At 71.1% G+C, this 80,765-nt stretch carries 62 protein-coding genes and 5 pseudogenes; 38 read left to right on the forward strand and 29 right to left on the reverse strand.

What is annotated here, in order from left to right; all coding sequences use genetic code 11:
• A partial coding sequence (locus ABZ564_RS20610; RefSeq protein WP_360858412.1) for a hypothetical protein occupies positions 1–242 on the reverse strand: 242 nt, incomplete at its 3' end.
• A 386-nt stretch (positions 243–628) separates the two neighbouring features.
• Here ABZ564_RS20610 and ABZ564_RS20615 point away from each other — a divergent pair.
• From ABZ564_RS20615 to ABZ564_RS20630, 4 genes are all read left to right on the forward strand, one after another.
• A complete protein-coding gene (locus ABZ564_RS20615; protein ID WP_018520588.1) occupies positions 629–1,282 on the forward strand; it encodes a response regulator transcription factor in 654 nt (217 codons plus the stop codon).
• A complete protein-coding gene (locus tag ABZ564_RS20620) occupies positions 1,282–2,520 on the forward strand; it encodes an ATP-binding protein (RefSeq protein ID WP_360858250.1) in 1,239 nt (412 codons plus the stop codon). The genes ABZ564_RS20615 and ABZ564_RS20620 overlap by 1 nt, the downstream gene beginning before the upstream one ends.
• A 405-nt stretch (positions 2,521–2,925) precedes the next feature.
• On the forward strand, positions 2,926–3,222 hold the full coding sequence (locus tag ABZ564_RS20625) for a DUF4193 domain-containing protein (RefSeq protein ID WP_003965732.1): 297 nt from the start codon (positions 2,926–2,928) through the stop codon (positions 3,220–3,222).
• A 13-nt stretch (positions 3,223–3,235) separates the two neighbouring features.
• Positions 3,236–4,204, forward strand: coding sequence for a hypothetical protein (locus ABZ564_RS20630; protein ID WP_360858253.1), 969 nt, complete (start codon positions 3,236–3,238; stop codon positions 4,202–4,204).
• 11 nt (positions 4,205–4,215) lie between these two features.
• Here ABZ564_RS20630 and ABZ564_RS20635 read toward each other — a convergent pair whose 3' ends face one another.
• The gene (locus ABZ564_RS20635) at positions 4,216–4,674 is read right to left on the reverse strand and encodes a DUF3093 domain-containing protein (protein ID WP_360858256.1); all 459 of its coding nucleotides are present in this window, start codon (positions 4,672–4,674) and stop codon (positions 4,216–4,218) included.
• A gap of 58 nt (positions 4,675–4,732) precedes the next feature.
• On the opposite strand from ABZ564_RS20635, the gene ABZ564_RS20640 reads away from it, so the two are divergent.
• The 9 genes and pseudogenes from ABZ564_RS20640 (at position 4,733) to ABZ564_RS20680 (ending at position 12,398) form a co-directional block, all read left to right on the forward strand.
• Positions 4,733–5,317, forward strand: coding sequence for a PaaI family thioesterase (locus tag ABZ564_RS20640; RefSeq protein ID WP_360858259.1), 585 nt, complete (start codon positions 4,733–4,735; stop codon positions 5,315–5,317).
• Entirely contained in the window at positions 5,317–5,850 is a 534-nt protein-coding gene (dut, locus tag ABZ564_RS20645) for a dUTP diphosphatase (RefSeq protein WP_360858262.1), read from the forward strand. Before ABZ564_RS20640 ends, dut begins: the two co-directional genes overlap by 1 nt.
• Position 5,851: 1 nt before the next feature.
• Positions 5,852–6,616: a DUF3710 domain-containing protein gene (locus tag ABZ564_RS20650; RefSeq protein ID WP_360858265.1), complete on the forward strand. Its 765-nt coding sequence runs from the start codon at positions 5,852–5,854 to the stop codon at positions 6,614–6,616.
• A gap of 141 nt (positions 6,617–6,757) precedes the next feature.
• Positions 6,758–6,865 (forward strand): annotated as a pseudogene (locus ABZ564_RS20655) (potassium-transporting ATPase subunit C); the annotation flags it as partial.
• A gap of 102 nt (positions 6,866–6,967) precedes the next feature.
• On the forward strand, positions 6,968–7,702 hold the full coding sequence (locus ABZ564_RS20660) for an ABC transporter ATP-binding protein (protein ID WP_360858267.1): 735 nt from the start codon (positions 6,968–6,970) through the stop codon (positions 7,700–7,702).
• A 142-nt stretch (positions 7,703–7,844) separates the two neighbouring features.
• Complete coding sequence (locus tag ABZ564_RS20665; RefSeq protein ID WP_360858269.1) at positions 7,845–10,388, forward strand: ATP-binding protein; 2,544 nt, start codon at positions 7,845–7,847, stop codon at positions 10,386–10,388.
• 53 nt (positions 10,389–10,441) lie between these two features.
• The gene (locus ABZ564_RS20670) at positions 10,442–11,134 is read left to right on the forward strand and encodes a response regulator (RefSeq protein WP_360858401.1); all 693 of its coding nucleotides are present in this window, start codon (positions 10,442–10,444) and stop codon (positions 11,132–11,134) included.
• A gap of 88 nt (positions 11,135–11,222) precedes the next feature.
• On the forward strand, positions 11,223–11,639 hold the full coding sequence (locus ABZ564_RS20675; RefSeq protein WP_360858272.1) for an OB-fold nucleic acid binding domain-containing protein: 417 nt from the start codon (positions 11,223–11,225) through the stop codon (positions 11,637–11,639).
• Between the two features lie 3 nt (positions 11,640–11,642).
• On the forward strand, positions 11,643–12,398 hold the full coding sequence (locus ABZ564_RS20680; protein WP_360858275.1) for a DUF3159 domain-containing protein: 756 nt from the start codon (positions 11,643–11,645) through the stop codon (positions 12,396–12,398).
• 66 nt (positions 12,399–12,464) lie between these two features.
• Here ABZ564_RS20680 and ABZ564_RS20685 read toward each other — a convergent pair whose 3' ends face one another.
• On the reverse strand, positions 12,465–13,142 hold the full coding sequence (locus tag ABZ564_RS20685) for a TrkA family potassium uptake protein (protein WP_360858278.1): 678 nt from the start codon (positions 13,140–13,142) through the stop codon (positions 12,465–12,467).
• Positions 13,142–13,810 carry a TrkA family potassium uptake protein gene (locus ABZ564_RS20690; RefSeq protein WP_026242838.1) on the reverse strand — a complete coding sequence of 223 codons (669 nt, stop codon included), beginning with the start codon at positions 13,808–13,810 and terminating at the stop codon, positions 13,142–13,144. The genes ABZ564_RS20685 and ABZ564_RS20690 overlap by 1 nt, the downstream gene beginning before the upstream one ends.
• Positions 13,811–14,154: 344 nt before the next feature.
• On the opposite strand from ABZ564_RS20690, the gene ABZ564_RS20695 reads away from it, so the two are divergent.
• From ABZ564_RS20695 to ABZ564_RS20705, 3 genes are all read left to right on the forward strand, one after another.
• Positions 14,155–16,203 carry an APC family permease gene (locus ABZ564_RS20695; RefSeq protein WP_360858281.1) on the forward strand — a complete coding sequence of 683 codons (2,049 nt, stop codon included), beginning with the start codon at positions 14,155–14,157 and terminating at the stop codon, positions 16,201–16,203.
• A gap of 106 nt (positions 16,204–16,309) precedes the next feature.
• On the forward strand, positions 16,310–17,665 hold the full coding sequence (locus ABZ564_RS20700; protein WP_360858284.1) for a class I SAM-dependent RNA methyltransferase: 1,356 nt from the start codon (positions 16,310–16,312) through the stop codon (positions 17,663–17,665).
• 605 nt (positions 17,666–18,270) lie between these two features.
• Entirely contained in the window at positions 18,271–18,855 is a 585-nt protein-coding gene (locus tag ABZ564_RS20705) for a 3'-5' exonuclease (RefSeq protein ID WP_360858287.1), read from the forward strand.
• A 500-nt stretch (positions 18,856–19,355) separates the two neighbouring features.
• On the opposite strand, the gene ABZ564_RS20710 is transcribed toward ABZ564_RS20705, so the two are convergent.
• Positions 19,356–21,410, reverse strand: coding sequence for an RHS repeat-associated core domain-containing protein (locus tag ABZ564_RS20710; RefSeq protein ID WP_360858290.1), 2,055 nt, complete (start codon positions 21,408–21,410; stop codon positions 19,356–19,358).
• Between the two features lie 178 nt (positions 21,411–21,588).
• Here ABZ564_RS20710 and ABZ564_RS20715 point away from each other — a divergent pair.
• Positions 21,589–22,826, forward strand: a protein-coding gene (locus ABZ564_RS20715) for an IS3 family transposase (protein WP_360858293.1) whose coding sequence is annotated in 2 segments (ribosomal slippage) — positions 21,589–21,913 and positions 21,913–22,826 — 1,239 coding nt in all. Because the reading frame shifts where the segments join, the coding sequence is not laid out codon by codon here.
• A 272-nt stretch (positions 22,827–23,098) separates the two neighbouring features.
• On the opposite strand, the pseudogene ABZ564_RS20720 reads toward ABZ564_RS20715, so the two are convergent.
• A pseudogene (locus ABZ564_RS20720) lies at positions 23,099–23,479 on the reverse strand (ATP-binding protein); the annotation flags it as partial.
• Between the two features lie 379 nt (positions 23,480–23,858).
• Here ABZ564_RS20720 and ABZ564_RS20725 point away from each other — a divergent pair.
• From ABZ564_RS20725 to ABZ564_RS20735, 3 genes and pseudogenes are all read left to right on the forward strand, one after another.
• Positions 23,859–24,263, forward strand: a complete 405-nt coding sequence (locus tag ABZ564_RS20725; protein ID WP_360858296.1) for an SseB family protein — start codon at positions 23,859–23,861, stop codon at positions 24,261–24,263.
• Positions 24,260–24,916 carry a hypothetical protein gene (locus ABZ564_RS20730; RefSeq protein ID WP_360858299.1) on the forward strand — a complete coding sequence of 219 codons (657 nt, stop codon included), beginning with the start codon at positions 24,260–24,262 and terminating at the stop codon, positions 24,914–24,916. Before ABZ564_RS20725 ends, ABZ564_RS20730 begins: the two co-directional genes overlap by 4 nt.
• Positions 24,917–24,918: 2 nt before the next feature.
• Positions 24,919–29,260 (forward strand): annotated as a pseudogene (locus ABZ564_RS20735) (putative T7SS-secreted protein); the annotation flags it as partial.
• Positions 29,261–30,889: 1,629 nt separating this feature from the next.
• On the opposite strand, the gene ABZ564_RS20740 reads toward ABZ564_RS20735, so the two are convergent.
• On the reverse strand, positions 30,890–31,462 hold the full coding sequence (locus ABZ564_RS20740) for a hypothetical protein (RefSeq protein WP_360858302.1): 573 nt from the start codon (positions 31,460–31,462) through the stop codon (positions 30,890–30,892).
• A gap of 1,062 nt (positions 31,463–32,524) precedes the next feature.
• Between ABZ564_RS20740 and ABZ564_RS20745 the strand changes: the two genes are divergently transcribed.
• Complete coding sequence (locus tag ABZ564_RS20745) at positions 32,525–33,406, forward strand: endonuclease NucS domain-containing protein (protein ID WP_360858305.1); 882 nt, start codon at positions 32,525–32,527, stop codon at positions 33,404–33,406.
• Positions 33,407–33,678: 272 nt separating this feature from the next.
• On the opposite strand, the gene ABZ564_RS20750 is transcribed toward ABZ564_RS20745, so the two are convergent.
• Positions 33,679–33,999: a hypothetical protein gene (locus ABZ564_RS20750; RefSeq protein ID WP_360858308.1), complete on the reverse strand. Its 321-nt coding sequence runs from the start codon at positions 33,997–33,999 to the stop codon at positions 33,679–33,681.
• A gap of 202 nt (positions 34,000–34,201) precedes the next feature.
• On the opposite strand from ABZ564_RS20750, the pseudogene ABZ564_RS20755 reads away from it, so the two are divergent.
• The 4 genes and pseudogenes from ABZ564_RS20755 (at position 34,202) to ABZ564_RS20770 (ending at position 36,985) form a co-directional block, all read left to right on the forward strand.
• A pseudogene (locus ABZ564_RS20755) lies at positions 34,202–34,950 on the forward strand (transposase family protein).
• A gap of 290 nt (positions 34,951–35,240) precedes the next feature.
• Positions 35,241–35,624 (forward strand): glycine cleavage system protein GcvH, encoded by a 384-nt coding sequence (gcvH, locus tag ABZ564_RS20760; protein WP_360858310.1) that lies wholly within the window; start codon positions 35,241–35,243, stop codon positions 35,622–35,624.
• A 282-nt stretch (positions 35,625–35,906) separates the two neighbouring features.
• On the forward strand, positions 35,907–36,392 hold the full coding sequence (locus tag ABZ564_RS20765; RefSeq protein ID WP_360858312.1) for a winged helix-turn-helix domain-containing protein: 486 nt from the start codon (positions 35,907–35,909) through the stop codon (positions 36,390–36,392).
• Between the two features lie 20 nt (positions 36,393–36,412).
• On the forward strand, positions 36,413–36,985 hold the full coding sequence (locus ABZ564_RS20770; RefSeq protein WP_360858403.1) for an IS630 family transposase: 573 nt from the start codon (positions 36,413–36,415) through the stop codon (positions 36,983–36,985).
• Positions 36,986–37,172: 187 nt separating this feature from the next.
• On the opposite strand, the gene ABZ564_RS20775 is transcribed toward ABZ564_RS20770, so the two are convergent.
• Together ABZ564_RS20775 and ABZ564_RS20780 are read right to left on the reverse strand one after the other, a co-directional pair.
• The gene (locus ABZ564_RS20775) at positions 37,173–37,589 is read right to left on the reverse strand and encodes a PIN domain-containing protein (protein WP_360858315.1); all 417 of its coding nucleotides are present in this window, start codon (positions 37,587–37,589) and stop codon (positions 37,173–37,175) included.
• Positions 37,586–37,849 (reverse strand): CopG family transcriptional regulator, encoded by a 264-nt coding sequence (locus ABZ564_RS20780; RefSeq protein ID WP_360858317.1) that lies wholly within the window; start codon positions 37,847–37,849, stop codon positions 37,586–37,588. The genes ABZ564_RS20775 and ABZ564_RS20780 overlap by 4 nt, the downstream gene beginning before the upstream one ends.
• A 203-nt stretch (positions 37,850–38,052) precedes the next feature.
• Here ABZ564_RS20780 and ABZ564_RS20785 point away from each other — a divergent pair.
• Positions 38,053–38,325 (forward strand): annotated as a pseudogene (locus ABZ564_RS20785) (transposase); the annotation flags it as partial.
• 41 nt (positions 38,326–38,366) lie between these two features.
• Here the strand turns inward: ABZ564_RS20785 and ABZ564_RS20790 are convergent.
• Entirely contained in the window at positions 38,367–41,183 is a 2,817-nt protein-coding gene (locus ABZ564_RS20790) for an FAD-binding and (Fe-S)-binding domain-containing protein (RefSeq protein WP_360858320.1), read from the reverse strand.
• 701 nt (positions 41,184–41,884) lie between these two features.
• On the opposite strand from ABZ564_RS20790, the gene ABZ564_RS20795 reads away from it, so the two are divergent.
• The 3 genes from ABZ564_RS20795 (at position 41,885) to ABZ564_RS20805 (ending at position 49,962) form a co-directional block, all read left to right on the forward strand.
• Complete coding sequence (locus ABZ564_RS20795; RefSeq protein WP_360858323.1) at positions 41,885–45,724, forward strand: S8 family serine peptidase; 3,840 nt, start codon at positions 41,885–41,887, stop codon at positions 45,722–45,724.
• Between the two features lie 237 nt (positions 45,725–45,961).
• On the forward strand, positions 45,962–49,138 hold the full coding sequence (locus ABZ564_RS20800; RefSeq protein ID WP_360858326.1) for a S8 family serine peptidase: 3,177 nt from the start codon (positions 45,962–45,964) through the stop codon (positions 49,136–49,138).
• A gap of 182 nt (positions 49,139–49,320) precedes the next feature.
• On the forward strand, positions 49,321–49,962 hold the full coding sequence (locus ABZ564_RS20805; protein WP_360858329.1) for a class I SAM-dependent methyltransferase: 642 nt from the start codon (positions 49,321–49,323) through the stop codon (positions 49,960–49,962).
• 28 nt (positions 49,963–49,990) lie between these two features.
• Here the strand turns inward: ABZ564_RS20805 and ABZ564_RS20810 are convergent, their stop codons facing one another.
• Positions 49,991–50,269 carry a metal-sensitive transcriptional regulator gene (locus ABZ564_RS20810; protein ID WP_360858332.1) on the reverse strand — a complete coding sequence of 93 codons (279 nt, stop codon included), beginning with the start codon at positions 50,267–50,269 and terminating at the stop codon, positions 49,991–49,993.
• 184 nt (positions 50,270–50,453) lie between these two features.
• Here ABZ564_RS20810 and ABZ564_RS20815 point away from each other — a divergent pair, with 184 nt between their 5' ends.
• Genes ABZ564_RS20815 through ABZ564_RS20825 form a run of 3 tightly spaced genes read left to right on the forward strand, consistent with a single transcriptional unit; the run spans position 50,454 to position 54,472 of the window.
• Complete coding sequence (locus ABZ564_RS20815; RefSeq protein ID WP_360858334.1) at positions 50,454–52,355, forward strand: alkyl sulfatase dimerization domain-containing protein; 1,902 nt, start codon at positions 50,454–50,456, stop codon at positions 52,353–52,355.
• A gap of 39 nt (positions 52,356–52,394) precedes the next feature.
• Positions 52,395–52,850, forward strand: coding sequence for an SRPBCC family protein (locus ABZ564_RS20820; protein WP_360858337.1), 456 nt, complete (start codon positions 52,395–52,397; stop codon positions 52,848–52,850).
• A 32-nt stretch (positions 52,851–52,882) separates the two neighbouring features.
• Positions 52,883–54,472: an NAD(P)/FAD-dependent oxidoreductase gene (locus ABZ564_RS20825; protein ID WP_360858340.1), complete on the forward strand. Its 1,590-nt coding sequence runs from the start codon at positions 52,883–52,885 to the stop codon at positions 54,470–54,472.
• An 89-nt stretch (positions 54,473–54,561) separates the two neighbouring features.
• Here the strand turns inward: ABZ564_RS20825 and ABZ564_RS20830 are convergent, their stop codons facing one another.
• The gene (locus ABZ564_RS20830; protein ID WP_360858342.1) at positions 54,562–55,440 is read right to left on the reverse strand and encodes an SDR family oxidoreductase; all 879 of its coding nucleotides are present in this window, start codon (positions 55,438–55,440) and stop codon (positions 54,562–54,564) included.
• Positions 55,441–55,688: 248 nt separating this feature from the next.
• On the opposite strand from ABZ564_RS20830, the gene ABZ564_RS20835 reads away from it, so the two are divergent.
• The gene (locus ABZ564_RS20835) at positions 55,689–56,375 is read left to right on the forward strand and encodes a HemK2/MTQ2 family protein methyltransferase (protein ID WP_360858344.1); all 687 of its coding nucleotides are present in this window, start codon (positions 55,689–55,691) and stop codon (positions 56,373–56,375) included.
• A complete protein-coding gene (locus ABZ564_RS20840; RefSeq protein WP_360858347.1) occupies positions 56,359–56,625 on the forward strand; it encodes a CDGSH iron-sulfur domain-containing protein in 267 nt (88 codons plus the stop codon). The genes ABZ564_RS20835 and ABZ564_RS20840 overlap by 17 nt, the downstream gene beginning before the upstream one ends.
• On the opposite strand, the gene ABZ564_RS20845 is transcribed toward ABZ564_RS20840, so the two are convergent.
• The 6 genes from ABZ564_RS20845 to ABZ564_RS20870 are packed head-to-tail and all read right to left on the reverse strand — an operon-like array spanning position 56,573 to position 61,764.
• Complete coding sequence (locus tag ABZ564_RS20845) at positions 56,573–57,805, reverse strand: cytochrome P450 (protein ID WP_360858350.1); 1,233 nt, start codon at positions 57,803–57,805, stop codon at positions 56,573–56,575. The two genes, ABZ564_RS20840 and ABZ564_RS20845, sit on opposite strands and share 53 nt — an antisense overlap.
• A gap of 10 nt (positions 57,806–57,815) precedes the next feature.
• Positions 57,816–59,027, reverse strand: coding sequence for a cytochrome P450 (locus ABZ564_RS20850; protein ID WP_360858353.1), 1,212 nt, complete (start codon positions 59,025–59,027; stop codon positions 57,816–57,818).
• Positions 59,024–59,650 carry an ATP/GTP-binding protein gene (locus tag ABZ564_RS20855; RefSeq protein WP_360858356.1) on the reverse strand — a complete coding sequence of 209 codons (627 nt, stop codon included), beginning with the start codon at positions 59,648–59,650 and terminating at the stop codon, positions 59,024–59,026. Before ABZ564_RS20855 ends, ABZ564_RS20850 begins: the two co-directional genes overlap by 4 nt.
• The gene (locus tag ABZ564_RS20860; protein WP_360858406.1) at positions 59,628–59,954 is read right to left on the reverse strand and encodes a DUF742 domain-containing protein; all 327 of its coding nucleotides are present in this window, start codon (positions 59,952–59,954) and stop codon (positions 59,628–59,630) included. The genes ABZ564_RS20855 and ABZ564_RS20860 overlap by 23 nt, the downstream gene beginning before the upstream one ends.
• Before the next feature lie 23 nt (positions 59,955–59,977).
• Complete coding sequence (locus ABZ564_RS20865; protein ID WP_360858359.1) at positions 59,978–60,406, reverse strand: roadblock/LC7 domain-containing protein; 429 nt, start codon at positions 60,404–60,406, stop codon at positions 59,978–59,980.
• Positions 60,407–60,408: 2 nt separating this feature from the next.
• Positions 60,409–61,764, reverse strand: a complete 1,356-nt coding sequence (locus tag ABZ564_RS20870; RefSeq protein WP_360858362.1) for an ATP-binding protein — start codon at positions 61,762–61,764, stop codon at positions 60,409–60,411.
• A 500-nt stretch (positions 61,765–62,264) separates the two neighbouring features.
• Here ABZ564_RS20870 and ABZ564_RS20875 point away from each other — a divergent pair, with 500 nt between their 5' ends.
• Complete coding sequence (locus tag ABZ564_RS20875) at positions 62,265–63,482, forward strand: FAD-dependent monooxygenase (protein ID WP_360858365.1); 1,218 nt, start codon at positions 62,265–62,267, stop codon at positions 63,480–63,482.
• Between the two features lie 47 nt (positions 63,483–63,529).
• Here ABZ564_RS20875 and ABZ564_RS20880 read toward each other — a convergent pair whose 3' ends face one another.
• The 10 genes from ABZ564_RS20880 to ABZ564_RS20925 all read right to left on the reverse strand — a co-directional run bounded on the left by ABZ564_RS20880 (position 63,530) and on the right by ABZ564_RS20925 (position 76,777).
• On the reverse strand, positions 63,530–64,258 hold the full coding sequence (locus ABZ564_RS20880) for an ABC transporter ATP-binding protein (protein ID WP_360858367.1): 729 nt from the start codon (positions 64,256–64,258) through the stop codon (positions 63,530–63,532).
• A 10-nt stretch (positions 64,259–64,268) separates the two neighbouring features.
• Positions 64,269–65,093 carry an ATP-binding cassette domain-containing protein gene (locus tag ABZ564_RS20885; RefSeq protein WP_360858370.1) on the reverse strand — a complete coding sequence of 275 codons (825 nt, stop codon included), beginning with the start codon at positions 65,091–65,093 and terminating at the stop codon, positions 64,269–64,271.
• On the reverse strand, positions 65,090–67,093 hold the full coding sequence (locus ABZ564_RS20890; RefSeq protein WP_360858373.1) for an ABC transporter permease: 2,004 nt from the start codon (positions 67,091–67,093) through the stop codon (positions 65,090–65,092). The genes ABZ564_RS20885 and ABZ564_RS20890 overlap by 4 nt, the downstream gene beginning before the upstream one ends.
• Position 67,094: 1 nt before the next feature.
• Entirely contained in the window at positions 67,095–68,303 is a 1,209-nt protein-coding gene (locus ABZ564_RS20895; protein WP_360858375.1) for an ABC transporter substrate-binding protein, read from the reverse strand.
• A gap of 96 nt (positions 68,304–68,399) precedes the next feature.
• A complete protein-coding gene (locus ABZ564_RS20900) occupies positions 68,400–68,804 on the reverse strand; it encodes a roadblock/LC7 domain-containing protein (RefSeq protein ID WP_360858378.1) in 405 nt (134 codons plus the stop codon).
• Positions 68,801–71,203, reverse strand: a complete 2,403-nt coding sequence (locus ABZ564_RS20905; protein ID WP_360858380.1) for a nitrate- and nitrite sensing domain-containing protein — start codon at positions 71,201–71,203, stop codon at positions 68,801–68,803. Before ABZ564_RS20905 ends, ABZ564_RS20900 begins: the two co-directional genes overlap by 4 nt.
• Before the next feature lie 613 nt (positions 71,204–71,816).
• Positions 71,817–74,192, reverse strand: coding sequence for an excinuclease ABC subunit UvrA (locus ABZ564_RS20910; RefSeq protein ID WP_360858383.1), 2,376 nt, complete (start codon positions 74,190–74,192; stop codon positions 71,817–71,819).
• A gap of 81 nt (positions 74,193–74,273) precedes the next feature.
• A complete protein-coding gene (locus tag ABZ564_RS20915; protein ID WP_360858386.1) occupies positions 74,274–74,723 on the reverse strand; it encodes a helix-turn-helix transcriptional regulator in 450 nt (149 codons plus the stop codon).
• 66 nt (positions 74,724–74,789) lie between these two features.
• Positions 74,790–75,830 (reverse strand): hypothetical protein, encoded by a 1,041-nt coding sequence (locus ABZ564_RS20920; RefSeq protein ID WP_360858389.1) that lies wholly within the window; start codon positions 75,828–75,830, stop codon positions 74,790–74,792.
• A gap of 131 nt (positions 75,831–75,961) precedes the next feature.
• Positions 75,962–76,777: an SAM-dependent methyltransferase gene (locus ABZ564_RS20925; protein ID WP_360858392.1), complete on the reverse strand. Its 816-nt coding sequence runs from the start codon at positions 76,775–76,777 to the stop codon at positions 75,962–75,964.
• Between the two features lie 191 nt (positions 76,778–76,968).
• On the opposite strand from ABZ564_RS20925, the gene ABZ564_RS20930 reads away from it, so the two are divergent.
• The 3 genes from ABZ564_RS20930 to ABZ564_RS20940 all read left to right on the forward strand — a co-directional run bounded on the left by ABZ564_RS20930 (position 76,969) and on the right by ABZ564_RS20940 (position 80,595).
• Entirely contained in the window at positions 76,969–78,360 is a 1,392-nt protein-coding gene (locus ABZ564_RS20930; protein ID WP_360858395.1) for a lipase family protein, read from the forward strand.
• A gap of 183 nt (positions 78,361–78,543) precedes the next feature.
• Positions 78,544–79,185 carry a CatB-related O-acetyltransferase gene (locus ABZ564_RS20935; RefSeq protein ID WP_360858409.1) on the forward strand — a complete coding sequence of 214 codons (642 nt, stop codon included), beginning with the start codon at positions 78,544–78,546 and terminating at the stop codon, positions 79,183–79,185.
• A gap of 234 nt (positions 79,186–79,419) precedes the next feature.
• Positions 79,420–80,595 carry a macrolide family glycosyltransferase gene (locus tag ABZ564_RS20940; protein ID WP_360858398.1) on the forward strand — a complete coding sequence of 392 codons (1,176 nt, stop codon included), beginning with the start codon at positions 79,420–79,422 and terminating at the stop codon, positions 80,593–80,595.
• Positions 80,596–80,765: the final 170 nt, after the last annotated feature.

The following is an 80,765-nucleotide window of genomic DNA, read 5'->3' on the forward strand; positions in this document are numbered from 1 at the left end:
TGCGTGGTGGTCTCGTCGCCCGCGGTGATCAGGACGAAGCAGGTGGAGAGCAGCTCGGAGTCGGTGAGCCGGTCGTCCTGTGCCTGGGTGGCGACGCCGTGCTCGGCGGCGAGGCGATGAAGGTCGTCGAGCTCGCTCTGCTCGACGTCCGCGAGGAAGTCGTCGCCCGTTTCGCGGGCCTTCGTGAGATCGTCCTCGGTGGTCTTGATGCGTTGCAGCAGACCTGCGGTGAAAGCGTCCATGAAGCGCCCCCTCATCGTGGGTCGGTGGCACGGGGGTGTGCCCGGGTTTCCCTCCGCCGAAGCGGTAGGGCGGGTGATCACGCACTCTCCGGGGGAACGGAGGGGCCTGTGACAACGCCACATGGGAAGACGTGATCGCGGGTGTGAATGCGTCCTCCCCCGCCCGAACCTCAGAGAAACCTCAACTGGCCCAAAAATCCCGTCGCTTCCTCGAAGCCGCAGGTCGGACCGTACCGTCTTACCGCCGGTTTATACGCGATACGGGCAGGATGGAGCCGCACGGGGTGTGCCGGGGCATGCCCGCGGCGCGGGCGGCCGGGCCGTTCCGGACGCCCCGCGGCCCCGTGGCGAAGATCACTTGCGAAGGTTCTAAGGAAGGAAGCGCCGTGCGCGTACTCGTCGTGGAGGACGAGCAGCTGCTCGCCGATGCGGTGGCCACCGGATTGCGCCGCGAGGCCATGGCCGTCGATGTCGTGTACGACGGAGCCGCGGCCGTGGAGCGCATCGAGGTCAACGACTACGACGTCGTGGTGCTCGACCGCGACCTCCCCCTGGTCCACGGCGACGACGTGTGCCGCCGGATCGTCGAGCTGGGCATGCCGACCCGGGTCCTGATGCTCACCGCCTCCGGGGACGTCAGCGACCGGGTGGAGGGTCTGGAGCTCGGTGCGGACGACTATCTGCCCAAGCCCTTCGCGTTCAGCGAGCTGACCGCCCGGGTACGGGCCCTCGGCCGGCGTACGACCGTCGCCCTGCCGCCCGTCCTGGAGCGGGCCGGGATCAAGCTCGACCCCAACCGCCGCGAGGTGTTCCGGGGCGACCAGGAGGTCCAGCTCGCGCCCAAGGAGTTCGCCGTCCTGGAGGTTTTGATGCGCAGCGAGGGCGCCGTCGTCTCGGCCGAGCAGCTGCTGGAGAAGGCCTGGGACGAGAACACCGACCCGTTCACCAACGTGGTCCGGGTGACCGTCATGACCCTGCGTCGCAAACTCGGCGAGCCCCCGGTGATCGTCACCGTGCCCGGCTCCGGCTACCGGATCTGATGCCGGTGCCCCCCGTCCCGCCGCCCGCATCGGCGCCTCCCAAACCCACCTGGGACCCCAAGCAGCAGGAGCCTCCGTACCCCTGGCTGCGCCCGACGATCCGGATACGGCTCACGCTGCTGTACGGCGGCATGTTCCTGATCGCGGGCATCCTGCTGCTCTCGATCATCTACATGCTGGCCGCCCAGGCCCTGCACGTGGGCAGCGAGCTGCCGTTCAAGATCGTCAGCGGCAAGGTGACCAGTGAGGTCTGCAACCTGCCCGAGAACGCGCCCGCGGACGACTTCAACGCCGCGGTGAACGCCTGTGTCAACCATCAGCGCCAGGAGGCGCTCGACACGCTCCTCAACCGGTCGCTGCTGGCCCTGGTGGGCCTCAGTGTCATCGCCTTCGCCTTCGGCTACGCCATGGCCGGGCGGGTGCTCTCGCCGCTGGGCCGGATCACCCGCATCGCCCGCACCGTCGCCGGGACGGACCTGGCCCGTCGCATCGAGCTGGACGGGCCCGACGACGAGCTGAAGGAGCTGGCGGACACCTTCGACGACATGCTGGACCGGCTGGAGCGGGCCTTCACCGCGCAGCAGCGGTTCGTCGGCAACGCGTCGCACGAGCTGCGTACGCCGCTCGCCATCAACCGCACGCTGCTGGAGGTCCACCTCTCCGACCCGGAGGCGCCGCCCGAGCTCCAGCAGCTGGGCAAGACGCTGCTGGCCACCAACGAACGCAGTGAGCAGCTCGTGGAGGGCCTGCTGCTGCTGGCCCGCAGCGACAACCAGATCGTCGAGCGCAAGCCCGTCGATCTGGCCGAGGTGGCCTCCCGGGCGCTGGACCAGGCCCGCGGCGAGGCCGAGGCGAAGGGCGTGGAGATGCGCGCCGCGCTCGCCCCGGCCGTCGTCCAGGGCAACGGCGTGCTGCTGGAGCGCATCGCGCTCAACCTCGTACAGAACGCCGTCCGCTACAACGTGCCGGAGGACGGCTGGGTGGAGGTGAGCACGGAGCTGCTGCCGGGCCAGGCGATGCTCCTCGTCTCGAACACCGGCCCGGTCGTGCCCGCCTACGAGATCGACAACCTCTTCGAGCCGTTCAGGCGGCTGCGTACGGAGCGGACGGGCAGCGACAAGGGTGTCGGGCTCGGTCTGTCGATCGCACGGTCCGTCGCCCGAGCCCATGGCGGCCGTATCATCGCCGAGCCCCGCGAAGGCGGTGGTCTTGTGATGCGCGTCTCATTGCCCGTCTGATAAGCGGGACGAAGGATTCGTGCGCCGATTATTTTTTGTTCGCTTTGAGCGGAATTTTCGGGACCTGATCCCGAAGGGACCGTGTGTGATCGATCACAGGAGCGAATATCTCCCTGTCCACGCTCCGTGACCAGGGAACTCCCCGGAAAACCGGCGAAACGCCGGGTTTCCGGGGGTGGACATCACGGGAAGTACACGGGGTGGCGCCTGCGGAGGGTGCCACCGGGACCGTGTACGGTCCCCATCGCCACCCAAGCCGATCACTCTCGAGCGGTCCTTTTGGGTGTCGATTGAGTAACAGACCTTGATGTGAGGCAAAATCTCCGCCTCAGGTCGGGCACAAGTCCGGCCTCTCACGCGTTACGAGCGCTGAGACACCGCAGACACCCAGAGGGGGAGAGCGACATGGCAACGGATTACGACACCCCACGCAAGACCGACGACGACGTCGATCAGGACAGCCTTGAAGAGCTGAAGGCGCGCCGGAGCGACAAGACGGCGTCCGCCGTCGACGTCGACGAGTTCGACGCGGCAGAGGGACTGGAGCTGCCCGGCGCAGACCTGTCCAACGAGGAGCTGGCCGTACGGGTCCTGCCCAAGCAGGCCGATGAGTTCACCTGCATGAGCTGCTTCCTCGTGCACCACCGCAGCCAGCTGGCCCGCGAGAAGAACGGCCAGCCGATCTGCCGCGACTGCGACTGAGGTCCGGTCGGCCGTGGCAGGGAACACACCGTTCCGCAAGCGGCGCCCCTGGGGCAGGAAGTCGTCCGAGGCGCACCAGGGCGGTACAGGACCGGCAGAAGGCGCCCAGGCGCCTGCCGAGCGGTCCGCCCTGTCGCCTTCGCCCGATGGACAGGACGACGAGCGGGGCCTGCAGGCCTCGCTCGAAGCAGCCGGAGTGGCTGTTGAGGCAGCCCGCGCGGCTGCCTCTGCCGACGCGGCCGACAGGGCCGGAGAAGTCGGCAGGACGGAGCCCGTGACCGGGGCAGGCCGTCTGGATTCAGTGAAACGGGGCGTACGCAAGGGCGGGGAGAGCGCCAAGGCGGCGATCGGTCATATCGCCGACCTGATCATTTATGTCGCTCCCCGCGTCCCTGTGCGCGACCTCGCCACCCTGCGCAAGCACTTTCCCGGTCTCGGGCCGGAGGAGATCGCCGACCGGCTCGTCGCGGGGGCCGCCCGTGCGACCGCGACCGTCGGCGCCGGAATCGGCGCGGCGGCCATGATGCCCGTGCCGCCCGCGATGTTCGCCGAGCTGGCCGCCGAGGTCACCGGCGTCGCCGCGATCGAGATGAAGCTCGTCGCCGAGCTGCACGAGGTCTACGGACGCCGTCCCCCGGGCGGCATCGGCCGGCGCTCCACCGCCTACCTCACCGCCTGGACCGAGGAACGCGGCATCGAGGTCACCCGCCCGGCCGCGGTCGACGCGGCGCTGAGCGGCCGGATGAAGCGCGAGCTGCGCCAACAGATCATGAAGCGCACCGTGCGCAACCTGCCGAACCTGATCCCGTTCATGATCGGTGCCGCGGTCGGCGCGACCATGAACCGGCGCGACACCAGGAAGCTCGCCGAACGGGTCAGGAAGGACCTGCGCGAGAAGCAGGTCCCCTGGGACCGCCTCACCGAGCTGCCTCCGCTGGAACAGCCGGAACCGCCCCACGACCCCCCGGACCGGAAGAGCTAGTGCCGCGGCCCTCAGGCCCGGACCGCCGCCTTCAGGGCGGCCACCAGTGCCTGCGGGTCGCGCGTCGACAGATAGACGTAAGGGGTCGGGTCCGCGGGGTCGGTGACCTCCACCCGCACCGCCGTCGGGATATAGCTGCGCAGCAGCATGAAGGCCCGCGTGTCCGCCTTGTACGTGCGCCAGGCGCGCGCCTCCTCCGCGTCCAGCACCTCGGCCTCACCGAGCGCCGAGAGCGGAATCCGCGCGTCCCCGGCGACCAGCGCCCCCGCCACCACCCGGATGCGGGCGGAGCCGTACGCGCTCACCGCGACGGCCGACAGGGCCGTGCCGCCGGCCAGGCCGCCGAGCAGCGGCAGGGTGCCCAGCGGCAGCAGCATCAGGGCGCACGCGATGCCGAGCAGGACGGCGATCAGCCACCACGAACGGGGGGCGGTGAGGCGTTCGTCGAAGGGCGGGGTGGAAGGCTGCATGGCTCCAAGCTTGGCACGGCGCGACCGGCGGGAACCCGCGCGGGTAAGGTCTGCGCCTGTGAGTGGAACATCTGCGGCCCTGACGCCCCCGGCCGAGGCGGTGAAACCGGTCCGGCACCCCGATGCCCCGGCACCCGGCGAGCTGCTCGGCGCGCACTACGAACACTGCTTCGGCTGTGGCTCCGGACAGCCTCACGGGCTGCACCTCCAGGCGCGGGCCGAGGAGGGTGTCCGGGTGACCGCCGAGTTCACCGTGAAGGCCGCCCACCAGGGCGCCCCGGGCCTGGCGCACGGCGGGGTGCTGGCCACCGCGCTGGACGAGACGCTCGGCTCGCTGAACTGGCTGCTGCGGGTGATCGCGGTGACCGGACGGCTGGAGACCGACTTCGTGCGGCCCGTCCCCGTCGACACCGTGCTGTTCCTCGACGCCGAGATCACCGCCGTGCACGGGCGGAAGCTCTACTCCCGGGCGACCGGCCGGATCGGCGGCCCGGACGGGCCCGTGGCGGTCCGTGCCGAGGCCCTGTTCATCGAGGTCAAGGTCGACCACTTCATCGAGAACGGCCGGCCGGCCGAGATCCGGGCCGCGATGGCCGACCCCGACCAGGTCAAGCGAGTCCGCGCCTTCGAGGTGAACCCCTGATGCGCCACCCCGTCGACGTCCTGATCCGCCGGGTCGACCCGGACGTTCCCATCCCGGCCTACGGCCACCCCGGCGACGCCGGTGCCGACCTCGTGACGACCGAGGCCGCCGAGCTGGCACCGGGGGAGCGGGCCGTACTGCCCACCGGCGTTTCGATCGCCCTGCCCGACGGGTACGCCGCGTTCGTGCACCCGCGGTCCGGTCTCGCCGCCCGCTGCGGAGTCGCCCTGGTGAATGCCCCCGGGACGGTCGATGCCGGGTACCGTGGAGAGATCAAGGTGATCGTCATCAATCTCGACCCGCGCGAGTCCGTGCGGTTCGAGCGGTTCGACCGGATTGCCCAACTGGTCGTGCAGCAGGTCGAGAAGGTGCGCTTCCACGAGGTGTCGGAGCTTCCCGGCTCGGCGCGGGCCGAGGGGGGCTTCGGGTCCACCGGCGGTCATGCCGCCGTTGATGTTGATGGCGTCCGGGGCGGGGTTCCCCAGGGCGGGAAGAGCTACGCTTCGGTCGAATCCGACCGGGAAGGACAGTGACGTGTTCGGACGTCGCAAGAACAGTGATGCCGCCGATGACACGGCGGACGAGGCGCGCGAGGCCGAGCAGGTCGTCGACGAGCAGGGTGACGCCGAGAGCGGTGCCCGCCGGACGAACCTTCCGCCGGCGCCGCGCCCGGACGGCCCGTGGGACGTCAGCGAGGTGTCCCAGCCCGGCGACGGCCGGGTCGACCTGGGCGGCATCTTCGTGCCCGGCGTCGAGGGCATGGAGCTGCGCGTGGAGGTCGCCGGCGACGCGATCGTCGCGGCCACCGTCGTGATGCGCGACAGCGCGATCCAGCTCCAGGCCTTCGCCGCCCCCAAGAAGGAGGGCATCTGGGGCGAGGTCCGCGAGGAGATCGCCGCGGGCATCACCCAGCAGGGCGGCGTCATCGACGAGGTCGAGGGCCCGCTGGGCTGGGAGCTGCGCGCGCAGGTCCCCGTACAGCTCCCCGACGGGACGAACGGCGTGCAGCTGGTGCGCTTCGTCGGTGTCGACGGCCCGCGCTGGTTCCTGCGTGGTGTCATCTCCGGCCAGGGCGCCGTGCAGCCGGAGGCCGCCGGGCTCCTGGAGACGGTCTTCCGGGACACCGTGGTCGTCCGCGGCGAGGGCCCGATGGCCCCGCGCGACCCGATCGTCCTCAAGCTCCCCAACGACGCCCAGATGGTTCCCGAGGGCGTGCAGCAGGAGGAGCAGGAGGGCTCGAGGTTCTCCGGCGGCATGGCCGGCCTCCAGCGCGGTCCCGAGATCACCGAGGTGCGCTGACCCGCACCCGCGGACACCGGCCGGTGGGCCGTACCCCCTTCCCGGGGTGCGGCCCACCGGCTTTCGCGTGCACCGGCGCGTACGGGGCGCGTATCGGGGGCGTACAGGCGCCGCCAAGGCCGTACCCCTTCCGTGAGGGAGGTCGAGCGGCACACCGAAGGGCGCGTCCCCGGCTTCATCGGGGAACCGCCCGTCGACGTCCTCCGGCTCGACATCGCACTGCGGCAGCTGGTGACCGAAGGACGCTGAAAGGCCGGGGCAGTGCCCGGGGCCGCACCCGGGCATTGCCCGGTCCCGTGCCACCCGCACATACTGGCGCCCGACAGGACCGAGGACCCCCGGGGGAGCGCCATGACCGAGAACACCGCCGCCACCAGCACCGGCGGGGGCACCGGTACGGCCGTCGTCGACGGCCCCATGGTCCGCGTCGAGGACCTGCACCGCTCCTACGGCTCCGGCGCGGGGGCCGTGCACGCCCTGCGCGGCGTCTCCTTCGAGGTGCCGCGCGGTGAACTCGTCGCCCTCAAGGGGCGCTCCGGCTCGGGCAAGACGACCCTGCTCAACCTCGTCGGCGGCCTCGACAGCCCCGATAGCGGCCGGATCACCGTCGACGGCACCGACCTCTCCACGCTCGGCGAGAACGGGCTCCTGGAACTGCGCCGGGACCGCGTCGGCTTCATCTTCCAGTCGTTCGGCCTGATCCCGATCCTGACGGCGGCGGAGAACGTCGGCGTACCCCTGCGGCTGCGCAAGGCCGACCCGCGCGAGCGCGAGGAGCGGGTATCCCTCCTGCTCTCCCTCGTCGGCCTGGCCGACCACGCCGCCCAGCGCCCCGGCGAACTCTCCGGCGGCCAGCAGCAGCGCGTCGCCATCGCCCGCGCGCTCGCCAACCGGCCCGCCCTGCTGATCGCCGACGAGCCGACCGGACAGCTCGACGCCGAGACCGGACTCGCGGTGATGGACCTGCTGCGCGCCGTCGTGCACAGCGAGGGCGTCACCGCGCTCGTCGCCACCCATGACGCCCAGCTGCTCGGCCTCGCCGACCGGGTCCTCGAACTCAGCGACGGGCACATCACCGAGCACTGACCGGCGGGCGGCACGGCGTATCAGAGTTGCGTCAATTCCCCCCGCCGCCCCACCCCCCACCCGATATGCCGGAAATTAACCAGGTACTTTCGAACCATGGCCCCCACGGCGGCGGCCACCGGTTTCGGAAGACAATGGGGCCATGGCGCGCGGCAAACTTCGGATCTACCTCGGTGCGGCACCCGGCGTCGGCAAGACGTACGCGATGCTCGCCGAGGCACACCGGCGCGTCGAACGCGGTACCGACTGCGTCATCGGCTTCGTCGAGCACCACGACCGCCCGCGCACCGAGACCATGCTGCACGGCCTCGAAGTCGTCCCGCGCCATGAGGTCGAGCACCGCGAGGCCGTGTTCACCGAGATGGACGTCGACGCCGTCCTGGAGCGCGCCCCGGCCGTCGCCCTGGTCGACGAGCTGGCCCACACCAACGTGCCCGGCTCCCGCAACGCCAAGCGCTGGCAGGACGTCGAGGAACTCCTCCAGGCCGGCATCGACGTCGTCTCCACCGTCAACATCCAGCACCTGGAGTCCCTCGGCGACGTCGTGGAGTCCATAACCGGCGTACGGCAGCGCGAGACCGTGCCCGACGAGGTCGTCCGCCGCGCCGACCAGCTCGAACTGGTCGACATGTCGCCCCAGGCCCTGCGCCGCCGCATGGCCCACGGCAACGTCTACAAACCGGACCGGATCGACGCCTCCCTCTCCAACTACTTCCGCCCCGGCAACCTCACCGCCCTGCGCGAGCTGGCCCTCCTCTGGGTCGCCGACCGGGTCGACGAATACCTCCAGCAGTACCGGGGCGAGCACAACATCCGCACCACCTGGCAGGCCCGCGAACGCATCGTCGTCGGCCTCACCGGAGGCCCCGAGGGCCGCACGCTCATCCGCCGCGCCGCCCGGATGGCGGCCAAGGGATCCGGCAGCGAGATCCTCGCCGTCTACATCGCCCGCAGCGACGGACTGACCTCGGCCTCGCCCAAGGAGCTGGCCCTCCAGCGCACCCTCGTCGAGGACCTGGGCGGCACCTTCCACCACGTCATCGGCGACGACATACCCTCCGCGCTCCTGGAGTTCGCCCGGGGCGTCAACGCCACGCAGATCGTCCTCGGCTCCAGCCGCCGCAAGACCTGGCAGTACATCTACGGACCCGGCGTCGGCGCCACCGTCGCCCGCGAGTCCGGACCCGACCTCGACGTCCACATCGTCACCCACGACGAGGTCGCCAAGGGCCGGGGCCTGCCCATCGCCCGCGGCGCCCGCCTCAGCCGGGCCCGCATCATCTGGGGCTGGGTCGTCGGCGTCGGCGGACCGGTGCTCCTCTCGCTGCTCCTCAAGGGCCTGGAGAACGGCCCCGGACTCGCCAACGACGTCCTGCTCTTCCTCTTCCTGACCGTCGGCGCGGCCCTGCTCGGCGGGCTGCGGCCCGCCCTCGCGTCGGCCGCCGCGGGTTCCCTGCTCCTGAACTACTGGTTCACCCCGCCCACCCACACCCTCACCGTCCAGGACCCCGAGAACTTCGTCGCCATCGTGATCTTCTTCGCGGTGGCGGTCGCGGTGGCCTCCGTGGTGGACCTCGCCGCCCGCCGCACCCATCAGGCCGCCCGGCTGCGCGCGGAGTCCGAGATCCTGTCGTTCCTGGCCGGCAGCGTGCTGCGCGGCGAGACCACGCTCGCCGCACTCCTGGAGCGGGTCCGCGAGACCTTCGCCATGGGCTCCGTCGCCCTGCTGGAGCGGCGCAGCGACGTCGACCCCTGGACGTGCGCCGGCAGCGTGGGCCCCGCCCCGGTCGCCCGGCCCGAGGACGCCGACGTGGACATGCCCGTCGGCGACCACATGGCCCTGGCCCTGTCCGGCCGGGTGCTGCCCGCCGAGGACCGCCGGGTGCTCGGCGCGTTCGCCGCCCAGGCCGCCGTCGTCCTGGACCGCCAGCGCCTGGTCGACGAGGCCGAGGAGGCCCGCAGACTCGCCGAGGGCAACCGCATCAGGACCGCGCTCCTGGCCGCCGTCAGCCACGACCTGCGCACCCCGCTCGCCGCGATCAAGGCCGCCGTCAGCTCCCTGCGCTCCGACGACGTCGCCTGGTCCGACGACGACGAGGCGGAACTCCTCGAAGGCATCGAGGCCGGAGCCGACCGCCTCGACCACCTCGTCGGCAACCTCCTGGACATGTCCCGCCTCCAGACCGGCACCGTCACCCCCCTCATCCGCGAGATCGACCTCGACGAGGTGGTGCCCATGGCCCTGGGCGGCGTCCCCGAGGACAGCGTCGACCTGGACATCCCCGAAACACTGCCCATGGTCGCCGTCGACCCCGGGCTCCTGGAGCGGGCCGTCGCCAACATCGTCGAGAACGCCGTCAAGTACAGCCCCGACGGCGACCGCGTCACCGTGGCGGCCAGCGCCCTCGGCACCCGCGTCGAACTCCGCGTCGCCGACCGCGGCCGAGGCGTTCCCGACGAGGGCAAGGAGCGCATCTTCGAGCCCTTCCAGCGCTACGGCGACGCCCCGCGCGGCGCGGGGGTCGGCCTCGGGCTCGCGGTGGCCCGCGGCTTCGCCGAGTCCATGGGCGGCACGCTCGACGCCGAGGACACCCCCGGCGGCGGCCTCACCATGGTCCTCACCCTCGAAGCGGCCCCGGGCCACGCCCCGGCCGCCCCCGGCCTGCCCGCGCGGGTCACCTCATGAACCGCGGAGACCTCCGCGCACCGACGTACGCCCAGCAGAAAGGCAGGACCGCGATGACCCGGGTGCTTGTGGTCGACGACGAGCCGCAGATCGTACGCGCCCTCGTGATCAACCTGAAGGCGCGCAAGTACGAGGTGGACGCGGCACCGGACGGAGCCACCGCCCTCCAGCTCGCCGCCGCCCGCCACCCCGACGTCGTCGTCCTGGACCTCGGACTGCCCGATATGGACGGCGTCGACGTGATCAGGGGCCTGCGCGGCTGGACCCGGGTCCCGATCCTGGTCCTCTCGGCCCGCCACACCTCCGACGAGAAGGTCGAGGCGCTGGACGCGGGGGCCGACGACTACGTGACCAAGCCGTTCGGCATGGACGAGCTGCTGGCCAGGCTGCGGGCCGCGGTGCGCCGGGCCGAGCCGGTCGGCCAGGACGGCGTCGACCAGGTCGTCGTCGTGGAGACCGAGGGCTTCACCGTGGACCTCGCCGCGAAGAAGGTCCAGCGCGAGGGCCGCGACGTACGGCTCACGCCCACCGAGTGGCACCTGCTGGAGGTGCTGGTCCGCAACGGCGGCCGGCTCGTCAGCCAGCGCCAGCTGCTCCAGGAGGTCTGGGGGCCCTCGTACGGCACCGAGACCAACTACTTGCGCGTCTACATGGCCCAGCTGCGGCGCAAGCTGGAGGCGGACCCCTCCCACCCCCGCCACTTCGTCACCGAACCCGGCATGGGCTACCGCTTCGAGCGCGCCTGAAACCGGCGCGCCCGGCGCGTTCGCGTCCTCCGTTCGAGTGAGACGGCGGCCACCCGCCATGACCTCGCAGGACCGGTACCCTTCGGGTATGAGTGCTGTTCCTCGATCCGAGAAGCCCCACAGGGGCGAGCGGCCGTCCGGGCGCTTCCGGCGGATGCTCGACCGGCTTTCCAGCTCCCAGGAGGACCTGGAGTGCGAGGAGCTGGCGGAGGACTCGCAGGCTTCGGGCTGCACCCGGATCTCCGAATGCACCGACCGCCAGATCGTGAAGGTCACTGGTACCTTGCGGACGGTCACCCTGCGGCCGCGCGCCGGAGTGCCCGCCCTGGAGGCGGAGCTCTTCGACGGCACCGCGCCGCTCGACGTGGTCTGGCTCGGCCGCCGCTCCATCGTGGGCATAGAACCGGGCCGCAAGCTCATCGCCTCCGGCCGGATCGCCATGAGCCACGGCCGACGGGTGCTGTTCAACCCCAAATACGAACTCCGACCGCTCGGCAAGGAGTAGCCGGTGACGTCTCTCGACAAGCCGACGTCCGACACGGACCGCACGACCGACCAGCAGGAGGCCGACAGCAGGGCGGTCACCGAGGCCGCGCTCTTCGAAGCCTTCGGCGGTGTGAGGGGCATGGTGGAGACGGTCCTGCCCGGGCTGCTCTTCGTCACGATCTTCACCATCGACAAGAACCTCACCTACTCCGCCGTCGCGGCCCTGGCGGTGTCGCTGGCGCTCGTGGCCGTCCGGCTGATCCGCAAGGACACCGTCAAGCACGCCTTCAGCGGCGTCTTCGGTGTGGCCTTCGGCGTGGTCTTCGCCAAGATGACGGGCAACGCCAAGGACTTCTACCTCCCGGGCATGCTCTACACCCTCGGCCTCGCCCTGGCCTACCTGGTCACCGCCGTCGCCGGCCTGCCGCTGATCGGCCTCATCCTGGGCCCGGTGTTCAAGGAGAACCTCTCCTGGCGCACCCGTAACCCCGGCCGCAAGAAGGCGTACACCAAGGCCAGCTACGCCTGGGGGCTGATCCTGCTCGCCAAGTGCGCGATCCTCTTCCCGCTGTACTGGTGGGCCGACACCACCCAGCTGGGCTGGGTGCTGGTCGCCCTGAAGATCCCGCCCTTCCTGCTGGCGGTCTACCTCACCTGGGTCTTCCTCGCCAAGGCGCCACCGCCCATCGACGTCTTCGCCGAGATGGAGGCCGAGGAAGAGGCCGAGAAGGCCCGCAAGGCGGCCGCCGCCGAGGCGGCCAGGGGCCAGGAACTCTGAACGGCGCTACGAGAAGGGGCCTGTCACCGCCACCGGCGGCAACAGGCCCCTCTCGTATTTCCCGGCTCACTTCTCCGGATCGCCCCGGCGCACCGACAGCAGGTCCTCCAGCTGCTCCTCGCGCGCCTGCGCGGCCACGAACAGCAGCTCGTCCCCGGCCTCCAGGCTCTCCTCCGGGCTCGGCGTCAGGACGCGCTGCCCCCGGATGATCGTCACCAGCGAGGTGTCCTCCGGCCAGGCGACCTCCCCGACCTGGGTCCCCGCCAGCGCCGACTCCGGCGGCAGCGTCAGCTCCACCAGGTTCGCGTCGCCGTGGCTGAAGCGCAGCAGCCGGACCAGATCGCCGACACTCACCGCCTCCTCGACCAGCGCCGACATCAGACGCGGCGTGGAGACCGCCACATCGACGCCCCACGACTCGTTGAACAGCCACTCGTTCTTCGGGTTGTTCACCCGGGCGACGACCCGCGGCACGCCGTACTCGGTCTTGGCCAGCAGCGAGACGACCAGGTTCACCTTGTCGTCACCGGTCGCCGCGATCACGACGTTGCAGCGCTGCAGCGCCGCCTCGTCCAGCGACGTGATCTCACAGGCGTCCGCCAGCAGCCACTCGGCCATCGGCACCCGCTCCACCGAAATGGCGGTCGGCGCCTTGTCGACGAGCAGCACCTCGTGCCCGTTCTCCAGCAGCTCGCCCGCGATGGAACGCCCCACCGCACCGGCCCCGGCAATCGCGACACGCATCAGTGACCGCCCTCCTCGGGGCCCTCGGCGAAGGCCGCCTCGACCTTCGCGATCTCGTCCGTACGCATCATCACGTGGACGAGGTCGCCCTCCTGCAGCACCGTCTGCGACGACGGCAGTATGGCCTCGCCCAGCCGGGTGAGGAACGCGACGCGCACGCCCGTCTCCTCCTGGAGCGTGCTGATCTTGTGCCCGATCCAGGACGGAGTGGTGTGCACCTCCGCCAGCTGCACCCCGCCGCTCGGGTCGCGCCACAGCGGCTCCGCGCCCGAGGGCAGCAGCCGGCGCAGCATCTGGTCCGCGGTCCAGCGCACGGTCGCGACCGTCGGGATGCCCAGCCGCTGGTACACCTCGGCGCGCCGAGGGTCGTAGATCCGGGCCGCGACGTTCTCGATGCCGAACATCTCGCGCGCGACCCGGGCCGCGATGATGTTGGAGTTGTCGCCGCTGCTCACCGCGGCGAACGCGCCGGCCTCCTCGATCCCCGCCTCACGCAGCGTGTCCTGGTCGAAACCGACCCCGGTGACGCGACGGCCGCCGAACCCGGAGCCGAGGCGCCGGAACGCCGTGGGGTCCTGGTCGATGACGGCGACCGTGTGCCCCTGCTGCTCCAGGGTCTGCGCGAGAGCGGCTCCCACTCGCCCGCAGCCCATGATGACGATGTGCACCTTGCGCCTACCTCGCAGTCCTGATCGTCCGGCTGACCTGCGAAAACACCCTGCTCACACTCTTTCCTCGGCTGGCCGGGCAAACAACGGGGCAACGGTGTGTCCCGTCGCCCGGACACGAGCTTATGCGGCGCCGGTCGCGTCGCCTCATCCGAGTGTGCGCATCGCGGGACGGCCGGGGCAAAGACGACGTGGCCCGCACCACACCGCGGCCCTGCTCCGGCGGACGTGGCGCAAGGATTGCGTTAAGGATTCCGTGGCGTTTCCCGCCGAGTGCAGGAGATTGGCGGGCCACGCCGGTGAGGCGGGGACGGGCCCCATACGGAACCCTTACGATCCTCTGCGTGTCCAAACTGACCGACGTGCCCAAACGGATCCTGATCGGACGGGCCCTGCGCAGCGACAAGCTGGGGGAGACGCTCCTCCCCAAGCGCATCGCACTTCCCGTCTTCGCATCCGACCCGCTGTCCTCGGTGGCGTACGCACCCGGAGAAGTCCTCCTCGTGCTGTCCATCGCGGGCGTGTCGGCGTACCACTTCAGCCCCTGGATCGCGGTCGCGGTCGTGGTCCTGATGTTCACGGTCGTCGCCTCCTACCGGCAGAACGTGCACGCCTACCCGAGCGGCGGCGGCGACTACGAGGTCGCCACCACCAACCTCGGACCGAAGGCCGGCCTGACCGTGGCCAGCGCGCTGCTGGTCGACTACGTGCTGACCGTCGCCGTGTCGATCGCCTCCGGCGTGGAGAACCTGGGCTCCGCGATCCCCTTCGTCGTCGAGCACAAGACGGGGTGCGCGGTCGCGGCCATCGTGCTGCTGACCCTGATGAACCTGCGCGGCGTCAAGGAGTCCGGCAAGCTCTTCGCCATCCCCACGTACCTCTTCGTGGCCGGCGTCTTCATCATGATCATCTGGGGCGCCTTCCGCGGGATCGTCCTCGACGAGACCATGCACGCCCCGACCTCCGCGTACACCATCAAGCCCGAGCACCAGGGCCTGGCCGGCTTCGCGCTCGTCTTCCTGCTGCTGCGCGCGTTCTCCTCCGGCTGCGCCGCGCTCACCGGCGTCGAGGCGATCAGCAACGGCGTACCCGCCTTCCGCAAGCCGAAGAGCAAGAACGCCGCGACCACGCTGGCGATGATGGGCCTGCTGGCCGTCACCATGTTCTGCGGCATCATCGGGCTGGCCATGGCCACCGACGTGAAGATGGCCGAGAACCCGGCGAAGGACCTGATCAGCAACGGCACGCCGGTCGGCTCCGGCTTCGTCCAGGACCCGGTCATCTCGCAGGTCGCGGCCGCGGTCTTCGGCGACGGCACCTTCTTCTTCGTGATCCTCGCCGCCGCCACCGCCCTCGTCCTCTTCCTGGCCGCGAACACCGCGTACAACGGCTTCCCGCTGCTCGGCTCGATCCTGGCCCAGGACCGTTACCTGCCCCGCCAGCTGCACACCCGCGGCGACCGGCTCGCCTTCTCCAACGGCATCGTGCTGCTGGCCGGCGCCGCGATCCTGCTGGTCGTGATCTACGGCGCCGACTCGACCCGGCTCATCCAGCTGTACATCGTCGGCGTGTTCGTCTCCTTCACGCTCAGCCAGACCGGCATGGTCCGGCACTGGAACCGCCATCTGGCGGTCGAGAAGGACCAGGCCAAGCGCCGCCGCATGATCCGCTCCCGGGCGATCAACACCTTCGGCGCCTTCTTCACCGGCCTGGTGCTCGTCGTCGTCCTCGCCACGAAGTTCACCCACGGCGCCTGGGTCGCGCTGCTCGGCATGGTCATCTTCTACGGCACGATGACCGCGATCCGCAGGCACTACGACCGGGTCGCCGAGGAGATCGCCGCCGACGAGACCGCCCCGGACGAGTCCATCCGCCCCTCCCGGGTCCACTCGATCGTCCTGGTCTCCAAGCTGCACCGCCCCACCCTGCGCGCGCTCGCCTACGCCAAGCTGATCCGCACGGACCACCTGGAGGCGCTCTCCATCAGCGTGGACCCGGCCGAGACGAAGGCCCTCAGGGACGACTGGGAGCGGCGCGGCATCAACGTCCCGCTGAAGATCCTCGACTCCCCGTACCGCGAGGTGACCCGCCCGGTCATCGAGTACGTCAAGGGCCTGCGCAGGGAGAGCCCGCGCGACGTCGTGAGCGTCTACATCCCCGAGTACGTCGTCGGCCACTGGTACGAGCACCTGCTGCACAACCAGAGCGCCCTCAGGCTCAAGGGCCGGCTGCTCTTCACCCCCGGTGTGATGGTCACCTCGGTGCCGTACCAGCTGGAGTCCTCCGAGGCCGCCAAGAAGCGCGCCCGCAAGCGCGCCGACTGGACCGCCCCCGGCTCCGTGCGCCGCGGCCCGGTGGAACGCAAGCCGAAGGAACCGGCGCCCAAGGGCTGAGGCGGCGCATCCGACGGTGGTCGGCGGCCGGACGACACCCACGTAGACTCGTAGGTTGTTGTCCGGCCGCCGGCCGTCCCCCTTCCCTCCCTGGAGTCATCCCCTCATGCAGAACGAATCGACGTCGCCGCAGACCGGGGAGACACAGCCGGAATCACTGGTCGGGCAGGAGTACGAGGTCGAGATCGGCCCGGTCGCGCACGGCGGCCACTGCATCGCCCGCACGGACGAGGGCCGGGTGCTCTTCGTACGCCACACCCTGACCGGCGAGAAGGTCGTCGCCCGGATCACCGACGGCGACAGCGACTCGCGCTTCCTGCGCGCGGACGCGGTACGGATCATCGAGGCGTCCAAGGACCGGGTCCCGGCGCCCTGCCCGTTCGCCGGCCCCGGCAAGTGCGGCGGCTGCGACTGGCAGCACGCCAAGCCGGGCGCCCAGCGCCGCCTCAAGGGCGAGGTCATCGCCGAACAGCTCCAGCGCCTCGCGGGACTCACCCCGGAGGAGGTGGGCTGGGACGGCACGGTCATGCCGGCCGAGGGCGACAAGCTCCCGGCGGGCGAGGTGCCCGCCTGGCGCACCCGCGTCCAGTACGCCATCGACGAGGACGGCCGCGTCGGCCTGCGCAAGCACCGCTCGCACGACATCGAGATCATCGACCAGTGCATGATCGCCGCGCCCGGCGTCTCCGAGCTGGGCGTCGAGAAGCAGGACTGGCCCCAGATGGCCACGGTGGAGGCCATCGCCGCCACCGGCTCCCACGACCGCCAGGTCATCCTCACCCCGCGCGAGGGCGGCCGCCTTCCGCTGGTCGAGCTCGACAAGCCGGTCTCCGTGCTCCGCGTCGACGAACGCGACGGCGGCGTCCACCGCGTCCACGGCCGCGGCTTCGTCCGCGAGCGCGCCGACGACCGCACGTACCGCGTCGGCTCCGGCGGCTTCTGGCAGGTCCACCCCCAGGCCGCGAACACCCTGGTCCGCGCGGTCATGCAGGGCCTGCTGCCCCGCAAGAACGACACCGCCCTCGACCTCTACTGCGGCGTCGGCCTCTTCGCCGGCGCCATCGGCCAGCGCATCGGCGAGAAGGGCGCGGTCCTCGGCATCGAGTCCGGCAAGCGCGCGGTCGAGGACGCCCGGCACAACCTGAAGGACCTGGAGCGGGTCCGCATCGAACACGGCAAGGTCGACCAGGTCCTGCCCCGCACCGGCATCACCGAATGCGACCTCATCGTCCTGGACCCGCCCCGCGCGGGCGCCGGCAAGGCCACGGTGAAGCAGCTGGTGGGGCTGGGGGCGCGCCGTATCGCGTACGTGGCCTGCGACCCGGCGGCGCTGGCGCGGGACCTGGGGTACTTCGCGGAGGGCGGTTACAAGGTGCGGACGCTGCGGGCGTTCGATCTGTTTCCGATGACGCACCATGTGGAGTGCGTGGCGATTTTGGAGCCTGCGGCAAAGGGTGCCTGACCTGCGGTTTCGTGGTCCGGGTGAGTTGTTCGACCTGTTTCCCTCCCTGCGGCGGGTCGAGGGTACGGATCCCCCCTCGTGCCCTCCTGACCTGCGAATTCTTCAGGGAGGTGCTCGCGTTGGCGACACCTTCAGGGTCTCGCTGGAGGTTCCTGACGCTCGGAGCGGAAGTCTCAACCTTCCGCAGCTCTCCCGCTGCCGCCATGTAGGCCCACCGGTGCAGGTGAGCTCTCCGGTACGGGATTCAAGTTGCGGCTTTCATCACGGGTGGGCCGAGGGCTGTGCTGTCACGCCGCCCTCGCCCGAACGCCCGAACAGGTGCAATGCACCGCCGAGCTGCTGAAGGGCCGTCAGGGGCGAACCCCCGATCAGTGGAACGACAGGATCCGGGACGGACGAACTCTTGCCCTGCACGGCTACGGCAACGCCACTCGGTCAGGATCCTGCATTCGTCGTCGGCGGACCCGCCACGCATAGGGGGTAGTCGTTCGGCCGAGCCCACCTCGACCTGCTCCGCAAATGAGTGCCGCCTACAGTTCGAGGCTGTGGTGACCTTTCGCTGCTGGGCATGGGCCCGACCGCTGCGTCTCCCCATGCTTCTCGTCATGGACAGCACCTGGACCGAGAGTGTCGTCAACGTCGTGGACGTCGAAGCGACGTGTTGGGCCGGTTCCCCGCCGCCTGGGGAGGCCAGCGAGATCATCGAAATCGGGCTCACTGTCGTCGACCTGAACATCGGCGAGCGCCTTGGTCGGCACCGGATCCTGGTGAGGCCCGCCTGGTCCACCGTCAGCGAGTTCTGCACGGAGCTGACGGGACTCACTCAGGACAAAGTCGATCAGGGAGTCTCCTTCGCCGAGGCGTGCCGACTACTGACGGCGGAGCACCGCGCAGGCACCAGGCCCTGGGCCAGTTGGGGCGACTACGACCGTCACCAGTTCGGAAGGCAATGCCAGGCCACAGGGACGCCTTACCCTTTCGGCCGTTACCACGTCAATGCAAAAACTGTCTTCACCAAAGCCGAGGGCCTGCGCAAGGCCCCTGGCATGGCACGCGCCCTGCAGATCGTCGGGCGGCGTCTCGAAGGCCGTCACCACCAGGCTGAGGACGACGCCTGGAACATCGCTGCTCTCGTACTCCACCTCCACGAGAGGGGAGACTGGCCGACCGCGGGAGGGCACCGCGCCTGACGTGCCGCCAGGGCGTGGGGCAGGGCGTGGGGCAGGGCATCCTGCTAGGTGCATGTTGCATGTACGACAACGGTGCCGGTTGCAAGGAGTGGCTGGTTGCGCCGATCGGCTCCGTCAGGTCTGTGGCCTTCAACCGGAGCCATGGATGGAACCGTCTCACGGCTTCTCAATCAACGCATGACATCCTCAAGCGCTGAAGGTGACCTGAGTTTTCTAGTGCTGATACCACACGTATGGTCGGCTCAGTGACATATACGAGCGTGGAGCATGTCGGAAAGTCCGGTTCGGCGAGGTAACCCTCGTCATCTTCCCAGTTTTCTTCGATTGTGATTTTTCCGGGAGCCTGCATTCGTGCTAGATAGTATCTGCCTCCCTTGTAATCGCTTTGGCGGGCGTCGAATGGGATTTGCAAGGAGGTCGACAGGACATCGCTTACCTCTTGCAAGCTCATTTTGTCGGAGCCGTAGAGGTAGTAGCGATGCCCCATGGTTTTCCTCCCGTTAGTTCCGCGGTGCGATGATACTCGGTGCGCGTCCGGTTGCGCTCTCAACGGAATCGTAGACCATGAAGTGAACTGGTCGCCCGGCCGCCTCTGAGAGTTCTTGAGCGAGTCGAGTGAGGCGCATCTTTCGCAGATTTTCGTCCGTCAGCTCGCCGGTTCGGGTGCCCTTAGATCGAAGGCCCACGCCGGCTTTCTTAGCTTGTCCGAAGACGTCTGCTCCTGCGAGTGCGATGTCGAAGTCACTCTCCGGTCGGAAAGGCTCCCCCGTCCTGAAGCTTCGTCCAGTGACGGAGCTTCCGTGAAATATGGCTGTGGAGTCATTGTAGCCAGCTGCGCGCAGGCCGGAGTAGATTTTTTGCGTGAATTGGCCGTATGTCCCAGCGCTGAAGCCGCGAGGAATATACGGGTTTGCTCCACCCAGTGCTGGATCGTCGGAGTGTGCTGCCCCTGGTCCGAATCGGCCTGGAGCCTTGGGCTCGACGGCTGCCCTGCGCCACCCGGTCAGTCCGCCGAGTCCGGTGACGGCGAGCTGTTGGGTGAGTTCGTCGGCTGCTTCGGCGTAGAGGTCGGCGAGTGCGTCGCAGCCTTGTTGGCGGAGCATGTATTCGGCGCGGTAGAGGCGGTAGGCGGGGCGGACGGGGAGGTACTTGTCGAGGAAGGCGCCGGCGCCGCCGTTCTGGCCGGTGACGGCGTTGTAGGCGTCTCCGAGGAACTGGAAGGGTGCCTTCAGCCCTTGGAGGAAGCCCGAGCCGAAGTCGCCGAGGATCGCTCCTGGGCTGTTGGGGTCTTCGGGGGTCCGGCCGCTGGGGTCGGTGAGCAGGGTGGGCTGGTTGTCGGCGTAGGCGTACGGGGACACGTGGGGGGTTGAGGTGCTTCGGGTTGCCGGGTCGGTGCTGGTGAAGCGGCCGGTGGCCGGGGTGTATTGGCGGGCGTGGAGGTCGATGTTGCCGGTGGTTGTTTCGTAGCGGGCGCCGGTGTAGGTGGGGGTGCTTGAGGGCGCGCCTGCGGTGACGGTGCCCAGGACGCGGGTGCCGTAGGGGTCGTAGGCCCAGCGCTGGTGGAGGGTGCCTGTGCTGCTGGTGACGTCGAGCGGGGAGCCCTGGGTGTCGTGGTGGTAGTAGAAGACCGCACCTGCACCGGTTTTGGTGGCTGCGGGCTGGCCGAGGGGGTCGTAGCGGTAGGACTGCTTGACGGTCCAGGCGCTGTCGTACTCGGTGGCGAGGATCGGCAGGGGTGCGTTGGGGTCCCACTGGGTGCGGCTGGTGACCGCGCCGTCCTTGAGCGTGGCGACCTGGTTGCCGCTGGCGTCGTGGTCGTAGGTGTGGTCGGTGCCCGCGACGGTGGCGGCGGAGATCTGCCCGGCCAGGTCGTAGGTGAAGGTGTTGGCGCCGGCTTTTGTCTGGTTGCCGTCCGCGTCGTATTCGTATGCGGTGGTGGTTGCCCCGGTGGTGGTGGAGGTGAGCTGGTCGGCGTCGTCGTAGGTGTAGCTGGTGGACGTGGCGCCGAGGGTGGAGGTCAGGCGGTTGCCGACCTTGTCGTAGGTGTAGGACGTGGTGCGGGTCGCGGCGCAGCCGGTGATCCAGGGTTGCGGGTAGCAGCCGTAGGTGAGGCGGCCCGCGGTGTCGTAGGTCTGGTCGTAGCCGCCGGTGCCGATTCCGGCGCGGGTGACGTCGACGCGGGTGGGCAGGCCGGCCGCCGAGAGGGTCAGGGCGGTCTTGGTGACCGTCGTGCCTGCCTTGGAGGAGGTGACGGCGGTGACGCGGCCTGCCCGGTCGTAGGTGCGCTCCTCGGTCTCCGTGTTGGGCAGCGCCGTCTTGGTGAGGTTGCCCGCCGGGTCCGAGGTGTAGGTGGTGGTGGCGCCGTCGGCCGTCATGGTGGCGGTGCGGCCGTCGTTGTCGTAGGTGTAGCCGATGGTGTTGCCGTCGGAGTACTTGCGGGTGAGCATCTGCCCGGCGGCGTCGTAGGTGTAGGCGAAGCCGCGGGTCTTGGTGAGGTAGCCGACCGCGTTGTAGACGAAGTCCTCGGAAATCGTCGCGTTGGCGCGGGCGGTCATCTGTCCGGCGTCGTCGTAGCCGAGGGTGACGTCCGGCGTGGAGTCCGAGTAGTCGATCTTGGTGGCCAGGCCGCGGGCGTCGTACGTTCGGGTGGTGGAGCCGCGGGGTGAAGCTTCCCCTGGATCGTGGACACCTCTGAGTCCGGCCCCGGCAGGGGCCGGGTAGGAGGCATCTTTTATGGTGATGAAGGTCTACTCGCCCGAGTTCAAGGCGGACGCCGTCGCGCTGTACCTGTCGGACCCGAGCCACACCTTCGAGGGCATCGGTAAGGATCTGGGGATCAGCCGCGAGACGCTGCGTAACTGGGTGCGGGCCGAACAGGCCCGCCGCGGCGGGGGCAGCACGACGAGTACGAGCACGGAGAAGAGCACGGTGGATTCCCCGCCGACGGCCGAGGAGCTTGCGGCCGAGAACGAGGCCCTGCGCCGGGAGCTGGCGACAGCGCGCAAAGAGGTGCAGAAACTGGCCACCGAGCGTGACATCCTGCGCAAGGCGACGAAGTTTTTCGCACAAGAGATGACCTGGTGACCAACCGCTTCCAGTTCATCGAGGACCACCACCGCGCCTGGGGCGTGAAGCGGTTGTGTGCCGTGCTGGAGGTGGCCCGTTCCAGCTTCTACAAGTGGCGGGCCGGCCGCGAGGCCCGCGCCTCACGTGAGCGGGCCGATGCCGCTCTCGCCGAGCGGTTCAGGGCCGTGCACGCCGAGTGGGACGGCACCTACGGCCGCCCCCGGATCACCGCCGAGCTGCGTGAGGAGGGCGAGCGTGTGAACCACAAGCGTGTCGGGCGGGTGATGCGGAAGTTCGGTATTGCCGGGCTGCGGCTGCGCAAGCGCCAGGTCACCACCGTGCCCGAACCGTCCGCCACCCCGGTACCGGACCTGCTGGGGCGCGACTTCACCTCGAGCGCCCCGAACACGAAGTACGTCGGCGACATCACCTACCTGCCGGTGGGCGACGGCGAGTTTCTGTATCTGGCGACCGTGATCGACTGCTTCTCGCGGCGGCTGGTGGGCTGGTCGGCCGCCGACCACATGCGCACCTCGCTGGTCACCGACGCACTCCAGGCTGCCGCCCGGGTCCGCGGCAGCCTGGCCGGAGCCGTCTTCCACAGCGATCACGGAGCCCAGTACAGCTCCCGCCAATTCGCGCAGCTGTGCGCCCAGTTGGGTGTCAGACAGTCCATGGGGGCGGTCGGCACGAGCGCGGACAACGCACTCGCCGAGTCGTTCAACGCCGCCCTCAAACGCGAGACGCTCCGTGGCGCCCGCCGCTACGACGGGGCCCGGGCCTGCCGCCTGGCCGTCTTCCGCTGGCCCACCCGCTACAACACCCGCCGACGGCACTCTGCAAATGGACAGCGGGCGCCGATCGCCTACGAACAGCAGTCAGCTACCCTGACGCTTGCCGCATAACGACACGAACAGGTGTCCACTCCTCGGGGGCAAGGCCCACTCTCGGGCCGCTGCGTCTTCTGCCAGCGTTGGTTGCCAGCCATGCGTAGGCGCGTGCCGGGTGATGGCAGGACCATTGACGATGACTTCCAGGCAACCTGTCGCGCCGCACGGGCAGGGTTCACTCGCAAGGGACAGCTCGATCTCCCCGCTGGCGAATAACGGGCCTCCCCGCTGGTGGACATCAAAGATCCCCGGATGGACAGCATTTCTCCACAGGGAGTGGGTTCAGTTCAGGGGAACGACACCGCACCGGTGGTGGCCTCGTTGAGGCGGTGGCTGTCCCCTTGGGTGACGACAACGGGGGCGTGGTGCAGGAGCCGGTCGACCGTCGCCGGCGAGGGTCTTGGGCATGATCTCGTCGCAGCCGGCCGGGTGGAGGTTGCTGCTGACGGCCGGACTGCGCCGTTCGTAGGCGGCATCGACCAAGCGGTAGAAGCCTTTGCGGCATCCGGCAAGATCGGCAGGAGGCCGATATCATCCACGATGATCAAGTCGGTGCGGGTAATGCGAGTGACGGCTTTGGCCACGGAGTCGATGACGCGGTCACGCCAGGCCAGGGCTCCGAGGTCCTCGATAGTGAACCAGGTGACGGTTGGCAGTCAGGCACTTACCATCTCGTGGACCGTGTTGAGGAGTTGCCGGCGGATTCCTGCACCGAGGTGCTGTGTGCACTCCCGCCGGAGCGGCGACCGCTGACCCTGGCGACTCGGGTTTCCCGCTTGGTTTCGCTGGGCTGCTCTTCGACCGCATGCAGCCCGGTCCGAAGCAGGACGGTACGGAGATCTGGCCGGCTCCGGTGAAGCAATGGACCAGTCTGGTTGACAGCGGGGACGTGGTCGCCCTTGTCTGTGAACTCGCACCAGTTCGGGACGGTTCTGCGGCACGGGCGCAGTTGCAGCCGGTTGAGCCGACGGTGACCTCGAACTGCTTTGCTAACACAAATGGCTTGTCCTGCAGTGTGCCCCCTGAGACGAGCGTGGGGGAGGGGTCTTGGATCAGTCCGGAACTGTGCTTGCCGATCGAATTGCCGACCGGAGGAGCGGAGTTGGTGATCCGCGGACGCTGCTGGGCGAGATGCGGCGTTCGGTTCTTCTGGTGCCGACCGTGGGCGAACAGCTCTGGTCGGCGCGTTTGGGCGGGGTGCGCTGGATCTACGCGTTCACCGACGAGACAGCTCTGGCCCGGTTTGCTCTGCTTCGCGCACCGGGTGATCAGGCCATGGACTATGCGGCGCTGCTGGGTGCGCGCATCGTCGACGAGATCGTGCCGTCTCTGGGGGAGCCCGGCGGTCTCGCGGTCGATGTCGCCACCGAGGACGGGGCGATGTTCTTCCCGCCGGTCGTCGGCATCGTTCCGGAGGCGGTCGCAGTCGACGCGGGGGAGGAGCGGTCATGAGCGGTGACGGGGCGGACCTGCATCTCGACAAGGAGTCGGTCACCAAGTTCACGAAGGGTGTGGGTGCGACGATCGACCAGCTCGGCGATCTCGGTGGTGCCACGGGTTCGGTGATGGGCAAGGGTTTCTCGGAGATGGCGATGACCGGGATGGAGGCCGGGCACCACGGTCTCGCGGCCGACTTCGAGGACTTCTGTGAGCGCTGGGAGTGGGGTGTGCGCGCCCTGGTGAGGGACGCCAGTGGGCTTGCGAACCGGCTGGGCCTGGCGGCGGGCACCCAGTGGGAGAACGACCAGTACCTTGCGGGCACGCTCAAGGTGGGTGCCAACTCCCTGTTCGGCGGGAACCCCCACGCCAGTGAGGAGGAGATCGCCAAGCAGAACTGGGGCGACATCTTCACGCCGGACTATCTGAACCCGGACTACAGCCCCGAATCGTTCGAGAAGGCCGGCCAGGACATGGGGCAGACCTGGAAGGACACGGGTCGCACCGTCCTCACCGAGGGCTATGGCGGCAGGCAGTCCGACTTGTTCAACAGCGCGCTCGGCATCTCCGACGACCAGTTCGACCAGGCACTGGACGAGACGCTCGGCCCGTCACCGGAAGAACGCGCCCAACAGGCGCAGCAGCAGGGCGAGTCGGGAGACAACTGACCGTGGGTATAGGCGACTTCCTGAGCGACATCACGCCCGACTCGGTCGAGGACGTGATCGAGGACGGTGTCGAGTGGGCCGGTGACCGGGTCGAGGACGCCGGGAACTGGACCGCCGACCGGCTGGATGACGTCGGCTGGGAGTCCGGTGCGGACTGGGTGCGCGAGCAGTCCCGTTCGGTCGCCAACCGGCTGGGCGCCGAGGTCGACGAGATGGACCTCGGCCAGACCGAGGACAAGACCAAGCTGATCTACGGCAGCCCCAGCAAGATCAACGCCACCGTCACCAAACTCCGCGCCTTCCAGTCGGCCTTCGACAGCACCGGCGACGGTCTCAAGGGCCTGGACTCAGGTCAGCTCAAGGGGGAGACGGCCGACGCCCTGCGCACCGCGGTGAGCACCCAGCCGCCCAAGTGGTACGCCGCCGCCGATGCCAGTACGAAGGCGCTGGACGCCCTCGACGCGTTCGCGGACACCGTGACCTGGGCGCAGGGGCAGGCGCAGACGGCGATCGACAAGTGGAAGGAGGGCGTGAAGGCATCCGAGGACGCCGCGGACGCCCACCGCAAGAAGGTGGACGCCTACAACAGCGCCGTCGACCGCTACAACGCCCAGCCCGCCGACAAGCGCGACCCGTCCTCCCTGCCGCCGAGGCCCGCTTCCACGTTCACCGACCCCGGCAAGAAGCTGATGCAGGACGCGCAGGACCTCCTCGCCGAGGCCCGCAAGCAGCGCAACACGGCGGCGGAGACCGCCCGCACGGCGGTGCGGGCCGCCCGCGACATGGCGCCGAAGAAGCCGTCGTACGCGGAGCAGGCGCGGGACGGGTTCGAGGAGTCCCAGGTCATGGGCATGCACCTGGACGGCGGGATCATCAAGGCGTCGGCGGGCATCGTCAACTTCGTGCGTGGCATCAACCCGATGGACCCGTACAACCTGACGCACCCGGCCGAGTACGTCACGTCCCTCAACAGTCTGGCTGCCGGTCTGGTGGTCGCCGCCAACGACCCGGTCGGCACCGGCACCACGATGGTCAAGGACTTCATGAAGGACCCGGCCGAGGGATTCGGCCGGCTGATCCCCGACATCGCGCTGACCATCGCCACCGGTGGTGGCGGCGCCGCGGTGAAGAGCGTACGCGTCGCCGACGAGGCCGCCGAGGCGGCGCGGCTGCGCAAGCTCGTCGACGATGCTCCGGAAGGGGCCAACAGCCAGCCCGACGCCAAGCGAATATCCGAGGACACCGACCCGGTGGACCTCGCCACGGGCAGGATGTACCTGCCCCAGACCGACGTCACGGTCCCCGGCATCCTGCCGCTGGTCTTCACCCGCCGTACCGAATCCGGTCTGACGGTCGGGCGTTTCCTGGGACCCTCCTGGACATCCACCGTCGACGAACGCCTGCAGATCGACGCCATCGGCATCATCCACGTCACCGCCGACGGGCTCCTGATCCGTTACCCGCACCCGGCCCCAGGCGCGCCCACCGCACCGGAATCGGGCAGGGCCCGCACCTTGGTGGCACGTGACGCTTACGGCGACTACACGGTCACGGACCCCGACAGCGGCCTGGTCCTCGACTTCAACGCCCCGTCCGGCGCCGAGCCGGGAGGTGACGGGACGGCCTGGCTCTCGGACATCACCGACCGCAACGGCCACAGGATCAGCGTCGACCGTGACGAGGACGGCCTGCCGCTGGCTCTGGTCCACTCCGCGGGCCACCGCGTGAATCTGGCCACCGAGGACGGTCGGATCACCGCTCTGTCCCTGGCCGGTGCGGGCGAGGACGGCACGGACCTGCCCCTGATGAGCTACGGGTACGACGACGGCGACCTCACCACCGTCAGCAAGCCGTCGGGCGCCACGACCACGTTCGTCTACGACGACCGCCGCCGCGTCACCGCCTGGATCGACTCGAACGACAGCCGCTACGACTACGCCTACGACGACCACGACCGCGTCATAGCCGAAGGCGGCCAGGCCGGCCACGTCCAGATCACCCTGACCTACACCGAACCCGACCCCGTGACGGGCCACCGCACCACCACACTCACCACCGCAGAAGGCCACACCACACGCCATCTGTTCGGCCCCGGCTGCCGTCGGCTGGCCGTCACCGACCCGCTCGGCCACACCACCCGATTCACCTACGACCCGCGCGGCAACCTCCTGGCCCGCACCGACGCGTTGGGTGTGCGCACCGCCTTCGGCTACGACGAGGACGGCCGCCTCGTCTCCACCACCTCCCCCGACGGCGGTGAACTGCGGCACCGTACGCGGCCCGTTCGGTCTGCCGGTGGAGGTCGTCGGACCGGACGGCAACCGGGTGCTGTCCGAGTTCGACGAACGCGGCAACCGCACGGCGGTCACGGACCAGGCAGGCTCCACCACCCGCTACACCTACGACCGGGCCGGCCGGCTCACCTCGGTCACCGACGCCCTCGGCGCCACGACACACGTGGTGTGCGACGCGGCGGGCCTGCCCGTGGAGGTGACCGGCCCGACCGGCGCCGTCACGCGCACGGAGCGGGACGCCCTCGGCAGACCGGTCCGCGTCACCGATCCGGTGGGCGGCGTCACCCGCCTGGAGTGGCACGCCGACGGCCAGCTCGCCCGCCGCACCGGACCGGACGGCGCCACGGAGTCATGGACGTTCGACGGCGAAGGCAACCGCCTGACCCACACCGACGCGTCCGGTGGCGTCACCCGCTCCGAGTACACTCACTTCGACCTGCCCCTCGCCCGCACCGGACCCGACGGCGTCCGCCACGAGTTCGAGCATGACGCCGAACTGCGCCTCACCCGCGTCACCAACCCGCAGGGACTGACCTGGACCTACGAGTACGACGCGGCCGGCCGCCTCGTCTCCGAGACCGACTTCGACGGCCGCACCCTCACCTACGAAACGGACGCGACGGGCCGGCTCACCGCCCGCACCGATGCCCTCGGCGGGACCATCGCGTACGAGCGCGACCAACTCGGCCAGGTGATCAGCAAGGACATCGACGGCCATGTGACGACGTACGCATACGACCGGGCGGGACGCCTGCTCGAAGCCGTGGGCCCGGAGAACGAGATCCGCTACCAGTACGACCGCCGAGGCAGGACCAAGACCGAACTGGTGGACGGCCGTCCTGTCTCCTACTCCTACGACGTCCTGGGCCGCCGTACAAAGCGCATCACGCCCACCGGCCACGTCACCTCCTACACATACGGCCCCGACGGCAGTCCTCAGCGCCTCACCAGCGGCGATCACCGGATCGACTTCACGCACGACGGCGCCGGGCGCGAACTCGTCCGCGCCTTCGACGACACGCTCAGCATGACGTCGGCGTGGGACGAGGCCGGACGGCTCGCCGTCCAGCACATCACCGCCGGGACCCGGGCCGTCAACAGCCGCGCCTACTCCTACCGCCCCGACGGCAACCTGACCTGCGTCGCCGACCGGCTCTCGGGCACCCGCACCTTCGACCTCGACCCGGCGGGCCGCGTCACAGCCGTCCATGCCAAGGACTGGACGGAGCGCTACACCTATGACGACGCCGGCAACCAGACCTCGGCATCCTGGCCGTCCGGCCACCCCGGCAGCGAAGCCACCGGACCGCGCGCCTACACCGGCACCACCATCACCCGCGCCGGCAACATCCGCTTCGAGCACGACGCCCTCGGCCGGATCACCCTGCGACAGAAGACGCGCCTCTCCCGCAAGCCCGACACCTGGCGCTACACGTGGGACGCGGAGAACCGCCTCACCTCCGTCATCACCCCCGACGGCACACGGTGGCGCTACCGCTACGACGCGCTCGGCCGCCGCACCGCGAAACAGCGCCTTCTCGCCACCGATGGAAGCGTGGCCGAGGAGGTCCGGTTCACCTGGGACGGCCTGACCCTGTGTGAACAGACCACCCACCACCCGGACACCCCGAACACGGTCACCCTCACCTGGGACCACCGCGGCCACGCACCCCTGGCCCAGACGGAGCGCATCCTCACGGCCGACGACGGCCAGGAAGAGATCGACCGCCGCTTCTTCGCCATCGCCACGGACCTCATCGGCACCCCCGCCGAGCTGATCGACGAGTCCGGCGACATCGCGTGGCGCTCCCGCTCCACGCTCTGGGGCACCACGGCCTGGTCCCGGAACAGTGGCACGTACACCCCGCTGCGCTTCCCCGGCCAGTACTACGACCCCGAAACCGGCCTCCACTACAACGTTTTCCGGCACTACGACCCGGAGACCGGCCGCTACGCCTCGCCGGACCCACTCGGCCTCGCTCCGGCACCCAACCCCGTCGCGTATGTTCCTAATCCGTGCACATGGATGGACCCTTTCGGTCTGGCGCCGGGCGGTTGTCCTGAAGAGGAGCACTTGTTCCGAGGGACGTCGAAGGGATTTGATGCCGGCGAGAATGCTCAAAGCTCGGGTTTCACACCCACATCAACGGACCCCGGCGTGGCGACGGCGTTCGCCAGGCACTCGGAACAATTCGGCGAATCCGTAGTGCAAATTATTCCCCGGAGCGCGCTTGAAGGAATTGAAACCATGCCAGGAGTCATACGTGCCGAGGCAGAAGTCGCCGTGCAACTTCCCGCTTCGGAAATTGCCGGAAGAGCTACCATCCAGCTCCCGTCGAGCGTCGCTCATGGCATCCTCAAGGACATGGGAATCGATGTGCCCCGAATAAATTCGTACGGAGGTATCAGTGATGCCTTGGAATGGGATATTCCAAAACTCTCACCCGAGCAGGTACGACAATTCCTGACGGAGGCTTATAAGCATGGATGAAAATGCTGCTGGTGAACTTCAGATCTACTCGGTGGAGGAGAGGAGTGCTGGGACCGCAACGTGTGCTGCTCGCTGCGTAGGCGGCGTAGTGCAAACCGGCCGACCGTTCAGACTTCGCTTGGCTGATGGCGCAACAGGATCCCCGGTAATTCTCGGCCTCGACTGGATCAGATGTTATGGAAAGGTTACGGACCTCCTGTATCCGCCCTATAGTGCCTTGGTTCAACTGTCGGGGGAGGGTGTGAGTCTTCTGGCGAGAGGCGTGATCCTTTCGTCTGTCATGAACGATGAGTCATGAACAAATTCTGGTGAGCAAGGTGGACTCATGGGCGGGCCGGCAGCGACACTTCGCGAGTGGGGCGCGCTGAACTTTCCGTACTTTCCGGTAGGAGAGCCGGTCAGCGCCGACGAACCGATCCCCGGCTACGCCGAGCAGGAGGACCGGCTGATTGCGGACCACCCTCGAACGCGACGAATCGTGCTCCGCCTACTACCTGACTGGCCGTTGCACCGCTACTACCGCCGGGACAGTGACCGAAGGGGACTTCGCCGGGGCCGTCGTCGGAGAGCCTTACGGCACCTCGCACCCAGCCTGCGGGACCCGTTTCACCGGTAATGCGCTGGAGTTCATCACGCCCGAAACGTCAAGAGGTATTCAGTCCTTGCTTGGCCAGGGCAAGTGCGGACCTCACGGGCCGGCGTCGCCTTTGCATACATGGATGATTTGCAGTTTCGTCGCACATGGCCATAGTCATTGAAGCAGCCGCGAAGGCGGCACTGCCCTGATCTCGTAGAGGGTGGGATTCCCGTCAAACGAAGTTTTGCGGCTACCGCGCATATCCGCAGGACGGCAAGTTGCACAAGGCCAGTAACTACCATGCGCACGAACATGGCTTTACCGAGGAAATGGTCATGAAGTCCTCAAGAATCCGGACGCGGTGTATTACTCGGCAGCCAGCAGTGGAAAGCGGATTTTCCGTCAGGGAGAGGGCATTGTGGTTGCTCGCGCCGACCGTGCCAGGGCGGGCAACGTCATCACGGCATACGGTTCATCCGGCATCAAGGGTCCTTCGGGGGCCAAGGCGCTGGCCGGATTGCCCACCGACCCGGGTGCGCCGATTACGCACATTGACGTGGTGGAGGGGAGGATTCCAGCCAAGAACGACTATATGGCCCCCGCAGAGAAGGTCATGAGGAGGCGTCCACCATGAGAATCACCGTCGGTGACCGGACCGTGTTGGTGACGGACAAGCCGCTGCGCCTCACCCCGCGTTTCGCCTTCCGGGCTTCCTCGTACGCGTAGCGGAGTACTCGAACGTGGACGAACGCGGCGCGTTCCTTTTGGACACCTTCGGCAGTGGGCCGTGGCTGTGGGACACACCCGACGAACTCCGGTTCGATCGAGAAGACCGGGAGTTGGTCGGCGCCGAGTTCCAGGTCGCCGGTGAGGCCGTCGACCTCGAGGACTCCGCCCATCTGTCCGCGACCCCCGCGGTCCAGCCGGGAGGTCTTCGTGCCGCAGAGGTCCGGGACTTCCGCTTGGAGGTGACCACCGAGCTCTGCCGTGCCCCAGAGGATGCCGTACTGACCTGTCTTCGTGACCTCGATGTCTTGGACGAGCCGCTGGAGGCTCGCGTCGGTATCGGCCCGGACGTGGCACTTCTTGTCCAGGGCAGTGCCATCGTCGGTTGGAGCCTGACCGACCCGGTCCGGTACGTGACCACCGGTTCGCCGCCCCCGACCCGGCTCCTCCCGCCCCATCGACCCGGGTCCTGTTCACCACGTGCATGGACCTCGTCACCACGCCGTGGCTGGACGCGGTGCGGCGCCGTGATCCGGCCGCCGTGTCCGACTTGCGGCAGCTTGCCGCAGGCTGCGCGACCAGCGTGAGGACCGGCACCGGGCGGACGCGCTCCTCGCTTTGACCGGCGGACTGGTCGAGGACTACGGGAGTCGGTGACGGTCGGCCGATTCGTCAGCGCCCCGTGTCGCCGTATCGGCAGGTTCACCCCGGTGCGGGTTCGGCTCCTTGCGGAAGGTCCGCAGGAGCGTTGGGGGCTCGAGGCCGGAAGCGAAATGGTGACCGCCTGAGGCGCTGCGGTGATGACCGGTCCGGTCGCTGTGTGCGATCACCGCTGGCGGCACAGAGGGCTTTACGATGCGCCAGCCGGGGCTCGGGTCGATGTGGCCCAGCTGTGGCGGGCTCTGTCCGCAGGCGGCGGACTGCCGGGTGGTGCAGGCTGAAATCCGTGCGCACCTGCCGTGACGCTCAAATGACGCTCCGAGCCCCTGGCAGCCCGCGTACAGAGCCGAGGAGACCCGTCTGACCTGCAGCTTCTCCCGCATCGACTAGCGGTGACGTGTTTTCGATGACGCATCATGTGGAGTGTGTCGCGATTCTGGAGCCTGCTGAAAAGGGCCGCTGACCTGCTGTTTTATCGAGTGTGCATTGTGTGCGTTACGGGCGATATCTTGACGCATGTTCGACGCATATTTGACGCACGTTTGACGCACGCCCTGACAGGTCATCAGGTGACTGCCTCTACTTCTGATGGTGCGACAGATGCGGCCGGTAGGTGCTCACTCCTGATAACTCTCGGTAGCGGACCTGGCGCCGCGTATTGGATCTGGAGGGCAGGGGCGGGCTTGGTCGCCGCTGGTCAGCGTTGGCCCGTCGCGACGTGGTGGAGTGCCGCCCGGCGCGTCGGGTGAGCAGGGAGAGGATTTATCCACACGCTTTCTTCACGGCCCCGTGGCCTCGTGTGGAAACAAATCTGCTCCCGCCCGACGTTGTCGATCTCCTAGCCGAGGGGGAAGTCGGGCGTGAAGCTGTTCCACACAACGAAAGGCGGCGTGACTGAGGTCACGCCGCGTCTTGCCGACGTTGAGGCGAATGTGCAGAGCCTTATCGAGGCGCACATGGAGACGATGCTGGGGGTGCGGTTCCTGGCGAGCGAGTACGTGATCGGATGCGCCGATGGCGGATGTATCGACTCGCTGGGACTCGATGAGAACGGCGCACCTGTGATCGTCGAGTACAAGCGCGGAACAGACGCGAGCGTGATCAACCAGGGCCTCTACTACATGGCCTGGCTGGTGAACCATAAGGACGTCTTCCGGAACCTGGTTCGCGACCGGATCGGGGTAACGGCCGCGTCCCAGATCCCGTGGAGCGCACCTCGACTGATCTGTGTGGCCGGCGACTTCACCCGCTACGACGCGCACGCGGTCCGCGAGTACCGACGGTCAATTGATCTCATGCGCTACCAGTACTTCGGCCGCGATCACTTCAGCCTTGAGACCGTGGCTTCCGTCACGGGGCGGTCGGCTCAGGGGAAACGGGAACGTCGCCGCGTAGCCGGGGAGCCGCTCCTTCGGAAGCAGGGCGGAGCAATGGCCGAGCTGGCACAAGCGGTCGACGAGGTCCTCGTCGGACTGGGCGGAAACGTCACTCGGGTGCAGCGTAAGCAGTACTGCGCCTATCAGCGGCTCCGGAACTTCGCGTGCCTCATCCCACCGCAGCAGGCCAAAGTGGTGGTTTACCTGAAGGTGGCTTCAGCAGCGGTGGACCTAGTGCCTGGATTCACGCGGGACGCGACGGGGCTTGGTCACCATGGCACGGGCGATCTGGAGGTTCAGCTACGCACCGAGGGTGACCTGGAGCGTGCCCAGGAACTTTTCCGACTCAGTTACGCCGCTGCGTGAAGGGACGATGCTCCGTACTGCCGGGCGAGTTTCGCGGTTGGAGTTGTGGCTCGTCGTGTGCTGCCTCTCGTCGGCTGGTCAGGAAGTGGCGGTGGGTATACAAGTATTCGGCGGTTCCCCGGTTTCGGTAACCGGGGGACCGCCGGTATATTGCCGCCGCTACTGAACCTCAACGCTGAAACGCTCCGTGTCCATAGAGAGCGCGGGACATGCGAAAGGGGCACCGGAAGATCGAAGTCAGAGAGCCCAGTGCCCCCAGGCCCAGGGCGACCCTACGCGTTGCAGGCGGCCTTCTTGCCGCCAAACAGGGTTCCGCCGATGTACTGGACATCCGCGTTCGGGACAGCGCACCGCAGATCGACATCGGCCACAGGGGTGCCATGGCTGCTCAGGATGCCACCGGTGCCGCCGGCGACATCCACGACACCGTTGTTGGTGGGGAACTCTGATGTCTGGCCCAAGACCTCGGCCGTGGGGACAATATCGTCGTTGGGTAGGCCGAGAGGCCCGCCGTCGGCGGCGGCGGTTCCGGCTGTGCCGGCGAGGGTGGCGGCTGCTACTACGGCAGCGGCGAGCATGGCACGACGACGCACGAAGGTACTCCTTGGCTGGGTGACTTACCGAGGAGGGGAACGATGCCGTGCCCGAAAGGAAACGGTCGTGCAGCCATTAAACTCAGCGAGCTTCTTCGAGTTGGTCACCGATCGGGTGATGGGCCGTGAAGCGCAACGAGCGAGGCCCCAGGGCGGTTGATCGAGATGTCTGACGTCTCAATCACGTTGCTCGGGGGCCTCGTTGGTTACACATCCTGCCGCACTCGCCCTGCCGCACGCACTCGTGGAGTGGGTCACCATGCTGATCGCCACCCGTGAGGGTGACCGGCGCTGCAAGCTCCGTCCGTCCCAGCGCGCGATGGTGACACTGGTGTACCTGCGCGAACACGCCACTCTCGCGAAGATCGCCGCCGGGTTCGGGATCAGCGAGTCCACCGCCCATGCCTACACCAGCGCGGTCGTCGACCTCCTCGCCGAACGCGTACCGGGCTTGCTGAAGACACTGCGCGAGCATGATGCCGAGTTCGTCCTGCTCGACGGGACCCTCGCCCAGTGCGACCGGGTCGGCGACGGCCGGGCCGACTGCTCCCACCAGCACCGGCGCCACGGCGTGAACGTGCAGGTCCTCACCGACCCGTACGGACAATTGCTGTGGCTCTCGCCCGCCCTGCCGGGCCGCACCCACGCCCTGACCGCCGCCCGAACCCACCGGATCATCCGGATCTGTGAGCGCCAGGCGTTCCGGTCGTGGCCGATCTCGCCTGCCAGGGCACCGGCCCATGGCTGACCACCGGCATCAAACGCAAACCCCTGCGGGAACTCACCGCCACCGACAAGACCCGCAACCGAGCCCCGGCCACAGCACGGGCACCCATTGAACGCGGCGTCGCCCGCCTAAAGTCCTGGCGGATCTTCCGCAGATCCCGCTGCAACCCCAACCGCATGACGTCAATCGCCAAGGCCATCCTCACCCTGGAGCGGCAACGCTGAAGAAACTCACTGGGCGTGTCCGTGTCATTTTCAAACCAGGCGGACTTCCATGCGCAGAAGGGGCGGAGGCGGACGCCAGTCCTCCCGGCTCCACCTGGGAGGAATCCATCCAATCGGGTGAAGAGAATCAAAGTGGTGGGAGTGAAAGTCGCATTCTCGAACAATCCTGGGTAAATGCCCCGTGAGAGGTGGTTCGAGACCGATTTATCAAGGTTTGATGCGGATCGTGTCCGTTGGTGTCTGGGCTCGTTCTACCAGCGTCGGCATAGGCGCGATACGAAGGAGTTCCAATGGTTCCGGATGAGTTCAAGTACACCGAGGATCACGAGTGGGTGCTGCGGACTGGTGACAGCACGGTGCGGGTCGGGCTCACCGATCACGCCCAGAGTCAACTCGGGAGCGTCACCTCCGTCGTGCTTCCCGAGCCCGGGGATGCCGTCGGTGCGGGCCAGGCCCTGGGCAAAGTGGAGTCCGCCGAGTCGGTCTCGGACTTCCATGCCCCACTGGCCGGGAAGGTGGTCGCGATTAACGAAAGTCTGGCCGAGGGGCCGGGAGCGGTGAACGACGACTGCTACGGAGAGGGCTGGCTCGTGGAAATCGACATGTCCGACGCCGACAAGGTGGACGACCTCCTCGACGCCTCGGTGTACGGAAAACTCCTCGACCAGAGCTGAGCCGGCCGCGGCGGCCCTGCCCCGCTGCACCCGAACGCGTTCGGGTGCAGCGGGGCAGGGCCGAGGGGAAGGGCCAGGCATCCACGAGGAGCTGGCCCCTTCCGCCCGCCCGCTTGAGTCACCAAGAAGTACTCCGGATAGGGGCGACGTCACTTGACGGAGTGAACCTCTTCCGGAAGCTTTCCAGGGACGGATCTGCTGGTGAGACAGGGAACTACTGAGATTGAACTCGTGAAGTCGTAGGGGCTGGCGGGGGGTGCTTGCCTGCGGTATCACGGGAGGATGAGGTATCCGCAGGGTGGCGGGTTGACCGCTGAACGGCAGTGCAGGCGCGAGGAGTTACGGCTCCAGGCAGCTGAGCGGTTCGCTCGTGGCGAGGGCAGTACGGCGAGCGCCAGGGATCTGCGGGTCAGTGTCCGATCGGTGCAGCGGTGGCGTCACACGTGGTCCGAGGGCGGCCCACGGTCCTTGCGGTCGCAGGGGCCCGCGTCGCTGCCGCGACTGAGTGGGAAGCAGTTCGCCGAGCTGGAGTCGGAGCTGGCCAAAGGACCGGCCGCGCACGGCTGGGAGGACCAGCGCTGGACTCTGAACCGTGTGAAGACGGTGATCGGACGGCGCTTCCACCTCACGTACACGATTCAGGGTGTCCGCAAGCTGATGGTGCGTAACGGCTGGTCCTGCCAGGTCCCGGCCCGTCGTGCCATGGAGCGGGACGACGAGGCGGTGGCCGGGTGGGTCAAGGAGGTGTGGCCCCGCGCGGAAGGCTAGCGGCGGCCCGTGGAGCATGGCTGGTCTTCGAGGACGAAGCCGGCTTCTCCATGACGCCGTCGCACGCAAGGACCTGGTCGCAGCGCGGGCGGACTCCGGTGGTGCGGGGCCGCGGCCGCTCGCGCAGACGGATATCGATCGCCGCGCTGACCTGCTACAAGCCCGGCCACCGCTCCCGGCTGATCTACCGGCCGCGACGAGACGAAGGCAACCGTGACGGGCGCAAAAGCTTCTCCTGGCGCGACTACCGCGACCTGCTGATCGCAGCCCACCAGCAACTCGGCGGCCCGATCGTCCTCATCTGGGACAACCTCAACGTCCACAAGGCCGCAGGTCTACGGGAGTTCGCCGAATCCCGTGACTGGCTGACCATCCTCTACTTGCCGTCCTACGCCCCCGACCTCAACCCCGTCGAGGGCATCTGGTCCCTGCTACGTCGCGGCTGGCTCTCCAACGTCGCCTTCTCCACGCCAGAACATCTCATCCGCACGGTCCGGAGCGGTCTACGGCACATCCAGTACCGCAGCAACCTCATCGACGGCTGCCGTTCGGCGGTCAGCCCGCCACCTTGTGGATACCGCATACCCCGGTGATACCTCACGGGCGACGAGCCGTCAGCCCCTACGACACCACGAGTTCAACCTCAGTAGAAGAGGGCTTCTCGAACTGGACTTCGGCCCATGAGCGTGGCCCGCCATGGTTCACAGGGTGGCGCGGCCTCCACGGCCGCCCGCCTTCTGGAACCGGATCCGGAACGGGGGTCGGCAGGAGCGGACCCTCTCAGATCTTGATCACGGTGAGTCGTGAACCGCAGAGCGCGGTGAGGTCCTCCGGATCCGAGGTGAGGACCGTGACCGGGCCTGGCGAGGCGAGCGCGGTCGCACCGAGCATCGCGTCGATCGCGTACTTGTGTCCGTGCAGTCCGGCGTCGGTGAGGAGGGTGGCGGCGTGGCGGGCGATCGTGTCCGTGACGGGCTCGATCACCAGGCGGGAGAGCGTCCATTCCAGCGCCGGGCGGCTGATCCGGGGGTGGATGACCTCGACGAGTGTGGCCGCAGAAGTGATCACCCGGAGGTCGTCGGCGCGGGCGAGGGCCAGCCAGGCGGTGACGGTGCGGTCGCGCAGGACGGCCTTGGCCAGTCCTTCGCTGTCCAGGACGAGGGTGCCGCCCGGGGTGGCGGCGGGGGAGCGAGTCACGCGGCATCCGCTCCGTGTCGTGCCTGCTCGCGCTGGGCCTGGTGGAGCTGGTCGCGAAGAGCCTGGATCTCCTCGTCGGTGACGGGTCCGTGTTCGGCTTCGGCGACGGTGATGAGTTCGTTGAGGTTGTCGCGTTCGATCTGGCGGGCGACGGCCGCGGCGACGTAGGCGGAGAGGCCGGAGGGGCCACTGCGGGTGCGGGCGGCCTCGGCGATGTCCCGGGGCATGGTGATCGAATACTTGCCGGTGGGCTCGTTCATGCCACCTATCCTACTTCTGATCCTCCCGAGGGGGAGTGGATTGATCGGTGCAGGGTGGCGGTGCACTGCTGGGTCGGGGGTGTTGTTGACCGCCGGGGTGGAGCTTCCCCTTGATCATGGACACCTGGAGACTGGGATCTGAGTGGTTCCAGAGGAAGTAGGGCCAGGTGGGAAGCAAGTAAACGAAGTGGTACTCCGATGAGTACAAGCGCGACGCGATCGAGCTCGTGCGCTCGTCGGGGCGGACGGTCACCGATGTCGCCCGTGAGCTGGGGATCAGTTCGGAGAGCCTGCGGGGGTGGGTCAAGAAGGCCCGTGCCGCCGAGTCCGCACCGACAGCGGCTGCCGGCCGGGTCGGGACCAGCCCGGACCAGCATCACGCGGGCGGAAGGAAGCCGTCGACCTGGGCTTCGGCCCCGGGCCCGGCGAACTGGCCACGCGGGCACGGGCAACGGGGCGCGGGGCTCGCCCAGTGACGCGGCCGGCTCGGCGGCGCCGTCAGCGGCCGGCGCGGGCGTCAGCGGCGCAGGGCCTCCGCGATCACCTGCACCAGATGCCGGCCGTCCAGGCCCGCCAGGTCCTGGACCTGGGTGCGGCAGGAGAAGCCGTCCGCGAGGACGCGGCGGTCCGGCTCGGCGGCCGCCCTGGCGAGGATGCCCTCCCGGGCGATCTTCTCGGACACCTCGTAGTGGCCCTTCTCCATGCCGAAGTTGCCGGCCAGACCGCAGCAGCCCGCCGAGATGTCGACATCGCAGCCCATGGACCGCAGGAGCGAGAGGTCCGCCTCGTAGCCCATCACCGCGTAGTGGTGGCAGTGCGGCTGGACCAGGAGGCGTTCCGCAGCCCGCGGGGGTGTCCAGTCGATCGAGGTGAGGAATTCGGCCACCGTCTTCACCGCGCCGGCGAGTTCGGCGGCCCGGGGATCGTCGGGCAGGAGCTCCACCAGGTCCGAGCGGAGCGTCGCCGTGCAGCTCGGCTCGATGCCGATCACCGTCCGGCCGGCCCGGACATGGGGGAGCAGCAGGTTCACGGTGGAGCGGAGCTTCGCCCTGGCGGCGGTCAACTGGCCCGTGGAGATCAGGGTGAGGCCGCAGCAGGCGCCCGGTGCGGCGATCTCCACGTCGCAGCCGGCCGCCGTCAGGACCTCCACCGCGTCGCGCGGGATGTCCGGCGCGAGGGCGTCCGAGAAGGAGTCGACCCAGAGCAGCACCTTGGGACCGTCCGCCCCCGAAGCGGCCTTCCGTGCCCCGCTCCACCGGAACGGCCTCGGCGGCAACGGCGGCAGCGAGCGCCGGGAGTCCGCGCCCATCAGGGTCATCATCGTCCGCCGGAGCACCGGCACCCGCCCCGCCAGGTTGACCAGCGGCGCCAACGGCGCGATGAGGCGCAGCCACTGGGGGAGCCGGCCGAGGGTGTAGTGGCTCAGCGGGCGGCGGCGCCCCTTGTACGTCTGGTGCAGGGCCTCCGACTTGAACGTGGCCATGTCGATGCCGGTGGGGCAGTCGGTGGCGCACGCCTTGCAGCTCAGGCACAGGTCCAGGGCCTCGTGGACCTCCGGGGAGCTCCAGCCGTCCGTGACGAAGCCGCCGTTCAGCATCTCCTGAAGGGCCCGCGCCCGGCCCCGCGTCGAGTCCTTCTCGTCGCGCGTGGCCGTGTACGAGGGGCACATGAAGCCGCCCTGGCCGCGCAGGTCCGCCCGGCACTTGCCCACCCCGACGCACCGGTGCACGGCGTCGGTGATGTCCCCGCCGTCGTGCGCGAAGGCGAAGCCGTCGGTGGCGCGCAGCCGTCGGGCGCCGGGGCGCCGGAGGTCGGCGTCCAGCGGTGCGGGGCGGACGACGACGCCGGGGTTCATGACGTCCTCGGGGTCCAGGAGCGCCTTGAACGCCTCCATCGCGCGCAGCGCCTCGGGGCTGTACATGGCGGGGAGCAGTTCGGAGCGGGCCCGTCCGTCGCCGTGCTCGCCGGAGAGGGAACCGCCGTGCTCGGCGGCCAGGGCGGCGGCGCGTTCGAGGAAGTCGCGCATGGGGGCGCCCCCGCCGTCCAGCGGGAAGTCGATACGGGCGTGGACGCACCCGTCGCCGAAGTGCCCGTAGGCCAGGCCGGAGAGGCCCTTCTCGGACATGAGGGCCTGGAGTCCGCGCAGGTAGTCCCCGAGCCTTTCCGGGGGGACGGCGGAGTCCTCCCAGCCCGGCCACGCCTGCTTGCCGTCGGCGGTGCGTCCGGCCAGGCCGGCGCCGTCGGCGCGGATCTGCCAGAGCCTGGTCGCCTCGGGGCCCGCGGGCAGGACGACGCTGTCGGCGGCGTGGGAGGCGGCGACGAGTTCCCGCGCTGCCTCGACCGCCTCCGCCGAGGTCGCGCCGCCGACTTCGGCGATCAGCCAGCCACCGCCCTCGGGCAGGGTGGGGACGGCGGTCTCGCCGTGCGCCCGGCGCACCACGTCGACGAGTTGCGCGTCCAGGCCTTCCAGCGCGAGCGGGCGGAAGGGCAGCAGGTTCGGCACGTCGTCCGCGGCGGTGGGCATGTCGGCGTAGCCGAGGACGGCCAGGGCCGGGGCGGGCGCCTGCGGAACGAGCCGGACGGTCGCTTCGAGGAGGACGCCGCAACTGCCCTCCGTACCGGTCAGCGCGGCCGCGAGGTTGCGTCCGTTCTCCGGGAGCAGGTGCTCCAGGGAGTAGCCGGAGATCTGCCGCCCGAAGCGTCCGAACTCGGTACGCAGCACCGCCAGGTTCTCCGCGACGAACGCGTCGAGGCCCGGCACCGCCGCCGGCGCCTTTGGGCCCGAGCCCGCCGTGATCACCTCGCCGCCGCCCGTCAGCCAGGTCATCGACACGACGTTGTCGGCCGTGCGCCCGTAGGAGAGGCCGTGGGGGCCGCACGCGTTGTTGCCGATCATCCCGCCGATCGTGCAGCGGGTGGCGGTGGAGGGGTCGGGGCCGAAGCGCAGACCGTGGGGCAGGGCCTCCTGCTGGAGCGTGCTCAGGACCGCGCCCGGTTCGACCACGGCCGTCGATGTGCCGGGGTCGACCGACAGGACGCGGTTCATGGAGCGGGAGAAGTCGATCACGAGGCCCGGGCCGACGGCGTTCCCGGCGCACGACGTGCCGCCGCCCCTGACGGTGACGGGGACCCCGTGCTCACGGGCGATCCCGACCGCCGTGATCACGTCGCCCTTCGACCGGGGCATGAGTACGGCGCCGGGGACGATCCGGTAGTTCGACGCGTCGGTCGAGTAGACCGCCCTGGTCGTGGCCGAAGCGTCGACGAGATCGCCCAGCTCCCCGCGCAGGGCGTCGAGGAACGCCCCGGTGAGGGGCTTCGGTGCGTCTGCCATGGTCGCGTCCATAGGTGCTGCTCCTGGAGAGCCGTCGGGTCCGGTGGTGCGGGGGCCGGGCTCCCGTACGCCGGGGTGTCGGGCCGGGAGGTGCCGGTGGGCGTGAAGCGGTGTGTGCCGGGGGCCTGCGCTCAGGAAGCAGGCCCCCCACAGCCTCTCAGCGGCGTACGCCCGGGGCGGTCACCGCAGCACGGGTTTCCGGGGGATGTCACCCGCGGCCGCCCTCGCTGTGGAACGCGGTGTCCTTCCGAATCACGGCGAATCCTTGCGCCGGTCCGACCGGGCCGGTCAGGCTTCCGCGTGTTCCGGGGAGCGCTGTCGTCGCGCGTCCGCCGGCGAGGGGTCCTGCGTAACTGCCGAGACCGTGCTGCCGGTCTCCGGCGGCCACTCTCCCGACGCGATGCGGCAGGCGCAACAAGGCAATGCAATTCCTGCAACGCCGTTGAGGGGGTGTGGACCGCGGCACTCCGTGGACGGAGGAGCCACCCGGCCCATGCGCCGTACGGGCCGTGACCCCGGCGAGCAGGCGACATGTCGCATCCTCGCCACCGGTAACTCCTACCCCTCACCAGGGCGTTGACCGCAGGATGACCGGCACCGGGCCGCGCGGCCGCCTGAGCGGTCGCCCGGCCCGTGCCCGCGCTCCCGCTCGTCCCCGCCCGGCAGCCGATGCTGTGGCCGCACCCAGCCAGGAGGCCGCCATGCCCACCGGTCCCGTTCCCCGCGCCGGAGGGCGTGCGCACGGACCCGCCGCGCGCGGCGCCGGTTCGCCCCGCGCGGCCGTCCCCGCCCCGCACCGCGCCGGTTCGCGCAGGACGGCCGTCCTCGCCGCCGCGCTCGTCCTGGCCCTGGGCGGCCCCCTGCTTCCGGGGCGGGCGGCCGTCGCCGCCGGGACCGCACCGGTCGGGGTCACCACGCAGAGCACCCCCGCCCGCGCCGGGCACAGCGACACACTCACCCTCGTCACCGGCGACACGGTCACCGTCACCACCGACGCCGACGGGCGCGTCTCGGTCGACGCCGAGGCCGCGACGGGCACGGCCACCACCTTCCGCACCGAGGAAGGGCCGTCCGGGGACACCTACGTCATCCCCGACAGCGCCGGCGAGGGCCTGGCCTCCGGCCGGCTCGACCGGGAGCTGTTCAACGTCACCCGGCTCGCCGCCGACCGGCAGGGCGGCGCCGCGAGCGACACCCTGCCGCTGATCGTCGACTACCCGGGCACCCCCGCCCGCAGCACGCTCGCCGCGCGCACCGCGGAGGTCCCCGGCGTCACCCACCGCACCCCGCTCGCCTCGCTCGGCGCCACCGCCGTGGACGTCGACAAGGACGCGCTGCGGGCGTTCTACCGGGCCGTCCTCGACGGACCGGAGGCCGTGCTCAGGCCGGACCGCGAGGTACGGGCGACCCTCGACGTGAGCGTGCCGCAGATCGGCGCCCCCGAGGTGTGGAAGAGCGGTTACGACGGCAGCGGCGTCAAGGTCGCGGTGCTCGACACCGGGATCGACTTCGGGCACCCCGACCTCGACGGCCGGGTCCTGGACTCGAAGAGCTTCATCCCCGGCCAGGCCGTGCAGGACGGCCGTGGTCACGGCACGCACGTGGCGAGCACGGTGGCGGGGAGCGGCGCCGCGTCCGACGGGAAGTACAAGGGCGTCGCGCCCGGCGCCGGGCTCCTCGTCGGGAAGGTCCTCGACAACTCGGGCAACGGTGACGAGTCCACGGTCATCGCCGGGATGGAATGGGCCGTCGCGCAGGGCGCCGACATCGTCAGCATGAGCCTCGGCGCGCCCACCGAGGTGGGCAGCGACATGCTCAGCGAGGCCGTCGACGCGCTCAGCGAGTCCTCCGGGGCGCTGTTCGTGATCTCGTCCGGCAACACCGGGCCCGGGCGGTCCACCGTCGCGAGTCCCGGCACCGCCCGGACCGCGCTGACCGTGGGCGCGGTGGACGGCCAGGACCGCCTCGCCGGCTTCTCGGGGCGTGGGCCGACCGTCAGCGGTGCGCTCAAGCCGGAGATCACCGCCCCGGGCGTCGGGATCGTCGCCGCGAAGGCCGCGGGCACCCACATCGGCAAGGACGTCGGCGAGTACTACACCTCCCTGGACGGCACCTCCATGGCCGCCCCGCACGTGGCCGGTGCGGCGGCCCTGCTCGCCCAGCAGCACCCGGGGTGGGAGGCGGCCCGGCTCAAGGACGCGCTGGTCTCGGCCGCGAAGACCGGCCCCGACGACGACGTCTACGAGCAGGGCGCCGGCCGGGTCGCGGTCGACCGGGCCTCCGCGCAGTCGGTGACCGCGACCGGGACCGCCGACTTCGGCGATCTGCGCGACCGGCAGCAGACCGCGAGCCGGGACGTCGTCTACACCAACGACGGTGACCGCGAGGTGGTGCTGGACCTCGCTCTCGACCTCGGGCGCGGAGCCACGGTCCCCGAGGGCGGCGCCGCCCTCTCCACCGACACGGTCACCGTCCCCGCCCACGACAGCGCGAGCGTCACCCTCACCGTCGATCCCACCCGTACCGGCACCGGCCGCTACGACGGCTATCTGACCGCCACCGGTGACGGCACGACCCTGACCACCGCCGTCGGCTGGACCGAGCAGCCCACGAAGCACACCGTCGACTTCACCTTCACCGGCCGCGACGGCAGGGCCGGCGGCCAGACCAACCTGCAGATCCTCAGCCTGGAGACCGGCGAGGCCCAGCTCCAGAGCCTCACCTTCATGGGGGAGAACACGTGGCAGACGCGGTTGCCCGAGGGGCGCTACGCCCTGCAGGCACTCGTCACCACCTATGACGGGAACCAGTACCCGCTGGCCGTGGACGCCTTCGCGGAACCGGAGATCACCGTCGACCAGGACCGCACCGTCCACATCGACGCACGTCAGGCCCATGAGCTGACCGCCCGGGTGGACGGCGAGCGCAACCCGCTGGAGCGCGCCGCCCTCGGCGTCACCGCCCGCCGCACCCTGGCCGACGGCGCCACCGCCGCGATCGGCATCGCCAACGGCGTCAGTGACCGCACCACCCGCTACGGGGCCATCGCCTCGCACACCACCGCCGCGCAGGGCACCTTCGACCTCACCGCCGAACACCGGCTGCGCGACCCGCTCGTCCGGGGAACGTGGAAGGCCGCGGGCGGCACCACCCACCGCATCGACCTCCTCACCCCGGACCTCGGCCAACGGCTGACCGGTGACCACGAGCTGGCCGCCGTCGACGTGGGAAGCGGCACCGAGGCCGACTACGCGGGCCGCGACCTCACCGGCAAGCTCGCCGTCGTCCGCACCAACGGCTGGCTCGTGCCCGTCCTCGCCGTCGCCGCCGAGCACCACGCCACCGCCGTCCTGGCGATCCGGCCGGACGACGGCACCACCCTCGTCCAGGACAACGGCAACAGCGTCCTTCCCGGACTCGCCGTCAGCCGTGAGCAGGGCGCCGGTCTCCTCGCCGCCCTCGCGAAGGGGCCGGTGACGGTCACCCTGAACGGCCGCCCCGACAGCCGGTTCACCTACACGGCACCGTTCCACGCCGCCGGCGCCATACCGGAGCGCACCGCCCTCACCACCCGGACGGACCGGTTCGCCCGGCTCGTCAGCACCTTCCACGCCGACGGCACCGCCCGTCTCGCCGACGACGTACTGACGTCCTGGCACCCGTGGGAGAAGTCCACGTTCCGTACCGGCGCCCGGCACCTCGCCCCCGGCACCCGAACCGACCACGTGTACGCCGCCGACAGCCAGTACATGCAGACGGTCCGCGCGTCCGGCCTGTCCGACACCTACTGGGAGGAGTACCCGGCGAGCCACCGCGCGCGCGAGACCGTGCGGCGCGACTGGGGCCGCGCGCCCGTGCACCCCACCCTGCCGCTGCGCATCGTCTGTCCGCTGTGCCGTGCCGACAACGGGGCGAGCTTCCTGCTCGCTCCTTACGGCGACGGCGACCCCTCCCACTTCGGCATGGGCGGCTCGACCAGCAGGTTCACGTACCGCCGCGACGGACAGCCGGTGCCCGCCGCGCAGCTGTTCGTCCCCGAGGAGGCCGAGTACAGCATCGACCAGAGCGTCGTCCGCCGTACGAACGCCCTGGAAACCCTCGGGGTCCGTACCGACACCACGTACACGTTCCGTTCGAAGGCCCCGCAGGCCGGCGCCACCACACCCGGCTGCGCCGCCGTCTACGGCGCCGGCCACCCGTGTGCCGTCCTGCCGGTGATCCTCCTCGGCTACGACCTCGGGGTGGACGGCGCGAACACCGCACGGGCGGGCCGGGCCCTGCCGGTGCGCATCAGCACCCTGCGTCCCGACGGCTACCAAGGACCGCGCGTCACCGGGATGCGCGTCGAGGCGTCCTACGACGACGGCGCGACCTGGAGCGATTTTGTGCAGCCGCGGGTACGCCCCGACGGATCGGCCACCGCCGTCCTGCACCACCCGCGCACGGGCGCGGAGCACGTCACGCTCCGGGTCACCGCCTGGGACGACGCGGGCAGCCGCACACAGCAGACAGTGGTGCGCGCGTACGCGCTGCGGCGCTGATCCGCCGCGTCCGCGAGGAGCTCGGAGCGCCACCCGGAGCCGTCGGGGAGACGGCGAACCGCACGGGCACACCTACCAGGAAGGGTTCGAACCTCTATGACACCGAGACCAGGCAGACCGGAAACGGGAGCGCCGCGACGCCGCACACCGGGGCGGAGTCTGCCGCGCGCCTGGGCGTTCCTGCTCGCCGCCGGCCTCGCCGCCACGGGAATGCCCGCGGCCGCTCAGGCCGCACCCGTGAGCGACACCGCGGTCCCGTCCGTCGAGCGCGCCCTGACCAAGGACCTCGCGGACGGCGGGAGTTCCACCTTCTGGGTCTACCTCCGCGACGAGGCCGACCTCAAGGACGCCGCGAAGATCAAGGACCGGGCGCGCCAGGGGCGCGAGGTGCAGCGCCGCCTCCAGGCGACGGCCCGCACCAGCCAGTCCGCGCTCATCGACGTGCTGCGGGAGGCCGACGCCTCGTACACGCCCTTCTGGATCGCCAACACCGTCGAGGTGAAGGGCGACGCGGAGCTGCTGAAGCGGATCACCGCCCTGCCGGAGGTGGAACGCGTCACCGGCGACCGCACCTACGCCCTGCCGAAGCTCGACGAAGCACAGGTCGAGCCGACCGTCGAGGACGTCGAGTGGGGCGTCGACCGCATCGGCGCCCCCGCGGTCTGGAAGGACTACGAGGCCACCGGTGAGGGCATCGTCGTCGGCAGCATCGACTCCGGGGTCCAGTACAACCACCCGGCGCTGGTGAAGCAGTACCGGGGGAACAACGGCGACGGCACGTTCACCCACGCCTACAACTGGTACGACCCGACCGTCAGTTGCGGGATCGTCGTCTCCACGCCCTGCGACACCGTCGGGCACGGCACCCACACCGTCGGCACCATGGTCGGCGACGGCGGCACCGGCAACCACGTCGGTGTGGCGCCCGGCGCCCGGTGGATCGCCGCCAAGGGCTGCGCGGGGAGTACCTGCAGCCAGTGGAGCCTGCTGGCGGCCGGCCAGTTCATGCTGGCGCCCACCGACGCCAACGGCAGGAACCCGCGGCCCGACCTGCGCCCGCACGTGGTGAACAACTCGTGGGGCAACGCCAACGTCGGCGCCGACCCGTGGTTCGAGCAGACCGTGCAGGCGTGGGTGGCGGCCGGGATCTTCCCGGTCTTCTCCAACGGCAACGAGGGCCCGGACTGCGGGACCGACGGCAACCCGGGGAATCTCAAGGAGAGCTACGGGGTCGGCGCCTTCGACGCCGACGGCACCATCGCGTCCTTCTCCAGCCGCGGCCCCTCGGAGTTCGACGACGACCTGATCAAGCCGAACGTGTCGGCGCCGGGTGTCGCGATCCGCTCCTCGTACCCCGGCGGCAAGTACGCCGTCGCCAGCGGAACCTCCATGGCCGCGCCCCACGTGGCGGGCTCCATCGCCCTGTTGTGGTCGGCCGCCCCGGCGGTCGCGCGGAACATCGACGCGACCCGGCGGCTCCTCGACGAGACCGCCGTCGACGTCCCGGACGTCTCCTGCGGGGGCACCGCGGAGAACAACAACGTGTACGGACAGGGCCGGCTGGACATCCACGCGGCCGTCGAGAAGGCGCCGCGCGGCGTCACCGGCACCCTGAGCGGCACGGTCACCGACGCGACCACGGGAGAGCCCGTCGAGGGCGTCACCGTGCAACTCACCTCCGCCGGTGCCCCGGTGGGTCTCCCGGCGACGACCGACACCGAAGGGCGCTACACCACACTCGCCACCGTCGGCGCCTACACCGTGACGACGTCCTCACCGGCCTACACCGCCACGCGGACGGACGTGACGGTCAGCGAGGCCGCCACAGCCACCGCCGACATCCGCCTGCCGGCCCTGCCCGGCAAGGTCCTGTCCGTCAGCCCGGACGACGTCGACTTCGGCACCGTTCCCATCGGCACCACCGGCGGCCCGGTCGCCGTCACCCTCACCAGCCTCGGCAGCAAGCCGGTCACGGTCGTCCACGTCACCGACCACGACGGCGCGTTCGTCGCCGACCCGGGCACCTGCGGCAAGGCGCCCTTCCGGCTGAAGCGCAAGGAGCACTGCACGCTCGACCTCGGCTTCCGCCCCACCGAGAAGACCGAACAGGCCGGGAAGATCACCCTCCTCGACGACGCGAGGGGCCACGTGCACACCGTGCGCGTCCACGGCGGCGGCGCCCCGATTCCCGCCCGCACCGGCACGGTGGGCACCTCGGCCCTGCAACGCGACCTGCACGCGGCGGCCATCGATCCCGAAGGCCGCTACGCCTACTTCGGCACCGACAACCCCGTGGACCCGTTGCCCGGCTACATCACCAAGGTCGACCTGAAGACCTTCAAGAAGGTCGGCACCCTGTCGGTGGGGATCGGGCAGAAGGTCATGCAGGACGCGGTCATCGACCCGGCGGGGAAGTACGCCTACTTCGCCGTCGCCGCCTACCCGAGCCGCCTCGTCCGCATCGACCTGGACACCTTCACGCTCGACAAGATCATGGTTCTGGGCGCGGACGACGGCAACGTCCGCTCGGCCCTCATGGACCCGGCGGGCACGTACGCCTACTTCGGGACCGGCACCAACCCCGGGCGCCTCGTGAAGGTCGACCTGGCCACGTTCACCCGCGTCGGCTCCGTCACCCTGGGCGCCGGGAACAACTTCCTGGACGACGGAGTCATCGACTCCAAGGGCGAGTTCGCCTACTTCGGTACGGTGACCAGCCCCCAGGGACGCGTGGTCAAGATCGACCTGGCGTCCATGCGGGAAGTCGGCACGCTCATTCTCGAGCCGGGTGAGGGGCCACTGCGCGCCGCGGTCATCGCGCCCGACGACCACTACGCGTACTTCGGCACCGGCGAGGGCAGCGGCGGCCGGATCATCCGGGTCGACCTGACGACCTTCACCCGCGACAAGGTCATGACCCCGTCGGGCGGCGGGGCGTTCTTCTCGGCGGTGATGGACCCGGGCGGGCGGTTCGCGGCCTTCGGCACGATGTCCACCCCCGGCCGGGTCGTCACCATCGACCTGGAACGCTTCGAGCCCTCCGGTTACGTGTCGCTCGGCGAGAAGGACGGCCCGCTGATCTCCGGCGTGATCGACCCGCAGGGCGCCTACGCGTACTTCGGTACGAAGGACGCGCCGGGCCGGGTCGTCAAGGTCAGGGTCGGCGCCCGCTTCGAGCTGACCGCCACGGCGGGCCCGGGAAGGCTTCTGCGTACCGCCGCCCTCACCTGGGACGGCGCGAAGACGGCGAAGGTCGAGGTCGTCCGCGACGGCAAGGTGGTCGCGACCGTGCCGAACACGGGGCGCTTCACCGACCTGATCACCGGCCGCCACCTGCCGTCGTACACGTACAAGCTGTGCGACACGGGTACGGATCGCTGCTCCGCCGAGGCGAAGGTCGCCTTCGGCGGCTGACCGGCCGCACAGGACGACGGGCCCCCGCCGGGTACGCGGTACCGGCGGGGGCCCGGCACGTCCGCGGGGCGGCCCGCGACGGACCCGCCCCCCGGCCCGTAGGGGCTGCCGTCCGGGTCGCCGGGAGGTCCCGCCCTCGGGGCCCTCCCGGCGACCCCGGCGCGGGCGCTACTCTCGCCAGCATGGTCGAACACGACGCCCTCTCCGTCACCCGCGCCGCCTACGACGAGGCCGCGGACCAGTACGCGCGGCTGTTCGGCGACTCGCTGCGCGACAGCCCGCTGGACCGCGCGATGCTGGGCGCGTTCGCGGAGGCCGTCGGCGCGGGCGGGAGGGTGGCCGATCTCGGGTGCGGGCCGGGTCACGTCACCGGCCATCTCGCGGGGGCGGGGCTCGATGCGTTCGGGGTCGACGCCTCTCTCGCGATGGTCGAACTGGCACGCCGGGCCTGGCCGGGGCTGCGGTTCGACGTCGGGTCGATGGCCGCGCTCGACATCGCCGACGGCGCCCTGGGCGGTGTGCTGTCGCGGTGGTCCGTCATCCACACGCCGCCCGCCGAACTCCCGCGCATCCTCGCCGAGTTCAGCCGGGTGCTGGCGCCCGGCGGCCATCTCCTGATCGGTTTCTCCGCGACCGACGGCCCGTCGCACCCCACGCAGTCCTTCGACCACGCCGTCGCGACGGCCTACCGCTGGTCGCCCGACCACCTCGCCGGGCTGCTGCGCGCCGAGGGGCTGACCGAGACGGCCCGGCTGGTCCGCGAGCCCCGGCCGGACGACCGGCGGCAGTTCCAGGAGGTGCACCTGCTCGCCCGCAAGGCGTAGAGCGGGGCCGGCCGTACCGGCCCGTCGGTCAGGCCAGGGACAGGAACAACTTCTCCAGGCGGGCCCGCATCCGGTTCCGGTCCACCGCCGGCTGCTCGCCGTCGGCCACGCACTGCTGCAGGCCCGTCGCGATGATGGCGAAACCGGCCCGGTCCAGGGCCCGGGAGACCGCGGCCAGCTGCGTGATCACGTCCTCGCAGTCCCGGCCCTCCTCGATCATCCTGACGACCCCGGCGATCTGGCCCTGGGCCCGCTTCAGCCGGTTGAGCACCGACTTCAGCTCGTCGGCCGCCATGTCCAGCTCCACGGTTCCTCCCTCGTCATACCCCTCGGGGTATATCCTAGCGCGTTCGGCGGGTCGTCCCGCGTGCATCGCGGCCTCCCCGTACGGCGTACACCCGCTTGTGGGGGCCCGCGCACCGGGCGAGGGTGGCGGTGCCCGGGTCCGCGAGGGGCCGGGTGCCCAGGCCGCCGCCACGAGGGAGACCGACATGCCGCAGGACACCGCCGCCAAGCCCGCCGAGCAGACCGTCGCCCAGGCCAACCAGGCGGTCCGGCGCGACTACCCCTTCGACGACACGCAGGACCTGGAGGACGCGCGGCGCGGCTTCATGGGGACGGCGCAGGACCCCGTGATCCGTGATGCGACGGGAAGCGCCGTCTGGGACCTGGAGGCATACGGGTTCCTCGACCAGGAGTGCCCGGACACGGCCAACCCGAGCCTGTGGCGGCAGAGCAGGCTGTGCTCCGAGCACGGTCTGTTCGAGGTGACCGAAGGCCTCTACCAGGTACGCGGCTTCGACCTCTCCAACATGACGATCGTCGAGGGCGAGCGTGGTGTCCTCGTCATCGATCCCCTGCTGTCCGCCCCGACGGCCGCCGCCGCCCTCGCGCTGTACCGCAGCCACCGGGGGGAGCGGCCCGTCACGGGGGTGCTCTACACCCACAGCCACGCCGACCACTTCGGCGGGGTGCGCGGCGTGCTGACCGACGAGGACGTGGCGGGCGGTGTGCCCGTCCTCGCCCCGCACGGCTTCCTGGAGCATGCCGTCAGCGAGAACGTCTACGCGGGCGCGGCGATGAACCGGCGTGCCGCGTACATGTACGGAGCCGCGCTGCCGAAGGGAGCGCAGGGCCAGATCGGTGCGGGGCTGGGGCAGACGCTGTCGACGGGCGCGGTCGGACTTATCCCCCCGACCGTGGACATCACCCGCACCGGCCAGACCGAGACCGTCGACGGCATCCGGATGGTCTTCCAGCTCACTCCCGGAACCGAGGCGCCGGCGGAGCTGAACATCCACTTCCCCGACCTCTCCGCCCTGTGCATGGCGGAGAACGCCACGCACAACCTGCACAATCTGCTGACCCTGCGCGGCGCCGAGGTCCGCGACCCGCACGTCTGGGCCCGCTACCTCACCGAGGCGGTCAACCTCTTCGGCGAGTCGTCGGACCTCGCCTTCGCCTCCCACCACTGGCCCGTCTGGGGCCGTGAGCGCGTGATCGCCTTCCTCACGGAGCAGCGCGATCTGTACGCGTACCTCCACGACCAGGTGCTGCGCCTGCTCAACCAGGGCCTCACAGCCCCGGAGATCGCCGAGGAGATCGTGATGCCGCCGGCCCTGGAGAGGGCCTGGCACACCCATGGCTACTACGGCTCCATCAGCCACAACTCCAAGGCGATCTACCAGCGTTACCTCGGGTGGTTCGACGGTAACCCGGCGCACCTGTGGCAGCACCCCCCGGCCCGGGCGGCCGAGCGGTACGTGGAGTTCATGGGCGGCGCCGGTGAAGTGCTGCGCCGAGCCCGGGAGTCCTTCGCCGACGGCGACTACCGCTGGGTGGCGGAGGTCGTCAACCACGTGCTGTTCGCGGACCCCGGCAACGCGCAGGCGCGCGCCCTCCAGGCCGACGCGCTGGAGCAGCTCGGCTACGGCAGCGAGAACGGGACCTGGCGCAACTTCTACCTGATGGGTGCCCTGGAACTGCGCCACGGCTCGGTCGGTACCCCCACCGTGACCTCGTCGCCCGACGTCCTGGCGGCCCTGACCCTGGACCAGCTGGTCGACTCACTCGCCATCCGGGTCAACGGGCCCCGCGCCTGGGACGCCGACATCACCGTCCGCTGGAACATCAACGGCGCGGAACCCCTCACGATGCGGCTGCGCAACGGGGTCCTCACCCATGTCACGGGCACCGGACCGGCCGCGGGCGAGCCGGACGTCACCATCGCGCTCTCGGAGGCCGACCTGCGGGACGTCCTGGCCGGCGCGGTACCGCCCGACGACCTGGCGTCCCGGCCCGGCGTCGAGGTCACCGGGGAGGCCGGCCGGCTGGCCGAACTGCTCGGCTACCTCGACGACCCGGACCCGGACTTCGCCATCGTCACCCCCTGAGCGCCCGGCCCGGGCCACCCGACTACCTACGGAGGACCCATGGCGGTACGACACCGTTTGATCGAAGCCACGGTGGCGGATGTCTGGAGGGTGCTCGCGGACCCGTCGCTCTACAGCGACTGGGTGGTGGGAACCTCCGACTCCCGCCCCCGCCGGGGCACCTGGCCCGAGGTCGGCGCCAGCCTCACGTACACCCTGGCACTCGGGCGGTGGTCCGTGCAGGGGAGGACGATCGTCCGGCGGTGCGAGGCCCCGCACGTGCTGGAGCTGGAGGCCGACAGCGGGTGGGCCGGCACCGCCCGGATCGCCCTGGAGGTACGGCAGTGGGGCGAGAACGCCCTGGTGAAGCTGGACGAACACCCCCTGCGCGGACCTGCGGGGAAGCTCCACAACGCAGCCGTCGACGCCGTGATCCAGCTGCGCCACCGCAGCGTGCTGGCCCGGCTGGCCGCCACCGTCGAGGCGTCCCCGAAGGGCACGCGCGAAGCGGTCTGACCGCGTGCCCGTCACCCCACCTGGAGGCATCGATGCCGGACGCCGTGGTCATCGGAGCGGGGCCCAACGGCCTCGTCGCGGCGAACATCCTCGCCGCCGCGGGGTGGAGCGTGGAGGTGCTGGAGGCGCAGCCGGAGCCCGGCGGGGCCGTCCGCAGCGACCGCGGGGTGCATCCCGATTACGTCACCGACCTCTTCAGCGCGTTCTACCCGCTGGCGGCGGCCTCGCCGGTCCTCGGCGGCCTCGGCCTCGAGGCGGAGGGGCTGCGCTGGTCGCGCGCCCCCCGAGTCCTGGCGCACCCGCTGCCGGACGGGCGGTGCGCGGTGCTGGAGGACAGGGCGACGGACACGGCGGCGGGTCTCGACGCCTTCGCCGAGGGCGACGGGGCGGCGTGGCTGGAGCTGTGCGCCACCTGGGACCGGGTGCGGCGGGACGTACTGGACGCGCTGTTCACCCCCTTCCCGCCGGTGCGCTCCGCCGTCCGCCTCGCCGCCCGGCTCCGGGCCGACGGCGGCCTCCGGCTGGCGCGGACCCTGCTCCTGCCCGTCCGCCGCCTGGGCGAGGAGCGGTTCGCCGGCGAGGCGGCCGGGCTCCTGCTCGCGGGCAGCGCCCTCCATGCCGACCTCGGCCCGGAGGCGGCGGGGAGCGGCGGCTTCGGCTGGCTGATGTCCATGCTCGCGCAGACCTACGGGTTCCCGGTGCCGGTCGGCGGCGCGGGCGCGCTCACGGCGGCCCTGGTGCGCCGGCTGGAGCGGCACGGCGGCGCCCTCCGCTGCGGTGAGCGCGTCACCGAGGTCGTCGTACGCGGCGGACGCGCCGTCGGCGTACGCACCGCCGAGGGCGAGGCCGTGCCCGCCGCCCGCGCCGTGCTCGCCGACGTGTCCGCGCCGGCGCTCTACGGCGGACTGGTCGACGCGCGGCACCTGCCCGGCCGGCTCCTGGACGACCTGCGCGGCTTCCAGTGGGACTTCGCGACGTTCAAGGTGGACTGGGCGCTGAACGGCCCGGTGCCCTGGACCGCCGTCCCGGCCACCACGGCGGGCACCGTGCACCTGGCGGAGGGCGTCGACGGCCTCACCCGGTTCGCGGCGCAGATCGCCATGGGGCAGGTGCCCGACCGCCCGTTCCTCCTCTTCGGCCAGATGAGCACGGCCGACGCCACCCGCTCACCGGCCGGCACCGAGTCCGCCTGGGCGTACACCCACGTCCCCCACCGCATCAAGGGCGACGCGGGGGAGGACGGCCTGACCGGGCGGTGGGACCGGGGCGAGCAGGAAGCCATGGCCGACCGCATGGAGAACGAGGTGGAGCGCTGGGCCCCCGGCTTCCGCTCCCGCATCACCGCCCGCCGCCTCCTGGCGCCCCCGACCCTCGAATCCATGGACGCCAATCTGGCGGGCGGCGCGATCAACGGCGGTACGGCGTCGGCGCACCAGCAGTTGGTGTTCCGCCCGACCCCGGGCACCGGAAGGCCCGAGACCCCGGTCAGGGGCCTGTACCTCGCCTCGGCCTCCGCGCACCCGGGCGGCGGGGTGCACGGCGCCCCGGGCGCCAACGCGGCCCGCGCCGCGCTGCGCCGCGGGGCGCTCGGGCGGGTGGTGCGCCGGGGGCCGCGGCGCTGACGTACGGGGGTGCGGGCGCCGGCGTACGGGTGCCCGTACGGGCCCAGGAACCGGCCCCGGCGTAACGGCCACGGGCACGGACGCGCGGGTCAGTCCGGCCGCACCGGACCCGCCGGCTCCGCCGCCCGGCCCCCCGCGCCCAGCAGGCCCGTGGCCGTGAACTGGGAGCGGGTCAGCTCCTTACGGGTCGCGAGGGCGACGACGCCCGGCAGCCCGGCGCGTACCGCCTGCACACCGCGCAGCCACCCGGGGACGTACACGGACGGCGACCGGCGCTCGATCGCGGCGACCACGCGCCGGGCCACGTGGGGCGCCGGGTAGGTCGTGCGGGCGGGCGGCGGCATGTGGGCGCGCAGCTCGCGCAGGACGGGGTGCTGGTCGGCGTCGCGGATCATGTCGGTGTCGATCCAGTTGAGATACGCGATGCCCACGCCGACGCCGCGCGGAGCCATCTCCGCGCGCAGGGAGTGGCACAGCGCCTCCACGCCCGACTTCGAGGCGCAGTACGCGCTCATCATCGGCGCGGCCCCGATGGAGGCCAGCGAGGCTATCTGGAGGTAGTGCCCGCGGGTGTCCAGCAGCTGCGGCAGGAACACCCGGGCGGTGACCGCGCTGCCGATGAGGTTGACCTCGATCACGCGCCGCCAGCTCGCCGGGTCGGATTCCGCGAACGGCCCGCCCTCGGCCACGCCCGCGTTGGCGACGACGACCGAGGCGGGGCCCAGACGGCGACGGACCTCGTCGGCGACGCGGGCCATCGCCGCATCGTCGGTGACGTCCACGTACCAGTGCCCGGAGGGGGCGGGGAGCGTGCCCGCCACCCGGGCGAGCTCGTCCTTCTCCAGTCCGAGCAGGGCCACGCGTGCGCCCCGGGCGGCCAGCTCCCGGGCCACGGCCTTGCCGAGGCCGCGCGCCCCGCCCGTCACCACGGCCGTACGGCCGCGCAGCAGGTACTTCCGGTCGGTCACGGGACTCCTTCGCGGTGGCGGAGGGCCGAGGTGCCCTGTTTTGGCCATGGTGACCCGCGAATGCCGGATGCGCGCGGCGGGAGCGGCCGGGGGGCCGGGGGCCGGCCCGGCATGCGGCGGCGGGCGCGGGGCAGGAGGCCGGAGACCGCCGTTCGAGTCGCGACGGGCGGCGGGCCCGTTCACCCTGGACGGGTGAGCCCGCCCCGGTGAGGAACGAGGACCCGCCTTCCCCCTCATGGAGGATCCGGATGACCACTGCCGCCGCACCGCCCGCCGGCCTGGGCAGACTGTGGCTCCTGCCAGGGGTCTACGCGCCGCAGGCCGACACCCGCCTGCTGGCGCGGGCGCTGCAGGCCGAAGGTCTCACCGCGGACATGGACGTCCTCGACGTCTGCACGGGCAGCGGCGCACTCGCGCTGCTGGCCGCGCGCAGCGGAGCCCGGGTCTGCGCGATCGACATCTCGCGCCGGGCCGTGCTGACCGCCCGCATGAACGCCGCCCGCGCCGGCCACCGCGTCCGGGTCCTGCGCGGCGACCTCACCGGCCCCGTCGCCGCCCAGCGCTTCGACCTGATCGTGAGCAACCCGCCGTACGTCCCCGCCCCCCGCACCCGCTCCGCCCGCGGCCACGGCCCCGAGCTCGCCTGGGACGCCGGCATGGGCGGCCGTCAGGCCCTGGACCGCATCTGCGCCCGCGCCCACGACGCCCTGCGCCCCAACGGCGTGCTGCTCCTGGTCCACTCCGGGCTGTGCGGTACGGAGGAGACCCTGGACAGGCTCACCGCGAGCGGCCTGCGCTGCGCGGTGACGAGCCGGTCCTTCGTACCCTTCGGCCCGGTCATGACCGAGCGCCTGCCCTGGCTCCGCGCGCAGGGCCTGGTCGGCCCGTACGACGACACAGAGGAACTGGTGGTCATCCGTGCCGAACGAACCTGACCGCCCCCGCCGGCTGACCGTCGAGCGCAACGGCCCGGTCCTCATCGAGGGCCCGGTCGAGATCGTCCGGGAGGACGGCACGATCGCCGTCTCCGACCGCTTCGTCGTCGCCGTCTGCACCTGCCGCCGCAGCCGCATGTACCCCTGGTGCGACACCAGCCACCGCCGCCGCACGAAACCGCCGGGGGCGGACCCGGTCAGCCGGCCGTCGGGTGGAGGTGGACCGGGAGGGCCTGGTGGCCGTTGCTGATCAGGGACGGGAGGGGGAGGAGGTCGGTGGCGGGAACGGCGAGGCGGGTTTCGGGGAAGCGGGTGAAGAGCTGCCGGAGGGCGGTGGCGATCTCCAGGCGGGCGAGCGGGGCGCCGAGGCAGAAGTGGACGCCGTGGCCGAAGGCCAGGTGGTCCTTGGCGGGCCGGGTGGCGTCGAAGTCGTCGGCGGTCTCGCCGTGCCAGTCGGGGTGGCGGTTGGCGGGGGCGTAGGAGGCGAGGATCGCCTCACCCTTCGCGATCGTCGCACCGTCGGGCAGGGGGATGTCCGAGAGGGCGTAGCGCATCGGGATGTGCTTGACCGCGGGCTCGTGGCGCAGGGTCTCCTCGACGACGTCGTTCCAGTCGGCGCGGCCGGCCCGGAGGTGGGCGAGCTGCTCCGGGCGGGTCAGCAGGGCGGTGATGGCCTGGTCGATCACGTTGACCGTGGTGTCGTACCCGGCGGAGATCATGAGGAGCAGCGTGTCGCGCAGCTCCTCGTCGCTGAGGCCGCCGCCGTCGCCCTCCTCGTCGCGGGTGGCGAGCAGGAGCGAGGTCATGTCGTCGCCCGGCAGGGCCCGCTTGGAGGCGATGAGCCAGTCGAGCGCCCCGTACAGGGAGGCCGTGTTCGCGGTGGCCTGCTTGACAGTGAGGGTGGTGTCGAAAACGCCGTCGACGACGGAGCGGAAACCGTCGAGCTGGCCGTCGGGGACGCCCATGAGCCGGCCGATCACCGCGATGGGGAGGGGGTGGGCGAGCTCCTGGCGGAGGTCGACCGGCTCCCCGGCGGGCCGGTCGGCGAGGCCGTCGAGGAGTTCGGAGACGACCTTCTCGACCGAGACGCGCAGGTCCTGGATGCGGCGGGCGCTGAACGCGGGGGCGATCATCCGGCGCAGCCGCCGGTGGTCGCCGCCGTACGCGGTGAACATGTTGTTCACCGCCACCCACAGGGCGAGCGGCCAGGTGGCCACGGTCTCGGCGAAGGCCGGCCAGTGGGCGCGGGCGTCCTTGGAGACCTGGGAGCTGGTCAGGAGTTCCTTGAGGAGGACCGGGTCGCTGACGGACCACGCGGTCACCCCGAGCACGTCGACGCGGGTGGCGGGGCCGCGCTCGCGCAGCGCCCGGTACTCCGCGTGGCGGTCGGTGCCGGCGGGATCGAGGACGAGGATCGGCTGCTCGGACATGGCGTTTCCTTCAGTGGGAGGCGTGGAAGACGATGGGGAGGGATTCCAGCGCGCGGTGGAACGGGCCGGGCCGCCAGCGCAGTTCGGCGGCCGGGACCGCGAGGTCCATCTCGGGCAGGGCGTCGAGCAGACAGGTGACCGCGGTCTCCGCGATCAGGTACGCGTGGGACCGGGCCGGGCAGGTGTGCGGGCCGATGCTCCACGCCAGGTGGGCGCGGTTGCCCGCGATGCCGCCCGGGGCCCGGGCGATCGCCGGGTCGTTGTTGCAGGCGGACATCGAGATGAGGACCGGCTGGTGGGCCGGGAGCAGCACCCCGTCGACGTCCGCCGGGTACGGCGGATAGGTGATGCAGTAGTTCGCCATCGGCGGGTCCGTGTACAGGACGGCGTCGAGCGCGTCCCGCACCGTGGAGTGCCCGGCGTGCAGCCCGGCGGAGAACTCCTCGTCGGTGAGGATCTTCAGCTGGGTGTTGGCGATGAGGTTGGTCAGCGGCTCGATGCCGGCCCCGTACAGCGTGACCAGCTGGTGCCCCATCTCCTCGTCGGTCAGCTGCGCCGGGTGGGCGAGGAGCCGTGAGGTGATGTCGTCGGCGGGGTGGCGCCGGCGCAGGGCGACGAGGTCGGCGACCGCCCTGCCGAGGATCTCGTTGCCCCGCTGGGAGTCCGTGGCCTCGAAGATCCGGGACATCCCGTCGGCGATGCGCGCCCCGATCTCGTCCGGGCAGCCGAGCAGGGAGCTGAGGACGCGGAACGCGATCGGCCAGGCGTACTGGGTGAGTACGTCGGCGCTGCCCGCCGTGATGAAGTCCGCGATGGCGCTCGCGGCGAGCTTCTCCACGCGGGCCCGCAGCTCGTGCTGGTCGACGGCGTCGATCGCGGTGGTGTTGGCGGCCCGGTAGCGGGCGTGCGCGGTGCCGCTGCTGCGCAGGGCGTTGGGCCGCCACTCCATCATCGGCCGCACCGGGCACGAGGCCGGCACCTGCTCCTGCCAGACGCGCGGGTCCGACGGGAAGTACAGCGGGTCGTTGAGGATGCGCCGGGCCTGGAAGTAGCCGATCACCAGGGTGGCGGGGACGCCCGGGGACAGCTCGACGGGCACCAGCGGACCGTACGCCGCGCGCATCCGCTCGTAGGCGCCGTGCGGGTCGGCGGCGTAGGCCGGGTCGTAGAGGGCGACCCGGCCCGACGGGGCCGACGGCAGGGTGGTGCTGGGGGACGTCATGGCGTGGGCTCCAGGGAGAGGGCCGGGCGTTGTGCGGCGAGGTGTTCCGTGAGCGTGATCAGCGCGTACACGCAGGAGGTGCGGTCCCGTGCGTCGCAGGTGGTCAGCGGCGTCTCCGGGTCCAGGGCGAGGGCCTCGCGGATCTCGTCGAGGCCGTACCCCGGCGCCTCGGGGAAGACGTTGATCGCGACCGCGTACGGGATGCCCAGGTCCTCCAGCAGCCCCAGCGCCTCGTGGCTCGCGTCCAGGTCACGTGTGTCGGCCAGCACCAGGCAGCCGAGCGCCCCGTGGGCCAGGTCCTCCCACAGGGGCTGGAAGCGGACCTGGCCGGGCAGCCCGAACAGGTAGAGGGCGAGGGCGCCGCCGGCCAGGTGGATGCGGCCGAAGTCCATGCCCACGGTCGTCGTGGTCTTGTCCGGCACCCCGCGCAGATCGTCGACCCCGACGCTGTCCTCCGTGATCGGCTCCTCCATCCGCAGCGGCCGGACCTCCGAGACGCTGCCGATGAAGGTCGTCTTGCCGACGCCGAAACCGCCGGCGATCACGATCTTGGCGGACCGGGTCACCGTGGCCGGGACGTACGAGACGCCGTTCGGGGAGTCAGACCAGTTCTCGGAGTCCATCGAGCACCTTCTGCAGGAGGTCGTTTCGGGGCTGGTCCTCGACGGCGGCGGCCGGAGCGGCCAGCTGCCCGCTGTCCATGAGGGAGGACACGATGATCCGGACGGTGGAGGGCGGCAGCTGGAGCGCGGCCGCGATGTCGGCGACGGCGAGACCGCCCCGGCCCACCGCGAACAGGCTCATCACCCGCCGCGCGTCGGGCCCCAGCTCCTCGGCCGCGCCCGAGGCGGCGACGACCACGCTCTCCAGGCGTACGTCCCGGTCCGGGCGGACCCGCCCGCCCGTGCGGACGTAGGGCCTGACCATGTCCGGGTCGTGCCGCGGTCCGCTCATGCGGCGGGGCCCCCGTCCGGCTGGAGCACCGGGGTGCGCTCCCTCGTGCCCAGCTGCTCGCCCAGCCGGACCACCAGCAGGGCCATGTGGTGGCTGATCATGCCGACGTCGGCGTGCGGGCCCGTGGTGACGACCGAGAGCATGGTGTGGTGCCCGGCCGCGGTCGTCAGTCCGATCGTCGACACGGACTCGATCAGCTGCTGGCGCACGCCCTGCCCGCCGGTGAACTCGTCCCAGGCGCGGCCGGAGGCGCGCAGCGACGCGGTCAGGGCGGCCAGCTTCTCGCCGTCCTCCTGGCTGATGGTGCGGGTCCGGGCCTTGAGCAGCCCGTCGCCGCTCATCAGCACGGCGTACCGGACGCCCTCCACCGATCCGAGCTGCTCGTCCAGCAGCCAGCCCAGGGTGTTCGCGTGCGTGTCCGACATGATCAACGTCCTTCGTCCGTACGAGGGGGGTTCTGGTTGTCCCGGCTGCGGCGGCTGCCCGCCATCCACGCGGCGGCCACCGCGGGCCTGCCCGGCTCGACCACCGGTTCGGGCCCCGGCCGCGCCCCGGCGGCCGGCCGTGCCCCGCGCCGGCGGACGGTGAGCCCGCCGGCCGTGGTGGCCGGGGCCGGATCGGGGGCGGGGGCCGTGGCCGGCGCGACGGCCGCCTTCCGCGCCGCGGGCAGCGACTGCGCGGGCACCGGCCGGGGCGGCCCCGGCGTCGTCAGCAGCTCCTGCGGCAGCACGATGATCGCGCGGGTGCCGCCGTACAGGTTCGGCGCGGTCAGCTCGACGCGGAAGCCGTACTGGTGGGCCAGCACCGAGGCCACCCGCAGCCCCGTCTGCGGGTAGGCGCCCAGCCGCGTGATGTCGTCCCGCTGCTCGCCGGACATCACCTCGCGGGCCCAGGTCAGCCGCTCGTCCTCCATCCGCAGACCGGCGTCGTCGACGACGAGGAACGCCGCGTTCGCCCCGTGCTCCAGGGAGACGTGCACCCGGGCGTTGGGCGGCGAGTAGCGCAGGGCGTTGTCCAGCAGCACCGCCAGGGTGTGGACGACCGCCTCCACGGCCCGGCTCTGCACCGCGAAGGACTCCAGGTCCGTGTGCTGGACGCGCTGGTAGCCCTCGACCCGGCCCATCGCGGTGCGGACGACATCGGTCAGCGTGGTCGCCGGCCAGCGGCGCGACAGCTTGTCACCGGCCAGGACGCCGTAGCCGGATGCGGTGAGCAGCATCTGCTGGGCCAGGTGGTCCATCTCGACCAGCGTCGCGTACGCCTCGTCCGACACATGGCGCCGCACCCCGGCGCTGATCGTGCTGCTCAGCTTCGCCGCGCGCTGCACGGTGCTGGAGGCGAAGGCGCGTACCGCGGCCCGCGCCGTGTCCACCGACTCCTGCCGGGCCTGGGCGACCTGACGTTCCGTCTGCGCCCATACCTCGGTGAGCTGTTCCTCGGCGGCTTCCTGCGCGAGCCGGCCCGTCAGGGAGATCGCGGAGCGCACCTGGCCCGCCAGGGCGGCCAGCCCGTTCGCGAGCGGGGTGTGTGCCAGCTGCGGCGGGACGGCCGGATCCAGTTGGTAGGGGCGGCCGGTCCGCGCCTCGGCCGCGGCCGCCTGGACGACGTTCTGGCCGATATGCGCGACGAACTGCTCGGCGGCCCGCAGCTGCTGGACCAGCTGATCGCGCTGCTGCCCGAGTCCGTCGGCCCGGCGCTTCTCGGCGCGGGCGCGGCGCAGGAACCAGAACGAGGCGCAGCCTCCCGCAGCCAACGCGAGCAGGATCAGTATCGGTTCGGTCATGGGGGTCCTCGCGGAGATCGGGGGACGGTTCCACCGGCCGCGCGGGCACCGGCGGGCATGCCGGTGCCCGGACCGTGGCGGCCGGAGCACCCGCTTCCGGGTAAACGGGGGAATGCGCAGGGCAGGGCCGCTCGCTCAGCGGCGGCCGGAACCGGCCGGGCGTCTTCGCGGCGCGTCACGGCCGGTACCGAGGCCGGCCGCCAGGTGGGGAGCTGAGCACGTGACCGGCGAGGTGGACATGACAGCACCCTAAGCACAAATGACCAAGAGGCCGAAAGAGAACGTCACTTGACGATGTATCGGTGGCTGGAATCGAACGCATCTGCGGAGCTCGCACGTCAGTGCCTTGGCCGGCTGCCGCGGCACTAGGATTCGGTGCGGACCCCGACCGCAACGGAACGGGCCAACCAGCGCCAATGCACACATACTTCCGCGCCGGCGTCCCGGCGGGAGAGAGGCCGGGCGGCCGGCCGGGACATCGAGCGAGTGGAGAACCAGTCATGCGTGGAGGCAGCATCGCCGTGGTCGGCGGGAGCATAGCGGGGTGTGCCACGGCCCTGGCCGCGTCGCGCGGGGGAGCGGACCGGATCACCGTCTTCGAGCGCGCCGACGCCGAACTCCGGGACCGGGGCGTCGGGATCGCCCTGCAGAGCGACCGCTACGAGGAGCTGAGAGAGGCCGGATATGTGGCCCCCGAGATGCCCTGGGCGCCGCTGACCCGGCGGGTGTGGAGCGTACGGGACGGTGACACCGCCCACGGCCGGGGCTTCGGACAGCAGCCGTTCCCCTTCCGCGCCTACAACTGGGGTTCGCTGTGGAGCGAGTTGCGCCGCCGGGTGCCCGAGGGCGTCGACTACCGCTCCGGCGCCGTCGTCACCGCCGTGGAGCCGGCGGAGGACGGGGTCACGCTGCGGCTCTCCGACGGGCACGAGGAGCGCTTCGACCTCGTCATCGGCGCCGACGGCTACCGATCCGTGGTCCGCGAGGCCATGTTCCCCGGCATCAGCCCGGAGTACGCCGGATACATCGGCTGGCGCGGCGCCTCCGAGGACGTCGAGGGCCTGCCCTCGGACGGGCTGGACGCCCACAACATCGTCTTCCCCGGCGGCCACTGCATGATCTACCGCATCCCGCACGGCACCGACGGCCACCGCCTCAACTGGGTGCTCTACACCACGCCCCCGCAGACCGAGGGCCTCCACCCGGACCTGCGCACCCCCACCTCCCTGCCGCCCGGCCGCCTCAACTCCGAGCTCACCGACTGGCTGCGCGCCCTGGTCGCGGAACACTTCCCGCCGTTCTGGGCGGACAAGGTGCTCGGCACACCCGCCGAGACCACCTTCATCCAGCCCATCTACGACCTCGCGGTCCCGCACTACACCTCGGGCCGGATGGCGCTCGTCGGCGACGCCGCCAGCGTCGCCCGCCCGCACCTCGGCGCCGGCAGCGTGAAGGCGCTCCAGGACGCCACCGCCCTGGAGGCCGCCTGGACCGTCGGGGACAGCTGGAAGGACGTGCTGGAGCGGTACGACGCCGGCCGCGGCGCGGTCGGCTCCGCCATGGTCGCCCTCGCCCGCCGGATGGGCAGCACCCAGGTCGAGAACACCCCCGACTGGCCGGCCATGGGCCAGGCCGAGTTCGACGCCTGGTGGCAGGAGCAGAACAGCGGCTCCGACCGCAGCAGCGGCTTCGGCGGCCACAGCCTGAAGGCGAAGTAACCACCTGCGTGGGGAGGGGCGCCGGCCGGCGCCCCTCCCCACGTACGTCAGGCGCCCGTCGGCGCGAGTTCGAGCGCGGCGTGCAGCGCCGTGGGGTCCTCGCGCGCCTCGGCCCCGTCCAGCCGCAGCCCCACCCGGCCCGACGTGAGGACCGTCAGCGTGTGCGCGCACCGGGCCGCCGTCACCGGACTCGGCGACACCAGGAGGACGGCGATGCCCTCCTCGGCCAGCGTCGTCACCAGGTCGTGCACCTGCTGGACCAGGGCCGGCGCCAGGCCCTCCGTCGGCTCGTCGAGCAGCAGCACGCTCGGCGAACCGAGCAGCGCGCGGGCCAGGGCCAGCATCTGCTGCTCGCCGCCGGAGAGGTCGGCGCCCCGGTTGTTCCGGCGCTCGCCCAGCCGGGGCAGCAGCTCCAGCACCCGCTCGGGCGTCCACACACTGGGCCGCGAGGTGTCGCCCCGGCGCGGCGGACGGTGCGACAGCCGCAGGTGCTCGGCGACGCTGAGGTTGGCGAAGACCCGGCGGCCCTGCGGGACGAGGCCGATCCCGGCGCGGGCGATCCGGTGCGCGGCCTGCCCCGTGACGTCCCGGCCGGCCAGCCGTACGGCGCCCGCGTCCGGGCGCATCAGACCGGCGACGGTGTGGACGAGCGTCGTCTTGCCGGCGCCGTTGTGGCCGACGACGGCGTGCACCGTGCCGGCGGGCACGGACAGGTCGAGGCCGTGGAGGACCGTGCCGCCGTGGTAGCCCGCGGTCAGGCCCGTGAGTTCGAGCATCGGGGGTCGGTCATCCTCTCGCTTCGGTGGAGCCGGCGACGAGGTCCGGCACCTCGTCGGCCGCCGGACCCGTGTTGTGGTACGCGTCGCGGACCTCGGGGTGGGCGAGCGCCTCCCGGGTCGGCCCGGTGACGAGCACCCGGCCGGCCGCCAGCACGGTGACCGACGTGGCGACCTGGGCGACCACCTCGACGTGGTGCTCCACGAGCACCACCGCCACGCTCGCGGGCAGCGCCCCGAGGATGTCGAGCAGCCGGCCGATGTCGCCGTCGGTCAGTCCGGCCGCCGGCTCGTCCAGGAGCAGCAGGCGCGGATCGCCCGCCAGGGCCGCGGCGAGGTCGAGCATGCGGCGCTGCCCGTGGGAGAGCGTGGAGGCCGGCCGGTGCGCGAGGTCCGCGAGCCCGACGGTCTCCAGGTGGTGCCCGGCCGACTCGGTGTGGAGCCGGTAGCGGGACGGACTGCGCCAGGCCCCCCTGCGCTTGGGGTGGTGCGCCCAGCCGGCCAGCACGATGTTGTCCAGCACCGTCAGTTCGGCGATGACGGACGGCTGCTGGAAGCTGCGGGCGATGCCCAGCCGGCTGCGCTTCGCGGTGGACGCGCGGGTGACGTCCGTACCGTTCAGGGCGATCGTGCCGTGATCGGGCCGGTCGGTGCCGGCGATGAGGTTGAGCAGGGTCGTCTTGCCGGCGCCGTTGGGGCCGATCACGGCGTGCCGGGCGCCCGCGGGCAGTCGCAGGCCGACCCCGTCGACGGCGGTCAGGCTGCCGTACCTGCGGGTGACGCGGTCGAGGTCCAGCACGGGGACCGGCTGCGCGGCGTTCGGTGCGGGCGTCATGGGGAGACCTTCCCGGCGGGGGAGACGGTGGGCGGGGCCAGGGCCGGAGCGGGACGGCCGACGGCGGTGCGCAGACCGGCCAGCCCGCGCGGCAGCAGGTATACGGCGGCGATGAACAGAGCCCCGAGCAGCAGCGGTCCGTGGCCGGGCCAGGAGCCGGCGACCCAGTCCCGGGTGAACACGATCAGCCCGGCGCCCAGCAGTGCGCCGATGACCGACGTCGTACCGCCGATGACGACCGCCAGCAGGGCGAACGCGGCGATCTCGAAGCCGACGTCGGCGGGCGAGAGGTACTGCTGGACGGTGACCATCAGCGAGCCGCCGACCCCGGCCAGCGCACCGGCGCAGATGTGGGCCACCAGCAGATAGCGCCCCACGGGGTGGCCGGACGCGCGCATCCGCGCCTCGGCTCCGCGGGTGCCGGTCAGCAGCTTGCCGGCCGGGGAGCGCAGCACCAGCAGGGTGAGGGCGACGGCGATCACGGCGACGACGGCCGCGTAGACGTACAGCTCGCGCTCCTCGGTCATGCCCTCGCCGCCCCACAGCGCCTGGGTGGCCGGGAAGCCGACCAGGCCGTCGGCGCCGCCGGTGACGGACTTGAGCTGGTTGATCACCGCGCTTGTCAGCTCGCCGACCGCGAGCGTGATCATCAGCACCGTGGTGCCCCGGGCCCGGATCACCGCCGGCCCGGTCACCGCCGAGAACACCGCGGCGGCGAGCGCCGACAGGACGATCTGGACCGGGCCCACGGTCCACCCGGCGTCGGCCAGGTTGGCGGTGGCGTACGCGCCGACGGCGAACGGGGCGGTCTGGCCGAGCGTGGGCAGACCGGCGTACCCGGTCAGCACGGTGACACTGACCGCGAGCAGACCGAGCGCCAGGGCGGAGCCGGCCAGCGAGACGCTGTACGAGTCCAGCATCCCCGGCAGCGCGAACAGGACGGCGAGCAGCACCAGCAGCGGGGCGGCCTGCCGCCACCCGGCTCCGCGCAGCCACGCGCCGAGCCGCCCGGCGGCCGCCGGATCGGCCTGCGGGCCCGGTGCGGGCGCCGTCGCGCGCGGCCGGCTCTCCCACCGGGCGGCGAGGAGCCGCCGCAGCCGGGAGACCGGGTCGGAGGAGGGGCCCCGCTCCTCGTGCGCCGCGGGCTCCGCGAAGCGGGAGCGGAACACCAGCACCGCCGCCATCGCCGCGAACAGCAGGTACGGTGCCAGGTCCGGCAGCACCGAGACGCCCAGGGTCTGGACCTCGCCCACGGCGACCGCCGCGGCGAACGTCGCCCACAGCGAGCGCAGCCCGCCGAGGACGACCACCACGAGGGACAGCATCAGCACGTTCTCGGACGTACCGGGTCCGGGACCGATGATCGGCGCCCCGAGGACGCCCGCCGCACCGGCCAGCGCGCCCGCCGCCGCGAGCACACCGGTGTGCACGGCCCGGGGGTTGTGGCCGGTGGCGGCGAGCATCTGGGGATCGTCCGCCGACGCGCGTACCGCCGCACCCACCCGGGTCCGGGTCAGCACCCACGTGCCGAAGGCCGCCAGGACGACGGCCATGGCGATGAAGCAGAGCCGGTAGGCGGGGTAGCGGTGGCCCAGCAGGTGGACCGAGGAGTCGAGCGCGCCGGGGACGCGCACCGGCAGCTCGTCCGCCCCGAAGAACTGGATGAGCAGATCACCGCCGGCCAGGGCGATCCCGAACGTCAGCAGGGCCTGAGCGAGATGCCCACGCCGGGCGAGCGGAACCGTGGCGGCGGAGAGCCCCGCCCCGGCGAGGGCCGCGGCCGCCGTTCCGGCCGCGAGCCCGAGGGCGAGGCCGCCCCAGGTCCCGTCGCTCAGCTCGGCGCCGGTGTAGGCGCCGATCGCGTACAGCATGCCGTGCGAGAGGTTCAGTACGCCGGCCGTGCCGAACGCGAGACTCAGGCCGGCGGCGACCACGAACAGCAGCAGCCCGTAGGCCACGCCGTCCACCGCCGGCACGAGGTGGGCATCGAGAAGCTCCATGTCAGCCGCCGAGCGTCGCCAGGTCCTGGACCATGACGTTGGACAGCTGGTTGCCGTCCGGACGCACCTGGCGCAGGTACCACGTCTGCACCGGGGCGTGCGCCTTCTCGCTGAACTCCCAGGCGCCGCGCGGGCTGTCGATCTGCCCCAGGCCGGCGATGGCCTTGTTGATGGTCTCCGACGTCACGTCACCCTTCTTCGCGGCGTCCGCGATCGCCTTGTCGAGCACGGCGGCGGCGTCGTAGGACGACATCGCGTAGGTGGTCGGCTGGGTGTCGTGCTCGGCGGTCCAGTCGGCGGCGAACTTGCGGTTGGCCGCGTTGTCGAGGTCCGGCGCGTAGTTCAGGACGGAGTAGATGTCCTTGGCGGCCGGGCCCTCGGCCTGGAGCACGCTGCCCTCGGTGACGAAGGCCGTGTACAGCGGCAGGTCGGCGATGTCGGACTGCGCGTACTGCTTGGCGAAGTCGATCGCGGCCTTGCCGGCGTAGAAGCAGTAGACCGCCTTGGCGTCGGTCTTGGCGATCTCCGCGAAGTACGGCATGAAGTTGGTCGTCTTCGGGAACGGCGTCCACTTGGTCTTGCCGTCGGGGTTGGCCAGCTTGCCGCCGACGCGCTTGAACTCGTCGGTGAAGCCGCGCAGTTCGTCGTAACCGCCCTGGTAGTCCGGTCCGATCGCGTAGACCGGGCCGTTCACCTTCTCCTTGACGTACGGGGCGATGGCCTTGCCCGGCTCGTCGGACATGAAGCTCGTCGTCCACACGTACTCGGGGTCCTTGACCTCGGGCCGGGCGTTGGAGCCGAGGAACGGGATCTTGGCCTGGGCGACCAGCGGCAGCACCGCGTTGACCGAGCCACCGCTGACGAGGCCGGTCAGCACGTCGACCTTGTCCTTCTTGACCAGCTTGGTGGCCGCCGGCACCGCGGTCGGCGGGCCGTCGCCCTCGTCGGCCGTGATGAGCTCGACCTTGCGCCCGCCCAGCTTCTGGTCGTGCGTCTTCAGGTACAGCTCGAAGCCGTCCCGCAGCTCGGTGCCGACCGGCTTGTAGGTGCCGGACAGCGAGGCGACCAGGCCGACCTTGATGGTCTCGTCGCCGGAGCCGCTGTCGCTGCTGCAGCCGGTGACGGCGGCCAGACCGAGGGCGAGGGCGGCGGCGCCGGCCGGCCGGACGAATCCGCGGTGGCGCGTGCGGCGGGATATGTCGAAGAACATGAGGGCTCTCATCGGGGAGTGGTTGGACAACGGTGCGACCCGACCGCGGAGTGGTCTCCGCGGACGGGTCGCCGCAGCCGTGGGGGAACGGCCGGGTCAGTACGTGGGGGAGGCGTGCGGGGTACGGATCTGGGGGGACAGCGAGTCACCGACCTGGTTGATCAGCTCGGACATCATGTAGCTGACCTCGCCGATGTCCGCGTCCCTGGTGGTGGTCACCAGGAGGGAGGCGCCGCTGGAGACGGCCATGGAGAACATGTAGCCGCCCTCCATGGCGGTCAGGCTGTGCTCCACCGGGTCCGTGTCGGTCAACTGGGCTGCCGCGGAAAGCAGGTTGACGACACCGGAGGCGATGGCGGCCAGCCGGTCGGCGTCGTCGCGCTCCACGCCGGTGTACGCGAGCGCGAGTCCGTCCACGGACACGGCTATCGCCTGGGTGACTTCCGGGATGCGGCCGGCGAAGTCGCTCAGGATCCAGCTCAGGTCGGTGGGTGAGGTCATTTCTTGGTCCGTTCGGTGTCGTCGTTGGTGGCGGGACGCCCACGGGGGTTCGTGCTCCGGCTGATGCCCTGCGTGTAGGCCGCGAGGACATCGGAGACCTGCCGGGAGTCCCGACGGCGGGGGGTCGGCCGCGGCGCACCGGCGCCGGACCGCTGCTCGGTGCCGCCCCGCTTGCCCACGGGAGGCCACTGCTGGGGCGTGTTGCGCTGCCGGACCGGCAGGCCGGAGGCGCTGACCCCGGCGATGCGCGAGGCGGGCTCGTCGTGCACGGGGTGCGGAGCGGGCGTGCCGCCCTGCTCGCGCGCGTCGGTTCCGCCCGTACGCGCCGGGCCCTCGTGCTCCTCGCGCCCGCCCGCGTCCGCCGCGCCGCCCGGGCGGGCTCCGACGCCCGCTCCGATCGGCCGGCCCGCCCGTCCGCGTACGTCGCGCGGCTTGCGGCCGCCGACCGGACGGGGCTTCTCGTAGCCGACCTCGCCGCCCCGGTCGCCGCCCGGCACCGGGGCGGGTTCCTCGGACACCTCGGCCAGTACGTCCTTGGGAAGGGTGACCTCGGCGATGGTGCCGGGGCCCGAGGAGTCGCGGAGCTCGATGACGATGCCGTGCCGCGCGGCGAGCCGCGCCACCACGTGCAGACCCATGGACCGTACGTCCCCGATACCCGTCTTGGGCTCGCGGAGCGCGGCGTTGAGTACGGCGCGGCGGTCCGCCGAGATGCCCACGCCCTCGTCGACGATCTGGACGACGGCCCGGTCCCACAGCCGCCAGACGGCGACCCCGACCTGGGCGTCGGGCGGCGAGAAGCGCGTGGCGTTGTCGAGCAGTTCCGCCAGGATGTGCGCGACGTCGTGCACGGCGCGGGCGGCGATGCCGATGCCGGCCTCGATGGTGCCGAGGGACACCCGGTCGAAGCGCTCGATCTGCTGGGCCGCCGCCACGATGACGGTGGAGCATCCGATGTCGGCCGAGCGCACCCGGGCGTTGCCGTAACCGCCCAGCACCAGAAGGTTGTTGGTGTTGCGCTCCATGCGGATGGCGAGGTGGTCGAGGGCGAAGAGCGTCTTCATGCGCTCCGGGTCGGCCTCGTCGCGCTGCACGGTGTCCAGTTCGGACACCATGACGCTGGTGAGCTGGGCGCCGCGGCGGGCGACCCGGACCAGGGTCTCGGCGAACTGCTCGTGCACCCGGGCCTGTTCGGCGGCGAGGCGCACGGCCTCGTGGTGGACGGCGTTGAACGCCTCACCGACCTCGCCGATCTCGTCGCCGCCCGTGGTCTCGACCGGGTTGCCGGTGCGTTCCGCGACCTGCTCGGGCGTGGACCCGCTCAGCGCGCCGGGCTGGGACAGCTCGCTCATGACGGCGGGCAGCCGGGTGTGGGCGACCTCGTGCGCGGCGTTGCGCAGGTCGCGCAGCCGGCGGATCATGACCCGGCCGAGGCGGACGGCGACCAGGACGACGCCCACCAGGGTCAGCAGTACCAGGGCGACCTCGCCGCCGGCGGTCCACAGCAGCCTGGTGCGCTCCTCGTCGACCGTCGCGGCGACGGACTCGTCGATCCGCTCCTCCACCTGGTGCAGCAGCGTCTGCCGGTCCTCGGAGGCCTTCCGCCACTCCTCGGGCGTGACGTCGAGGGTCTTGCTGGGGTCGGCGCGGCCGATCCTGTCCTCGAGCTTCCGGGACTGCAGGGCCTTCGGGCCGGAGAGGGTGCGTTCCAGCCAGGTCCGCCACTCGTTGGGACCGAGGCCGAACATCACCCCGGTCGACTCCGTGTAGCCGAGCCGGCTGGCGTCGAAGGTGCGCTGGGACGCGACGGTGAAACCGCCGGCGGCCTGCGCCCTCATGACGGTGACCTGCTCCTGAGCGGTGTGCTCGGTGGCCTCGGACAGGGCGGCGGCCGCGCGGATCCGGTCGGCGATGTCGGCGTCGACACCGTCGGCCTGCGCGATGCCGTCGCGGTAGCCGTTGAGGTCCGCGATCACGATGCGGTAGCCGAAGGCGAGCGCCGAGATGGTGGTGCTGCCGGAGCGCACCTGTGCCCGCAGGGCGGGGAGTTCGTCGATGAAGCGGTCGATGCGGTCCAGGGCCTCCTGGGCACTTCCGGGCACCTCGGAGAGCCGGCCGATGCGGCTGTTGAAGGTGGCGATGCTCTTGTCGGTCGCGTCGGAGCTCTTCTGGAAGGCCGCCGAGTCCCCCTGGTGGGAGACCAGTGCGGTGGCTGCCGCCCGCTCGCGCTGCAACTGATGAGTCAGATCGGCTGCGCCGGCGGCGACGCCGACCATGTCGGCCAGCCGGTTCGCCTGCAGTGCCTGGTTGGTCGCGGGGGCGAGGGCCAGGGCCGAGAAGGCGACCGCGACGGTGAGGGGAGCGGTGACCAGCAGGACGAGGCGACGATTGATTTTCACTGCGCGGCTCCATCGCCGGAACCGGTGCTGAGTATCGGTGACACGCAGATACCTGTTAACGGATTGTGGGGTGTCGGTAGGGACGCTCGTACATCGTGTGCACAGTTACGGATGGGACAGGATGGGCAGGCGGGGCTCAGGTTGCGCGGCTTGATCCTATGCCTAGTGCACAACCCCGGATGCGTACAGCATCGAAAGTTTGCGTTCATTTAGACATGTCGAAGCGATCGGATCCGGTCGGGAGTTGCTGTGGAGCGCCTGCGCATCCCTTTTTTCACACGGCCCGTCAAGCTCCCCGAGCAGCGCGAAGTTGAGGAAAGGGCGAGTCCGATTAGCGAAGGCGACGGTCCGCATCGATGCCCCGGGCGCCCGGAGCCCGCACATCACCACAGGTGGGCGTCCTGGTGGGCCGGGCGCCTTCAAGGGAACCGTCGTGAAAGGTTGGTGGCGATCCGGAACGGTTCGTCACCCTGTACGCACGGGCTCACCCCGGTGCGAACAGGACATCCTGAGAAGGGGCATGGGCGCTGCGGCCCGTCGCCTTGACCTGAACGGGCGTTTCATGCGCCCCGCCGCCCACGCGGACCGCGGGGGCGGCGGGGCAACTCCTCGTTCAGGCGCCCACGTACTGCGCGAGGTGCTCGCCCGTGAGGGTGGAGCGGGCGGCGACGAGGTCGGCGGGCGTGCCCTCGAAGACGACCGTGCCGCCGTCGTGACCGGCGCCGGGGCCCAGGTCGATGATCCAGTCCGCATGCGCCATCACGGCCTGGTGGTGCTCGATGACGACGACCGAGCGGCCGGAGTCCACCAGCCGGTCGAGCAGCCCGAGGAGCTGTTCCACGTCCGCGAGGTGGAGGCCGGTGGTCGGCTCGTCGAGCACGTACACCCCGCCCTTCTCGCCCATGTGCGTGGCGAGCTTCAGCCGCTGCCGCTCGCCGCCGGAGAGCGTGGTGAGCGGCTGGCCGAGGCCGAGGTAGCCGAGCCCGACGTCCACGAGCCGTTCGAGGACGCGGTGCGCGGCCGGGGTACGCGCCTCACCGGAGCCGAAGAACTCCTCCGCCTCGGCGACCGGCATCGCGAGCACCTCGCTGATGTCCCGGCCGCCGAGCCGGTATTCGAGCACCGAGGCCTGGAACCGCTTGCCCTCGCACTCCTCGCAGACCGTGGCGACGCCCGCCATCATCGCGAGGTCGGTGAAGACCACGCCCGCGCCGTTGCAGGTGGGGCACGCCCCTTCGGAGTTGGCGCTGAACAGGGCCGGCTTCACGCCGTTGGCCTTGGCGAACGCCTTGCGGACCGGGTCGAGCAGCCCGGTGTACGTGGCCGGGTTGCTCCGCCGCGAACCGCGGATCGCGCCCTGATCGACCGTCACCACGCCGTCCCGCCCGGCCACCGACCCGTGGATCAGCGAACTCTTCCCGGAACCCGCCACACCCGTGACGACGGTCAGCACCCCGAGCGGGACGTCCACGTCGACCCCGCGCAGGTTGTTCGCCGTCGCGCCCCGCACCTCCAGGACACCGGTGGGCCTGCGGGTGGACTCCTTGAGCGTGGAGCGGTCGTCGAAGTGGCGGCCGGTGACGGTGTCCGAGGCGCGCAGCCCGTCGACGGTGCCCTCGAAGCAGACGGTGCCGCCCGCCGTACCGGCTCCCGGGCCGAGGTCCACGACATGGTCGGCGATCGCGATCGTCTCCGGCTTGTGCTCCACCACCAGGACCGTGTTGCCCTTGTCGCGCAGGCGCAGCAGCAGGTTGTTCATCCGCTGGATGTCGTGCGGGTGCAGCCCGGCGGTGGGCTCGTCGAAGACGTACGTGGTGTCGGTCAGCGAGGAGCCGAGGTGGCGGATCATCTTGACGCGCTGCGCCTCACCCCCGGACAGCGTCCCGGCGGGGCGGTCGAGCGCGAGGTAGCCGAGGCCGATCTCCACGAACGAGTCGAGGGTCTGCCGGAGCGCGGCGAGCAGCGGCGCGACCGACGGTTCGTCCAGGCCGGCGATCCAGGCCGCCAGGTCGCTGGTCTGCATCGCGCAGGCGTCCGCGATGCTGATGCCCGCGATCCTGGACGACCTGGCGCCCTCGCTGAGCCGGGTGCCCTCGCAGGCGGGACAGGTGGTGAAGGTGACCGCGCGCTCCACGAACGCCCGGACGTGCGGCTGGAGCGCATCCTTGTCCTTGGACAGGAAGGACTTCTGGATCTTGGGGATCAGCCCCTCGTACGTGAGGTTGACGCCCTCCACCTTGACCTTGGTCGGCTCCCGGTAGAGGAAGTCCCGCATCTCCTTCTCGGTGAACTTCGCGATCGGCTTGTCCGGGTCGAGCAGTCCGGACTCGGCGTAGACCCGGACGGTCCAGAAGCTGTCGGACTTCCAGCCGGGGATCGTGAACGCGCCTTCGGCGAGGGACTTGGAGTCGTCGTAGAGCTGGGTGAGGTCGATGTCGGAGACGGTGCCCCGGCCCTCGCACTCGGTGCACATGCCGCCGGTCCGGTTGAAGGTCGCCTTCACCGTCTTCTTGTTGCCGCGTTCGACGGTGATCGCACCGCTGGCCTTCACCGAGGCGGTGTTGAAGGAGTACGCGCTGGGCGGGCCGATGTGCGGGGAGCCGAGACGGCTGAAGAGGATGCGCAGCATGGCGTTGGCGTCGGTGGCGGTGCCCACGGTGGAGCGGGTGTCGCCGCCCATCCGCTGCTGGTCGACGATGATCGCGGTGGTCAGCCCTTCGAGGACGTCCACCTCGGGCCGGGCCAGGGCGGGCATGAACCCCTGCACGAAGGCGCTGTACGTCTCGTTGATCAGCCGCTGCGACTCGGCGGCGATGGTGTTGAACACCAGAGAGCTCTTGCCGGACCCCGAGACGCCCGTGAACACCGTCAGCCGGCGCTTCGGGATCTCGATGCTGACGTCCTTCAGATTGTTCACGCGTGCCCCGTGCACACGGATCAGATCGTGGCTGTCGGCGATGTGCGGCTGCGTGACTATGGCCTTGCTCATGCGTCTCCCTGGATAGGCGGGACCGCCGCGCGGCCCCGTCGTCGCCGCCCGGCTCCACCGGCGGCCTCCCCGGTCACGGTCTCACGCCGACGGCGTCCCCGGCAGCGGTGTTTCCCGATTCCTGACCGGCCGGGTCGTCTGCTTGGCGACGCACGACGGCATCCCCGCGGTCGCCTGCGCCGCCTCCTTCCGGTAGACGCTCGGCGGCATCCCGACCAGCTCCGTGAAGCGCGTACTGAACGTGCCGAGCGAGGAGCAGCCGACCGCGAAGCACACCTCGGTCACGCTCATGTCCCCCCGGCGCAGCAGCGTCATCGCGCGCTCGATGCGCCGGGTCATCAGATAGCCGTACGGGGACTCCCCGTACGCCCGCCGGAACTCGCGGCTCAGATGGCCCGCCGACATGTGCGCCCCGCGCGCCAGGGCCTCGACGTTCAGGGGCTGGGCGTACTCGCGGTCGATCCGGTCCCGGACCCGGCGCAGCCGGGCGAGGTCGCGCAGGTGCTGCGCCGCGTCGGGTTTGCTCGTCACGGCCGAAAGCGTACGACTCCGGGGAGCCGCCCGGGAATCCACGGGAGGCTCCGCGGGCGGCCGGGCTCAGGAACGGGTGGCCGTGCCGCACTCCGCGGCGTCCCGGTCCCGCATGCGCTCGTCCATCGACGTGCTCCGCTCGTACGGGTCGACCCGCGTGCCGTCGTCCGAGGGCCCCCGCTCCTTCTCGAACTCGGGGACGAAGTAGCCGGTGGTGTTGTCGCAGCCGCCGTTGGCGGAGTCCACCCGGTAGGACCTCAGCGAGAAGGTCCCCGGCTCGATGATCACCTCGTCCGGGTCGTCCCAGCTCATCACGATCTCCCGGCGGGCGATGGTACGGGCGACCTCGTCGCTGTCCCCCGCCGCCCGCACGAGGGGGTAGACGAAGGTGACGTCGGCGGTCACCTCGACCGCGCCGCGCTCGCCCTCCCGGTACGTGATCTCACCGCGCGTCCTGATCACGTCGCCGGCCAGACGCGCGTACGACGGGTCGAAGCGGCTGAAGAGCAGCAGCGGGTCGTTCTTCCGGGTCGGGGTGTCGAAGGCGCTCGCCAGGTACCGCTTGACGTCGGCCTGTTCCGGATTGAGGGCCGCGATCGCCTTCACCGGCCGTTCCCCGCGCAGCACTGCCGGGTCCAGGCTGGAGTCGACGAGGAAGGCCAGGCTGCTGTCGAGCGCCTCGGCCACCTGCTTCTCGCTCATCCAGCCGGTCGCCCGCGCCGAGGGCATCGTGATCCCGGCCGTGCCGGCGGCCCAGTGCTCCGCCGGCGACCCCTTGAACGGGTCGTCCGGCGTCGGCTGCCCGGACGCCGCGGACCCGCCCCCGCCGTCGAAGCCGAGCCGGCCGGCCAGCCGGCCCGGGCCCAGCGTCACGACGAACAGCACGACGACGGCCAGCAGGCCCACCACGTACCAGACTCCGCCGCGTCGCCGGGGCGGCTGACGGGTGCGCCGGCCCAGGGGCGGACCGGGCTCCTCACGCAGCCGCTGGGCCACCATCCGGGCCCGGGCGGACGGCTCCTCGGGGGCGCCGGAGGTCCCGGCCTCGGCCTCCCGCAGGAAGCGCTCCCACTCCTCGTCCGGTATGGCCGACCCGCCCTTGTCCATGCCGCGCTCCCGTCCCTCCCCGGCCCGCCGGCCGACCCGTTTTCCGTGCATCATCACACAGCCCGGTGACACCCGACGCGGACGGCTGCCGCGCCAAGTGCCCACCGGGCTGGGGTGGATGGGCCGGCGCGTTACGGCTTGCGGCCGACCGCCACATACCCCGGGGTGACGACGTCGCCGGTGCCGGGGACCGGCTCCCCGAGCTCGGGGTGCCAGGCCTCGGCGGCGACGATGCCGGGCTCCACGATCTCCAGGCCGTCGAAGAACGCGGCGAACTGGGCGCGGCTGCGCGGCGCGAGCGTCAGGGTGTTGGCCTTGTACATCTCGTCCACCTGGCGCGCCTCCTCCGGGTGGAAGTCGGCGGTGATCTGCGAGATCACCATGTAGCTGCCGGGGGCGAGGACGTCGGTCAGCCGGCTCACCAGCTCGTAGGCGCCGTCCTCGTCGCTCACGAAGTGGAGCAGCGCGATCATCGACAGGGCCACCGGGGCGCTGAAGTCCAGTGTCTTGCCCGCGTGTTCGAGGATCGTCTCGACGTTCCTCGCGTCGGCCTGCACGTAGTCGATGACGCCCTCGGGCGTGCCCTTGAGCAGCGCCTCGGCATGGGCCAGCACGATGGGGTCGTTGTCGCAGTAGACGACCCGGGTGGTGGGCTCGGCCTCCTGGGCCACCTGGTGCAGGTTGGGCTCGGTGGGTATCCCGGTGCCGATGTCGAGGAACTGGCGGACGCCCTGGGCGGACAGCCAGCGGGTGGCGCGGTGCATGAAGGCGCGGTTGATCTTCGCCATCACCGGCACGTTCGGTTCGACGGCCAGCATCTGGCGGCCCATGGCCTCGTCGACCGGGTAGTTGTCCTTGCCGCCCAGGAACCAGTCGTACATCCGCGCGGGATGTGGCCTGCTGGTGTCGATGAGCGGGGCGGTGAGGTCGTTCTCCGGGCGGGACATGGTCAACTCCAGGGTGCGGGAGGCTGCGGATGATCAGCTTGCGCCCACCATAGGCAACTTGACTGCCGAAGAGGGCGAGTTCGACCACCGATGATAGTTACCAACGCGTAACTTACTGGCGGGTTACCGCTGGTAAGTCCCGCTGCTAGCTTGCGCTCACCCGCCATTCGAAGCAGAGCGAGGAGTGAGCTGTGAGCCGCAAGGACAGCCGTTCGCGTTCCACCTTCTCCACATCCCCCACCCGCCGCCCACGCGCCGGATCCCTTCGCGCCGCGGCCGTCGCCGTCACCGCGGCGGCCTGCGTGGCCGCCCACGCCGCGCCCGCGTCCGCCGCGGACGGCACCGAACCCGTCGTCTCCCGGGGCGTGACCATCCCCGCCTTCTACACCCCGCCCGCCCAACTGCCCGCCGCCGACGGGGCGCTGGTCCGGCACGAGCCCCTGCCGCTCGCCCTGGCCCTGCCGGGCCTGGACGGCCGCCCGATGCCGGGCACGGCGACCCGCCTCATGTACCGGACGACCGACTCCAACGGACAGCCGGCCGCGGTGACCGGCGCCTACATCGAACCGTCGGCCTCCTGGCGGGGCGGCGGCGCCCGCCCGCTGGTCGCGGTGGCCTCCGGCACCATGGGCCAGGGCGACCAGTGCGCCCCCTCGCTGGCCCTCCAGCACCCGCTGACCCTCACCGACGAGACCGTGTCGATCGGCTACGAGACCCTCTCCGTCTACCGGCTGCTGTCCGCCGGTGTCGCCGTCGTCGTCACCGACTACGTCGGCCTCGGCACCACCGACCGGCTCCACACCTACGTCAACCGGATCGACGAGGGCCACGCGCTGCTCGACGCGGTCCGCGCCGCGCACCAACTGCCCGCCACCTCGCTCACGCCCGAGTCCCGCACCGGCCTGTACGGCTACAGCCAGGGCGGCGGGGCCAGTGCCTCCGCCGCCGAGCTCCAGCCCTCGTACGCCCCCGAGATCCAGCTGGCCGGCACCTACGCCGGGGCGCCGCCCGCCGACCTGACCGCGACCATGAAGGGCATCGACGGCAGCGCCCTGGCCGGCGCCCTGGCCTGGTCCATCAACGGCTTCGCCCAGGCCGACGCGGACCTGCGGGACGTCGTGGAGGCCAACATCAACGACGCCGGACGGGCCGCGCTGAAGGACGCCTCGACCATGTGCGTCGGCGACGCGATCCTCGGCCACGGCTTCGCGAAGAGCACCAAGTGGACCACCACCGGCAAGTCGCTCGGTGAGATCCTCGCCGCCGAGCCCAAGGCGCAGGCCGCGCTCGACAGGCAGCGCATCGGCAACCTCAAGCCGTCCGGACCGGTGCGCGTGGCGACCGGCACCCAGGACGACATCGTGCCGCACGCCCAGGCGCGTCAGCTCGCCGTCGACTGGTGCCGCAAGGGCGCCGACGTCACCTACGACGCCGTCGTCCTCCCCGACCTCGGCGACAAGATCCTCACCAACCACATGGTCCCGCTCATCACCGACCAGGGCGACGCCATCTCCTGGATGACCGACCGCCTCGCCGGCAAGCGGGCCACCTCCAACTGCTGGTCGATGCCGATCCAGCCCTGACCCGGCCGTTCCGCGCCCGCCCGGGCCCCACCGGAGCGGGCGCGGGCCGCACACACCCCGGCCCCGCCGCCCCCGCCCACGCCTCGGGCGGCGTTGTCGGTAAACCGCTCTCGCGGAGGCCACGGCGAGGCGCGATCATGGTCGGCGACCCGACCGGCGACCGTGAGGAACCGCTCCATGCCCCTGCCCGTACCCGCCGACCCGACCGTGCTCCATCCGATGCCCGGCCAGCCGAGGGTGGTGCAGCTCAAGCCACTGGTGACCTCGCCGCTGATCGAGGTGGGGGAGTACTCGTACTACGACGACCCGGACGACGCCACCGCGTTCGAGACGCGCAACGTGCTCCACCACTACGGCCCGGAGAAGCTGGTCATCGGCAAGTTCTGCGCGCTCGGCACGGGCGTGCGCTTCCTGATGAACGGCGCCAACCACCGCATGGACGGCCCCTCGACCTTCCCCTTCCCGACCCTGGGCGGCTCCTGGGCCGACCACTTCGACCTCCTCGCGGGCCTGCCGAACCGCGGGGACACCGTCGTCGGCAACGACGTCTGGTTCGGCCACGGGACGACCGTGCTGCCCGGCGTACGGATCGGCCACGGCGCGATCATCGGCAGCGGCTCCGTGGTCACCAAGGACGTGCCGGACTACGGCATCGTCGGCGGCAACCCGGCCCGGCTCCTGCGTACCCGCTACGCGGACCAGGACGTCGCCCGCCTCCTGGCCCTGGCCTGGTGGGACTGGCCGGCCGCACACATCACCGCCCACATCCGGACCCTCATGGCCGGGACGGTCGACGACCTCGAAGCCGCCGCCCCCGGCGCCTGACCGCCTGCGCACGGTCCGCCGCCACGGAAACCCGCATGCGCGCGGACCGGGCGGCGGTTAGGGTCGCGGTATGAACATCGTCCAGCTCTACGGCTGACGCGGACGGGGGCACGCCCCCGGTCCCGTCCGGCACACCGCACGCGCGCCCACCGCCCGGCCTTCCTTCGCCCGGGGTGGCGACGCGCCGGTCCGCCGTACCCACTTCCGCCGCAGAACTGAAACGAGTGATTCCCCATGTCACGTCGCCGTGCCCATATCGCCATGGTCGGCATCCCCGCCGTGAGCCACGTCCTGCCGAGCATCGAGGTCATCCGCGAACTGGTGGCCCGCGGCCATCGCGTCACCTACGCCAACGACCCCGTGATGGCCGAGCGCATCGAGGCCACCGGCGCCACCTTCGTCCCGTACACCTCCGTGCTCCCGGTCGGCGACAACAACTGGCCGGACGACCCGATCGCCGCCATGGGCCTCTTCCTGGACGACGCCATGCAGGCCCTGCCGCAGCTGCGCGCCGTCTACGACGAGGACCCGGCGGACCTGTACCTGTACGACATCGGCGCGTACCCGGCGCGTGTGCTGGCCGAGTCGCAGAACCGCCGCCTGATGCAGCTCTCCCCGACCTTCGTCGGCTGGCGGAGCTACGCGCGGGACGTGGCGGCCCAGCTGTGGGCGTTGCCGGGGGCCGACGCGTACCGGGCGAAGTTCACCGCGTGGCTGGCCGGGTGCGGCGCGACCACGCCGGACATGGACGCGTTCGTCGGGCGCCCCGACCACACCCTGGCGCTGATTCCCCGGGCGATGCAGCCGCACGCGGACGACGTGGACATGGACACCGTCACGTTCGTCGGGCCCTGCTTCGCCGGGCGCGGCGACGAGCAGCCCTGGACCCGGCCCGCCGGGGCGGAGAAGGTGCTGCTGATCTCGCTGGGATCGGCGTACACCAACCGCCCGGAGTTCTACCGCAATTGCCTGGCGGCCTACGGTGACCTGCCCGGCTGGCACGTCGTGCTCCAGATCGGCAAGCAGACGGACCTCGCGGAGCTGGGCACCGTACCCGGGAACGTCGAGGTGCACCGGTGGGTGCCGCAGCTGGCCATCCTGCAGCAGGCGGACGCCTTCATCACCCACGCCGGCATGGGCGGCAGCTCCGAGGGGCTGTACAGCGGGGTGCCGATGATCGCCGTTCCTCAGGGCGTCGACCAGTTCATGAACGCGGACAAGCTCGTCGAACTGGGGGTCGCCCGCCGCGTCGACACCGACGACGCCACCCCCGAGGTCCTGCGGGACGCGCTCACCGCCCTCGTCACCGACCCCGGGGTGGCCCGGCGTTCGGCGCGGCTGCGCGACGACGCCCGGGCCGAGGGCGGCACCCCGCGGGCGGCCGACCTGGTGGAGGAACTCCTCGGCTGAAACGAGGCCCGGCCGGGGCGGTGAGCGGGTTCTCCGCGCTCACCGCCCCCGCCGGGCAACGTGGTTGACGAGGTGTCAGCCCTTGCGGGTGTTGATCTCCTCGGTGAGCTGGGGGACGACGTCGAAGAGGTCGCCGACGACGCCGTAGTCGACGAGGTCGAAGATCGGGG

It is taken from the genome of Streptomyces sp. NPDC019224, assembly GCF_040632605.1.
In the GTDB taxonomy this organism is placed as follows: Bacteria; Actinomycetota; Actinomycetes; order Streptomycetales; family Streptomycetaceae; genus Streptomyces.

Excerpts from the sequence above, each read along its gene's own strand:
- ABZ564_RS20865 (WP_360858359.1), bottom strand. The coding sequence starts at position 60,406 with ATGTCGGACACGCACGCGAACACCCTGGGCTGGCTGCTGGACGAGCAG.
- ABZ564_RS20835 (WP_360858344.1), top strand. The coding sequence starts at position 55,689 with ATGACCACTGCCGCCGCACCGCCCGCCGGCCTGGGCAGACTGTGGCTC.
- ABZ564_RS20790 (WP_360858320.1), bottom strand. The coding sequence starts at position 41,183 with ATGGCAGACGCACCGAAGCCCCTCACCGGGGCGTTCCTCGACGCCCTG.
- ABZ564_RS20850 (WP_360858353.1), bottom strand. The coding sequence starts at position 59,027 with ATGACGTCCCCCAGCACCACCCTGCCGTCGGCCCCGTCGGGCCGGGTC.
- ABZ564_RS20625 (WP_003965732.1), top strand. The coding sequence starts at position 2,926 with ATGGCAACGGATTACGACACCCCACGCAAGACCGACGACGACGTCGAT.
- gcvH (WP_360858310.1), top strand. The coding sequence starts at position 35,241 with ATGGTTCCGGATGAGTTCAAGTACACCGAGGATCACGAGTGGGTGCTG.
- ABZ564_RS20860 (WP_360858406.1), bottom strand. The coding sequence starts at position 59,954 with ATGGTCAGGCCCTACGTCCGCACGGGCGGGCGGGTCCGCCCGGACCGG.
- ABZ564_RS20740 (WP_360858302.1), bottom strand. The coding sequence starts at position 31,462 with ATGGGGCGGGAGGAGCCGGGTCGGGGGCGGCGAACCGGTGGTCACGTA.
- ABZ564_RS20620 (WP_360858250.1), top strand. The coding sequence starts at position 1,282 with ATGCCGGTGCCCCCCGTCCCGCCGCCCGCATCGGCGCCTCCCAAACCC.
- ABZ564_RS20685 (WP_360858278.1), bottom strand. The coding sequence starts at position 13,142 with ATGCGTGTCGCGATTGCCGGGGCCGGTGCGGTGGGGCGTTCCATCGCG.
- ABZ564_RS20940 (WP_360858398.1), top strand. The coding sequence starts at position 79,420 with ATGTCACGTCGCCGTGCCCATATCGCCATGGTCGGCATCCCCGCCGTG.
- ABZ564_RS20855 (WP_360858356.1), bottom strand. The coding sequence starts at position 59,650 with ATGGACTCCGAGAACTGGTCTGACTCCCCGAACGGCGTCTCGTACGTC.
- ABZ564_RS20710 (WP_360858290.1), bottom strand. The coding sequence starts at position 21,410 with ATGACCGCCCGCGCCAACGCGACGATTTCCGAGGACTTCGTCTACAAC.
- ABZ564_RS20895 (WP_360858375.1), bottom strand. The coding sequence starts at position 68,303 with ATGTTCTTCGACATATCCCGCCGCACGCGCCACCGCGGATTCGTCCGG.
- dut (WP_360858262.1), top strand. The coding sequence starts at position 5,317 with ATGCGCCACCCCGTCGACGTCCTGATCCGCCGGGTCGACCCGGACGTT.
- ABZ564_RS20780 (WP_360858317.1), bottom strand. The coding sequence starts at position 37,849 with ATGAACGAGCCCACCGGCAAGTATTCGATCACCATGCCCCGGGACATC.
- ABZ564_RS20890 (WP_360858373.1), bottom strand. The coding sequence starts at position 67,093 with ATGGAGCTTCTCGATGCCCACCTCGTGCCGGCGGTGGACGGCGTGGCC.
- ABZ564_RS20910 (WP_360858383.1), bottom strand. The coding sequence starts at position 74,192 with ATGAGCAAGGCCATAGTCACGCAGCCGCACATCGCCGACAGCCACGAT.
- ABZ564_RS20730 (WP_360858299.1), top strand. The coding sequence starts at position 24,260 with ATGAGCGGTGACGGGGCGGACCTGCATCTCGACAAGGAGTCGGTCACC.
- ABZ564_RS20665 (WP_360858269.1), top strand. The coding sequence starts at position 7,845 with ATGGCGCGCGGCAAACTTCGGATCTACCTCGGTGCGGCACCCGGCGTC.
- ABZ564_RS20900 (WP_360858378.1), bottom strand. The coding sequence starts at position 68,804 with ATGACCTCACCCACCGACCTGAGCTGGATCCTGAGCGACTTCGCCGGC.
- ABZ564_RS20670 (WP_360858401.1), top strand. The coding sequence starts at position 10,442 with ATGACCCGGGTGCTTGTGGTCGACGACGAGCCGCAGATCGTACGCGCC.
- ABZ564_RS20885 (WP_360858370.1), bottom strand. The coding sequence starts at position 65,093 with ATGACGCCCGCACCGAACGCCGCGCAGCCGGTCCCCGTGCTGGACCTC.
- ABZ564_RS20635 (WP_360858256.1), bottom strand. The coding sequence starts at position 4,674 with ATGCAGCCTTCCACCCCGCCCTTCGACGAACGCCTCACCGCCCCCCGT.
- ABZ564_RS20795 (WP_360858323.1), top strand. The coding sequence starts at position 41,885 with ATGCCCACCGGTCCCGTTCCCCGCGCCGGAGGGCGTGCGCACGGACCC.
- ABZ564_RS20925 (WP_360858392.1), bottom strand. The coding sequence starts at position 76,777 with ATGTCCCGCCCGGAGAACGACCTCACCGCCCCGCTCATCGACACCAGC.
- ABZ564_RS20705 (WP_360858287.1), top strand. The coding sequence starts at position 18,271 with ATGGACAGCACCTGGACCGAGAGTGTCGTCAACGTCGTGGACGTCGAA.
- ABZ564_RS20820 (WP_360858337.1), top strand. The coding sequence starts at position 52,395 with ATGGCGGTACGACACCGTTTGATCGAAGCCACGGTGGCGGATGTCTGG.
- ABZ564_RS20845 (WP_360858350.1), bottom strand. The coding sequence starts at position 57,805 with ATGTCCGAGCAGCCGATCCTCGTCCTCGATCCCGCCGGCACCGACCGC.
- ABZ564_RS20700 (WP_360858284.1), top strand. The coding sequence starts at position 16,310 with ATGCAGAACGAATCGACGTCGCCGCAGACCGGGGAGACACAGCCGGAA.
- ABZ564_RS20825 (WP_360858340.1), top strand. The coding sequence starts at position 52,883 with ATGCCGGACGCCGTGGTCATCGGAGCGGGGCCCAACGGCCTCGTCGCG.
- ABZ564_RS20660 (WP_360858267.1), top strand. The coding sequence starts at position 6,968 with ATGACCGAGAACACCGCCGCCACCAGCACCGGCGGGGGCACCGGTACG.
- ABZ564_RS20765 (WP_360858312.1), top strand. The coding sequence starts at position 35,907 with ATGAGGTATCCGCAGGGTGGCGGGTTGACCGCTGAACGGCAGTGCAGG.
- ABZ564_RS20675 (WP_360858272.1), top strand. The coding sequence starts at position 11,223 with ATGAGTGCTGTTCCTCGATCCGAGAAGCCCCACAGGGGCGAGCGGCCG.
- ABZ564_RS20880 (WP_360858367.1), bottom strand. The coding sequence starts at position 64,258 with ATGCTCGAACTCACGGGCCTGACCGCGGGCTACCACGGCGGCACGGTC.
- ABZ564_RS20920 (WP_360858389.1), bottom strand. The coding sequence starts at position 75,830 with ATGGACAAGGGCGGGTCGGCCATACCGGACGAGGAGTGGGAGCGCTTC.
- ABZ564_RS20805 (WP_360858329.1), top strand. The coding sequence starts at position 49,321 with ATGGTCGAACACGACGCCCTCTCCGTCACCCGCGCCGCCTACGACGAG.
- ABZ564_RS20875 (WP_360858365.1), top strand. The coding sequence starts at position 62,265 with ATGCGTGGAGGCAGCATCGCCGTGGTCGGCGGGAGCATAGCGGGGTGT.
- ABZ564_RS20815 (WP_360858334.1), top strand. The coding sequence starts at position 50,454 with ATGCCGCAGGACACCGCCGCCAAGCCCGCCGAGCAGACCGTCGCCCAG.
- ABZ564_RS20870 (WP_360858362.1), bottom strand. The coding sequence starts at position 61,764 with ATGACCGAACCGATACTGATCCTGCTCGCGTTGGCTGCGGGAGGCTGC.